Origin of the sequence: Saccharothrix sp. NPDC042600 (assembly GCF_040647305.1) — a bacterium.
In the GTDB taxonomy this organism is placed as follows: Bacteria; Actinomycetota; Actinomycetes; order Mycobacteriales; family Pseudonocardiaceae; genus Actinosynnema; species Actinosynnema mutabilis.
This window is the reverse complement of sequence record NZ_JBEZBW010000002.1, coordinates 1-112,667: the sequence shown is the minus strand read 5'-3', so window position 1 is coordinate 112,667 and position 112,667 is coordinate 1. Positions and strand designations below refer to the sequence as shown.

The following is a 112,667-nucleotide window of genomic DNA, read 5'->3' as shown; positions in this document are numbered from 1 at the left end:
GCGCCCGGGGTACCCCAAGCCCTCCCAGGAAGGTCCGACCCGTGACGAAATCCCTGCGGCTGGCCGGCGTCGTCGCCACCGCCCTGGCCCTGCTCGGCGCGTGCGGCACCCCGCCGCCCAAGGACGCCGGCGCCACCTCCTCCGCCGCCACCGCGACGTCCGCCGCCGACCTCGGCGGGTTCGACAAGCTCGTCGAGGCGGCGAAGGAGGAGGGCAGGCTCAACGTCATCGCCCTGCCCCCGGACTGGGCCAACTACGGCGAGATCATCAAGGCGTTCGAGGCGGAGTACGGCATCAAGGTCGATTCCGCGCAGCCCGACGCCTCCAGCCAGGACGAGATCAACGCCGCCAACCAGCTCAAGGGCGGCGACCGCGCGCCGGACGTGTTCGACCTCGGCCTGAACGTGGCCCTGGCCAACAAGAACCTGTTCGCGCCCTACCGCGTGCAGACCTGGGACGACATCCCCGCCGAGCTGAAGGAGCCCAGCGGGCTCTACTACGGCGACTACGGCGGTTTCATGTCCATCGGCTACGACGCCGCCAAGGTGCCCGCGCCGACCACGGTCAAGGACCTGCTCAAGCCCGAGTACCAGGGCAAGGTCGCGCTCAACGGCGACCCGACGCAGGCCGGCGCGGCGTTCTCCGGCGTCGTCATGGCCGCGCTGGGCAACGGCGGCTCGGCCGACGACATCGCGCCCGGCGTCGAGTTCTTCAAGCAGCTCAAGGCCGCCGGCAACTTCCTGCCGGTGGACCCGACGCCCGCGACCATCGAGTCCGGCCAGACCCCGGTCGTCATCGACTGGGACTACACCAACGCCGCGCAGACCGCGAAGCTCGCCGGCAAGGCGGACTGGAAGGTCGTGGTGCCGCAGGGCGCGCAGGTCGGCGCGTACTACAACCAGGCGATCAACAAGGACGCGCCGCACCCGGCCGCCGCCCGCCTGTGGCAGGAGTTCCTGTACTCCGACAAGGGCCAGAACCTCTACCTCAAGGGCCTGTCCCGGCCGGTCCGCCTGGACGCGATGGTCAAGTCCGGCAAGGTGGACGCCGACGCGCACGCCAAGCTGCCCAAGACTGACGGCAAGCAGGTGTTCCTGACCCAGGAGCAGGCCGACAAGGCCAAGAAGGCGCTGTCCGAGACGTGGGCGCAGGCGGTGGGCTGACCGTTGGTCGCACCCGTCTCCACGGCCGCCGGGGGTGGCGCGCCCGCCGCTCCCGGCCGGGCCGGGCGGACCTGGCTCGCCTGGCTGGTCGTCGTGCCGTTCCTGGCCTACGTCGGCACGTTCCTGGTCTACCCGACCGCGCTGGTGCTCGCCGGGGCGTTCCAGGACTCCTCGGGCGGGTTCACGCTGGACAACCTGGCCGCGCTGACCAAGGGCGTGTACCTGCAGGCGTTCCTGCGCAGCGTCGAGCTGTCCGCACTGACCGCCGTGCTGGGCGCGGTGTTCGGCGCGTTGCTGTCCTGGGCGGTCGCCTCCGGGAAGCCGGAAGGGCTGCTGCGGCGCGTGGTCGTGGCCGGGGCCGGGGTGCTGGCGCAGTTCGGCGGCGTGCCGCTGGCGTTCGCGTTCCTGGCCACGGTGGGGTTCCAGGGTTTCGTCACCCGGTACCTGCGCGACTGGTTCGGCGTGGACCTGTTCGCCTCCGGCGCGTGGCTGTTCGAGCTGCCCGGGTTGACGCTGGTCTACACGTTCTTCCAGATCCCGTTGCTGGTCATCGTGTTCCTGCCCGCGCTGGACGGACTGCGTCCACAGTGGAGGGAAGCGGTGGACAGCCTGGGCGGTTCGGCGTGGACGTACTGGCGGCACGTCGGCGGGCCGATCCTGCTGCCGGCGTTCCTGGGCGCGCTGCTGTTGTTGTTCGCCAACGCCTTCTCCGCCTACGCGACGGCCGCCGCGCTGGTGTCGCAGGGCTCGCCGATCGTGCCGTTGCAGATCCGGGGCGCGCTGACCGGTGAGGTCCTGCTCGGTCAGGAGAACCTCGGCAAGGCGCTGGGGTTGGGCATGGTCGTCGTGGTGGCGGTGGCGATGGGCCTGTACGCGGTGCTGCAACGGAGGTTCGCCCGATGGCAGTAGTGGTGCGCCGGTTGGTGCTGCTGGTGCTGGGCGCGTTCTTCCTGGTGCCGCTGCTGGCGATGGCCGAGTTCTCCACGCGGGGCGCGGGCGGGTCGCGCAGCCTGGCGTCGTGGACGGGCATCGCCTCCGACCCGGACCTGGTCGAGGCGATCCTGGTGTCGGTGCAGCTCGCGGCGGCCAGTTCGGCGCTGGTGCTGGTGCTGCTGGTGCCGACGATGACGTGGATCCGGTTGCGGCTGCCGGGGTTGCGGCGGCTGGTGGAGTTCCTGTGCCTGCTGCCGATCACGATCCCGGCGATCGTGCTGGTGGTCGGCCTGGCCCCGCTGTACGCGTGGGTGGACTACTTCCTGGGCGACTCGCCGTTGACGCTGACCTTCGCCTACGCGGTGCTGGTGCTGCCGTTCGCCTACCGGGCCATCGACGCGGGGCTGTCGGCGATCGACCTGAAGACGCTGGCCGAGGCGGCGCGGTCGTTGGGCGCGTCGTGGGGGACGGTGCTGGTGCGGGTCGTGGTGCCCAACATCCGCACGGCGCTGATCGGGGCGTCGTTGCTGTCGGTCGCGCTGGTGCTGGGGGAGTTCACCATCGCGTCGCTGTTGAACTTCGACACGTTGCAGGTGCGGGTGAACCTGCTCGGCAAGCGGGACGCGGGCGTGTCCATCGCGGTGTCGTTGCTGAGCCTGGTGTTCGCGTTCGTGTTGTTGTTCCTGCTCTCGTTCGTCGGCGGGCGGCGGGGCGGTCCCGTCGCCGAGGAAGGCCAGTGATGTCCCACCTGGAGTTGCACGGGCTGCGCAAGTCGTTCGGCGGGCAGCCGGCGCTGGCGGGGCTGGACCTCTCGCTCGCGGAGGGCGAGCTGGTCAGCCTCCTGGGTCCGAGCGGGTGCGGCAAGACGACCGCGCTGCGCATCGTCGCGGGCTTCGAGACCGCGGACGCCGGGACGGTCACGGTGGCCGGGCGCGACGTCACGGGCGTGCCCGCGAACAAGCGCGACATGGGCATGGTCTTCCAGTCCTACAGCCTGTTCCCGAACATGACCGCGGCGCAGAACATCGCGTTCGGCCTGCGGCTGCGGCGCACGGCCGGCCGGGCGCGCCGGACGGCCGAGCTGCTCGACCTGGTCGGGCTCGGGCACCTGGCGGGCCGGTACCCGCACCAGCTCTCCGGCGGTCAGCAGCAGCGGGTGGCGCTGGCGCGGGCGTTGGCGATCGAGCCGCGGGTGCTGTTGCTGGACGAGCCGCTGTCGGCGCTGGACGCCAAGGTGCGGGTCGCGCTGCGCGAGGAGATCCGGCGCATCCAGACGTCGCTGGGGATGACGACCCTGTTCGTCACGCACGACCAGGAGGAGGCGCTGGCGGTCTCCGACCGGGTGGGCGTGATGTCGCAGGGGCGGCTGGAGCAACTGGACACGCCCGCGGTGGTGTACCGGCAGCCGGCGTCGGCGTTCGTGGCGCAGTTCGTGGGGGTGACCAACGCGGTGCACGGGGTCGCCGAGCCGGGCGGCGTGCGGCTGGGCGCGTTCCGGGTGGACGCGGAGCACGGGCTCGACGCCGGGGCGGAGGTGAAGGTCATCGTGCGGCCGGAGGACATCGGGATCGCCCAGCACAGCGGGCAGCCCAACGGGGCGCTGGTGGGCAGCGTGCTCACGCAGAGCTTCCTGGGGCCGGTGACGCGGCTGTCCGTGCGGTTGGCCGGCGGTGACGAGGTGGTGCGGGTGGACCAGCCGTCGAGCCGGGCGGGCGACTTCCCGCCGGGGACGTCGGTGGCGTTGGACCTGTCCCGGGTGATGGTGGTCCAGGCCTGAGCCCCCGGGCGTGCGCCGCCGCCGGCCGGTGGGCATGATCCCGTGCGAACGGGTGACCGCACGACACCGAGGGGGAAAGCCATGGTTCGCGAACTGCGGTTGGTCGTCACGGCCGACGACTACGACGAGGCGCTGCGCTTCTACCGGGACGTCCTGGGCCTGCCCGAGCGGGCGGCGTTCAGCTCGCCGGGTGGGCGGGTCACGATCCTGGAGGCCGGGCGGGCCACGTTGGAGATCACCGACCCGCCGCACGCCGAGTACATCGACCGGGTCGAGGTCGGGCGGCGGGTGGCCGGGCACGTCCGGGTGGCGTTCGAGGTGGACGACTCCACGGCCACCACGCGCGAGCTGGAGCGGGCGGGCGCGACGGTCGTGGCCGAGCCGACCCGCACGCCGTGGAACTCGCTGAACGCCCGGCTGGAAGCGCCGGCCGGCCTCCAGCTCACGCTGTTCACCGAGCTGGGCGAGCCCGCCGAATAGCGAAGGGGCCTGTCCGCGAAACCGGACAGGCCCCCTCACGTCCGTCGAGGACTACCGCGGGAACAGCTCCCGGTAGTGGCCCTGCGTCTGGACGTTCAGCTCACCCACGCGGATCAGCTTCGCCGTCGCGGTCCGCGGGTCGCGGATGTCCAGGACGTCGAAACCCTTCGCCATGTCGGACGAGTAGATGTAGCCGTTGTAGTAGTACGTCGACCACGCGCCACCGCCCTTGCCGTCGGGCAGCGGGCCGCGCTCGAACCAGCCGATCTCCTTCGGGTTGCGGGAGTCGGTGAAGTCCCACACGGAGATGCCGCCCTGGTACCACGCCTGCACCATGATGTCGCGGCCCTGGACGGGGATCAGCGAACCGTTGTGCGCGACGCAGTTCTCGGTGTCGGCCTGGGTCCGGAAGATCTTGTAGTACGACCGGAACTCCAGCTTGCGGGCGTCGCCCTGGCCGGTGATGTCGTAGATGCCGTCCGCACCGCGCAGCGGGCCGATCTTCGGGTTGCAGGTGGCCGCGCCGCCGCCGCCCAGCTCGTCGGTGAAGACGACCTTGGTGCCGGCGTTGTTGAACGTGGCCGAGTGCCAGAACGCGAAGTTCACGTTGTCCTGCACGCGGTTGATCTCGCGGGGCTTCTCGCGGTCGGAGATGTCCCACAGCACGCCGTCACCCATGCACGCGCCCGCGGCGAGGTCCTTGGACGGGTACACGGTGATGTCGTGGCAACCGGACGTGGCGCGCACGTAACCGGTCTCCACGGTGCCGTCACGGCCCGGGTTGCCGCCGTCGGGGAACAGCACGGTCTCGGACAGCACGTGCGCCGAGGTCGGGTTCTTCAACGGGACCTTGACGATCGAGATCAGGTCGTGCGGCGTCTTGCAGTCCGGGAACGTGTCGTTCGGCCCGTACGACGAGACGTAGACGTAGACGTCCGTGCCCTTCTTGTCCGGCACGAGCGTGTGGGTGTGGGAACCGCACTTCGTCTCCACCGACTTGATGTAGCGCGGGTTGCGCTTGTCGGAGATGTCGAAGATCTTGATGCCCTCCCACGCGGCCTTGTTCGTGGCCGACAGCGGGGTGCTGGAGCACGAGTCGTCGGAGCGCGACGAGTCGGTGGACAGGAACAGCAGGTTCCCCTTCACCGAGATGTCGTTCTGCGAGCCCGGGCACAGCACCGTCGCGGCGATCTTCGGCTTGTGCGGGATGCGGATGTCGTAGACGACGAACCCGTCGTAGTTGCCGTCGAACGCGTAGCCGTCCTGGAAGGCCAGGTCGGACCACGTGGACGCCTCGGTGAACGGAGCCGGCTTCGGCAGGTTCGCGAGGTGCTTGATGTTGCGGGTGTGGCGGATCTCGTCGACACCGGGGATGCCGGTGTCGGCCTGGGCGGGCTCGGACAGCTGGGCCTCCGACAGCCCGGCCACGTCCGCGTCCACCTCGGGCTCCGCAAGGGCTTGCGGACCGAGCACCAACGACGAGGCGGCGAGTGCCAGCGCCCCCAGGGCCGCGCCGGCTCTGCGGCGGCGGGCCGAATCGCGTGCGTTCACTTCAGGTCTCCCCTTCCAAACCTGTAGCAGGGACCGCAGTATTACCTTTTGCATGGCTAACCACCAGACCCATTCGTCGGTAAGGAGCAGACTTCCGGCAGGTGGAACGTGCGGGTAACTTGTCGGGGCGAGTCGAGGGGGTCGTGGCAGATGCGGATCTTGTTCGTGGCGGTGCTGGTCGCCGTCCTGGCGGCGTGCACGGCGAAGACGGACGACGCGCCGCCGGTGATCGTCCCGAAGGGACCGGGCGAGCAGGCGCAGACGCTCGCGCCCGAGGACGTCGGCACCGACCGGTGGACGGCGCCCAACGAGGCGGACCTGACCTACGTGGTGAGCATGATCGGGCACCACCGGCAGGCGCTGGAGATGTCCGCGCTGGCGCCCGAGCGCGCGCAGAACGAGACGGTGAAGGCGCTGGCCTCGCGCATCCACGACACCCAGGGCCCGGAGATCGGGGCCATGGAGCAGTGGCAGCGCCAGTACGGCGAGAAGGCCCCCGCGCACGGCCACTCCGGCAAGATGCCCGCCGTGGACCACGCGTCCATGCCCGGCATGGCCACCGGCGAGCAGATGGACGCCCTGAAGAACGCCCGCGGCGCGGAGTTCGACCGGCTGTTCCTGCAACTGATGATCGCCCACCACGAGGGCGCGCTGACGATGGCCCTGGACCTGTTGAAGGCGGGCGTGGACCCGCGGGTGCAGGAGATGGCCAACGACGTGCTGGTGTCCCAGCGGGACGAGATCGACACGATGAGGTCGATCAGGATCGGCTGAGGCGGCGGTTCGCCCTACCGGGTGAGCACCAGGTCCTCGCTGGGCTGGAAGGTCTCCACGGCGTTGCCCGTCACGTGGCGGGCGATGCCGGCGTTGCGCCGGTGCGCCTCCTTGAAGGAGGCCGAGGCGACCCACGCCTTGAAGTCCTCCTCGGTGTCGAACTCGTTCACCGAGACGTAGGGCTGGTCGGGGCGGGTGGGGCGCAGCAGCGTGCTGCGGCGCAGGCCGGGGACGCCCGGCAGGAACGTGCGCATGTTCTCCCGGAAGTGGGCCTCGAACTCCTCCGCGCGCTCGGCGGGCACGAACAGGCGGTTGGTCGCGACGAACATCCGGCACCTCCAGGTTCCCGACGCTACGTAGGCAACTATTCCAACGCGGCGTCGGGAAAACAAGGGGGTAGGCTCGGCGCGTGCCCAGGATCAGCGCCGAGACCCTCGCGGAGCACCGCGCGAACCGGCTGCGCTCCCTGCTGGCCGCCGGTCGCGAGATCGTCGCCGAGGAGGGGCCGGACGCCCTGACGCTGGCCGCGCTGGCCCGCCGGGTGGGCCTGTCGCGGCCGTCGCTGTACGAGTACTTTAGGTCGCGGGAAGAGCTGGTCGCGGCGATCGTGACCGACGAGCTGCCCGACCAGGCGCGGCGGCTGGCGGCGGCGGTGAACGCGGTCTCGGGCGTGCCGGCGAAGGTCGAGGCCTACCTGCGGACCGTGCTGGAGATCATCGTGGACGGCAGCCACGGCGCGGTCGTGGCGCTGTCGGCGCACGCGTTGCCGGAGGAGTCGCGGCGGCGGATCCGGGCCGAGCACGAGAAGCTGCTCGCCCCGTTGGTCGGGGTGTTGCTGGAGGCGCGGGTGCCGCAACCGGGGTTGCGGGCGTTGCTGATCCACGGGTCGGTGGAGGCGGCGGCGCGGACGTTGCGGCCCGGGGACGTCGCGCAGAGCGAGGCCGTGGTGAGCGCGTTGCTCGACCAGACCCTGCACGGCCTGGGCACCGCCTAGGGCGTGTCCGGACCGGGGTATCGACAGTGGCCGGCCGCGTTCGTCGCGGGCCAGGTGGACCTTGGTGCCCAGTCCTCCGCGGGAGCGGCCGAGGGCTTCCCGGGCCGCAGCGGCCGGCGCAGCCCCCCCTTTTTTCGCCGCGCCGGCGGCGTGCTGGTGGGCCCGCACGAGGGGGTGGAGTCCACGCTGACGGTCCACTCCACCGCGCCGACCCCGACGCGAACCCGACGGCAAGCAGCGGCCCGATCCGAGACCATGCCTCATCGGTCACGCACCACGACGCACCACAAGATCAATCATCAGGCACGCCCTAGCCGCCGGGGCACCTCGTGTCGCCGCCGCTGTGCTCCTGGCAGCCGCCGGGGCTGTAGACGACGGTGGGCTCGTTCCGGGCCGCGTCACGCGCCCCTTCGATCACCATGGCCCCGGCGGTGAACAGCAGGACGCTGCCCAGCACGATCGCCGCCGTCCACCGCTTGAGCGCCACCGCCGCCACCAGGCCCAGCAGCGGCACCGCGATCGCGGCGCGTTCGGCCCACGTCGACAGGAGCTCGCGCCGGGCCAGTTGGGCCTCGGTCGGCACCCCCATGAACGGGACCGACATCGCCGCCTGGAACGCCAACAGCGGGACGGCCAGCACCCACAGCAACCCCAGCGCCAACCACAGCGCCCAGACCCACTCGTGGCGGTCCTCCGGTAAGTCGGTCACGGGGTCCAGGGTGCGTGCCGCGGGTCGGGAACCGGCAACGGTTGGGCAACGGGTCACTCACCGAGCAGGTGCGTGCCCTTCGCCGACTCGTCGGTCGCCGTGAACAGGCCCCGGGTCTGGGTGATGAACTCCGGCAGCTCCAGCAGGCCGTCGTCGTCCAGGTCGAGCGAGGCGAAGGCGATCGACGCCACCTGCGGGTCGGTGATCCCAGCGCCCCGGTAGAGGCGGGCGAACTCCTGCTCGTCCAGCCGGCCGTCCCCGTCCCGGTCGGCGATGGTGAAGGCCTGCGCGGCGGCGGCTTCCCACTTGCGCAGCAGTTCGCCGGTGGTCAGGCGGCCGGCGTCATGGGCCTCGCGGAACTCCTCCTCGGTGACCTCGCCGTCGGCGTCGTCGTCCGCGCCGCGGATGTAGCCCCAGATGTCGCGGTAGGCCCGCATCAGGGCCGTGACCTCGGGCGAGTCCAGGTCCAGGCGGAACTCCGCCCCGATGCCCCGGGCTTTCACGTCGAAGTCCCGCCACGAGATGCGGCTGTCGTCGTCGGTGTCGAACGCCGTGAAAACGCGGAAGATGTTGTCCAGCCGCACCTGTTCCGACATCGCCTGTCCTCCCTGTCGTGGTCCGTCGGCGAGAGTACGAGCGGCGCGGGCGGCCGGGCGTCCCACGCCGACTTGTTCACTTGATCCGGTGGACCTGCGCATCAACCGATCGGTTGATGCCGGGTCTGGCCCGCTGAGCGATTCGCCCGAACGGGTGGACCGCGAGGCTGGGCGCATGGCAGTGATCGAGGTTGTCGACCTGGTCAAGAGGTACGGGTCGAAGGTTGCCGTCGACGGGGTGTCGTTCTCCGTGGACGAGGGGGAGATCTTCGGGATCCTCGGGCCCAACGGGGCCGGCAAGACCACCACCGTCGAGTGCGTGGAGGGGCTGCGCGCGCCCGACTCGGGGTCGGTGCGGGTGTTCGGGTTCGACCCGCGCCGGGACCGGGACGAGGTCCGGCGGGTGCTGGGCGCGCAGCTGCAGGAGAGCGAGCTGCCCGAGCGGATCCGGGTGGGGGAGGTGATGGAGCTGTTCGCCTCCTTCTACCCGCGGCCGGCCGACTGGCGCGAGCTGCTGGAGCTGCTGGGCATCCCGGACCGGGCCGGGACCGAGTACCGGGCGCTGTCCGGCGGGCAGAAGCAGCGGGTGTCGATCGCGTTGGCGCTGGTCGGCAAGCCGAGGGTGGCCGTGCTGGACGAGCTGACCACCGGACTGGACCCGCAGGCCCGCCGCGACACGTGGGACCTGGTCGAGGGCGTGCGGGACTCCGGCGTGACGGTCGTGCTGGTCACCCACTTCATGGAGGAGGCCGAGCGGCTGTGCGACCGGCTCGCGCTCATCGACGCCGGGAAGGTCGTCGCCGTGGACAGCCCGGCGGGGCTGGTGGCGCGGCTGGGCGGTGAGCAGACCGTGCGGTTCCGGCCGACGTCCGCTTTGGACACCGCGCTGCTGGCCGCCCTGCCCGAGGTGACGGCGGTGTCCCAGCACGGCCCGCAGGTCGTCGTGACCGGCACCGGGAACCTGCTGCACGCCGTCACCGCCGTCCTCGCCCGCAACCACGTCGTGGCCGCCGACCTGCGCATCGAGCAGGCCGGCCTGGACGACGCCTTCATCCGACTCACCGGCCGGGAGCTGACGTGACCAAGATCATCGCCATCGAGTGGAAGCTGTTCCTGCGGGAGCCGGCCGCCGCGGTGTTCGGCATCCTGTTCCCCACCGCGCTGATCCTCGTGCTGGGGGCGGTCCCCGCGCTGCGCACGCCCGACCCGGTCTTCGGCAACCAGCGGTTCGTGGACGCCTACGTGTCCACGCTGGTCGTGATCGCGCTGGCGTTCCTGTGCCTGAACAAGCTGCCGAGCACGGTCGCGACCTACCGCGAGAAGGGTGTGCTGCGCCGGTACTCGACCACGCCGGTGCACCCCGGCAAGCTGCTGGCCGCCCAGCTCGTCGTGAACACGATCGCGGCGGCGATCTCCGTCGTGCTGGTGATGGTGGTGTGCCGGCTCGTGTTCGACATCGACCTGCCGCACCACCCGCTGGGCTTCTTCGCCGCGTGCCTGCTGGGCACCACGGCGTTGTCCGCGGTGGGCCTGCTGATCGCCGCCTGGGCGCCCACCGCCCGCGCCGCCAACGGGTGGGCCACCGCGGTGTTCATGCTGGTGATGTTCTTCGGCGGCGCGTACCTGCCCCGGTTCCTGCTGCCGGACGTGCTGGTGCGCATCGGCGAGCACCTGCCGCCGGGCGTGGGCGCGCTGCAGGAGGCGTGGCTGGGCACCGCGCCGAGCCTGGTGCACCTGGGGATCCTGGCCCTGACGACGGTCGTGGCGGGTACCGTCGCGGCCAGGTCGTTCCGCTGGGAGTAGGTGGGGAGTGTCGGACAGCCTCGACGTGTGGGAGCGCCGGCTGAGCCGGGTCAGCCGGGTCGTGCCGTACTTCGCGTTGCTGCTGCCCGCGCTGCTGTACGCGCTGACCGTGCCCGACCCGGTGGCGGAGAAGGCCGTCTCGCTGGGGATCGTGGCCGGCGCGGTGCTGTGGATGGCGTGGTTCTACACGCTGCACCCGCAGTGGCGCGCCCGGTCCGGGCTGATGACGGTGTTCTTCGTCGGGGTGCTGGTCTTCTACGCGTCGCTGGGGCTGCGGGACCCGATCTTCGGGTTCTACTCCTTCGCCGGGTACGTCTACGCGGTCGAGGTGCTGCCGGGGCGGCGGATGTTCGCCGGCGTGCTGGCCAACGCGGTCCTGGCGGCGCTCGCGCTCTACGGCGGGCCGCCGCCGGCCGAACCGGTGGCGGTCGTGGTGTTCGTCGTGGTGGCCCTGTTCTTCGCCACCATCGCCCTGACGTTCACCATGCTCGGGCACATCACCACCGAGCAGGCCCGGCGGCGCAAGGAGATGGTCGCCGAGCTGGCCGCGATGGTCGAGGAGAACGCCGGCCTGCACGCCCAGCTGCTGATCCAGGCGCGGGAGGCGGGTGTGCTGGACGAGCGGCAGCGGTTGGCGGGGGAGATCCACGACACCCTGGCGCAGGGGTTCACCGGGATCATCACCCAGCTCCAGGCGGTGGAGACGCCTTCGCGGCACGTGGACACCGCGGTGCGGCTGGCGCGGGAGAACCTGGCCGAGGCCCGCCGCTCGGTGCACGCCCTGCGCCCGCCCGCGCTGGAGGACGCGAACCTGCCCGACGCGCTGGTCGAGGTCGCCGGCGGGTGGACCGACCAGACCGGCGTGCCCGCGTCGGTGGCCACGACGGGCGCGGCGCGGCCGCTGCACCCGGAGGTGGAGGTGGCGTTGCTGCGGACCGCGCAGGAGGCGCTGTCCAACGTGGCCAGGCACGCGCGGGCGTCGCGGGTGGGGTTGACGCTGTCCTACATGGAGGACGTGGTGACGCTGGACGTCCGGGACGACGGCGCCGGGTTCGACCCGTCGCGCGGGAGCGCCGGGTTCGGGTTGGTGGGGATGCGGCAGCGGGTGTCGCGGCTGGCCGGGTCGCTGGTGGTCGAGTCCGAACCCGGCGGCGGCACGGCGGTGTCGGCGTCGGTGCCCGCGATCCCGGCGGAGGTCGTGCGGTGATCCGGGTGGTGATCGTGGACGACCACCCCGTGGTGCGCGACGGGCTGCGCGGGATGCTCGCGGTGGCCGGGGACGTCGAGGTGGTCGGCGAGGCCGCGGACGGCGCGGAGGCGGAGGCCGTGGTGCGGGCGGTCGCGCCGGACGTGGTGCTGATGGACCTGCGGATGCCCGGCGTGGACGGGGTGACCGCCATCGGGCGGCTGCGCGACGTGCCGGCGCGGGTGCTGGTGCTCACGACCTACGACACCGACAGCGACGTGCTGCCCGCGATCAAGGCGGGCGCGACCGGGTACCTGCTCAAGGACACGCCCCGCGACGAGCTGTTCCGGGCGGTCCGGTCGGCGGCGCGCGGCGAGGCGGTGCTGTCGCCGTCGGTGGCGACCCGGCTCGTCGGGCAGGTGCGCACACCCGCCGCGGAACCGCTGAGCGACCGCGAGGTGGAGGTGCTGGGCCTGATCGCGCGGGGTTGCACGAACCGCGAGGCGGCGGCCCGGCTGTTCATCAGCGAGGCGACCGTGAAGACGCACCTGGTGCACGTCTACGCGAAGCTCGGCGTGAACGACCGGGCGGCGGCGGTGGCGGTGGCCTACGAGCGGGGAGTGCTGACGGCGGACCGTTAGTGTTTCGCCGCATGGGGGTCCTCACGGGTCTGGACGGGATCGACTGGTCGGCGCTGCGGCACGCCTACGGGCCCGCGCACGAGGTGCCCGACCTCTTGCGCGGCTTGGCCTCCGACGACCCGGAGGTCCGCGAGGTGGCCCTGGACGGTCTCTACGGGGCGGTGCTGCACCAGGGTTCGGTCTACGACAGCACGTTGGCGGCGGTGCCGTTCCTGCTGCGCCTAGCCTCGGCCGACGGGCCAGGCCGGGCGGCGGCGGTGGAGTTCCTCGCCGCCGTGGCCGGGTCGTGCGCGGAGCGGGAGCCGGGCGTGGTCGTGGCGGCCGGACCGGTGTTCCTCGACGCGTTGGCGCACCCCGACCCCGCGGTCCGGACCGCCGCGTGCACCGGGGTGGTCGCGTGCCGCCCGGAGGGCGCGGCGCGGGCGCTGTCCGCGCGGCTGGCGCTGGAACCGGACGTGGACGTGCGGATCGCCGTGGTGGACGCGTTGCGCGCACTGTCCGAAGTGGACGAACTGGTCGCGGTGGCCGGAGGTGGCGACCGCCCGGCGGTGCGGCTGACCGCGCTCGCCGGCGTGGCCGACCTCGACCCGGACCGGTTGCCGGACGACGTCGTGGCCGCGGCGGGCGAGCTGGTGCGGCGGGTCTACGCGGAGGGCACGTCGGCCCCCGAACCCGCCGGGTTCTCCACCGACACCCTGGTCGGGCACATCCGCGAGCACGAGGAGGCCGCCGCCCGGGGTCGGCGCGCGGCGCGGGCCATGCCGCTGCTGGCGGGTCTGAGCCGGGCGCTGGGCGACCGCGTGGCCGACCGGGCACGGCTGCTGCGGCCCCTGCTCACGGCCGACGACTGGGAGGTGCGCCTGGACGCCGTCCGGGTCGCGGGCCAGGCGGTCAGCGGGTGGCGTGGCGACCACACCGAGCTGGTCCGGCTCATCGGGGACCAACTGCTCGCCCCCGAACCCCGGTTGCCGCGGGCCGCCGCGGACGCCTTGCGGTACCTGGACCTCGTCGCCGCACCCGCCGCCGACGCGCTCGCCCGCAGCGTCGAGCGGTCACCCCGCGCCGCGCCGCCCGACACGCTCGCCTGGGTGGTCGAGTGGCCGGCCGGTGGCTCGTCGGTCGGCACGGCCCTCGCCGCGCTCGCCGCCCTGGGCGACGCCAGGGCGTTGCCGGCGTTGACCTGGGCGTTGGAACGGCCCGTGCCGCCGGCCGACATCGGCCACGCCCTGCGCGGGCCGGCCGCCGGGGCGGCGTCGCTGGTGCCGCTGATCCGCCGCCGCCTCGCCGACCTGCCGGTCCCCGAGGGCCACGACCGGCACCGGTCCGGCCTGTTCGCCGCGCTGGGCGCGATGGGCGGCGACGCCGTGCCGGCCGTGCCCGACCTGGTCGCCCACCTGCCCGACGCGCTGCCCGCCGTCACCACCCTCGGGCCGCACGCCTCCGCCGCCGTCCCGGCGCTGCACGTCCTGCTCGACGACCCGGAGCACGAGGTCCCGGCCGCGTTCGCCCTGTGGCGGGTGACCGGCGCCGCCGACCGGGTGCTGCCGGTGCTGCTGCGGCACGTCGAGGACACCAGGGCCCTGGAAGCGCTGGCGGAGATCGGCCGGCCGGAGACCGCGCCCGCGCTGCGCCCGCTGCTGGACCACGACCGCGGTTGGGTCCGGCTCGGGGCCGCGGTGGCGTTGTGGCGGGCGACCGGGGACGTGGCCGGCGCGCTGCCGGTCCTGCGGGAGGTGTGGGAGGAGAACCGGCACACCCGCGCCGGGATCGCCCGCGCGGTGGCGCGGATGGGACCGGCGGCGGCCGCGCTGGCACCGCTCCTGCGCGCCGAGGTGGCCCGGCCGGACCGGCTGGGCTCCTCGACGGGCGGGGTGTGGAGCAGCGACGGGGTGCGGGCGGACGAGGAGCTGCGACGCGAGTGCCGCGCCGCGCTCACCGCGCTCGGCTGAGGGCCCGCTGCCCGGGCGGGTGGGCCCGCTGCCCGGGTGGGGCAGCGGGCCGGGACGTCAGGTCAGCAGCGGGAGGACGGTTCGACCGGCGGCTTCGAGGTCCTGGGTCGCGCGGGCGCGGTGCGGGGTGAAGATCGTCAGCACGGTCAGCAGGTCCGCCTTGCTCAGCAGCAGTTCGCACCGCTCGTGGGTGGCCGCGTGGTAGCACACGGCGAACTGGGCGTCCGCGCCCAGCGGCGGGACCTCCAGCTCGTCCACCGACGTGTACTCGTCGTCGCCGATCGTGACCGCGCCGCACTCCAGCGACTGGCGGGCCAGCCGCACGGTCTCCGCCGCCGCCGAGATCTTCCCGTACGAGACGGTGTACTGGATCATCGACGTGCGTCCGCGCGGGTCCACCCAGTGGCTCGCGGTCTTGGTCGCGGACTGCCAGCCGTCGGTCTCCAGCCGTTCCGGGCACGACACGACCCGGTACCAGTGCTGCCCCTCGCCGCGCGATTCGGCGACGTACCCCAGCGGGCGGAGCATGTCGGCGGTCAGCTGGGCGGCCTTGATGCGCGGCTCGATGGTTTCCGGGTCCGGCGCGGTCGGCGTGGTGGACGTGGTCGTGGTGGTGGTGGTCGCGGTGCTGCTCGCCGGCGGCGCGGCGGCCGGTCTCGACGAGCAGCCGAGAAGCACCAGCAGTGCGAGGACGATCCCCCCGTGTCTCATGGGCGGGACTCTAAGAAACGGGTGGTCAGCGCCGAGAACCCAGGTAGGCGCGCCAGTCGCCGACGGCCGTGATATCGGTCAGCTCGGCGCTGCCCAGGCACGCGTCGCGCAGCACGGTCGCCAGCGCGGCGCTGCCGTCGGCCAGTTCGACCACGCCGATCTCCAGCTCGGGCGGTTCGGCGGGCAGCAGGTGGTCGCGCAGCACGGTCAGCGGCAGGTCGTACAGCTCGCCGACGACGCTCCCGGTGCCGGAGGCGTGCATCGCCGGGAACCGGTCGCCCACGGAGAAGTACCGGTACTTGGGCGCACTACGCGCGACACACAACAGGGGCGTGCCCTGGAGCTGGTGGTGCAGCGGGCCGCCACGCATCCCGCCGCCGTTGAGGAAGATCAGTGCCATTCGGGTCCTCCTTGTGGATCGGGGTGTCGGCGCCGGTCAGGGGCAGCCCACCGCCGCCGCGCCGCACGGCGATGATCTCGGCGGCGATGGACACGGCCGTCTCCTCGGGCGTCCGCGCGCCCAGGTCCAGGCCGATGGGGGAGCGCAGGCGGGCCAGCTGGGCCTCGGTCACGCCCTCGGCGCGCAGCCGGGCGAGCCGGTCCAGGTGGGTGCGCCGCGAGCCCAGCGCGCCGACGAAGCCCACCGGCAGGCGCAGCGCTTCCTTGAGCAGCGGCACGTCGAACTTCGGGTCGTGGGTCAGGACGCACACCGCCGTCGAGGCGTCCACCGGGGTCGAGGCGAGGTAGCGGTGCGGCCAGTCGACCACGACCTCGTCGGCGGCCGGGAACCGTTCCGGTGTCGCGAAAACCGGCCGCGCGTCGCACACCGTGACGTGGTAGCCGAGGAACTTGCCTTGCCGCGCCACGGCCGCCGCGTAGTCGATCGCGCCGAACACCAGCAACCGCGGTGCGGTGCCCCACGATTCGACCAGCCGACCGTCCACAACGGACGAAGTGCTCACGGCATGAGGTGGGAAGGACACTTCACCGTCACCGGTGTCCAGCGACCGCGTGAGCACCACCGGACGGCCGTCGCGGGCCGCGCGCAGCGCCGACCGGATCTCCGGCGTCACGACCTGGACGAACACCTCCAGCTCGCCACCGCAGGTCAGCCCGACGGCGAACGCGTCCTCCGCCGAGTACCCGAAGCGCGCGAGCCGCGGCGTGCCGGTCTCCAGCACGGACAGCGCCAGCTCGTACACCGCGCCCTCCACGCACCCGCCCGACACGCTGCCCACGACCCGCCCGTCCGGGTGGACCGCCAGCGCCGCGCCGACCTCGCGGGGCGCGCTGCCCCGCACGGCCACCACCGACGCCACCGCGTACGGCCCGTCCCAGTCCGAGACGAGAGAAGCCAGCTCGCGCACTCCGGGTTCCTCCTCTAGTGCAGCACCGCGGTCACGCCCTCGACCCCGAAGTACAGGACGAACAGCGCCGCGATCACGGTCATCAGCCAGCCGGCGGACCGCCACTGGCCCTTGCAGATCTTGATCACCACGTAGGACACCAGGCCCGCGCCGATGCCGTTGGTGATCGAGTAGGTGAACGGGATCACCGCCACCGTCAGGAACACCGGGATCGTGTAGTCCGTGTCGTGCCAGGGGATGCGACGGCACTGGGCCATCATCAGCCCGCCGATCACCACCAGCGCCGGCGCGGCGGCCTGCGCCGGCACCACCGCCGCCAGCGGGGTGAACAGCAGGGTCGCGGCCAGCATCACGCCGGTCACCACACTGGCCAGCCCGGTGCGCGCACCCTCGCCGACGCCCGCCGCCGACTCCAGGAACACCGTGTTCGGCGACGACCCGGTCACGCCGCCGGCGACCGCGCCCGCGCCGTCGACCAGCAGGATGCGGCCCATGCCCTGGACCTTGCCGTCCCGGGTCAGTCCCGCCTCGTCCGACACCGACGTGATGGTGCCCATCGCGTCGAAGAACCCGGACAGGACCAGCGTGAACAGGAACACCGTCGCGGTGATCACGCCCGCCGAGACGAACCCGCCGAACAGGTCCACCCGCCCGAACAGCCCGAAGTCCGGCGCGGCGACGACGCTGTCCGGCACGTTCGGCGTCACCAACCCCCAACCCTCGACGTCGAACACCGAGTTCACCGCGATGGCCAGCACGGTGGCCGCCGCGATGCTGATCAGCACCGCCCCCGGCACGCCCCGGGCCATCAGCACGATCATCAGCAGCAGGCCGAGGGAGAAGATCGCGATCGGCCACCCGGACAGGTGACCGTCGAGCCCCATCCGGACGGGGACCGACGAGCCGACCGCGTCCGGCGTCCGGGTGACGAACCCGGCGCTGACCAGGCCGACCAGGGCGATGTAGAGGCCGATGCCGACGGTGATGGCGGTCTTGAGCGGGCCGGGGATGGCGTTGATGATCTTCTCCCGGACCCCGGAGGCGGCCATCACCACGATGCACAGGCCTTCGAGCACGACCAGGCCGAACGCCTGGGCCCACGTCATCGTCGGGGCCATCTGGAACGCCACGACCCCGTTCACGCCGAGCCCGGCGGCCAGGGCCAGCGGCGCGTTGCCGACCACGCCCATCAGGATCGTCATCACGCCCGCGGCCAGCGCGGTCGCGGTGGTGAGCTGCTCGGTGGTCAGGCGGGCGCCGGTGATGTCGGCCGACGCGCCCAGGATGAGCGGGTTGAGCAATACGATGTACGACATCGCCACGAACGTGGTGATACCGCCGCGCACTTCCCGGCCTATGGTGCTGCCGCGCTCGGTTATGCGGAAGAACCGGTCGAGTTGTGTGGTGCGTGTGGGGATGTCATCCCTGAGCTGGGTCATGACGTCCTTCCCATGCCGGTGGGCGCGTTCGGTGGGGCGAGGCCTGCAAGCAAGGCCCCGCCGAACGCGTTTGAAAGATGTTTCGCGTGCTCCGGTCAGCACTGGCGGCTCGTGGCCGCTCCGGGTGATGCGTCAGTAGTCGACGCGGTCGGTCCGGGACAGCCAGGCCGTGAACGGCGCGTTGTCCTCGCCCGTGGAGATCTGGTGCACCGGCAGGCTCCACAGCTCGCGGGGCTTGCCGAACAGCTCGTAGAACTCGCGGTCGTCGAAGCCGGCCGCGGCGGCGTCGTGCCGGTCGGCGGCGTAGACGACCCGGTCCACCCGCGCCCACAGCGCGGCGGACAGGCACAGCGGGCACGGCTCGCAGGAGGACACCAGCACGCAGCCGGTGAGCCGGAAGTCACCGATGGCCCGGCAGGCGGCGCGGATCGCCACCACCTCGGCGTGCGCGGTCGGGTCCAGGGTCGGGGTGACCTGGTTGGTGCCGGTGGCGATCACCTCGCCATCCCGGATGATCACCGCGCCGAACGGCCCGCCGCCCGCGGCGACGTTGCGGGTGGCCAGCTCGATCGACTCCCGCAGCCAGGCGTGGTCGGGCGAAACAGACGTGGTCATTGTGCGAAGCTCCAAGAGATCAGGTTCCGGTGATGTGCTCGGGGCGCACGGGAACACGGGTCAAGGCCAGGCCGGTCGCGTTGCGGATGGCGGCGACGATGGCGGGAGTGGACGAGATCGTGGGCGGCTCGCCGACCCCGCGAACCCCGTAGGGCGCGTTCGGGTCGGCCAGTTCGAGCACGTCGATGCTCATCGGCGGCATGTCCAGCACGGTCGGGATCAGGTAGTCGGTGAACGACGGGTTGCGCACCTTGCCGCCGGCGGTCTGGATCTCCTCCATCACCGCCAGGCCCAGGCCCTGCGCCGAACCGCCCTGGATCTGGCCCAGCACGGCCTGCGGGTTGAGCGCCTTGCCGACGTCCTGCGCGCAGTCCAGCTCGACCACCTTCACCAGGCCCAGCTCGACATCGACGTCCACCACCGCCCGGTGCGCGGCGAACCCGTACTGGACGTGCGCGTTGCCCTGCCCGGTCTCCGGGTCCAGCGGCTCGGTCGCGCGGTGCCGCCACTCCACCGTCTCGTCGATCACCTCGTCACCGAGCAGCTCCACCAGGTCCAAGCCCACCCGGCCGGCGGCGAGCTTGGCCAGCTCGTCCTTCACCGCCAGGCAGGCCGCGCGGACCGCACCGCCGGTCACGTAGGTCTGGCGGGACGCGGACGTGGAGCCGCCGTTGCCGATGCTGGTGTCCATCGGCAGGATCGTCACCCGCTCGACGCCCAGCTCCGTCCGCACGATCTGCTGCATGATCGTCACCAGGCCCTGCCCGACCTCGCACGCGGCGGTGTGCGCCAGCGCGGCCGGTTCGCCGTTGATGACCTGCAACCGCACGCGGGCGGTGGAGTAGTCGTCGTAGCCCTCGGAGAAGCAGATGTTCTTGATCCCCACCGCGTAGCCGACGCCCCGCACCACGCCCTCCCCGTGGGTGGTGTTCGAGACACCGCCGGGCAGGTTGCGCAGGTCGCGGTCCGAGGGCGGCGGCAGCGGCTTGTCCTTGACCAGCTTCAACAACTGGGCGACCGGCGCGGCCGAGTCGACCACCTGGCCGGTCGGCATGACCGAACCCTCGGTCATCGCGTTGACGATCCGCACGTCCACCGGGTCCATGCCCAGCGCCTCGGCCAGCTTGTCCATCTGGGACTCGTAGGCGAACCCCGCCTGCACCGCGCCGAACCCGCGCATCGCGCCGCACGGCGGGTTGTTGGTGTAGACGCCCCACGCGTCGATGGACAGGTTGTCCACCTCGTAGGGCCCGATGCCCAGCGTGGCGGCGTTCGCGACGACCGCCGGCGTGCTGGACGCGTACGCGCCGCCGTCGAGGTACATCTTCGCCTTGACGTACACCAGCTTGCCCGTGCGGTCCGCGCCGTGCTCGTAGTACAGGACCGCCGGGTGGCGGTGCACGTGCCCGTAGAACGACTCCTCGCGGTTGTAGACCATCTTGGTCGGCTTGCCGGTGTGCAGCGCCAGCAGACAGGCGTGCACCTGCATGGACAGGTCCTCGCGCCCGCCGAACGCGCCGCCGACGCCGGACAGCGTCAGCCGCACCTTCTCCAACGGCATCCCCAACGCGGACGCGATCTGCTTCTGGTCCACGTGCAGCCACTGGGTCGCGACGTAGAGGTCCACGCCGCCGTCCTCGGCGGGCACGGCGAGACCCGACTCGGGCCCGAGGAACGCCTGGTCCTGCATGCCGACCTCGTACCGGCCGGTCACCACGACGTCGGCCTTCGCCGAGACGTCGCCGCGCCGGATCGGCACGTGCCGCACCAGGTTCCCGCCGGGGTGCAACGGGGTGTCGTCGATCGCGGTCTCCATGTCCACGACCGGCGTGAGCACCTCGTACTCGACCTTGATGCGCTTCATGGCGCGCAACGCCGTCTCGGGGTGGTCCGCGCCGACCAGCGCCACCGGTTCACCCTGGTAGCGCACGACGTCCACGGCCAGCACCGGCTGGTCCTTGTGCTCCAAGCCGTACAGGTTCTGCCCGGGTACGTCCCGGTGCGTGAGCACCGCGTGCACGCCGGGCACCTTCAGCGCCTCGGTCAGGTCGATCGAGACGATCTTCGCGTACGGGTGGGGGCTGCGCAGGGTCGCGCCCCAGATCATGTCCTCGTGCCACAGGTCCGAGGCGTAGGCGTACTCGCCGCGCACCTTGAGCGTGCCGTCCGGGCGCTGCGGGCTGGAGCCGATGCCACCGGACACCGAGGACGTCAGTTCAGCGGGTGTGAGGCTCATCGGGTCACCTTCAGTCGTGCGCTCGCGGCACGCAGGTCGCGTGCGAGGTCGGATTCGGATGCGGTGCGCAGCTCGCCGTCGTCCACGACCACCCGGCCGCCCACCAGCAGCAGCTTGAGCCTCGGCAGCGGGCCCAGGACGAGCGCGGCCACCGGGTCGTCGATGCCCGCGTGGTCCAGGCCGTCCAACCGCCACACGGCCAGGTCGGCGAGCTTGCCCGGCTCGACCGAGCCGATCTCGTCGGCCCGGCCCAGGCACCGCGCGCCGCCCATCGTGCCCAGCCACAGGGCTTCGCGGACGTCCAGCGCCTTCGGTCCGCCGCGCTGCCGGGCCTGCAACACGGCCTGGTGCAGCTCCTCGACCATCCCGCAGGACTCGTTGGACGCCGCGCCGTCCACGCCCAGGCCCACCGGCGCGCCCGCGTCGAGCAGGTCCCGGACCGGGGCGATGCCCGTGCCCAGCCGGCCGTTGGAGGTGGGGCAGTGGGCGGAACCGGTGCTCGTGGCGCCGAGCTTCTTCACCGCGTCCGGCGCGAGGTGCACGGTGTGGGCGAGCCACACGTCGTCACCGAGCCAGCCGACCCGCTCGGCGTACTCCGTGGGGGAGCAGCCGAACTCGGCCTGGCACTGCTCCTCCTCGTCCAGCGTCTCGGCGAGGTGGGTGTGCAGGCGGACGCCCTTGCGCCGGGCCAACTCGGCCGCGCCGGTCATCAGCTCCCGGCTCACCGAGAACGGCGAGCACGGGCCGACGGCCACCTTGACCAGGGCGTCCGGGGACGGGTCGTGGTAGTCGTCGATCGCCTCCTCGGTGGCGGTCAACGCGGCTTCGGTCTCCTCGACCAGGTTGTCCGGCGGGAGCCCGCCGTGGGACTGCCCCCGGTCCATCGAGCCGCGGACGGCGTGCAGGCGGATGCCGACCCGACGGCCGGCGGTGACGAGGGCCTCGAACTGGTCGCCGCCCTCGCTCGGGAACACGTAGTGGTGGTCGGCGGCGGTCGTGCAGCCGGTCAGCGCCAGCTTGGCCAGGCCCGCCGACGCCGCCGCGTGCGTGATCTCCGCGTCCAGCCCGCGCCACACCGGGTACAGCGTGGTCAGCCACTCGAACAGGGTCGCGTCCTGCGCGTAGCCCCGGGTGGCCCACTGGTAGAGGTGGTGGTGGGTGTTGACCAGGCCCGGCGTCACCAGGCACCCGCTGCCGTCCACCCACGTGTGCGGGCCGGTCGGCTTCGGGGCCTGGCCGGGGCCGACGGCGGTGATGCGGCCGTCCTCGAACACCACGTGCCCGAAGGCGTGCTCGGTGCCGGCGGGGTCCATCGTGGACACCGCCACGCCGTCGAGGATGGTCGGGGTCATCGCGCGCCCTTCTTGCGGGCGGCGAGCCGGACCGCGTCCAGGATCTTCTCGTAGCCGGTGCAGCGGCACAGGTTCCCGGCCAGCGCCTCGCGGATCTCCGGGTCGGACGGCTCGGGCACCCGGTCGACCAGGTCGTGCGCCGCGACGACGAGACCGGGCGTGCAGAACCCGCACTGCACCGCGCCCGCCTCCACGAACGCCTCCTGCACCGGGTCCAACGAGTCGCCCTCGGCCAGGCCCTCGACCGTGCGCACCTCGCGGTCCTGCGCCTGACCGGCGGCGACCAGGCACGAACACACCGGCACGCCGTCGAGGTACACCGTGCACGAGCCGCATTCACCCTGCTCGCAGGCGTTCTTGGAACCGGGCAGGCCCAGCCGCTCGCGCAGCACGTAGAGCAGGCTCTCGCCCTCCCAGACGTCGTCGGCCTGCCGCTGCTCGCCGTTGACCGTCACGTTCACGCGCATCGCCCTAGGCCGCCTTCCCGGTGTAGTCCTGCCACGCCCAGCCCAGCGTCCGGCGGGCCAGCACGGACAGTGCGTGCTTGCGGTACGCGGCCGAGCCGCGCACGTCGTCGATGGGGCTCGCGGCAGCCGCCACCAGCTCCCCGAACCGGCGCTTCACCGAGTCCAGCAGCGGTTTCGGCGACTCCCACTGGCCGGTGGAGGTCAGCTCCCCGGACAGGAACTCCTCCGCCTCGGTCGCCCGGCGCGGGGTCGGCGCGGCACTGCCCACGGCCGCGCCCACCCGGTTCTCGCCGGGGTGCAGCGCCACCGCGAACGAGCACACGGCGATCACCATGGCGTTGCGGGTGCCGACCTTGGAGAACTGTTGCGGCGCCCGCGTGGCCGGCACGTGGACCGCCGTGATCAGCTCGTCGGGCTCCAGCGCGTTGCGCTTCACGCCCAGGTAGAACCCGGTGGCCGGGATGAACCGCACCCCGCGCGCCGACGCCACCTCGACGGTCGCGCCCGCCGCCAGCAGCACTGGGTGCGTGTCGCCCGCCGGCGAGGCCGCGCCCAGGTTGCCGCCGACCGTGCCCCGGTTGCGGATCTGCGGCGAGCCGACCGTGCGCGACGCCATCGCCAGCGCGGGCAGCGCGCCGCCCAGCTCCTCGATGATCCGCACGTACGGCACGCCCGCGCCGATGCGCACCACGCCGTCCTCGGACGAGTGCTCCTTCAGCTCCGGGACGCGGGTCAGGTCCAGCAGGGCCGCCGGGCGGCGGTGGTCGAAGTTCAGCTCCACCATCACGTCCGTGCCACCCGCGATCGGCACGGCGTCGGGGCGCTCGGCCTTGAGCGCCAGGGCCTCGGCGAGGGTGTCGGGTCGAAGGAAGTCCATCAGCTGCCTCGGTAGGTGGAGTACGCGAACGGGGACAACAGCAGGGGCACGTGGTGGTGCTCGCCGGGCTCGGTGACCCGGAAGGTCAGCACCACCTCGGGGAAGAACGGGGCCACGTCGCCGGTGTCGAACACCAGCCGGTAGACCCCGGCCCGCTCGCTGGGCCAGCCGGTGATCCGGCCGTCCTCGCCGGTGCGGGCTTCCGCCACCGTCTCGCCGTCGTGCTCCAGGCGCACCGCCAGGCCGACCGCCGGCCTGCCGCGCTGTGCGTCGAGCACGTGGGTGCTGATCGTCACTCGCCCTCCCATCGGTGTGTGAGCCAGTACACAGACCGGGCCGGCCGTTCAGCTACGGCCACGGCGCATGAATCCCAGGCTCCTACGGCGAGTGGTTTTGTGCTTTCCTACAAACACGATCGGACGAAGGTAAAGCGCTCGCATGACGTGAGGGAGGCGATCGTGTTGCGCGTACGCAGCTTGCTGCGGATGCCGGAGCTCCGACTGCGCCTCGTCCACGGCGAGGAGTTCCTGGACCGGCCCGTGACCAGGCTCTACGGCACCGAACTGCCCGACCCGGCGCGGTACCTGTCCGGTGGCGAGCTGGTGTTGTCGGGGCTGCTCTGGCACCGTTCGGCGGCCGATTGCGAGACCTTCGTCGCCTCTTTGGCGCACGCCGGCGTCGCCGCGTTGGCGGCCAGCGACCCGGAGGCCCGTGAATTGCCGGCGGCGCTCGTCGAGGCCTGCCGGCGGCACGGGGTGCCGTTGTTGGAGGTTCCGATCGACCTGTCGTTCGCGACCATCACCGAACGGGTCGTGCTCGAACTGGCCGCCGAACGGGTCGGCGACGCGGGCGCGCAGCTGGGCCGGCACCGGCGGCTGCTGACCGTGGTCGCCGACGGCGGCGGGCTGGGCGAGCTGGTGGCGGCGGGCGCGGCGGAACTGGACGCGCCGGTGCGGGTGCTGTCCACCACCGGGCACGTGGTGGCCGGCCCGGAACTGGCCGACGCGGGCGTGTTCGTGCGCGAGTTCCTGCTGGCCGACCGGCTGCCCCGGGTGGTGCGGCGGACGACGCTGCTGCCGGTGTCCGAGCGCGGCGGCTCGCGGGTGGCCACGTGGATCGTGGTGGTCGAGGGCGACCGGGCGCACGACGAGGTGGCGGCGGAGCTGGCCAGCCTGGTCGGCGTCGAGCGGACGCGGGTGGTGCAGGAGCGGCGCATCGAGAACCGGGCCGCCGGGCCGCTGCTGCGCGAGGTGCTGTCCGGGTCCGGCGACCTGGGTCCCCGGCTGGCCGCGGTCGGGTGGGACGCGGCGGAGTTCCGCGTGGTCGTCGCGTCGTGCACGGACCGGCGGGCGGAGCAGGCGGCGGCGTTGCTGGAGGAGGTGCTCGCGCCCATCGCGCCGCACGCGCTGGTGTCAGTGCACGGCGACGAGGTGTACGCGATCGCGCCTTCGGGGCCCGGCTGGGCGGAAGGCGTCCGGCAGGCGCTGCGGACTGTCGAGCCGGGGCTGGGGTCGGTGCGGGTCCTGGTCGGGATCTCGTCGGCGGTCGGCGCGGCCGGGTTGCGGGGCGCCGCCGAGGAGGCGTCGCACGCGCGGCGGCTGGGGGAGCGGCGGCCGGGGCGGACCTGCGTCGTGGCGGGCGAGGAGATCGCGCTGCACCAGTTGCTGCTGGCCGGCGTGCCGGAGGAGCTGCGCGGGTCGTTGCGGCGGCGGGTGCTGGGGCCGGTGCTGGACTACGACGCCGAGCACGGGTCGGACCTGGTGGGGACGCTGCGGGTGTTCCTGGACTGCTCGGGGTCGTGGACCACGGCGTCGGCGCGGCTGCACGTCCACGTGAACACCCTGCGCTACCGGGTCGGCCGGGTCGAGGAACTGCTCGGCGTGGACCTCTCGGACTTCACGTCGAGGGTGGACCTGTACCTGGCACTGCACGCGGGTTGATACTTGGCCCATGGCCTCCGCGCCGTGGGGCAACGTCGCCTTGTTCGTGGGTGTCGCGCTCGCGCCGTCCGCGCTGTGCTGGGCCGTGCTCCACATCCCCCGCCTGCTCCGGCGTCTGCGGCGGGAACCCTTGTCACCACAGGGACTTCCGATCGAACAGTTGGCCGCCGACCTGCGGCGCGTGCACCGGGTGCTGGCGCTCATCCGGCCGGGCACGCCGTACGCCCGCCGCGCAGGGGTACGGCAGGCGTACGACGTCCTGTTGGCACAGGCCTGTGCGGCGGTCGGGGTGCCCCACCGGCTCGACTCGCTCCCGGAGGGGGTAGACCGGGACATCGAGAGGCTTCGCGTCGAAGAAGCTCTGCGGCAAGAGGGGTTGGCCATCCCCTGAGGCACCGCCGCCGCGCGTCAGGGGATGGCCCGCGAGGCCGACTACCGGACCTGCTGCCAGGGGACCCGGGTCGGGCGCTCGCCGGTGGCCAGGAACTCCTCGATCGCCTTCGCCAGGTCGGCCACGGGGATCTCGCAGTGGGTGGGGAACCGGACCCCGGCGTAGCGGGGGCGCCGCCGCGGGCCCTCGCCGAGGCTGGCCCACGACCCGGTGCCCACGTCGGTGAACAGCATCGCCCCGCGGTCGCCGCGCACGCCCACCCACACCCGGCTGTCCGGGGTGTCGCGGTGCACGAGGGTCGCGTCCTCGGCGACGGCGAGCAGGTCGAGCAGGCGGCGGACGTCCTCGGTGCCGCGCACCTCGTCCACGCCGGTCCGGTGGTGTGCCTGGATCATCGTCACTCCCTGCACTTCTTGCCGGTGTTGATGCAGTCCACCACGCGGTTCATGATGTCCTCGCCCATGACGTTGGCGAAGTCGTCGTGGTCGGACAGCGGGTTGTGCTCCTCCTCGGGGAACGCGTCGACCGCGTACTGGCCGTTCTGCTGCACGTCGCGCGGGATGTCGTAGGTGAGGCTGATCCGCAGCTGCGGCACGGCGCGGAAACCCCTGGGGCACTTGCCGTTCTCGTTCGGGTAGACGATGTGGTCGCGGTGGTTGGCGCTGTCGGTGTTCTTGCCGTCCCAACAGCTCGGGAAGTCGTGGACGCGCTTGACCTTGCTGCCCCGCGGGCAGATCGGGTACTTGTCCATCAGGACCCGGTCCTCGAAACCGGTGCAGGTCCAGGACTTGCGGGCGTTCTTCGGGCCGTTGGTGGAGACCTTGGCGTCGCCGTAGAGGATGCGCAGGAACTGCGGCATCGCGACGACCTCGCCGGTGGGGCTGCCGCGGAAGGTCAGGTCCACCACCTCGGGGCGCTGGATCTCGCCCTCGTTGCCGGGCAGCTCGTTCTCGTCGCTCTGGCTCTTGCCGTCACCCTTCTCCGGCGCGTCGGCCTCGGCCTCCTTCTGCGCCTCGGCGACCTTGGCGTCCTTGGCGTCGCCGTCCTTGACCGTGCAGGGGGCGAGGCGCTGCAGGCCGCGGGGCCGCTGGGCGACCCGGTCGATGGCCTCGACGATCCGGCCGATGGTGGCGGAACGCTTGTCGCGCAACGGCTTCAGGACGGTGTTGTTGACGAAATCGGGATCGTTGACGTTGGCGGCCTTCTTGAGCTTGTCGTTGGCCTCGGCGATCTGGCCCTTGAGCTGCTGGAGGTTGCGGTCCACCTCGGCGCGGGCCTGCTGGGGGACGTTGCGCAGCTTGCGCTTGACGTCGGGGCACTCGACCTCGGCGTTGTTCGGCCGGCCGGGCTCCTCCTCCTCGTTCTCCCGGTCGATGCGGACCACGGGCCAGAAGTAGGTGGACTTGTCGCCGTTCTTGCAGGTGGTGTCGGCCTCCTGGAGGCTCTCGTTGGTCGAGTCGGCGTCGGTGGACACGTTCCCGACGTAGTCGTGCAGGTGCTGGGCGCCGTTGCGGACGCCGGGCTGCGCGATGAAGTTGTCCGGGTTGAAGTGCCCGTTCTCGTTGCGCCCGCAGTCGACGGTGAACGTGCCGTTGGTGGCGTCGCCTTCCGGCCTGGGCGCCTTGACGTTGCGCGCCTGCTTGGTGATGTCGACGAACAGGGACTTGTCGGCCCCGTCCGCCTGGGCGGTGCCCTGGTCTCCGGTGGTGGAGATCGCGACCGCCAGGCCGATCGTCAGCGCCAGCCCGGCGACGCCGGCTGTGAGCTTGGTGCGCCGCGAGAAGCGGTGCCGCCCCTGGTTTCGCGTCATGGATGTGTCACCTCGTCGTAGGTACGCGCATTCGCTTCGAACCCCGACCGCCGGTGGGCGGTGGACACCGGGGCATACGTGCCGATCCCAGTCCGCGACCTGGCCGTTACCCGTTCGTTATCTGCGGGCCACCCCTAACTTGGCGACGACCGGCGGCTGGCGCCCGGCGACCGGCGACCGGGTCCGGCGACCGGCGACCGGCGACCGGGGTCCGGCGACCGGGGGCCGGCGACCGACGACCGGGGCCCCGCGCGTCGGCGTCCCGCGCGCTGGGGTTCCGCGCGTCGGCGTGCGGGAGCCCCGCGCGGGTTCGGCGGTGATCCTGTCGGTTTGCTGTAGACCGTTCTCCCGGCCGCCCGCGCTGGGCCAGACTCGCGCGCACGGACAACCGAAGGAGTGGTCATGTCACGCAGAACCGGTGTGCTGGCCGCGGTGGCGCTCGGGGTCTCCCTCGTCGTCGCCGCGCCCGCCGCCGCCGAGAGCGCGCCGCCCTTCCCCGACGGGTTCGCACTGCCCGACGGCTTCCTGCCGGAGGGCATCGCCATCGGGCACGCGCCCGTCGCGTACTTCGGGTCGCGTGCGGACGGTGATCTTTTCCGGGTCGATCTGCGGACCGGGCGCGGGGAGGTGTTCAGCCAGGGCCCCGGCACGGCTTCGGTCGGGTTGAAGATCGACCGGTGGAAACGGCTGTTCGTCGCCGGCGGCGCGGGTGGGGACGCCCGGGTCGTGGACGCGAAAACGGGAGTGATCCTCAGGTCTTACGAATTCGCCGCGTCCGACACGTTCGTCAACGACGTCGTGATCACCGATGACGCCGCCTACTTCACCGACTCGCGCAAGGCGCTGCTCTACAAGATCCCATTCGGTCGGCACGGCGGCCTGCCCGACACGCACACCGCGATCCCGCTGACCGGCGACTTCACCCTCACCCCCAACGTCAACAATGCGAACGGCATCGCGCGGACGCCCGACCGGCGCGCGCTGCTGGTCGTCCAGAGCAACACCGGGCTGCTGCACCGGGTCGCCGACGACGGCGTCACCAAGATCGTTGACCTGGGCGGACACGTCCTGACCAACGGTGACGGCCTGCTCGTGGAGGGCCGGACCCTCTACGTCGTGCAGAACCGGCTCAACACCGTCGCCGTTTTCGAACTGGACAAAGCCGGCACCAGCGGAAAGCTCGTGACGAAGATCACGGACGCCCGGTTCGACGTCCCCACGACCGTGGCGAGCTTCGCCGACCGCCTCTATCTGCCCAACGCGCGTTTCACCACGCCTCCGACACCGACGACGCCGTACAACGCGGTGGCCGTTCACAAGCCGTAGGTCATCTCGGGTTAAGGGTCAGGGGGCTGATGAGCGCAAAGTTCACATCAGCCCCCTGTTCCGCATGTCACTCGACTGGGTAACCTCGCAGTCGCGTCGCGCGAGTGATCGCTGTCTCTTCGTAATGATGATCTTCAGGTGTTACCGTTCCGTGGCCAACGATCAGGTGACGAGGAGGCAGCGCTCATTGTGCTGCGCCTGACCAGGTGGACGAGTTCACGAGGCTGCGGAGCACTGTGAAGCAGAAGAGCAAGGCGGAGACGAGCCAGAAGACGATCCGCTCGCGGCTCACCGGCGTGGTGGTGGTGCCGAGCGTGGTCCTGCTGGTGATGTGGCTGGCGTTCTCCTCCTACACGGTGTTCGACGGCTTCTACACCCGTGCGGTCGCGGTCAGCGTCAAGGACGCCTCCATCCCGGCGGTCAGCGCGTTCGTCGCCATCCAGAAGGAACGCGAACTGGCGATGAGCGCCCTCGGTCAGCGCTCCCCGGACCTGTCCGACCTGCACGCCCAGCAACGCGTGGTGGACGAGACCACCAAGTCCATGCGGACCGCGTTCGACGCCGCCACCGGCAACGCGCCCGACGAGGTCAAGGTCAAGATCACCGAGCTGTACGCGCTGCTCGGCGAACTGGCCCAGCGCCGCGCGGCGGTCGAGTCGGGCAAGGCCGACAAGAACGAGGTCTACGACTACTACAACCGGGTGGTCGACGCCGGCACCGCGCTGTTCGGCACCCAGGCCCGGGTCGTGCCCGACGCCGTGGCCTCCCAGCAGGGCCTCAACGCCACCGACCTGTTCCGCGCGGCGGACTGGATGGCGCGGGCGTCCTCGATCGCGGTGGGCATGCTCGCCTCCGGCGCGCCCTCCGCCGAGGACCGGCTGGAGTTCGTCACGCTCGTCGGCTCCTACCACGCGCAGTTCAGCACGACCACGCCCTACGCGGCCGACGCCGTGCAGCGCGACTTCCGCGCGGTGACCGAGTCCGAGGACTGGCGCAAGCTGGTCCGCCTGGAGAACGACCTGATCGCCACGCCCGGCGCCAAGGTGACGCTGGAGGAGTGGCAGGCCGTCGCCGAACCGGTGTCGGACAAGCTGGTCGACCTCGCCGTGGACCAGGCCTCGCACGCCTCCGACACCGGCCTGGAGCGCGGCAACACCCGGTTCATCACCGTGCTGATCGGCTCGCTCATCGCCCTGGTCGTGGTGCTCGGCGGCATCGTCTTCGCGGTCCGGATCTCCAACCGCCTGGTCAACCGCGCCCTGATCACCCGCCTGACCTCGCTGAAGAAGGACTCCCTGGCGCTGGCCCACGAGCGGCTGCCCGACATCGTGGACCGGTTGCGCGAGGGCAAGCACGTGGACGTCGAGGCCGAGGTGCCGCCGCTGGACTACGGCACCGACGAGATCGGCCAGGTGGCCGACGCGTTCAACGCCGCCCAGTACACCGCCGTCGCCGCCGCGGTGAAGGAGAGCCAGGCGCGCGAGGGCGTCAACCGGGTCTTCCTCGACATCGCCCACCGCAACCAGGGCCTGGTGCACCGCCAGCTCAAGATCCTGGACCGGCTGGAGCGCGAGGAGGAGAACCCCGAGCAGCTCGACGCGCTGTTCCAGCTCGACCACCTCGCCACGCGCGCCCGCCGCAACGCCGAGAACCTGATCATCCTCGCGGGCGAGCAGCCCGGCCGGCAGTGGCGCAAGCCCGTGCGGTTGCTGGACGTCCTGCGCGCCGCGGTCGCCGAGACCGAGCAGTACGTCCGGGTCAAGGTCAACCCGGTGCCCGACACCGCGCTGGTGGGCGCGGCCGTCGCCGACACCATCCACCTGATCGCCGAGCTGGTGGACAACGCCACCGCGTTCTCCTCGCCCCGCTCGCAGGTGCAGGTGCACGCCAGCGAGGTGCCGCAGGGCGTGGTGGTGGAGATCGAGGACCACGGCCTGGGCATCAACCCCGAGGACCGCGAGCAGCACAACGCGATGCTGGCCGACCCGCCGGAGTTCGACGCGATGCGGCTGCGCGGCGAGTCCCGGCTGGGCCTGTTCGTGGTGGCGCGCCTGGCCGCCCGCCGCGGCATCCACGTCGAGCTGCGCGAGTCGCCCTACGGCGGCACGCTCGCGCTGGTGCTCATCCCGTCCTCGATCGTGGCCGGCCCGTCCACCGCGGGCGACCTGGCCGAGACCGGCCAGCTACCGCGCCGCGCCTACGAGGAGCACCTGGTGCCCGAGGCGGGCGAGGAGGCGGCGCCCGAGGCCAGGTTTCCCGGTACTTCCCGAGAGCTGGAAGGCTTCTGGGCACAAGCCGAGGCCGCGGCCAACAACGATTCCCTTCCAGCGGACGACCGACTCAGCGGAGGACTGAACCTGCCCTCGCACAGCGGAGGACTTGACCTGTCCTCGCACAGCGGATCGCTCGACTTCAACCAGCGCAGCGGGTCCCTCGACCTGCCGCAGCGCGGCGGCGAGCTGGAACTGCCGCAGCGCAAGCGCACCACCACCGCGGACGAGGACACCGGCTCCCGGCCGGAGCTGCCCCGCCGCCGCCGGCAGCAGAACCTCGCCCCGCAGTTGGTGCGCAACGATTTCCACCCTTCGCCCGAACCGCTCGCCGAGGTCGACGTCGAGCAGTCCGCCGAGCGGACCCGCAAGGGCCTGTCGGCGTTCCAGCGGGGCACCCGCGACGCCCGCCGCTCCGACGACGCGCTCGAACCCTGACCACGACCCGCGACCGGACGACTGGAAACCGGAAAGGCAATCCGATGAACGACATGACCAGCCAGCACAACGAACTGAACTGGTTGTTGGAGGACCTGGTCAGCCGCGTGGTGGGCGCCCGGCACGCGGTGGTGCTGTCCGCGGACGGCCTGCTGCTGGGTCGCTCACCGGGACTGTCCAAGGACGACTCCGACCACCTGTCGGCGATGGCCTCGGCGTTCCAGAGCCTGGCGCGCGGCACCGGGCGGCACTTCGGCGGCGGCGCGGTGCGGCAGACCATCGTGGAGATGGAGCACGCCTACCTCTTCGTCACGGCGGCCGGGCACGGCGCGTGCCTGGCGGTGCTGGGCGAAGAGGACTCCGACATGGGCATGATCGCCTACGAGATGAACATGCTCGTCAAGCGCGTCGGCACGTACCTGTCCTCGGCGCCGCGCGGCACCGGTTCGGCCTTGCCCACTGCCCGGCGGTCGTCGTGAAGCCCGGCCGCGGGGACTGGTGGTACGACGAGGCGGCGGGCCCGCTGGTCCGCCCCTACGCGATGGTGCGCGGCCGGACCCGTCCGCTGCGCCCGGAGCTGCACCTGGTGACCCAGGTGCGGGCGATGCCGTCGCCGTCGGACCCGGACGCGCTCTCGGTCGAGCACCTGGAGATCATGGAGCTGTGCCGCCGGCCGCTGTCGGTGGCCGAGGTGGCGGCGTACCTCGACGTGCCGCTGGTGGTGGTCAAGGTGCTGCTCAGCGACCTGATCCAGCGCGGCGACGTCGTGATCAGAGACCCTTCCCGAGTTCCGGTGGTGCCGGACCGGAACCTGTTGCAGGCAGTGCTGGATGGTGTCCGTGGAATCTGAGCGGCCGGGCGGGGAACTGCTGGTCCCCACCCCAGTCAAGATCGTCATCGCCGGCGGTTTCGGCACCGGCAAGACGACCATGGTCAACTCGGTCAGCGAGATACCGCCGCTGCACACCGAGGAGCTGCTCACCGAGGCCGGTGTCGGGGTGGACGACGTGGTGGGGCTGGAGCAGAAGGAGACCACGACGGTCGCCCTCGACTTCGGCCGCATCACGATCAACCCGGAGGTGGTGCTGTACCTGTTCGGCACCCCCGGCCAGAACCGGTTCTGGTTCATGTGGGACGAGCTGGCCTACGGTGCGATCGGCGCGGTGATCCTCGTGGACACGCGACGGCTGGATTCGAGCTTCCCGTCCATCGACTTCTTCGAGCGGCGCGGCATCCCGTTCGTCATCGGCGTCAACTGCTTCGAGGGCTCGCACCTGTACGAGGTGGACGAGGTGCGCCGGGCCCTGGACGTGGACGACGCGATCCCGGTCGTGCTGTGCGACGCCCGCGACCGGGAGTCGAGCAAGTCGGTCCTGGTGAGCCTGATCCAACACACGATGGACCGCCTGGACGCCACGGTCTGACACCCCCCGGCGCGCAGGCCCTCACCCGCGCGCCGGCAGACCACCCATCGCCCACCGAAATTGTCGGTGCCGCATGGGACAATCGAAGCGGGGGCCGGAGGCCGCGCGCCGCGCGGGACGCGCCATGGCCCGCGCCGCGTCAAGCAAGCCATGCCCGCGCCGCGTCAAGCAAGCCATGCCCGCGCCGCGCCCGCCTCGGCCGCGCCTGCCCGTCCGAGCACCGCCCCGGCCCTCCGCGCCCGCTTCCCGCCGTCCCGCGCCCGCCCCGGTCAGCTCCGCCGGGTCGTCAGCACCTTCGACCCGCGCTGTTTGCGCAGCGCCGCCAGGTAAGTGCCGAAGTCCACCTGCATCGAAGCCGCACGGGTCGTCCCGAAGCGGGCCGCCGCGGCGGTCAGGTGTTGTTCCACCTCGCGCCGCATCGCCGACGCGGGCGGCAGCACCGCCACCCCCTCCACCAGGTCCGCGATCCACTCCGCCTGCGCCTCGACCAACCTCGTGATCGCCCCGAACGGCCGGATCAGGCCCGCGAAGTAGAGGTCCGGCCGGGCCAGCGACACAACCCGCTGGTAGAGCGCAATTCGGCCGCCCGGTTCGAACACCCATTCGAATGGCAGGAATGGGAACTCGATGTGGTACCCGGTGCAGTACACGAGGTCGTCGGCCTCCTCGCTGGTGCCGTCCGAGAAGTGCACCACCGGTCCCTCGATGCGGTCCACCGCGGGCTTCACCGCCAGCGTCCCGTGGTTGATCCGGCTGAGCAGTTCGTCCGATATCGTCAAGGCCCCGCCGAAGATGCGGTGGTCCGGCTCGGCCAGCCCGTAGTCCGCCAGCCGGCCGCGCATGAGCCGCAACAGCGTTTCGATGAGACCGCGTTGTTGCGGAAACGTCAGCCGGGCCCACCACGGGGCCGAGGCGATCTCGTCGATGGGCAGGCCCATAATCGTCTTGGGCACCACGTGCACCCCGCGCCGCTGCACCAGAACGGTTTTCGCCGCCACCCTCGACAATTCGACGGAAATGTCCGCCGCCGAATTCCCGAACCCGATCACGACCACCCGTCTGCCCGCGTGGGCCACCGGGTTGGCGTAGTCGAAGGAGTGCAGCCTGCGGCCGGGGAACGTCTCATCCCCCGGGAGTTCGGGCAGCCGCGGGACCCAGTGGTGGCCCGTGGCGACCACCACGTGCCCGAACTGCCGGCGCCGCCGGACCCCGTCGCGGTCACGGCTGGTCACGAGCCAGGTGTCCGCACTGGTGCGGCTCACGTCCTCGACCTCGGTGTGCAGCTCGACCCGGTCGGTCACGCCCTTGTGATCTGCGTAACTCCGCAGGTAGGACGCCACTTGGTCGTGCCGGGGGTAGCGCGGGTAGCTCGCCGGCATGGGGAAGTCGTGGAAGCCGGTGAGCCGGGCGGAGGTGTTGAGGTGCAGCGAGTCGTACGCCGGGCCGCGGCTGCCCGGCCCCTCGTGGCGCCACAGCCCGCCGATGCCGCCCGTTCGTTCCAGAACGGTCACCGGGAGTTCTCTGGCTTGGAGCGTTCCGGCGACCGCGAGACCGGACACGCCGGCGCCGATCACGCAGGTGTGATCTTGAATGGGACGTTCGGCGTATTGACTTGCGAGGAATTCAGCCACAAGTCGCACCACTCTTTCGGCTCATTTCCGTCACACTCCGTGCCCGGTGTCCCGGGTATGTGATCTGCGCCAACCGCCCGATCCTCCGTTGCGTTTCGACCCGTGCACAAGGTAAGCCTTGCGCCCGGAGGTGCCTAGTGTCCAGTTCCCCCGCTGTGGCTCAAACCTCAAACCGTGAGGTCCGGTTCGAGGTCGCTTATGCGACTTTCCGAGAATTCATCAACGAAAAATGGCGTGCGGCGTCGCTCGCCCTGGACCACCCGGTGGGCCCCGCGGCGGCGGCCGAGTTGGATTCCCTGCTCGGCCCCTGGGCCGACCGCCCGATCGGCGCGGATTGCGCCTATCCGTCGTTCGTCTCCCGCGACGGATTCCCCGTCGAATTCTCGGTGAGCTGGCGGCGCGGCCGGCCGGAATTGCGGGTGTTGTTCGAACCCGGCGGTGACGCGCCGACGCCGCGAGCCGCCCAAGAGGCGGGTCGGGCGCTCACCCGAACGCTGGCCGCCCGACCGGGCGTCTCCCTGGAGCGCTACCTCGCCGTGGAGGACCTGTTCGTCGTGGACGAACCCGAGTCGTTCCGGCCGACGGTGTGGCTCTCGATGTCCTACCGCCCCGGCGCGGCGCCCGGCTACAAGGTCTACCTCAACCCGCAGGCGCGGGGCGTGCCGGCGGTGCCGGAGGTGATGTGCGCCGCGATGTCCAGGCTCGGGCTGGCGCGCGCGTGGGACCGGGTGGCCCGCTCCTACGACGCGCTGGCCGAAGCGGGGCACCAGTTGGAGTTCTTCGCCCTCGACCTCGCCGACAGCCCGCTGGCGCGGGTGAAGGTCTACTTCCGCCACGTCGGGCTGGTCGACCTGGACGAGGTGGCGTCGCTGGCGCGGCGGCACGACCCCGGCGTGCTCGAACCGGCCTACCGGGACGTCTACGGCTCGCCCGCGCTGCCCGACAACGAGCCGATGACGTGCCTGGCGTTCCGGTCGGGTGTGGACGTGCCCGACGAGGCGAACGTCTACCTGCGACTGCCCGGCGCGGCGCGCGACGAGCGGGAGGCGGCCGACCGGGTCGCGGCCGTGCTGCGGCGCTACGGGGTGGACCCCGGGCGGCACCGGGCGGTGGCGGCGGCGCTGGCGCGACCGGGCACGGCTCCCGGCCGGCACGAGCTGCTCAGCGTGCGCGCGACCGGGTCGCGGCCGGACCTCGGCGTGTACTTCCGGTTCGACGTGTACGGCCGGCCCGTCCCCGGCCTGCACGCCTGACGCGCACGCGGGTCTCCCGGGGAGGGGAGACCCGCGCCGCGGGTGTCAGCGGGAGTAGTTGTGGAACCCGCGCCCGCTCTTCTTGCCCAGCAGCCCCGCGTCGACCATGCGCAGCAGCAGCGGCGGCGGCGAGTAGAGGGGCTCCTTGAACTCCTCGTACATCGACTCGGCGATCGCCTTGGTGGTGTCCAGGCCGATCAGGTCGGCCAGGCGCAGCGGACCCATCGGGTGCGCGCAGCCCAGCACCATGCCGTTGTCGATGTCCTCGGCGGAGGCGAAGCCGGACTCCAGCATCCGGATCGAGGACAGCAGGTACGGGATGAGCAGGGCGTTCACCACGAACCCGGCGCGGTCCTGGGAGAGGATGACCTCCTTGTGCAGGACCTGCGTGACGAAGGCCTCGGCCCGCTCGCGGGTCTGCTCGCCGGTCAGCAGCGAGGGGACCAGCTCGACCAGCTTGAGCACCGGCACCGGGTTGAAGAAGTGCACGCCGATGACCTGCTCGGGGCGGCTGGTGGCCATGCCCAGCTTCATGATCGGGATCGAGGACGTGTTCGAGGCGAAGATCGCCCGGCGGTCCTCGACGACCTTGTCCAGCGTGGCGAAGACCTCGGTCTTGACCTGCTCGTTCTCCGCGACGGCCTCGACGACCAGGTTCCGGTCGGCGAAGTCGGCGAGGTCGGTGGTGAACCGCAGCCGCTCCAGCGCGGCGTCCCGGTCCTCCGCGCTCAGCTTGCCGCTGCGCACACCCTTGCCGAGCGAGGAGGCGATCCGCCCCCGCGCGGCCTCGGTGGCGTCGTGGCTGACCTCGGAGACCAGCACGTCGAGGCCGGCGCGCGCGCAGACCTCGGCGATGCCGGACCCCATGAGCCCGCCACCCACCACTCCAACTCGTTGAATGTCACTCACGCCCTGGATACTGCCAGGAGGGGTCGGGCGCGCACATCTCCAGTAGGAGGGCGACCGGCCAGTAGGTTCATCGGCCGGTCGCCGCGCGGACCGAAGGATCTTCCGCCACTCGTGCTGGTCCGTAGGTCAGCCCAGCTCCTTCTCCGCCTGCGCGATGGCCGCGAACTCCTCCTCCGGCGCGGCGGCGACCAGGTGGTGGCGGCTGTAGAACCAGAAGTAGGCCAGGGCGACCACGACGATGCCCGCGGTGATGCCGGCGGCCAGCTCGTCCACGAAGAACGTCGCCACCACCGCCGCGACCGCCAGCACCAGCGCCACGCCCGTGGTCACGATGCCGCCCGGCGTGCGGTACGGGCGCTCCAGGTTCGGCTCGCGCACCCGCAACACGATGTGCGACAACATCATCAGCACGTACGACAGCGCCGCGCCGAACACCGCGATGTTGATGAGCAACGCGCCGTTGCGGGTCACCGACGCCAGGACGAACCCGATCGCGCCGGGCACGATCAAGGCCAGGTACGGCGTCTTGCGCTTGCCCGTCCGGGACAGCCAACGCGGCAGGTACCCGGCGCGGGACAGCGCGAACAACTGCCGCGAGTAGGCGAAGATGATCGAGAAGAAGCTGGCGACCAGGCCGGCCAGACCCACGTAGTTCACGACCTGGGCGAGCGGGTTGTCCCCGCCGTACGCGGCCCGCACCGCGTCGGGCAACGGGTTGTTGGACGCCTTCAACGCCTCCGACCCCGCCCCGCCGGGCGCGAACACCAGGATGGCCCCGGCGAACAGCAGCAGCACCAGCATCGCGCCGATGATGCCGCGCGGCATGTCCCGCTTCGGGTCGCGCGCCTCCTCGGCGGCCAGCGGCACGCCCTCCACGGCCAGGAAGAACCAGATCGCGAACACCAGCGCGCCCAACGCGCCGGTCACCCCGAACGGCAGGAACGAGCCGCCGCCGACGTCGAACAGCTTGTCCGCGTCGAACTTGGGGATCATGCCGATCACGAACGCCAGCAGCGCCACCACGGCGACGCCGGTGATCACGAACATCAGCCGCAGCGCCTCGCCCACGCCGTACAGGTGCACGCCGATGAAGATCAGGAAGCACACGAGGTACACCGGCCACGAGTTGGTCAGGCCGAACAGGCCCAGCGTCTCGACGTACCCGCCGATGAACACGGCGATGGCGGCGGGCGCGATGGCGTACTCGATGAGGATGGCGATACCGGTGGCGAAGCCGCCCAGCGGGCCGAGCGCGCGGCGGGCGAAACCGTAGCCGGCGCCGGCCACGGGGAGCGCCGCGGCGAGTTCGGCCAGTCCGAACACCATGCACGTGTACATGGCGCCCATCAGGACCGTGGCGATGAGCAGGCCGCCCCACCCGCCTTCGGCGATGCCGAAGTTCCAACCGGCGAAGTCGCCGGAGATCACGTACGAGACACCGAGTCCGGCCAGCAGGACCCAGCCCGCCGCGCCGCGTTTGAGCTGTCGGTGCTCCAGGTACTCGTCGCCCACCTTCTCGTACTCGACGTGCTTCGCCATCTGCGCTCCCTAATGGGTTAGTTGCGCTCCTTTGAAGGTGGTTGAGGGTGGCGCGTGGCCTGCGGTCATGTCAATGGGGGACTAGTGTCCTGAGCTGGTTGATGCCAGGATGGGGCGTCCAATGGCTCGCTGTCATACCTTTGGAGGTACGCCGGGATGCTCACCGTCGAGGAGTTGCGCGGGCTCGTGGACACCGGTGAGATCGACACCGTCCTGGTGGCGATCGTGGACATGCAGGGCCGGCTGCAGGGCAAGCGCTGCGCCGCGCGCTACTTCCTGGACGAGGTCCTGGCGCACGCCGCCGAGGGCTGCAACTACCTGCTCGCGGTGGACGTCGACATGAACACCGTCGCCGGCTACTCGATGTCGTCCTGGGACCGCGGCTACGGCGACTTCGTGATGAAGCCCGATCTGTCCACGCTGCGCCGCGTGCCGTGGCACGAGGGCACCGCGATGGTGCTGTGCGACGTCGAGTGGGAGAACGGCGACCCCGTCGTCGCCTCGCCCCGGCAGGTCCTGCGCCGCCAGCTCGACCGGCTGGCCGAACGCGGCTTGCAGGCCTTCGTGGGCACCGAGTTGGAGTTCATCGTCTTCGACGACACCTACGAGGACGCCTGGAAGCGTGGCTACCGCGACCTGACGCCGTCGAACCAGTACAACGTCGACTACTCCCTGCTGGGCACCGCCCGCATCGAGCCGCTGCTGCGCGCCATCCGCAACCACATGGCGGGCGCCGGCCTGGAGGTCGAGTCGGCCAAGGGCGAGTGCAACCCCGGTCAGCACGAGATCGCGTTCCGCTACAAGGAAGCGCTGGCCACGTGCGACAACCACAGCGTCTACAAGACCGGCGCCAAGGAGATCGCGGCCCAGCACGGCAAGTCGTTGACCTTCATGGCGAAGTACAACGAGCGCGAGGGCAACTCCTGCCACATCCACCTGAGCCTGCGCGCCACCGACGGCACACCGGTGTTCGCCGAGGGGCACGGGATGTCGGCGCTGATGAAGTCGTTCCTGGCCGGGCAGCTTGCCGGGTTGCGCGAGCTGACCTACTTCCTCGCGCCCAACGTCAACTCCTACAAGCGGTTCGTGCCGGGTAGCTTCGCGCCGACGGCGGTGGCGTGGGGCCGGGACAACCGGACGTGCGCGCTGCGCGTGGTCGGGCACGGGCAGTCGCTGCGGTTCGAGAACCGCGTGCCCGGCGGGGACGTCAACCCGTACCTGGCGGTGGCCGCGCTGATCGCGGCCGGGCTGCACGGCGTGGAGAACGAGCTCCAGTTGGAGGACGCGTTCGAGGGCAACGCCTACGGCTCGGACCGGGCGACCGTGCCGACGACCCTGCGCGACGCGGCGTCTCTCCTGGCGCAGAGCGGCATCGCGCGGGAGGCGTTCGGCAAGGACGTCGTGGACCACTACCTCAACGCGGCCCGGGTGGAGCTGGCCGCCTACGACTCGACCGTCACCGACTGGGAGCGCATCCGTGGCTTCGAACGGCTCTAGGCCGCTCATCGGGATCAGCACGTACCTGGAACGGACGCGGTTCGGCGTGTGGGACGTGGACGCGGCCGTGCTGCACCGGGACTACCTCGACTCCGTGGTGCGGGCGGGCGGTCAGCCGGTGCTGCTGCCGCCGGTGGGGCAGTGGTCGGACCTGTCGTTCCTGGAAGGTCTCGTGGTCGCCGGCGGCGCGGACGTCGATCCCGCCCGCTACGGCGCGGCCCGCGACCCCCGCACCGGCCCGGCGGCCGTCGAGCGGGACGCTTCGGAGTTCGCGCTGGTGGCCTCGGCCCTCGCGGCGGACCTGCCGTTGCTGGCGGTGTGCCGGGGGATGCAGGTCCTCAACGTGGTGCTGGGCGGCACGCTGGTCCAGCACGTCGAAGGGCACAACGTGACGCCGGCGGTGTTCGAGAAGGTCGACGTGGCGGTGTCGCCGGGCAGCCGGCTTTCCGGGGTCGTCGGGCCGGCGGTGTCGGTGCTGTGCCACCACCACCAGGCGGTGGACGTGCTCGGGGAAGGGCTGTCCGTGGTGGGCCGCGCCCCGGACGGGGTCGTGGAAGCGGTCGAACTGCCGGACCGGCGGTTCGTGGTGGGTGTCCAGTCGCACCCGGAGGCCGGCCGGGAGGACCGGGTCTTCGGGGCGTTCGTCGAGGCGGCGAGGAAGGGTGGGGGCGAGTGACTGCCTTCGAGGTCATCAACCCGGCGACGGCGGAGGTCGTGCGGTCGGTCGAGCTGGCGTCGGTCGAGGAGGCCGACGCGGCGATCGAGCGCGCGCGGGCCGCGTTCCCGGCGTGGAAGGCGGTCGCGCCGGGTGACCGGGCGAGGCTGCTGCGCCGGTTCGCCGACAAGGTGGACGGCGCGATCGAGGAGCTGGCCGCGCTGGAGGTGCTCAACGCCGGGCACACCATCGGCAACGCCCGTTGGGAGGCCGGGAACGTCCGCGACGTCCTGCACTACTACGCCGCCGCGCCGGAACGGCTGTTCGGGCGGCAGATCCCGGTGGCGGGCGGCTGGGACGTGACGTTCCAGGAGCCGCTCGGCGTGGTGGGCGTGATCGTGCCGTGGAACTTCCCGATGCCCATCGCGGGCTGGGGCTTCGCGCCGGCGCTGGCGGCCGGGAACACCGTGGTGCTCAAGCCCGCCGAACTGACGCCGTTGACGGCTCTGCGGCTGGCGGAGCTGGCGTTGGAGGCGGGCCTCCCGGAGGGTGTCCTCCAGGTGGTCCCGGGAGCCGGACCCGTTGTGGGGCAACGGTTCGTGACGCACCCGGCGGTGCGCAAGGTGGTGTTCACCGGGTCCACGCGGGTGGGCAAGCAGATCATGGCGGGCTGCGCCGAGCAGGTGAAGCGGGTGACGCTGGAGCTGGGCGGCAAGTCGGCCAACATCGTCTTCGCCGACGCCGACCTGGAGCAGGCCGCCGCGACCGCGCCCTACGGCGTGTTCGACAACGCCGGGCAGGACTGCTGCGCCCGGTCGCGCATCCTGGTGCAGGCCTCGGTGTACGACCGGTTCATGGAACTGCTGGAACCCGCGGTCAAGGGTGTCGTCGTGGGCGACCCGGGCGACGAGAAGACCGAGATGGGCCCGCTGATCTCGGCCACGCAGCTCGACCGGGTGTCGGCCTACGTGCCCGACGACGCGCCGGTCGCGTTCCGGGGTTCGGCACCGGACGGACCCGGGTTCTGGTTCCCCCCAACGGTCCTCGCGCCCGTGTCCCCGCGCGACCCGGCGGCGGTGGAGGAGATCTTCGGGCCCGTGGTGGCGGTGATCCCGTTCGCCGAGGAGGAGGACGCCGTCCGCCTGGCCAACGACAGCGAGTACGGGCTGTCCGGCTCGATCTGGACGCGGGACGTGGGCCGGGCGCTGCGCGTGTCGCGGGCGGTGGAAGCCGGCAACCTGTCGGTCAACTCGCACTCCTCGGTGCGCTACTGGACGCCGTTCGGCGGGTTCAAGCAGTCCGGCCTGGGGCGGGAGCTCGGACCCGACGCGCTCGAACCGTTCACCGAGACCAAGAACGTCTTCATCGCTCATTGATGATTGGGAGAGACATGGCACAGCGACTGGAAGGCCGGGTGGCCGTCGTCACCGGCGGCGGCAGCGGGATCGGCCTGGCCTCGGCGCGCAGGCTCGCGAGCGAGGGCGCGCGGGTGGTCGTCGCGGACCTCGACGCGGGCACCGGCAAGGCCGCCGCCGACGAGGTGGACGGCCTGTTCGTGCAGGTGGACGTGACCGACGAGGAGCAGGTGTCGGCGCTCTACCGGACCACCGCGGACACCTACGGGTCGGTGGACATCGCGTTCAACAACGCGGGCATCTCGCCGCCGGACGACGACTCGATCCTCACCACGGGCATCGAGGCGTGGGACCGGGTGCAGAAGGTCAACCTCACGTCGGTCTACCTGTGCTGCAAGTACGCCATCCCGCACATGCTGGAGAAGGGCAAGGGTTCCGTGATCAACACGGCGTCCTTCGTGGCGACGATGGGCGCGGCCACGTCCCAGATCTCCTACACCGCCTCCAAGGGCGGCGTGCTGGCGATGAGCCGGGAGCTGGGCGTGCAGTTCGCGCGGCAGGGGGTGCGGGTCAACGCCCTGTCGCCCGGACCGGTCAACACGCCGCTGCTGCGGGAGCTGTTCGCGAAGGACCCCGAGCGGGCGGCGCGGCGGCTGGTGCACGTGCCGCTGGGGCGGTTCGCCGAGCCGGAGGAGATCGCGGCGGCGGTGGCGTTCCTGGCCAGCGACGACTCGTCGTTCATCACCGCGTCGAACTTCCTGGTGGACGGCGGGATCGCGGGCGCCTACGTTACCCCGCTGTGATGATGCCCTTGCAGGACGCGTTGTTCCGCCCGGTCCGGGCGGGCAACGCGTTCGAGGAGACCGTCGAGCGGCTCATGCAGGCGATCCGGCTGGGCGTCGTCCCGCCGGGGGAGCGGCTGCCCGCGGAACGGGAGCTGGCGACCCGGCTCGGGGTGAGCCGGGTGACGCTGCGCGAGGCGATCCGGTCGTTGCAGGACGCCGGGTACGTCGAGTCGCGGCGCGGCCGGTACGGCGGGACGTTCGTGAACACCACCCTGCCGGCGGCCTCCCCGGGCCGTCCCATCGCGACGCCCGAGCTGCTCGACGCCCTGACCCTGCGCACGGTCCTGGAGACCGGCGCCGTCGAGTGCGCCGCGTCCCGTTCCCTGGGTCCCGCGGAACGCCGCAACCTGGGCGCCCGCCTGACCGAGTGCTCGTGCGCGTCGCTGGACGAGTACCGCCGCAAGGACTCGCGCCTGCACCTGGCGATCGCGGAGTCCACGGGCTCGGCGTCGCTCACCGCGGCGATCGCCGACGTCCGGATGCGGGTGAACGAGCTGCTGGACCGCATCCCGCTGCTGCCGCCGAACCTGGCGCACTCGAACGACCAGCACGAGCTGATCGTGACGCGCATCCTGGAAGGCGACCCGGAAGCCGCGCGGCGGGCGATGGCCGAACACCTGGACGGCACGGCCTCCCTGCTGCGCGGCTTCCTGAGCTGACGTCACCGCTCCCGGGCCGGCCCCCGATCGTCCATCCGAGAATGCCCGGGCCGCTCGAACGCCCCACCACGCCGGTCGTGCCCGCGGTCGTGGTCGACCATGGACACGATCCCGCCGCCGAGGACGAGGCCGAGCAGCCCGACGGCGACCAGTTGGGTGGCCCGGTGCCGGGCGAACCTGCCGACGGCCGAGCTTCGGCCGGGCGGCGGGAATCCGGTGTGACCGGGCGGCGGCGGGTTGTGGGACGGCGGAATCCCGCCTCCGGGCCCGGCCGGCGGCTCGGCCCCCGCCGCCTCCGCCCAGGCTGCGTGCGTGCCGGCCTCGGTGGCGGGCGTGTGCGGCCCCGGGTCGGCGGCCTGCGGCCCGCGCGCCGGCCCGGTTCCGGCGGTATGCGCGGTTCCGGCGGTGTGCGTGGAGTCCTCGGCGGGTGGCGTGGGCAAGGGGCGCGTGCCGGCGTCCGGCGTGTCCTCGGGGCGTGGGTCTGGCATGGCTCGGCTCCTGTGCTCAAGGGTCTGCCCCACCAGCGTGCGTCCCCCACCTGAGCGGACCCTGATCGCCGGCTGTGAACAACCTGTCGTCAGCATGTGTTGACGCTCCGCCCATCGTCAGCATATGTTGACGACATGTCCACCATCGCCGATCTCGGCCAGGCCGCGCAGGGCACCGACCCGGACGCCGGGTTGCGCGCCGTCGCCCGCCTGCGGGTCCTGGTCGAGCAACTGGAGGCCGCGCACGTCGCCGCCGCCCGCCGCGCCGGCTGGTCCTGGCGCGACATCGCCACCCGCCTCGGCGTCACCAAGCAGACCGTGCACCGCAAACACGGACGGAGCGAGCCCGATGTTCCGCGCTGACCCCGAACTCGGCCGCGTCGTCGACCGCGCCCTCCGGATCGCCCGCGACCTCGGCCACCCCCGCGCCGGCAGCGAACACCTCCTGCTGGCCCTCACCGGTTTCACCGGCCACGAAGACGCGAGCCCGCGAAGCCGTCCGACGAGCCGCGCCCCGAGGAGCCGGCGCGGCGGCGGACCGCGCGGCCCTCGCCACGCTCGGCATCGACTTCGACCAGCTCACGGCCGGCATCAGCCTGGACCACCCACCCGCCGGGGAACCCCTGTTCCCGCTGGGCGGAGCCGGAGCCCGGCGGCGCTGCGCCCGGCTCGACCCACCCCTCGGCCTCGACGCCCAAGCCGCCTACGAAGCCTCCCTCCGCTTCGCCCTGGCCCGCCGCGAGCGCCGACACCGCCCGGAACACCTGGCCCTGGTCCTGGTCGCCCTCGACCCGGGAGTGGCCTGGGTCCTCGACACCGCCGGGGTCGATCGCCTCGCACTGGCCCACCGCCTGGCCCGGGCCTTCCCGCCCCCACGCCGCAACCCGTTGCTACGCCTGGAAAGACGCCTGGGCAGCGCCATCCGCCACCGCGACCTGGTGGCCCGCTACCAACGCACCACGGGCCGCGCGCCAACTTCCTCGATAGCCGCCTTCATCACCAACCAGCACGCTTGACCTTGAGCGCGCTCCAGTTCGTAGCGTCCTGTGTGGAAGGTCCACGACACAGGAGGCAGACATGATCCCCACCCGACACCTGGGCGACCTCGCCGTTTCCGCGCAAGGCCTGGGCTGCATGGGCATGAGCCACGGCTACGGGACTTCCGACGACGCCCAGTCGATCGCGACCCTGCACCGCGCCCTGGACCTCGGCGTCACGCTGCTCGACACCGCCGACTTCTACGGCTCCGGGCACAACGAGGAGCTGATCGGGCGGGCGATCGCCGGGCGACGCGACCAGGTCGTGATCGCCACGAAGTTCGGGTTCGCCAACCGCCTGGGCGAACCGACCGTGATCCGCGGCGACGCGTTCCACGTGCGCAAGGCGTGCGAGGACTCGTTGCGGCGGCTCGGGGTGGACCACATCGACCTGTACTACCTGCACCGCGTCGACCCGTCGGTGCCGGTCGAGGAGACCGTCGAGGCGATGTCCGAGCTGGTCAGGCTGGGCAAGGTGCGGCACCTGGGGTTGTCGGAGGCGAGCGCGGCCACGATCCGGCGCGCGCACGCCGTCCACCCGATCTCGGCGTTGCAGAGCGAGTGGTCGCTGTGGACCAGGGACATCGAGGACACGGTCGTGCCGGTGTGCCGCGAGCTGGGCATCGGCCTGGTGCCGTTCTCGCCGCTGGGACGGGGTTTCCTGACCGGGCGGTACCGGTCGGTGGAGGCCTTGGCGGACAACGACGTCCGGCGGTCGCAGCCACGCTTCTCGGAGGGCAACCTGGAACACAACCTCGCCGTCGTGGCTGTCGTCGAGGAGTTGGCCGCGGCGAAGGGCGTCACCGCGGGACAGCTCGCGCTGGCCTGGGTCCAGCACCGCGGGCCGGACGTCGTGCCGATCCCCGGAACGCGTCGCCGGCGCAACCTGGAGGAGAACCTGGCCGCACTGGACGTGGTCCTGTCCGAGGACGACCTCAAGGCGCTGGACGGGGTCCGCGACCAGGTCGCCGGCGAGCGCTACGACCGGACGAGCCTGCGCTTCGTCGACCGCTGAGCGCGGAATTGTCGTACCCCCTCGGTACCGTCCCCGACATGATCACCGCTGAGGAAGAGGCCCGGTTCTGGGCCCTGTTGGAACAGGCGTGGGCCGGCGCGGGCGCCGAGGCCGCGCGGGCCCGTCGCGCGCTGGTCCGGCGCGACCCGGAGGAGGACGACGGCTTCGACCAGGCCGCCGTGCTGGAGGAGCAGGTCGAGGGCGTGCTCGACCGGCTGACCGAGCTGTGCGCCGACATGACGAGCGGGGAATTGACCGCGCTCGACCGCGTGGGCGAGCGGAAGTTGTACGACATCGACCGGGAGGACGTCCACGAGCACACAGACGGGTCCGACGACGGGTTCCTCTACGCGCGCGGTTTCATCGTGGTGCTCGGGCGGGAGTTCTACGAGGCGGTCGCGCGCGACCCCCGGTTGGCGGTGGACGACGCCTCGGCCGAGGACTTCTGCTACTTCTTCGCCCATCTGCACGAAGAGCGGTTCGGGGAATTCCCGGAGACGGGGTCGGGGATCTCCCGGGAATCCGGCGCGAACCAGGCCGGGTGGGCCGGGGCGGGGGTACCGTCGGAGGTGTGATCGACTTCGAGAAGGCGTCCGTGTTCAAGCTCGCCCCGTGCAAGCCGGAGGACATCGCGGGCCAGGTGTCCCCGATCCTGATCCAGGGCGAGCAGATCGTGTCGTGCTTCAAGACGGTGCGCGACTTCGTGGTGTTCACCAACAAGCGCGTGATCGCGGTGAACGTGCAGGGGATGACGGGCCGGAAGAAGGACTTCACGTCCCTGCCGTACAGCCGCGTGCAGGCGTTCTCGATCGAGACGGCGGGCACCTTCGACATGGACGCCGAACTCGACCTGTGGTTCTCCGGCCTGGGCAAGGTCCGACTGGAGTTCCGCGGGCACGCCGACGTGCGCCTGCTGGGCCAGATGATCGCCACTTTCGTCCTCTGACCCTCCCGCCCACCGCCGCCCCCGACACGTCACCCGATCGTGCGACATGTCGATCTCGGCACCAAACACCGACTCGCGCGTCCCGTGAACAAGGAGCGCGGGACGGGGGAGCCCACGGGCCCGGGACAACCGAGCCGACCAAGCCAGCCACGAACGACTAGCCCGGCAGCCACGCAGGCGAACCCGCCCCCGGCCGGCAGCTCTGACCGGCGGCAGCTCTGACCGGCGGCGGCCCTGATCGGCGGCGGCCCTGATCGGCGGCGGCCCTGATCGGCGGCGGCCCTGATCGGCGGCGGCCCTGATCGGCGGCGCTGGGTGCGGTTGCGGCCGCTGCTCAGCACCCCCGATGCTCAGCGGATCGAGCGGGTGGTGCCGTCCCAGCCGTCCAGGGCATCGGGCAGGACCTCGGCGAGCTGCACCGGGTACACCGTGTCCCCGCTCTCGCGCAGCTCGTCCACCGACCACCACCGGTGCCGGCGGATGGTCCGCTGCTCCAGCTCCTGGAACCGCGAGGTGTCGATCTCCACGCCGTCCACGCGGTGCACGAAGAACCACTCCTCCGACGCGAAGCTCAACCCGTCGAACGTGAACGCGACGTGCCGCTTCCACACCGGCCCGACCAGCGCGTCCGGTGCCACCACCAGCCCGGTCTCCTCGTGGGCCTCGCGCACGGCCGCGTCCCGCAGCTCCTCGCCCGCCTCGACGCCGCCCCCCACGGTGAACCAGAACAGCTCGTCGGGCCGCGCCGGGTCGAAGCCCTCGAACAGCAGCACCCGGCCCTCGCGGTCGGCCAGCACGACCCGGGCCGACACGCGCGGCGTCGGGGCGTCGGTGTCCGGTTCGGCGATCTCGAAGTACGACGGCGTCGGCGCGGTGCCGGCCAGCCGCAGCCAGCGCACCAACCGCCACCGCCGCAGCGCCAACGTGTCGCGCACGGCGTCGTTGTGCACGCGCCGCGCCAGCACGACCCGCTGCTCGGCGTCGGCCAGCTCCGCCGCCAACGCGGGCGCCAGCACGGACCGGTCCAGCCCGTCGAGCAGGGCGCTCAGCTCGTTCTCGGCCGTCTCGCGGTCGGCGCGCCCGGCCCGTTCGGCCCGGTCCGCCGCCGCGCGCAGCTCGGGCGCCCCGCACACCGCCGCGACCGCCCGCGTCACCACCGACCGCCGCGCCAGGGCCGCGTCCAACGCCGCCCACGCCGCGTCGGTCCGCACGTGCAGCCGGTCCAGCCGGTTCGCCGTGCCCAGCACCCACGGCCCGACCAGGACCACGACCCCCAGCAGCACCAGGAACGTCAGCGCCACACCGGAACTGGTCACGCCTCACCCACCCCGCGCCACGCCCCTCCCGCCCGCGTCACGCCTCCGCCACCCGCCGCGGGTCGGCCGCCATCGCGCTCTCGTACACCCGCAACACCTGCGCCGCCACCACCGACCAGTCGTAGGTCATGACCCGCTGCCGCGCGGCGTCCACGTAGTCCGCCCGCCGCCGCGGGTCCGCCAGCAGCTCGCCCAACGCCGCCGCCAGCGCCGCCGAGTCGCCCACCGGCGTCAGCACGCCCGCCTTGCCGTCGTCGAGCACCCGCCGGAACGCGTCCAGGTCGCTGGCCACCACCGCCGTGCCGGCCGACATCGCCTCGGTCAGGATGATGCCGAAGCTCTCACCACCGGTGTTCGGCGCGCAGTACACGTCGACGCTGCGCAACGCCCGCGCCTTGGTCTCGTCGTCCACCATGCCCAGGAACACCGTCCGCGCGGCCACCTCCGGCCCGGCCGCCTTGCGGAACTCGTCCTCGTCACCGCGCCCCACCACGAGCAACCGGACGTCCTCAGGCAACGCCCGGAACGCCTCCAGCAGCACGGGCATGCCCTTGCGCGGCTCGCTGAACCGGCCGACGAACCCGACCGTCCCGCCCGCCCGCGGGTACCCGTCCAACGGGGTCGCGTCGGCGAAGAACCCGACGTCCACGCCGTTGGGGATCTCCACCGCGTCCCCGCCCAGGTGCTCCACCTGCACGCGCCGGGCCAGCGCGGACACCGCGATCCGCGCCGTGATCTTCTCCAGGAACGGCTGCAGCACGCCCTGGAACGCGGCCAGCATCTTCGACCGCGGCGTCGAGGTGTGGAAGGTGGCCACGATCGGCCCGTCCGCCACCATCAGCGCCAGCATCGACAGCGACGGCGCGGTCGGTTCGTGCAGGTGCAGCACGTCGAATTCGTGCTCGGCGATCCACCGCCGGACCCGCGCGAACGAGACCGGCCCGAACGACAGCCGCGCCACCGACCCGTTGTAGGGGATGCTCACCGCCCGCCCGGCCGGGGTCACGAACTCGGGCACGGGCGTGTCGTCGTCGGCCGGCCCCAGCACCTCGACCTCGTGGCCCAAGGACCGCAGCGCGCGCGCCAGGTCGACCACGTGCGCCTGCACCCCTCCGGGCACCTCGAAGGAGTACGGGCAGACGATGCCGACCTTCACCGGGTGCCCTCCCTGCGGGCCAGCACCCGTTCCAGCGCCTTCTGCCGGCTCTCCGGCAGGTCGGCGAGCCACAGCTTCTGGAGCATGTGCCAGTCGGTGGGGTGCGCGGCGATGTCGGCGGCGAACACGTCGGCCAACTGCTGCGTGGCCGAGCCGACGCCACCGGTGCCCGCGACCCGGATCGGCGGGTGGATGCGGAACGACCAGCCGTCCTCGGTGAACCACAGACCGACCGGGAGCAGCGCCGCACCGGTCGTCGCGGCCAGGTGCGCCGGGCCGGCGGGCATCAGGGTGCGTTCACCGAAGAACGTCACCGGCACGCCGCCCGCCGTCAGGTCCCGGTCGGCGAGCAGGCACACGACACCGTTCGCGCGCAGCCGTTCGGACAGCACCACCGCGGGGTTGCGCTCGCCGCCGGTCAACGGCAGCACCTCGAAGCCCAGCGACTCGCGGAACCGGATGAACCGCTGGTAGAGCGACTCGGGCTTGAGCCGTTCGGCGACCGTGGTGAACGTGCCGGTGTGACCGACCAGCCACACGCCCGCCATGTCCCAGTTGCCGCAGTGCGGCAGCGCGGCCACCGCGCCGTTGCCCGCCTTGAGCGCCGCGTCGAGGTTCTCGACGCCGCTGATCGTCCGGTCGCACTCGGCGAACGCGGCCTTGAGGTCCATCGACGGCAGCCGGAACGCCTCCCGCCAGTACCGGGCGTAGGAGCGCAGGCTCAGCCGGACCAGCTCGTCCAGTTCCGCCTCGCCCGCCCGGGGCACCACCCGCCGCAGGTTGGCGCGCAACTGCCGGACCCCGTCGCCGTCGCGCTTGGCGGCGAAGTCGGCGGCCCGGTCGAACACCGCGACCGCCACCTTCTCCGGCAACAGCCGCACCAGCCGCCACCCCGCCGCGTACCCGAGGTCGGCCAGCCGCTCCTTCATGTCCCCAGCTCCTTCGCGGCGCGCCACACGGCCAGCACCCGCTGCACCACCGTGACCACGACGAGCGCGGCCAGCAGGTACAGCGCGACGGGGAGGACGTACGGCACGCCCAGCCCGTGCAGCCCGACACCGACAAGCACGACGATGAACCGCTCGGCCCGTTCGGCGACCCCGCCGTCGGCGGCGAGCCCGGACGCCTCCGCCCGCGCCTTCACGTACGAGATGACCTGAGCCCCCACCAACGACACCATCGAGGCCGCCGCCAACCCGTGCTCGTCCGCGCCGAAGCACCACCAGGTGACGGCGGCGAACAGGGCGCCGTCGGCGATCCGGTCACAACTGGCGTCCAACACGGCCCCGAACCTCGTCCCGCCGCCCTGGGCCCGCGCCATCGCGCCGTCGATCAGGTCGAACAGGACGAACGCGGTGACCAGGGCGGCCCCGACGAACAACTGCCCGCGCGGGATGAACCACAACGAGGCCGCGACGGACCCGATGGTCCCGGCCACGGTGACGATGTTCGGCGTGAGGCCGCGGCGCAGCAGCCACGCCCCGATCGGATCGGTGACGCGCGAGACCGACGCGCGGGCGAAGATGTTCAGCATGGGGCGGCGACTGCACCTACCGGTGGGGACGACTGGGTCCCAGGCAGCCTAACGGCCCAGCTCAGCCCAAGCCGACGCGGTAGGCCGGAAGATCCCTGTCGTGTCGCCCACGCGCACCCGGAACGCACCGGGCGCGGCCTCCGGCCCCCGACACCATTCTCCCACGGACCACCGACAAAACCCGCGAGACGAGCGGTGCGGGGGGAGGGGCGGCGGGCAGGCCGCGAGGTGACGGGGCGAGGGGGCGGCGCGGCGGGGCGAGGCGTGGCGAGGCGTGGCGAGGCGGGGCGAGGCGAGGCGTGGCGAGGCGGGGCGAGGCGAGGCGGGGCGGGGCGAGGGTGGGCGCAGGCTGATCCGGCGGTCGGGGGCGCGGCGCGCGTCACGTCGGCGCGGTCCCGGCGACGAAGTCGCGCGCGGCGGAGCCGCGAGGCGGCGGTCGCGCCGCCCTGGCTTGTGCGCTGTGTGCCATGCCGACCACCCACCGCCCGGAAGCCGCCGCGACCCCCGGCCCCACGAGACAGCCGCGCGCCGCCCGATTTGCGCCGCCCGCCACCCGGCGGGTCAGCCCAGTTTCCGGTGGTCCGTCGCGATCGTGTCCAGCAGGTCTTCCAGCTGCTCCCCGCGCATGGCCAGCCGTTCCAGCCGGTTGAACAGCGTCAAGTACTCGCGCACGTCGTGCGGGTCGGTGATCGTCGCGTTCCCGGTCAGCACGCTCAACGTCACCACCCGCTCGTCGTACACCTGGAACCCGTGCAGGGCGACCAGGTTGACGTCGGCCGTCCACGGCACGACCCCCAGCTGGACGTTCGGCCGTCGCATCAAGCCACGCAGGTGGTCCAGTTGCTCGCACATCAGGTCCGCCGACCCCATCCGCCACCGCAGCGCCGCCTCGGCCAGCAGGAACACGAAGCGCTTGCCCAGGTCGTCCATGCGCGCCCTGCGACTGCGCAGGGTCGCCACGGCCGTCTCCTGCTCGTGCGCCGGCGTCGCGGACAGGACCACCCGCAGGTAGTTCTCGCTCTGCAGCAGCGCCGGGACGCCGGCGTTCTGGAAGAAGCGGCTCGTCGTGGCCCTCGCCTCGATGCGGGCCACGGTTTGCTGGTGGCGGTGGGCGCCGCGGTGCAGGACCACTCGGCGGGTTTCGGCCTCGGCGTGCAGTTGGCGGGCCAGTTCGACCAGTTCGAGCCTGGTCTCCCGGGTCGCCGACAGCTCGGCCACCAGGCGCTCCACGTCGGTCACGGACGGGAGGAGCATGCCGTTCTCGATCTTGGACAGCTTGGACTGGCTCATCCCGGTCGCCCGCGCGGTGGCCGTGCCGGTCATCTTGGCCTCCGTGCGCAGCCTGCGTAACTCGCGCGAGAGCCGTTCTCGGGCCAGCCGCGAACGCTCAGGTGCGGTCATGAAACGCACGTTATCGATGAACGCGATCCGTGACGATCGGCCACACAGGGAATACTGGCCGTCACGCGGTGATCATCCGGCACAAGACGCGTGATTCACGCCACCCCGCGCGCGCCAATGCACCTGCACGTGCGATTACCAGTGACGGCGAATCGTCACGAATGCCACGCCTCCGACAACAACTGCCGGGTTTCGCCCAGCAACTGCGGCAAGACCTTCGTGTGCCCGATGACCGGCATGAAGTTCGCGTCGCCGCCCCACCTCGGCACCACGTGCTGGTGCAGGTGCGCGGCGATCCCCGCCCCGGCCACGACGCCCTGGTTCATGCCGATGTTGAACCCGTGCGGCGAGGCCACGGCCCGGATCACCCGCATCGCCCGCTGCGTGAACGCCGCGAACTCCGCCGTCTCCTCCACGGTCAGGTCCGTGTAGTCCGGGACGTGCCGGTACGGCAGCACCATCAGGTGACCCGGGTTGTACGGGTACAGGTTGAGCACCGCGAACACCCGCTCACCGCGCGCCAGGATCAGGCCGTCGGCGTCGTCCAGCTCGACCACCCGGCAGAACGGGCAGCCCTCCGGCTCGTCGCCGACCGCCTTGCCCTCCCCGCGCACGTACGAGAGGCGGTGCGGGGTCCACAGCCGCTGCAACGCGTCGTGGACCCCGACCCCGTCCTGCTCCTCGTACCGCGGCGTCACTGGACCAGTTCCGCCGTGGGCGAGGCGTTCTCGCGCCGCGCCACCCAGTCCACGATGGTCTCGACGGCCCGCGCCACCGGCACGCCGTTGATCTGCGTGCCGTCGCGGAACCGGAACGAGACCGCCCCGTTCTCCACGTCCTTGCCGCCGGCCAGCAGCATGAACGGGACCTTCTGCGTGGTGTGGTTGCGGATCTTCTTCTGCATGCGGTCGTCGGAAGCGTCCACTTCGACCCGGATGCCGTGCGACTTCAACGCGGCCGCGACCTGCTCCAGGTGCTCCACGTGCTCGTCGGCGATCGGGATGCCGACCACCTGCACCGGGGCCAGCCACGCCGGGAACGCGCCCGCGTAGTGCTCGGTCAGCACGCCGAAGAACCGCTCGATCGACCCGAACAGCGCCCGGTGGATCATGATCGGCCGCTGGCGCGACCCGTCCGGCGCGGTGTACTCCAGCTCGAACCGCTTGGGCTGGTTGAAGTCCAACTGGATGGTGGACATCTGCCACGACCGGCCGATGGCGTCCTTGGCCTGCACCGAGATCTTCGGCCCGTAGTAGGCCGCGCCGCCCGGGTCGGGCACCAGTTCCAGCCCGGAGTCCTCGGCCGCCTGCCGCAGCGTCTCGGTGGCGTCCTCCCACTCCTGCGGGTCGCCGATGAACTTCGGCGAGTCGTCCCGGGTGGACAGTTCCAGGTAGAAGTCGGTCAGGCCGTAGTCGGCGAGCAGGTCGAGGACGAACTTGAGCAGCGACCGCAGCTCCGCGCCCATCTGCTCCTTGGTGCAGTAGATGTGCGAGTCGTCCATCGTCAGGCCGCGCACGCGGGTCAGGCCGTGCACCACGCCGGACTTCTCGTACCGGTACACCGTGCCGAACTCGAACAGCCGCAGCGGCAGCTCGCGGTAGGACCGCCCGCGCGACCTGAAGATCAGGTTGTGCATCGGGCAGTTCATGGCCTTGAGGTAGTAGTCCTCGCCCTCGAACTCGATGGGCGGGAACATCGTGTCCGCGTAGTACGGCAGGTGGCCGGAGGTGTGGAACAGGCCGCTCTTGCTGATGTGCGGCGTGTTCACGAACTCGTAGTCGGCCTCCTCGTGCCGGCGGCGCGAGTAGTTCTCCAGCTCCCGGCGGATGATGCCGCCCTTGGGGTGGAACACCGCGAGGCCCGAGCCCAGCTCGTCGGGGAAGCTGAACAGGTCCAGCTCGACGCCGAGCTTGCGGTGGTCGCGGCGCTCGGCCTCGGCGAGCAGCTCCAGGTAGGCGTCCAGCGCCTCCTGCGACTCCCACGCCGTGCCGTAGATGCGCTGCAGCTGCGGGTTGTTCTCGTTGCCGCGCCAGTACGCCGCCGCCACGCGGGTGAGCTTGAACGCCGGGATGTGCTTGGTCGTCGGCACGTGCGGGCCGCGGCACAGGTCGCCCCACACCCGCTCGCCCGAGCGCGGGTCGAGGTTGTCGTAGATCGTCAGCTCGCCGCCGCCGATCTCCATGACCTCGGCGGTGTCCACATCGCTCTTGATGTCGACCAGTTCGAGCTTGAACGGCTCGCTCGCCAATTCCGCCTTGGCCGCGTCCACGGACTCGACCACGCGCCGGTCGAACCGCTGCGCGCCCTTGATGATCTGCTTCATGCGCTTTTCCAGCGCCTGGAGGTCCTCGGGCGTGAACGGCTTCTCGACCTGGAAGTCGTAGTAGAAGCCGTCCTTGACCGGCGGGCCGATGCCCAGCTTGGCCTCGGGGAACTGCTGCTGCACGGCCTGCGCCAGCACGTGCGCGGCGGAGTGCCGGATCACGCTGCGGCCGTCGGCCGTGTCCGCGGCCACCGCCTCGACCTCGACGTCCACGCTCGGCGCCCACGACAGGTCGCGCAGGTGGCCCTCGGCGTCGCGGACCACGACGATCGCGTCCGGCCCCTTGCCCGGCAGCCCGGCCTCCCGGACGGCCGTGCCCGCAGTGGTCCCGGCCGGCACCACCACGCGCGGTGGGGCGAGAGCGGCTGCGGGGCTCGACTGGGACACGGTGACTCCTCGGGTCGCTGGTGGTGCCTTTCCCCGAGATGCTATCGGTGCTCACCCAGCGCTTATCGCCGGACATGGGTTCACGGCCGGGTCGAGCCGCGCCGGCGGCGGCCAAGCCCTCGTCGGGCCGCTCCCCGGGCCCGTGGGCCGGTGGACGCGTGCGGTCACTCCGCGTCCACCGGCCGGGGAATCACTGGACGTGCGGAATCACTTCATTCCCGTAAGCGGTCAGAGTCTTGTCCTTGTCGTCGTGCATCAAATAGAGCGCGAAATTGCCCACGCCCAATTCCTTGAGTTCCTGCAACCGCTCGACGTGCGCACTCGCCGGCCCCAACAGGCAGAACCGGTCCACGATGTAATCCGGCACGAAATCCGTGGAACGGTTTCCGACCTTCCCGTGGTGGGAATAGTCGTAACCCTCCCGGTCCTCGATGTAGTCGGTCAGCGCCTTGGGCACCACACCCCCAGCGCCGTACCGCTCGACCAGGTCGGCCACGTGGTTGCCGACCATCCCGCCGAACCACCGCAACTGCTCGCGCTGGTGCGGCAGGTCGTCGCCGACATAAGCCGGCGCGGCGACGCACATGGTGATCTCCGCGGGGTCGCGGCCGACCGCCTCCGCCGCGTCCCGGACCGACCCGATGGTCCACCGCGCGATGTCCGGGTCGGCCGTCTGCAGGATGAACCCGTCGGCCTGCTCGCCGACCACCTTCAACGCCCGCGGCCCGTAGGCGGCCATCCACATCTCCAGCTTCCCGTCGCGCACCCACGGGATGCGCACGGGCGTGCCGTGGTGCTCGACCTCCCGGCCCTCGGCCAGGCCCTTGATCACGGTCATGGCCTGCGACAGGTAGGCCAGCGACGCCGGCTTCTGCCCGATGACCCGCCGTGCGGAGTCGCCGCGCCCGATGCCGCACACCGTGCGGTTGCCGAACATGTCGTTCAAGGTGGCGAACAGGCTGGCCAGCACCGACCAGTCCCGGGTGCTGGGGTTGGTCACCATCGGGCCGACCACCAGCTCCGACGTCCGCGCCAGCACCTGCGAGTAGATGACGAACGGCTCCTGCCACAGCACCGTCGAGTCGAACGTCCAGCCGTACCGGAAACCGTTGTCCTCGGCGGCTTTCAAGCCGGTCACGACGTCCCGCGCGGGCGGGTCGGTCTGCAGCACCACACCGAAGTCCACGGTGACCACCCCCTCACACCAGGTACTGGTTCAGGTCTCGGGACAGGAACCGGCCGTGGCCGGTCGAGCCGCGGAAGCCCGACGCGTCCACCACCACCCGGCCGCGCGACAGGACCGTGTCCACCCGGCCGGTGATCTCCATGCCCTCGTACGCCGAGTAGTCCACGTTCATGTGGTGGGTGGCCGCCGAGATCGTCTGCCGCGGCTTCGGGTCGTAGACCACCAGGTCGGCGTCCGCGCCCGGCGCGACCACGCCCTTGCGCGGGTAGAGCCCGAACATGCGCGCCGGGGTCGTGGAGCTGATCTCCACCCAGCGGGCCAGGCCGATCTCGCCCTTCACCACGCCCTGGTGCAGCAGGTCCATCCGGTGCTCGACGCCGGGCATCCCGTTGGGGATCTTGGAGAAGTCCCCGCGGCCCAGCTCCTTCTGGTCCTTGAAGCAGAACGGGCAGTGGTCGGTGGACACCACCGACAGGTCGTTGGTGCGCAGCCCCCGCCACAGCTCCGACTGGTGCTCCTTGGGCCGCAGCGGGGGAGAGGCCACGTACTTCGAGCCCTCGAAGTCCGGCTTGGCCAGGTCCTCCAGCGACAGGTACAGGTACTGCGGGCACGTCTCGGCGAACACGTTCTGCCCGGTGTCGCGCGCCTTGGTCACCGCGTCCAGCGCCTGCGCCGCCGACAGGTGCACGATGTAGAGCGGCGAGCCGGTCACCTTCGCCAGCGTGATCGCCCGCGAGGTCGCCTCGCCCTCCAGCTCCGCCGGCCGGGTCAGGCCGTGCTCCACCGGTTCGGTGCGGCCCTGCGCCAGCGCCTGCGCCACCAGCTGGTCGATCGCGATGCCGTTCTCGGCGTGCATCATGATCGTGGACCCGGTCTCGCGCGCCTTCTGCATCGCGCGTAGGATCTCGCCGTCGGTGGCGTAGAAGACGCCCGGGTAGGCCATGAACATCTTGAAGGTGTTCACGCCCGCCTCGACGCAGGACTCCATCTCCTTCAACGACGTGTCGGTCACGTCGGAGACGATCATGTGGAACCCGTAGTCGATCGCGCAGTTCCCGTCCGCCTTCGCGTGCCACTTGTCCAACGTGGACAGCAGCGAGGTGCCCTTGGCCTGCACCGCGAAGTCGATGATGGTGGTCGTGCCGCCCCACGCCGCCGCCGTGGTGCCGGTGGCGAAGGTGTCGGCGGAGAACGTGCCGCCGAACGGCATCTCCATGTGGGTGTGCGCGTCGATCCCGCCCGGGATCACGTACTTCCCGGCGGCGTCCACGACCTCGTCGGCCGCCAGCGGGAAGCCCGGGGCGACCAGCGCGGCGATCGTCTCGCCGTCCACCAGCACGTCGGCGGCCACGGCCCCGGTCGCGTTCACCACCAGGCCGCCCTTGATCAGGATGGTCATGGCTTCACCAGCGATTCGTAGGAGTCGGGGCGGCGGTCGCGGTAGAACGCCCACAGGTCGCGCACCTCGGCCAGCTTGTCCATGTCGAGGTCGCGCACGACGACCTCCTCCTCCGTGTCCGACGCCGCGTCGCCCACGAGCTGCCCGCGCGGGTCCACGAAGTAGGACTGGCCGTAGAACTCGTTGTCGCCCAACGGCTCCACGCCCACCCGGTTGATCGTGCCGACGTAGTACTCGTTGGCCACGGCCGCCGCTGGCTGCTCCAGCCGCCACAGGTACTCCGACAGCCCGCGCGAGGTCGCCGACGGGTTGAACACGATCCGCGCCCCGCCCAGCCCCAGCGCGCGCCAGCCCTCGGGGAAGTGCCGCTCGTAGCAGATGTAGACGCCGACCTTGCCCACCGCGGTGTCGAACACCGGGTAGCCCAGGTTGCCGGGCCGGAAGTAGAACTTCTCCCAGAACCCCTTCACCTGCGGGATGTGGTTCTTGCGGTGCTTGCCCAGGTACGTGCCGTCGGCGTCGATCACCGCGGCGGTGTTGAAGTAGACGCCCGGCTGCTCCTGCTCGTACATCGGCACGACGAGCACGACGCCGTTCTGCTCGGCCACCTGGCACATCAGCTCGGTGGTCGGGCCGTCCGGGATGCCCTCGGTGTAGGAGTAGTAGTCCGCGTCCTGCACCTGGCAGAAGTACGGCCCGTAGAACAGCTCCTGCAGGCACACGACCTGCGCGCCCTGCGACGCGGCGGTGCGGACCGCCTCCACCGCGTTCGCGATCATCGACTCCTTGTCGCCGGTCCACTTCTGCTGGACCAGCCCCGCACGGACGATGTTGCTCACGCGTGCTCCCTCCGCGGCGCAAGCGCCAGGTAGACGAGGAGGCCGCCGAGCAGACCGACGACCCAGTTGTAGTCGTAGAGCGGTTTGAGCGGCGGGATCAGCCCGTCCGCCGGGAACGGGCCCCCGTACGCGCCGCCCACCGCGAGCACCGAGCCCACGGCCGTGGCGACGACCGCGCGCCAGTTCCAGCCCGCGCGGAACCAGTAGGCGCCGCGCCCGGACAGGTACAGGTCCGGCAGCTCCAAGCGGGTCTTGGCGAGCACCCAGTAGCCCGCGACGAACACGCCGGCCACCGACGCCAGCAACCCGCCGTAGAAGCCCAACCACGCGAAGATGTAGATGTTCGGGTCCGAGATCAGCCGCCACGGCTGGATGACGATGCCGATCACGCCCGTGATCAGCCCGCCCAGCGCGAAGGTGATCTTCCTCGGGAACGCGTTGGAGAAGTCGTAGGACGGGCTGACCACGTTCGCGGCGAGGTTGGCCGAGATGGTCGCCAGCACCAGCGCGACCAGCGCCACGAGCACGACCGCGGTGGAGTCGAACCGGCCGGCCAGCTCCGCCGGGTCCCAGATCGCCTCGCCGTACAGCGCCACCGCGCCGGACGTGGTCAGGATGGCCACCAGCGCGATGAACGACATCGTCGTGGGCAGGCCGAGCACCTGCCCGACCGCCTGCTTGCGCTGGCTGCCGCCGAACCGGGTGAAGTCGGGCATGTTCAGCGACAGCGTCGACCAGAACGCGATCATGCCCATCAGCGCCGGGAAGAACACCTTCCAGAAGTCCGGGCCCCAGCCCAGCTTCGACGGCTCGGACAGGATCGGCCCGAACCCGCCCGCCTTGACCGCCACGTACGCCAGCAGCACCAGGAACCCGACGCTGACCAGGGGAGCGGTCCAGTTCTCGAACCGGCGGATGGCCTCCATGCCGCGCCAGATCACCAGCATCTGCACCACCCAGAAGCCCAGGAAGCACAGCCACAGCGTCCACACCTGGCCCAGCACCACCGGCGCGTCGGTCCAGCCGTCACCGGCCAACCGGCCGACGATCACGTGCAGCGCCTTGCCGCCCACCCACGTCTGGATGCCGAACCACGCGCACGCGATGAACGCCCGCAGCAACGCCACCAGGTTCGCGCCCCGCACCCCGTAGAACGCGCGGGCGAACACCGGGAACGGGATGCCGTACTTCGTGCCCGCGTGGCTGTTGAGCAGCATGGGCACCAGCACGATCAGGTTGCCCAGGGTGATGGTCAGGAACGCCTGGAGCCAGTCCATGCCCAGCGCGACCAGGGACGCGGCCAGGGTGTAGCTGGGGATGTTGTGCGCCATGCCCATCCACAGCGCGAAGAAGTTGTAGGTCGTCCAGGTGCGCTGGTCGAGCGGCACCGGGGCCAGCTCGGGGTTGTAGTGCGGGCTGTCGGAGATCGCGGAGTGGTCGCGCAGCTCCACGCGGCCGTCGGGATCGGATGTGACCTGGGTTGCGGAGTCGAGGGCCATCGGTCACTCCCCTGTTACGCTCGTGGAACACCGTCCGGTCCGGCGGTTCGGCGCGTTTTCCATCCCGGAATCCTCGGGTCGGCCCGCGTGCGAAGGGCAGTGTCAGAGTGTCCACGTTTGCCATGATCAGGGCACACCCTGTCCATTGCCACCCCGGGCGGCCCGCCGGGTGGGCCCCGCCGGGTCCCGCCGGCCCTCGACACCCCCGTTCACAGTGCCTACCGTCGGTCGGGTGAAGCTCGAACTGCGGCACCTCCGCGTGGTCTGCGCGATCGCCGACGCCGGCAGCCTGTCCAAGGCCTCCTCCGTGCTCGGACTGGCCCAACCGGCGCTCACCGCGCAGCTGCACCGCATCGAAGGGCTCCTCGGCGGCAAGCTGTTCGACCGCGACCACAAGGGCGCCCGGCCCACCGCGCTGGGCGAACTGGTGCTCGAACGCGCCCGGGTGCTCCTGCCCGCGTTCTCCCGTTTGCAGGAGGACGCGTTGCGCCTGGTGGACGAGGACCAGCCGACCGACCGGTTCCGGGTGGGCGCGGTCAACGGCCCGATGCTCGGCGGCCTGGTGCACCGGCTCACCGAGGCGCACCCCGGCGCGCACGTCGGCACCCAGGTGTCCTGGTCGGGGGAGGAGCTGGCGGCCTCGGTGGCGCAGGGTCGGCTGGACTACGTGCTGGTCGGGGTGTGCGGGGACGCGCCGCCGCCCTCGGAGTACGGCCTGACCTGGAGCGTGGTCGCCGTGGACCCGGTGTGCGTGCTGATCGCCGAGGACCACCCGCTGACCCTGCTCGACGAGGTGCCGCTGTCGGCGCTGAAGGACATGCAGTGGGCCGCGACGCCCGGCGACGGCTGCTTCGGCGACTGCTTCTCCGCCGCGTGCACGCGGGCCGGGTTCACCCCGCGCACGTTGTACGAGGTGGACATCATGGGCTGCATCGACCTCGCGCAGTCCGGTGACGTGATCGCGCTGTGCCAGCCGACGTTCCGCCGCACGCCGGGCCTGGCCGTGCTGCCGATCGCGGGCGTGCCGCTGCGCTGGCGGCACCTGATGGGCTGGGACCCGGAGAGCCCGGCGGCGGCGTTCGGGTCGCAGGTCCTGCGGTACGCGGCCGAGGCCTACCGGGAGACCGCCGAGCGCAACCCGCGCTACACCGGTTGGCTCAGCGACCACCCGGAGTTCGGGGCAGTGCCGCACCACGCGGTCGTCTGACCATCAGCCGTTCTTATGACCGAAGCGGTATTACCGCGAACGGACGGACGCAATTACTTTTCACGGGGAATCCCTGCCTCCCTTCGAGGAGAACCCCCATGTCAAGACTGTTGAGACCGCTCGTCGTCGCGGCGGCGCTGGTCGCCGGCTTCGCCACGGCCCCGGCGTCCGCCGCGCCCGCCGGTCAGGACGCCGAGATCCTGTCGGCGATCCAGCGGGACCTCGGCCTGTCCGCGGACCAGGCCCGCGCCCGGCTGGCCGCCGACTCCGCGTCCAGCATCCAGGCGGCTGACCTGCGCAAACGCCTCGCGGACCGGTTCGGCGGGGCGTGGATCGACGGCTCCGGCACCCTGCAGGTCGCCGTCACCGACGCCGCCGCGCTGCCCGGCGCCCGGGTGGTGGCGCGCAGCGAGCGCGAGCTGGACGCCCTGAAGTCCAAGTTGGACGGTCGGGCGGCGGCCGCGCCCGTCCCCGCGGTCGGCTGGCACGTGGACGTGGCCACCAACTCCGTGGTCGTGAAGTCGCACCCGGCCAAGCTCGCCGCCGCCCGCGCGTTCGTCGCGGCCAGCGGTGTCCCGGCCGCGGCCGTGCGGCACGTGACCACCGACGAGTCGCCCCGACCGCTGATCGACGTCATCGGCGGCAACGCCTACAACATCGGCAGCGGCAGCCGGTGCTCGGTGGGCTTCTCGGTCAACGGCGGCTTCGTCACCGCCGGCCACTGTGGCTCGACCGGGGCCACCACGTCCAACCCGAGCGGCACCTTCCGCGGCTCCAGCTTCCCCGGCAACGACTACGCCTGGGTGCAGGTCGCGGCCGGCAACACCCCGCGCGGCCTGGTCAACAACTACTCCGGCGGCACGGTGTCGGTGGCCGGTTCGCAGGACGCCGCCGTCGGCGCGACGGTGTGCCGCTCGGGTTCCACCACGGGCTGGCACTGCGGCCGGATCCAGGCGCGCAACTCGTCGGTGACCTACCCGCAGGGCACGGTGACCGGCCTGATCCAGACCACCGTGTGCGCCGAACCGGGCGACTCCGGCGGCTCCCTGCTGGCCGGCAACCAGGCCCAGGGCGTGACCTCCGGCGGTTCGGGCAACTGCTCGTCGGGCGGCACCACGTACTTCCAGCCGGTCAACGAGATCCTCCAGGCCTACGGCCTGACCCTGATCACCGGCGGTGGCGGCGACCCCGACCCGCCGACCGGCTGCTCGTCGTCGGAGGCGACGTACAACGGCTCGCTGGCCGCGGGCGGCCAGGCCTACCAGCCCAACGGCAGCTACTACCAGTCCACGGTCTCCGGCGCGCACGTCGGCTGCCTGGCCGGCCCGACCGGCGCGGACTACGACCTGTACCTGCAGAAGTGGAACGGCAGCGCGTGGGCCGTGGTGGCGAAGGCCGACAGCCCGTCGGCGACCGAGTCGCTGACCTACAACGGCACCCCGGGCTACTACCGCTACCGGGTGCACGCCTACAGCGGCTCGGGCTCCTACACCCTGGGCATCACCAACCCCTAGCCTCCAGGGGCTGGTGACCAAGCGGTCCCGCGCCGCCGTCCCCCCGGCGCGGGACCGCTTCGGCCTGTCCACCTCCGCCCGCGCCGGCTCTTCCTCCCCGTTCGGGTGACGTGGCGATACGCAGCGTCAGTCACCCCATCGAGCGGGTGTGGAACCGGCGGGGGCGTGCCGATGTCGGGGAAGTCAACGTGATCGGTCCCCAAAAGGTTAGGAACATCGTGTCTGCACACCGCACCCGCGGAATCCTGCGTGCCGCCGCCCTCCTCGCCGTCGGTGCCTCGCCGCTGATGGCCGGTGCCGGCTCCGCGGCGGCCCAGCCGCTCGACCTCGCCGAGGGCAAGCTGGGTGAAGCGCCGAAGGTCGACCTCGACGTGACCAAGCAGGTGACCGACCTGCTGGAGTCCCAGACCCTGACGCTGCCGTCGTCCCTGCCGGTCGCGCTGCCGGAGGCCTCCGCCGCCCTCGGCTCGGCGCAGCTCCCGGCCCAGGCGCCGGTCGCCGCCGCGCAGGAGCGGAGCCTGACCGACGGGGTCGCGCTGCCCGCGCCCCCGAAGGCGATCACCCCGCCGGAGATCAAGCTGCCCAACGTGCAGAAGCCGGTCCTGCCCGACGTGCCGGAGCTGCCCAACGTCGGCGAGCCGCCGGTGGACGTGCCCGAGGCGGGCTGACGCCCCGCGCGGGGCCGTCCACGAGGACCGGGCGGCCCCGCGTGCTCAGTCGGTCATCTCGCGCACGAGCAGCGCCACGTACAGCGAGAGCACCGACTCCGGGTCCTCCAGCGACACCCCGAGCACCTGTTCGATCCGCGCCAACTGCTGGTAGTACGCCGTCCGCGACAGGTGCGCCGCCGCTGCCGCCGCCGACTTGTTGCCCCCGGCCTCGCAATAGCACCGCAACAGCTCCAGCAACCGGCTGCCCTGGCCCGCGTCGCGCGAGGCCAGCGCTCCCAGCTCGCGCTCCGCGAACGCGCGCACCCGCTCGTCCTCGCGCAACAGGTGCAGCAAGCCACGCAGCCGCACGTCGTCCAGCCGGTGGTAGAGCCGGGTGCCGGGGGAGCGCAGCGCGGCGCCCGCGACGTGCGCGGCCTCGCCGAGGCTGCGCCGCACGTCGGGCACGGCCGACACGGTCGTGCCGACGGCCATCACCACCGGCAGCGCGTGCTGGGTCGCGGCGGCGGACCGGTGGACCTCCCGCGCCAGCCGCCGCAGCACCCCGTCCAGCCCGGCGGCGGGCGGCAGCGAGAGCAGCGCCCGCACGCTCGTGTCGTCCACGACCCCGACCAGCGCGGGCACGGTCACCCGCCGCGTGGCCAGCGCCGTCGCCTCGGCCAGGTCCCGCAGCACCTCCTGCGTGGCCAGCGCCTGCGCGGGCGCCGACGCCGTCCCCGGCCGGATTGCGACCCCGACCAGTTGGCGGCGCTCCACCGGCACGCCCAGCGCGGCGGCCCGCGCGGGCAGGTCGTGCGGCGGGTGCCCCAACAGCTGCGTCAACAGGGTCCGGTGGGTCTGGCGCTCCAGCGACTCCCGGTCCCGCGCCACCAGCCGGTGCACGGCCAGCGCCGACGCGGCCCGCTCGGCGACCACGACCAGCCGGTGCGGCGGCGGTTCCGGCGTCACCACCACCAGCCGGCCCCAGTCGGCCCCGCGCGCCCCGACGACGGTGACCAGCCAACCCGCTCGTTCGTGGTACGCCGTCCGCTCCGGCACGGTCACCGCGTGCGACCGCGCGCCCCAGTCGGCCAGCAGCGCGGTCGGGTCCTGCCCGGCGGCGTCGTAGGCGAGCACCTCGTGCCCGAGGGTCTCCAGCACCACCGGCAGCCCGGACGTGCGGGCCACCTCGCGCAGCACCTCCGCCGGTTCCGCGCCGGCCACGGTCAGCGCGGTGAACGTCTCGTGCACCTGCTCGGCCGCCCGCAGCTCGTCGAGTTGGGCGTCCACGATCAGCGACACCACCGCCTCGGTCACCGCCACGAACCGCGTCTCCCGCGCCAGCGCCACCAGCGGCAGCCCGTGCCGCTCGGCGGCGGCCACCAGCGCCCCCGGCACCTCGTCGCTCCACCGCCGGACCAGCTCCACGACCAGCCCGGACGCGCCCACGGCCGCCAGATCGTCCACGTACTCGCGCAGCCCGGCGTCGTCATCGGGCAGCGCGATCCCGGTGGTCAGGACCAGCTCGCCGCCGCGCAGCAGGTGCGCGATGTCGGCGACCTCCGCGGCGTGCACCCACCGCACCCGCCGCTGCATGCCGGCCGCGCCCGCGAGGACCCTGGGCTCGCCGCGCCGGACGACGGGCAGGGCGAGCGCTTCGGCGACCGTGGGGTACATGGACACAACGTAATGCGATGTCCCGAAAAGCGGTACAGGTTGTGCATGGCGGCGTCGCGCGGTCCCGACCAGACTCCGTGGGCAGGGATGGTGACGAGGAGGACGCGATGTCAGCGACCGAAGGCGATCTGTTGGCCCGGCACCGCGCGGTGATGCCCCGGTGGCTCGCCCTGTACTACGACAACCCGATCGAGCTGGCCAGTGCCTCCGGGCGGCGGGTGACCGACCGTGACGGCCGCGTCTACCTGGACTTCTTCGCCGGCATCCTGACCAACGCGATCGGCTACGACGTGGCCGAGATCAGCGACGCGGTGCGCGGCCAGCTGGCCACCGGCGTCCTGCACACCTCCACGCTCTACCTGATCCGGTCGCAGGTCGAGCTGGCCGAGAAGATCGCCGAGCTGTCCGGCATCCCGGACGCCAAGGTCTTCTTCACCAACTCGGGCACCGAGGCGAACGAGACCGCGCTCATGCTCGCCACCCGGTACCGCCGCAGCGACCAGGTGCTGGCGCTGCGCAACTCCTACCACGGGCGCTCGTTCGCCAGCCAGGCGATCACCGGCAACCGCGGCTGGTCGGCGTCCTCGCTCAGCCCGGTGAAGGTCAGCTGGGTGCACGGCGGCTACCGGTTCCGCAGCCCCTTCAAGGACTGCTCCGACGCCGACTACGTCAAGGCCTGCGTCGCCGACCTGCGCGAGGTCATCGAGACGACCACGGCCGGGGACGTGGCGTGCATGATCGCCGAGCCGATCCAGGGCGTGGGCGGGTTCGCCACCCCGCCGGACGGCCTGTTCGGCGCGTTCAAGGAAGTGCTCGACGAGTACGGCATCCTGTTCGTCTCCGACGAGGTCCAGACCGGGTGGGGCCGGACCGGGTCGCACTTCTGGGGCATCCAGGCGCACGGCGTCACACCGGACGCCATGACCTTCGCCAAGGGCCTGGGCAACGGCCTGGCCATCGGCGGCGTGGTCGCGCGCGGCGACCTGATGGACTGCATCACCGCCAACTCGATCTCCACCTTCGGCGGCAACCCGGTCTCCACCGCGGGCGCGCTGGCCACCCTGAACTTCCTGCTGGACAACGACTTGCAGCAAAACGCCGAGAAGATGGGCGAACGGCTCATCGACGGCCTGCGCGCGATCGCCGAGGGCCGCCCGGCCGTCGGGGACGTGCGCGGCAAGGGCCTGATGGTCGGCGTCGAACTGGTCGGTCCGGGCGGTGAGCCGGACGCGAAGAAGGCGGCCGGTGTACTGGAGGGCGCGCGGGAACGCGGGTTGCTGGTCGGCAAGGGCGGCTTGTACGGCAACGTGATCCGGCTCGCGCCGCCGATGACGGTGACCGAGGACGAGGTCGAGGAAGCGCTGGGCATCCTGGGGGACGTGCTGTGAGGATCACGCACTGGATCGGCGGGAAGTCGTGGAACGGCGAGGGATCGAGGGTGGGTGACGTCTACGACCCGGCGACCGGGCAGGTGGCGGCGCGGGTGGACTTCGCTGACGCGTCCACTGTGGACGAGGCGGTCGCGGCGGCGCGGGAAGCTTTCACGTCCTGGCGCGGCGCTTCTCTGGCGCAGCGGGCCAACGTCATGTTCGCGTTCCGGGAGCTGTTGAACGCCCGCAAGGCCGAGCTGGCCGAGATCGTGACCGCCGAGCACGGCAAGGTGCTGTCGGACGCGGCCGGGGAGATCCAGCGGGCGTTGGAGTCCGTGGAGTTCGCCTGTGGCATCCCGCACCTGCTCAAGGGCGGGTTCAGCGAGAACGCCTCCACGCGCGTGGACGTGTACTCCATCCAGCAGCCGCTGGGCGTCGTCGGCGTGATCTCGCCGTTCAACTTCCCCGCGATGGTGCCGTTGTGGTTCGTGCCCAACGCGATCGCGTGCGGCAACACCGTCGTGCTCAAGCCCTCGGAGAAGGACCCCTCGGCGTCGGTGTTCATCGCGGAGCTGTTCGCGGAGGCCGGGCTGCCCGACGGGGTGCTCAACGTGGTGCACGGGGACAAGGTGGCCGTGGACCGGTTGCTGGAGCACCCCGACGTCAAGGCGGTGTCGTTCGTGGGGTCCACCCCGATCGCCCGGTACGTCTACGAGACCGGCACGCGGCACGGCAAGCGCGTGCAGGCGTTGGGCGGGGCCAAGAACCACATGGTCGTCCTGCCCGACGCGGACCTGGACCTCGCGGCGGACGCGGCGGTGTCGGCCGGGTTCGGCTCCGCCGGCGAGCGGTGCATGGCGATCTCGGTCGTGGTCGCGGTGGACCCGGTGGGCGACGAGCTGGTGGCCAAGATCGAGGAACGCATCGCCGCGCTGCACGTCGGCGACGGCCGGCGACCCGGGTGCGAGATGGGTCCGCTGGTGACCGGCGCGCACCGGGACCGCGTCGTGTCCTATGTGGACGCCGGAGTGGCCGAAGGCGCTTCGCTGGTGGTCGACGGGCGCGGGCACCCGATCGACGGGGCCGCCGAGGGCTTCTGGCTGGGCCCGACCCTGTTCGACCACGTCGGCCCGGACATGTCGATCTACCGCGACGAGATCTTCGGGCCGGTGCTGTCGGTCCTGCGCACGGCGACCTACGACGACGCCCTGGACGTGGTCAACGCGAACCCGTACGGCAACGGCACCGCCATCTTCACCAACGACGGCGGCGCGGCGCGGCGGTTCCAGAACGAGGTCGAGGTCGGGATGGTCGGCGTGAACGTGCCGATCCCGGTCCCGGTGGCATATTACTCTTTCGGTGGCTGGAAGGACTCGCTGTTCGGCGATTCGCACGCTTACGGCCCCGAGGGCGTCCACTTCTTCACCCGCACCAAGGTCGTGACCGGGCGGTGGCTCGACCCGTCCCACGGCGGCGTGAACCTGGGTTTCCCGCAGAACACCTGAGCACCCTTCACACGGCGGCGATCATTCGGTCATCCGATCGGGATCGCCGCCGTGTCGCATATTCAACGCGAATTACCTCCGGTTTGGACCGAAACGCCGCGAAGGGCTAGGGTCCCACGACGTCGTCGGTCCGGTTCGGGTTCGCCGGACTCGTCCGAACGCGAATCCGGCTAGGAGTTCACAGGTGGTCATCGCCCGCCACGGCGACTCGCCCGGTCTCGTGCTGACCGGGATCATCGAGCTGTCGGACCTGGAAAGACTGCGCGCCGCGCTGCTCGACGCGGCGCGACCGGGGCACCCCGAGGTGGTGCTCGACCTCATTGGCGTCCCGTTCCTGCGAATAGCGGAGCTGCGCACGATCGTGACCACGGCACAGGAACTCGCGCACGGTGGCCACCGCCTGCTCCTCCACCTCGCGCCCCACCACGAATGGGCGATCAACGCCGTCGGCTGGGCCGGCGCCCCCGGTCTCGTCCTGGCGAACGGAGACTTGCCGCGATGAGCAACGAGAACTTCCGCCACCACGCGGCGGTGTACGCGGACGACCGGGAATTCCTGGCGATGGCGGTGCCGTTCGTGCGAGGGGGTGTCGAGCGCGGGGAACCGGTGCTGGTCACCACCACGCCGGCGAACTTCGAATTGCTGAGCTCGGCCTTGGGCGGCGCCGTGGAATTCGACTACGCGGAGACGGCGTACTTCGGCCGCCGGCCGCCGGAACGCGCCACCGAATTCTTCCGGTATTGGCGGCGCAAGGCCGCCGAGGCGCCGGTGCGCAACGTCCGCGTGCTGGCCGAACCGCTGTGGGCGGGCCGCACCGAGCGGGACGCGCGGGCGTGGCGGCGCATGGAGTCCGGCCTCAACGTCGTCCTGGCCGACACCAACGTGTGGATGATCTGCCCGTACGACGCGCGGGTCGTCCCCGAGGAGGGCCTGGACCACGCGCTGCGCACCCACCCAGAGCACGTGCGGGGCGAGGAGGTCCTGCCCTCGCCCGCCTACGTCGAGCCCGAGGAGTACGCGCGGGGCTGCGACGCCGCGCCCATGCCGCCGCGTCCGGAGCACGCCAGGGTGCTGCCGCTGCGCGGCGACCCCCACGCGCTGCGCCGGTTCGTCGTGGAGCAGGCGGGCGAGCTCGGCCTGTCCGAGCAGCGCGCGGCGCTGTTGACCGTGGCCCTGGGCGAGGCGTTGCGGTTCGTCCGCGACGACGGTTACGTGGCGCTGTGGCCGAACCAGGGCTCGGTGGTGTGCGAACTGGGCGGCGCGCCCGTCGGCGACCTCGCGCCGTTCGCCGGCTTCACACCGCCCGAGCTGCACCGCCCGGGCGCACCGGGGGAGGGGCTGTGGGTGACCCGGCAGATCTGCGAGACCGTGGACGTGCGCGCCGAGCGCGGCGCCGTGGTGCTGCGGCTCCAGGTGCCGGGCCCGCGGTCGGCGGAGGCCGTGGGCCCGGTTCGCTGGTGAGCGGTCACCTCGCCTGCGCGGCCAGGGACGCGGGGAGCGGGTCGTAGCGGGCGAAGCGGCGGGTGTAGGTGCCGGTGCCCGAGGTCAGGGAGCGCAGTTCGATCGCGTACCGGAGCAGTTCGGTCTGCGGCACCTCGGCGCGGACGACCGTGTAGCCGGCCGTGTCCGCCTCGGTGCCCAGGACCCGCCCGCGCCGGCCGGACAGGTCGCCCAGGACGGTGCCCAGGTGGTCGTCGGGCAGGCGGATGGACACCTCGTCCACCGGTTCCAGCAGTTGGATCCTCCCGTTGGCGGCGGCGTCCTTGAGGGCCAGTGAGCCGGCGGTCTGGAAGGCCGCGTCGGACGAGTCCACCGAGTGGGCCTTGCCGTCCACGAGGGTGACCTTCACGTCGACCACCGGGTAGCCGCCCTGCAACCCGCGGTCCAGCTGGGCCCGCACGCCCTTCTCCACGCTCGGGATGAACTGGTTCGGGATCGCGCCGCCGACGATCTTGTCCACGAACTGGAAGCCCGAACCCCGGGGCAGCGGTTCGACGACGAGGTCGCACACCGCGTACTGGCCGTGCCCGCCGGACTGCTTGACGTGCCGGCCGTGGCCCTTGGACTGCGCGGCGAACGTCTCGCGCAGCGCCACCCGGACCGGTTCGGTGTCCACCTCGGCGCCGCCGGCGCGCAAGCGGGCCAGGACCACGTCCGCGTGCGCCTCGCCCATGCACCACAGGACGAGCTGGTGGGTCTCGGCGTTGCGCTCCAGGCGCAGGGTCGGGTCGCCGGCGACCAGCTTGCCCAGGTTGCGCGCCAGGTTGTCCTCGTCGCTGCGCGAGCGCGGCACGACCGCGACCGGCAGCAGCGGTTCGGGCATCTCCCAGGGGGCCATCAGCAGCGGCTTGTCCGGCGCGGAGACGGTGTCGCCGGTCTCGGCCGAGCCCAGCTTGGTCAGCGCGCACAGGTCGCCCGCCACGCAGTACGGGACCTCGCGCAGGTTCGCGCCCAACGGCGAGTAGACGTGCGCCACGCGTTCGTCGGCGTCGTGGTCCTCGTGGCCCCGGTCGGCCATGCCGTGCCCGGAGACGTGGACGGGCCGTTCCGGGCGCAGGGTGCCGGAGAACACCCGGACCAGGGACACCCGGCCGACGTAGGAGTCCACGGCGGTGCGGACGACCTCGGCCACCAGCGGGCCGTTCGGGTCCGCGGCCAGCCGCGGGTGGGGGATGCCGTCGACGCCGGTGACGTCGGGCAGGTCGTGTTCGAGCGGGGACGGGAAGGCGCGGGCGATGCCGTCGAGCAGCTCCGGCAGGCCCTGGCCGGTCAGCGCGCACACCGGCATGACCGGGTGGAAGGAGCCGCGCGCCACGGCGGTCTCCAGGTCGGCGATCAGGGTCGCCTGGTCGATCTCCTCGCCGCCCAGGTAGCGGTCCATGAGGGTCTCGTCCTCGCTCTCGGCGATGATCCCCTCGATCAGGGCGTTGCGCTGCTCCTCGTAGCGCGGGTCGTCGGTGGTGAGCAGGCCGACCAGGCCGCCGTCGTCGCCGGGCAGGTACAGCGGGACCACGCCCGCGCCGAACGCCTCCTGGCACGCCGCGATCTCCGCCATCACGTCGGCGCGGTGGTGGTCGGTGCGGGCGATCACCACCGCCCGCGGCATCCCGACGGCCGCGCACTCCTCCCACAGCGCCACGGTGGACGCGTCCACGCCCTCCGCCGCGCTCACCACGAACAGCGCCGCGTCGGCGGCCCGCAGCCCGGCGCGCAACTCGCCGACGAAGTCGACGTAACCGGGCGTGTCGATCAGGTTGATCTTCACGTCCCCGTGCTTGACGGGGGCGACGGCCAGGCCGACCGAGCGCTGCTGCCGCACGGCGGCCGGGTCGTGGTCGCAGACGGTGTTGCCCTCGGTGACCGATCCCGCCCGGGTCAGGACGCCCGTGGTGGCGAGCAGGGCCTCGGTGAGCGTCGTCTTGCCGGAGCCGGACGGGCCGACCAGCACGACGTTGCGGACCTTGGCCGGGTCGTCCACAGCGACCGCGCCTGCCGAGTGGGTGTTGTCGGAGGTTTTCGCTGCCATCGTGACCACCCTCCACAAGTGTTTAGTGCTCGATCTCACACCCGTGGCGGCGATGGGACAACCCCAAGTGCCCCGGCAGGAGGAACCCGGCCGGTGGTGCACGCAGGGTCACCGCCGGCCCCGGTGGACGGTGAGGACCGCGTCCGGGTGGTGCCGGGCGAGGTCGTGGAAGAAGCGGTCGGGGTCGATCGCGGCCTCCGGCGGGTGCACGCCCGGCGGCACGGAGTCGAGTTGGGCCAGGGCCAACGCCAACGGCAGCCCGGTCGCCCGCGCCATGTCGTCCAGCAGGGTCGGGTGGTCCAGGCGCGCTTCGACGGCGTGGCCGCCGCCGGTCGCCAGGGCGAAGAAGCGCGGCAGGGTGCCGGGGCCCGCGGGGTGGCGGGCCAGCGACCGCAGCACGCGGCCCGGGGTGGGGCGGACCAGGGCGCGCGCGGCGGTGTCGGGGGTCAGCCGGCCGGTGTCGATGTCGTGGCGCAGCACGTCCAGGTAGGCGATCGTGGCGGCCGGGGCGACCATCAGGGTGGTGGCCGCGCGGGGGCGGAACGTGGTGTGGAAGGTCAGCGGTTCCGGGTGGCCGACGGTGTGGGCGGTGCCGGCGGCGCCGCTGGGGAGCGTCAGGTCCAGCGGGCGCAGGGGTGGCCGCTCGGTGATCGCGCCGCGTTCGACCACCGCGATCCGGCCGCTGATCTGGAGCATCCAGTGCACGAGGGCGGCGGTGGCCGCGGGATCGCCGTCGCCGTCGGCCGGCCAGGCGGTGTGGACCTCGTCCACTTCGGTCAACTCGCGCGCGGCCAGGGCGGCCAGGAGGTTGCTCGCGCCGGGGCTCGCGCCCATGCCGACCACCGCGCGGACCCCGGCCGCGCGGGCGGGCCCGTCGAGGGCGAGCAGGTCGCGCGTGGGCTGCCAGTCGTCGCAGATGTCGAGGTAGTGGGTGCCGGTGTCGATCGCGGCCCGCAGGACCGTGGTGCCGTAGCGGTAGAAGGGGCCGACCGTGTTGAGGACGACGTCGGCGTCCTTGAGCAGGTCCCGCAGGGACTCGTCGTCGGTGACGTCCACGCGCGTGCCGCCCGCGCGGTCGGCGATCACCACCTCGCGGACCTGCGGCAGGTTGGCCGCGACCCGGGCCGCCACCGCGCCCGTCGCGCCCGCGCCACCCAGCGCCACGACCCTCATCGGACCCGCTCCAGGAACCGGACCTGGTCGTCCAGGACGCCCGGGGCGAACAGCGCGCGCGGGGCGGCGACGGCCGTGGCGGCGAGGACGAGGTCGTTGGTGTCGCGGGTCAGGCCGTGGGTCGCGTTCGGGTAGCGGTGGACCTCCAGGTCGCCGATCAGCCGGCGGTAGGTGGTCTCGGTCTCGGCGATGTCCACGTTGCGGTCGTGCTCGCCCAGCAGGAGCAGGACCGGGGCCTGCACGCGGGCCAGGTCGGCGGTCGCGTCGGACCGGTGGTTGGCCAGCACGAACCGCCAGCGGTCCGGGGTCATCTCCTGGTCGCCGGTGGCGTCCTTGTACTCCTCGAAGGAGACGCTGCGGCGGACCAGGTCCAGCCGGGTCTCGCGGCGGGCCAGAGCCGCTTCGGGGTCTTCGCCCGGCGGCAGTTCGGCCAGCAGGTTGTAGCGGCCCTGGCGCAGCCAGTTCACGGCCGTGCCCACGGCGATCACGAACGCCACGTCGGTGTCGGCCGCCACCGCGGGCATGACCCAGCCGGCCTGGCTCGCGCCCCACAGCCCGATGCGGTCCGGGTCCACCTCGGGTCTGGTCCGGGCCCAGGCGAGCGCCCGGCGCACCTCGTCGGCGCGGTGGGCCATCGTCTGGTGCAGCCAGTTGCCCGGCGCGCCCGCCACACCCGGCTTGTCCCACGACAGCGAGGCGTACCCGGCGCGGGCGAAGGCCTCCCACAGCGGGCGGTAGAAGGTGTCGTGGGTGGCGTCCACCGGGCCGTCGCCGTGGACGAACACCACCAGGCCGTGCCGGTCGCCGGTCTCCGGGCGGGCCAGGACGGCGCGCAGGTCGCCGATCTCCACCCGTTCCTCCCGGAGCGCGTAGTCGTGCTGGTGGACCACCCACCCCGTGGCGACGAGCGCCAGGACCAAGAGCGCCGCCAGCACCTTCGCGAGCCTCTTCATGCATCCCCCAAACTATCGTTCTCGCTACGAGCGTAGTAGATTTGAACACATGGATGTGGAGGTGCCCACCAGGACGGTCGTGGAAGCGCTGGTCAGGCCGGACGGGACGGTGGACGCGGGGGAGCTGTACGACGTCGCGGGCGCGCTCGGGATGTCGGACCAGCAGGTGCGGCTGTGCCTGAAGCGACTGGTGGCCGAGGGGAAGTTCAGCCAGGACGGGCGCGGGCGGCGGGCCGTGCTGCGGATGACGCCCGAGGCGTTGCGGGCGGCCGAACCGGACGTGGAGTTCGTGCGGTTCATGTACCGGCAGGACGCGGGGGAGGTGACGTGGGACGGCGTGTGGCACCTGGTGGCGTTCGGGGTGCCGGAGTCGCAGCGGCCCGCGCGGGACGCGTTGCGCGACGCGATCGTGCGGTTCGGCGGTGCGGCGCTGCACGGCGGGCTCTACGTGTCGCCGCACGACTGGGAGGAGTTGGTCGAGGGTGAGGCGTCACGGCTGGGGGTGACGGACTCGGTCACCTTCCTGACCAGCGCGGACCTGCGGGTCGGGACCGAGCGGGACCCCGCGGCGCTGGCCGCGCGGCTGTGGCCGGTGGCCGAGGTCGCCGCCCGGCACGAGCGGTTGGCCGAGGTGGCGCGGGTGCGGTTGCGGCTGCTGGGCGAGGAGCCGGACCGCACGGCGTTGTTGCGCATCGCGGTCGAGGTGGCGGCGGAGTTCACGCGGGCCGTGGAGCCGGACCCGTTGCTGCCGCCGGAGCTGCTGCCCCGGCCGTGGGCGGGCGCGCGGGCGCGGGCGCTGGTCGCGCGGTGCTGGGCGGCGCTGGACCGGCGGTCGGACGAGCTGCCGGCCCTCTTCCAGACCTACGCGGGTGTGATCCGCTCGGACGTGGTGTAGGCCACTACCTGCGGCGCAGCGTCGAGTGGCCTGCCGAAAACGTGTCGGAGTGGCCTTCTTGGAGGGTCCACGTCGCACGTACGATCGGCCTGTTCGACTCCTCGACTTCGAAAGGTTCGCCGTGACCACTGAAACCGACTCCGGCACCCACGCCACCGGCACCTCCCGCGTGAAGCGCGGCATGGCGGAGATGCTCAAGGGCGGCGTGATCATGGACGTGGTCACGCCCGAGCAGGCCAAGATCGCCGAGGACGCCGGCGCGGTGGCCGTCATGGCGCTCGAACGCGTGCCCGCCGACATCCGCGCGCAGGGCGGCGTGTCCCGGATGAGCGACCCGGACATGATCGACGGCATCATCAACGCCGTGTCGATCCCGGTCATGGCCAAGGCCCGGATCGGCCACTTCGTCGAGGCCCAGGTCCTGCAGTCGCTGGGCGTGGACTACATCGACGAGTCCGAGGTGCTGACCCCGGCCGACTACGCCAACCACATCGACAAGTGGCAGTTCACGGTGCCCTTCGTGTGCGGCGCGACCAACCTGGGCGAGGCCCTGCGCCGCATCACCGAGGGCGCGGCCATGATCCGGTCGAAGGGCGAGGCCGGCACCGGCGACGTCTCCAACGCCACCACCCACATGCGCAAGATCCGCGCCGAGATCCGCCGGCTGCAGAACCTGCCGACCGACGAGCTGTACGTGGCGGCCAAGGAGCTGCAGGCGCCGTACGAGCTGGTCCGCGAGGTGGCGGAGGCCGGCAAGCTCCCGGTCGTGCTGTTCACGGCGGGCGGCATCGCCACCCCGGCCGACGCGGCGATGATGATGCAGCTGGGCGCCGAGGGCGTGTTCGTGGGCTCGGGCATCTTCAAGTCCGGCAACCCGGCGCAGCGCGCGGAGGCCATCGTCAAGGCGACGACCTTCTACGACGACCCGGACGTGATCGCCAAGGTCTCGCGCGGCCTGGGCGAGGCCATGGTCGGCATCAACGTCGACGAGATCCCCCAGCCGCACCGGCTGGCGGAGCGCGGCTGGTAGTCCCACGCCGTCCCGCACCGCGGCCCCGGCACCCGCCGGGGTCGCGGTCGCGTTTCCCGGAGTGTGCAGGCCGTGGGGCCCATGCCTAGATGTGCTCCATGATCAGCACGACCGAGGTGTTCGGCTCCAGCGCCTGGGCCTTGTGCGGCACGTCGCCCGGGTACATCGCGTAGTCGCCCGGTCCCAGTTCGACCAGGTCGCTGTTCGGCCCCGTCAGCACCCGACCCCGGCTGACGATCGCGTGCTCCACCGTCCCCGGCATGTGCGGCTCCGACTCGCGGGGGTTGCCGGGTTCCAGGTCCAGCACGTAGATGTCCCGCCGCGCCCCCGGTGGGCAGGACGCCAGCAACGTCGCCGTGTAGTGCGCGCGCTCCGAGTAGATCGCAGGGCCCTGGCCGGCGCGGATGACCTGGACGCGCGTCGTCGGCGGGTCCACCAGGCGGCTGAAGGGCACGCCCAGGGCCACGCCCAGCGCCCACAGCGTCTCCACGCTCGGGTTGCCCGTGCCCGCCTCCAACTGCGACAGCGTGGACTTCGCGATCCCCGCCCGCTTGGCCAGCTCGCTCAACGACAGCCCCACGCGGTCGCGTTCGCGGCGCAGGGAAGCCGCGATGACCTCCAGCGGCGCACCTGTGTTCGGCATGACAGTCCAATCGTTCGCCTTGACGAACGGCCCGACAACCGTTCATCGTGGAAGACGATGCGTTCGATATGGCGAACTCTAGACCCCGAGCTGCTGCGTGACGTCGCCGCGGTGGCCGCCGGCGCCGCGGTCAACGGCGCCTCCTTCGGCGCGATCTCGGTCGCGGCCGGTCTGCCCTGGTGGCTGCCCGTGGTGATGTCCCTGCTCGTGTTCGCGGGCGGCGCGCAGTTCATGGCCGTGGGGATCGTGGCCGGCGGCGGCAGCCCGGCCGCGGCGGTGTTGGCCGGGCTCGTGCTCAACGCCCGGCACCTGCCCTTCGGGCTCGCGGTCGGGCACGTGCTGGGGCGCGGGCTGTTCGCCCGGCTCATCGGCAGCCACCTGCTCATCGACGAAACGGTCGCGTTCGCCCTCGCCCAGCGCGACCCGGCGAAGGCGCGGGCCGCCTACTGGTCGTGCGGCGTGGCGCTGTTCGCCGCCTGGAACCTGGCCGTCGTGGCCGGCGCCCTGGTCGGCCAGGCCATCGGCGACCCGGGCGCGTTCGGCCTCGACGCCGCGTTCCCGGCGGCCCTGCTGGCCCTGACCCTGCCCGCCCTCAAGGACCGCCGCACCCGCGATGCGGCCCTGCTCGGCTCGGCCGTCGCCCTGGCCACGACCCCGTTCCTGCCCGCCGGACTGCCGGTCCTGCTCGCGCTGGCCGGCCTGGCCGTCGCCGTGACCACCCGACAGGAGGCCCGCGCGTGACCCTCACCGCCGTGCTGGTCCTGGCCGTCGGCACCTACGCCTTCCGCCTGGCCGGCCCCCTGCTCCGCGACCGCCTCCGGCTGCCCGACCGGGTCAAGGAGCTGATGTCGATCAGCGCGACCGTGCTGCTGGTCGCCCTGGTCGCGACGTCCTCGCTCACCAGGGGCCAGGGCTTCGCGGGCTGGGCGCTGCCGGCCGGCGTGCTGGTCGGCGGGCTCGCCGCCTGGCGGAAAGCGCCCTTCGTCGTGGTCGTGGTCCTCGCGGCGGCCACCACCGCCGGCCTGCGCTACCTCGGCGTCGACTGAACGGGCACCAGCCACGGCCGCAGCTCGACCGCGTCGTCCACCTGCGCCAACCGCTCCCGCAGGGCCGGCGTCACCGCCACCAGCTCGACCCGCACGACATCCGCGCCGCCCACCGCGTACACGCCGTTGGCCGGGTCGGCCATGAGCGGCAGCACGACCCGGTCCACCCGTTCCCGCAACGACTTCTGGTCGGCCAGGCTCATCCGCCCCACCGCGTCCACCACGCACAGGTTGCCCGCGTACCGGCTGCGCAGCGCGTTCCCGGCGGCGGCGACGTCACCCTTCACCACCTCCACCACGACCACCTCCGCGGACGCCGCGTACGCCACCGACGGCATCCGGAACCGCTCCGGGTGCTCCTCGGCCACGTACCGCTGCAACGCGGCCCGGTCGGCGGTCCCCGGCGAACGCCACCCGGACGCGGGCGGGGCACAAGGCAGCGGGACCGCCTCCACCTCCGGCCGCACGGCCGGCGTGTCGCGAGCGGTCACCGCCAACGCGCCCGACCGCCACACCCCGGTCAACGCGACGAGCGTCCCGTCCGGCACCGGTTCGAGCCCGGTGACCTCCACGCCGAACACGCACTCCCGGGACGCGCCGGCACCCGAGACCGGCGCGGGCGCGCAGAACCGCGGTGGACGCCCCGGACGCGCCTCCACCCGACCGGTCGCCCGGACCGCGTCCCCCTCGACCACCACCAGCCGGTCCAGGTCGGGCACGGGCGCGGCACTGGCGAACGCCGCCGCGTCGGTGGGCGCGGCGACCACCGGTGGGGAGGAAGGGCTGGACGCCACCGCGTAGACCGCACCGGCCACCACGACCGCCGCCCCCGCGAACACCGCCACCGACGCCCACCGCGACGCGCCGCGCGCAGCCCCCTCGTCCACGTGATCCCCCGATCACTGCGGGTGGACGACCCTCCACCCACAGCGATCGTCGCAGCCGCCGCGGCCACGCGGAACGGCCGAACGGGTCGAACCCGAACGCCGCAACCCGCACCCCGCCGAGCCCGGCACTCCGCCGAGTCCGGCACTCCGCCGAGTCCGGCACTCCGCCGAGCCGGGACCCGGCCCGAGCCCGTGCCTCAGTCGGCGTACGGTCGCAGCCGCACGGCCAGCGCCTGCCGGTTGCCCTTGGCCGTCGGCTCCGTCCCGCCGGACCCGCCGGCCAGCACGTCGGCCACGAACCGCGCCACCTCGCGGGGCGGCGGGACCACGGGATGGCCCAGGTGGGCCAGCACGACGGGCGTCTCGAAGGGCGCCGTCTCCACCGCGATCGACCAGCCGTGGACGTCGCTCCACACCAGCATCAGGTCGCGCTCGGTGCCCTCGGTGAGCGCCAGGTACGCGGTGACGGTGTCGCTGACCTCGTACTCCGTGCCCTCCGGGGGAACGCCGACCTGCTGGGCGACCGCGCGCACGTACCCGGCCAGACCTTCGGTCAGCTCGTCCATACGGGCCATTGTGGCCTCCTCACGCGATGATCGGAGCCCCCGACCACGACTCCGGCACGCCGAACGCGTCCACCAACCGCCGCGCGTCGGGCCGCACCAGCCGGCACAGGTCGTTCACCGCCTGGGTCACGGCCTTGGCGCGCGCCGGGGTCAGCCGCCCGTGCTCCAGGAACCACGCCCGGTCCGCCTCGATCACCGACAACGCGTACAGGTCGCACACCCGGTCCACCAGCTCGCGCGTCGACGGGTCCGCGCACCGGTCCACCGCCGCCACGAACGCCTCCAGCACCACCCGGTCCACGTGCGCCCGCGCCGCGTGCAGCACGTGGTCCTGCGCCGCGTTGAACACCTCGAACGCGTTGTCCGCCGTGGCCCGCCGCAACCGCCGCGCCAAGCCCTCCAGCACGTGCCGCTCGCGGTCCTCGAACTGCCGGACCTGCCAACCCCGGTCCAGCAACGCGTCGGAGCTGCCGCTGACCAGCCGGTCGATGATGGCCCGCGCGGCGGTCCGCTCGATGACCACGCCCACGGCCTGGTCGGCGACGAACCGCGCCATGCCCCACGGGTCCAGGTCGCCGACGTGGTCGCGGTAACTGGTCAGCAGGCCCTTCGCGACCAGTTGCAGCAGCACGGTGTTGTCGCCCTCGAACGTCGTGAAGACGTCCGTGTCCGCCTTGAGCCCGGCCAGCAGGTTCTCCGACAGGTACCCGGCCCCGCCGCACGCCTCCCGGCACGCCTGGATGGTGGCGGTCGCGTGCCAGGTCGCCACCGCCTTCAGCCCGGCGGCCCGGGACTCCAGCTCGCGCTGCGCCCGGTCGTCGGACACGTCGTGCAGCGCGGACACCAGCTCCTCCTGCGCGAAGTGCAGCGCGTAGGAGGTGGCCAGCGCGGGCAGCAGGCGGCGCTGGTGGGCCAGGTAGTCCAGGACCACGACCTCCTCGCCGGTGTCGGGCCGGGTGAACTGCCGCCGCCGCTCGGCGTACCGGACGGCGATGGTCAACGCCTTCTTCGTCGCGCTGCCCGCGCCGCCGGCGACGCTGATCCGCCCGCGCACCAACGTCCCCAGCATGGTGAAGAACCGCCGGCCCTCGCCTTCGATCGGGCTCTCGTACGTGCCGTCCGGGTGCACCTTCCCGTACCGGTCCAGGAGGTTGGCCCGCGGCACCCGCACCCGGTCGAAGGTCAACCGCCCGTTGTCGACGCCGTTGAGCCCGGCCTTCGGCCCGCAGTCCTCGATCCGCACGCCCGGCAGCGGGTCGCCCTCGGCGTCGCGGATCGGCACCAGCAGCGCGTGCACGCCGTGTTCCGCGCCGCCGCTGACCAGTTGCGCGAACACCACCGCCATCCGCCCGTCCCGCGCGGCGTTGCCGATGTAGTCCTTGCGCGCCGACGGGTCCGGGGTGTGCACGACGAACTCGTCGGTCTCCGGGTCGTGCGTCGCGGTGGTGCGCAGGTGCTGCACGTCCGACCCGTGCCCGGTCTCCGTCATGGCGAAGCAGCCGGGCAGGTCCAGGTTCATGATCGCGGGCAGGTGCTCGGCGTGGTGCCGCTCGGTCCCCAACGCCTGCACCGCGCCGCCGAACAACCCCCACTGCACCCCGGCCTTGACCATCAACGACAGGTCGCCGTACCCGAGCACCTCGAACGCCACGACCGACCCGCCGACGTCGTCCTGGCCGCCGTGCTCGGCCGGGAACCCGATCAGCGGGTGCCCGCCGTCGGCCAGCGCGCGCATCTGGTCCAGCACCCACGCCCGGTACTGATCGCGGGGCAGCTCGCCGGCCGGCTCCAGCTTGCCCAGCAGTTCCAGCGAGGTGCGCCGCAACGTCGCCCAACGCCCGTCCAGCAGGTCCCGCAGTGCGTCAGCCATGCCCATACCTAACACACCGCGCGGCGTGTCGCCGTTCGTCACGACCAGGTGCCGCGCCCCTCGACCGGCGGCACGGTGTGCTTGCGGACGTGCTGGAACAGCAGGTTCGTGTGCAGTTCGCTGACCTCGCGGCGGGTGGTGAAGCGGTCCAGGACCAGGCGTTGCAGGTGGGCGGTGTCGGCGACGGCGACGTGCACGAGGAAGTCCTCGGGGCCCGCCACGTGGGACAGGGCCAGGACCTCCGGCAGCGACAGCACGTACTCCATGAACGGCTCGACGATGGCCCTGGTGTGCGGGCGCACGCGGACCGCGATCACCGCCTGCACCGGGCGGCCGATGGCGGCCAGGTCCACCTCCGCGTGGTAGCCGGTGATCACGCCGCGCTCGCGCAGCGCCCGGTGGCGGACCACGCACGTCGACGCCGCCACGTTGACCCGGTCGGCCAGGTCCTTGTTGGGCAGCCGCGCGTCGTTCTGCAGCTCGCGCACGATGGCCGCGTCTATCGAATCCATTGCGGTGAACTCCCTTGTCCGCCGAACGGCCTGCGGAATCAGGGCCGTCGCGCCGAGGATAAGGCGACGATTCGGCCATGACACGCTTGCGAACGACGGCGGTGCACGGTGGACGCGGTGACCTCGCGGACCTGGGCGTGCACGCCCCGCCGATCGACCTGTCCACCACCTACCCGGTGCCCGACCAGGTCGCGGGCGGCCACGCCCTCCAGGACCTCGCCGAGGGTGCCGCGCACGCCGCGTCCCCGGTGTACTCGCGGCTGCACAACCCGACCGTGGCCCGGTTCGAGGAGGCGCTGGCGTCGCTGGAGCGCACCGAGACGTCGGTGGCGTTCGGCAGTGGCATGGCGGCCGTGACGGCCGTGGTGCAGGCGGCGTGCGTGATGAGGGGGCTGTCCCACGTCGTCGCCGTGCGCCCGATCTACGGCGGCACGGACCACCTGCTGTCCTCGGGCCTGCTCGGCGTGCGCACCACGTACGCCACGGCCGACCGGGTCGCCGAGGCGATCACGCCCGAGACCGGCCTGGTGGTGCTGGAGACCCCGGCCAACCCCAACCTGGACCTGGTGGACATCGCGTCGGTCGTGGCGCAGGCCGGGGGCGTGCCGGTCATGGTGGACAACACCTTCGCCACGCCCGTGCTGCAGAACCCGGCCCTGCTGGGCGCGACCTACGTGCTGCACTCGGCGACCAAGTACCTCGGCGGGCACGGGGACGTGCTCGGCGGCGTCGTGGCGTGCGAGGAGGACGTGGCGCGGGCGTTGCGGCAGGTCCGGATCATCACCGGCGCGGTGCTGCACCCGCTGGGCGGCTACCTGCTGCACCGGGGCCTGGCCACCCTGCCGCTGCGGGTCGAGGCCGCGCAGGCGTCGGCGGTGGAGCTGGCGCGGCGGCTGTCCGGGCACCCCGGCGTCGGGCTGGTCCGCCACCCGAGCCTCACCGGCTCGCCGTTGATCGGCACCCAGATGCGGGGGACCGGCGCGGTGCTCGCGTTCACCACGCGGGAGGACCCGGCGGCCGTCGTGCGCCGGCTGACCCTGGTCACCCCGGCGGTGTCGCTCGGCTCGGTGGACACGCTCGTCGAGCACCCGGCCGCGCTGACCCACCGGTTGGTGGACGCCGAGGACCGGATCGCGTCCGGCGTCCCGGAGAACCTGCTGCGCGTGAGCGTCGGCCTGGAGGACGTCGAAGACATTTGGGACGATCTGGACCAAGCGCTTTCCGGTGATTGTGAGGGTGATTACATCAAGCCTTCCTCAAGCGATTCTTACGCGGCCGTGTAGAACCGCTAACGTCCGGCCACCATGAATGAGCAGATGGCAACGGAGCCGGACGCCGACGGCTACACCAAAGCGCTGTCGAAGCGTCAAGTTCGGATGATCGCCATCGGTGGCGCCATCGGCGTGGGCCTGTTCCTGGGCGCGGGCGGGAGACTCGCCCAGGCCGGGCCCTCGCTGGTCTTCTCCTACGCGGCGTGCGGTATCGCGGCGTTCTTCGTGATGCGCGCGCTCGGCGAATTGGTGCTGCACCGGCCGACCGCCGGCAGTTTCGTGGAATACGCCCGCGAGTTCATCGGCCCGTGGGCGGGATTCACCTCGGGCTGGATGTACTGGGTGAACTGGGCGATGACCGGCATCGCCGAGATCACGGCGGTGGCGATCTACGTCCACCGCTGGCTGCCCGACCTGCCGCAGTGGGTGACCGCGCTGATCGCGCTCGGCGCCCTGGTGGCGATCAACCTGCTGTCGGTGAAGCTGTTCGGCGAGCTGGAGTTCTGGTTCAGCGTCATCAAGGTGACCGCGATCGTGGTGTTCCTGTTCACCGGCGCGGCGCTGGTGATCGGCGGCGCGGACGTCGGCGGCCACACCGCGGGCGTGCACAACCTGTTCGACAACGGCGGCATGTTCCCGGCGGGCATCGGCATCGCCCTGATGACGCTGCAGGCCGTGATCTTCGCGTACTCGGCCATCGAACTGGTCGGCATCGCGGCCGGCGAGACCGCGAACCCGCGGGCCGTCATGCCGAAGGCGATCAACGGTGTCGTGTACCGGATCGGGGTGTTCTACGTCGGGTCGGTGCTGCTGCTGGCGATGCTGCTGCCGTGGAACCTCTACAGCGGGGCGGAGAGCCCGTTCGTCACGGTGTTCTCGGCGCTGGGCATCGCCGGGGTGGGTGACGTGATGAACGCCGTGGTGCTGACGGCGGCGCTGTCGTCGTGCAACTCGGGCCTGTACTCGACCGGGCGCATCCTGCGGTCGCTGGCGCAGAAGGGCGAGGCGCCGGCGTTCACCGGCCGGATGAGCGCCCGGCACGTGCCCTACGGCGGGATCCTGTTCACGTCGGTGGCGTACCTGGCGGGTGTGGTCCTGAACTACATCGTGCCCAAGGAGGCGTTCGACATCGCGATCGCGGTGGCGTCTTTGGGCGTGGTGGCGACATGGGCTACGTTGATCTTGTGCCAGTTGCGGTTGCGGAAGGCGGCGTTGCGCGGTGAGGTCGAGCGCCCGTCTTATCGGATGCCCGGTGCGCCTTACACCGGTTACGCCACGCTCGGGTTCCTTGCGCTGGTCATCGTGCTGATGGCGTTCGCGGGAACCGCGGAGCGCATCGCGTTCTGGTCCATCCCCGTGCTCGCGGTCGTCCTGGTGGTCGGCTGGCGAGCAGTCAAGTCCCGTCGTTCGTCGGCCCACCAGGCAGGCGAACGGGTCGCGGCAGGCGACTAGCACCTCATCTGCCGCGGGAGCATCGGGCGGCCGGTGGGAACGAGTGCCACGAGCACCCGCCCCACCGGCCGCCTGCTTCTTCCCACCCTCGCCCCATCGCTGCCCACCTGCTGCCTCTACCGCCGGGCTTGCCGCACCGCTCCAGCCCGATTTGTCGGTGGTCCGTGCGATCATGGACTCGGGGGCCGGAGGCCGCCGCCAACGCCGTCCGCGAACCCTCCGCAACGCCCTGAGCTGCTCAAACGGCTTGGGTGCGCGGCTCAGCCAGGCAGGGCTCGGCAGCCAACAGTGCGCACGAGCAAGGGCGGCGCGGCCGCCGCCACGCGGCTTCGCCGCGAGCGACTGCGTCGCAGCGACTGCGTCGCCAAGGACACCGGTGCCGGTCGCCCGAAGAACCCGCCCGAAGTGAGCCCAAGAACCCGCCCGAGGCGAGCGCCCGAAGCGACCCGCCCGAACCCGACGCGCCCGCCCGAACCCGACGCGCCCGCCCGAACCCGACGCGCCCCGACCGCGCCCGCCCGCGCCCTGACGCGCCCGCCCGCGCCCCGACCCACGCGCCCAGCGACCCAGCCCGCCACCGCGCCCAAACCGGCTGGTGGGGAAGGCCCCAACCGCTCCAGCTAGGCTGGTGGCACTGCACAAGGAGGAAGACCACCCGTGTCCGTCGTCGGTGTCCTCGCCCTACAGGGCGACGTCCGTGAGCACCTCGTCGCCCTCGCCGAGGCCGACGTGCTCGCCCGCCCCATCCGCCGCCCCGAGGAGCTCGCCGAGGTCGACGGGGTCGTGTTGCCCGGTGGCGAGTCGACGACCATCAGCCGCCTCCTCGACACCTTCGACCTGCTCGAACCGCTCCGCCGGCGGATCAAGGACGGGATGCCCGCCTACGGTTCGTGCGCCGGCATGATCCTGCTCGCCGACCAGGTCCTCGACGGCCGCGCCGACCAGCACCAGCTCGGTGGCCTCGACATCGTGGTCCGGCGCAACGCGTTCGGGCGGCAGGTGGATTCGTTCGAAGCGGAACTGGACTTCACCGATGTGGGGGCCGTGCACGCCGTGTTCATCCGCGCCCCTTGGGTGGAAAACGTGGGTGAAGGCGTCGAAGTGCTCGCCAGGGTCCCCGATTCCGCCGAAGCCGGAGAGGCCGCCGGTAGGATCGTCGCGGTTCGGCAGGGGCACGTGCTCGCCACCTCGTTCCACCCGGAACTGACCGGTGACGGACGCGTGCACCGCCTGTTCGTGGACATGGTCCGCTCCGCGGGCTGAGTTAATCGACGGAGGAGTTTGATGAGCGGCCACTCCAAGTGGGCCACCACTAAGCACAAGAAGGCCGCCCTCGACGCCAAGCGCGGCAAGCTGTTCGCCAAGCTCATCAAGAACATCGAGGTCGCCGCGCGCACCGGCGGGGGTGACCCGGACGGCAACCCGACGCTGTACGACGCCATCCAGAAGGCGCGCAAGAACTCCGTGCCGCTGGACAACATCGAGCGCGCCCGCAAGCGCGGCGCGGGCGAGGAAGCCGGTGGCGCGGACTGGCAGACGATCATGTACGAGGGCTACGGCCCCAACGGCGTCGCCGTCCTGGTCGAGTGCCTCACCGACAACCGCAACCGCGCGGCGTCCGAGGTGCGCACCGCCATGACCCGCAACGGCGGCAACATGGCCGACCCGGGCTCGGTGGCCTACATGTTCACCCGCAAGGGCGTCGTGATCGTGCCGAAGAACGGCCTGTCCGAGGACGACGTCCTCATGGCGGTCCTCGACGCGGGCGCCGAGGAGGTCAACGACCTCGGCGAGAGCTACGAGGTGGTCAGCGAGGCCGGCGACATGGTGGCCGTCCGCACCGCCCTGCAGGACGCGGGCTACGACTACGAGAGCGCCGAGGCGAACTTCCTGCCGTCGGTCACCGTCCAGTTGGAGGCCGAGGGCGCGCGCAAGATCTTCAAGCTGATCGACGCGCTGGAGGACTGCGACGACGTGCAGAACGTCTTCGCCAACTTCGACGTCTCCGACGACGTCATGGCCGAGGTCGACGCCTGATCACCCACCCCCGTGTGACCCCGGCCGACCGTACGCCGGGGTCACACGCGGTTGGGCAGAATGGCCGCCGTGTCGAGCCCTGACCCGCAAGACCTCAAGCTCCGCGACTGGCTGTTCGACCAGACCGAGCGCCACGGGCACGCGGTGGTCAACGTCGCCGCCGACCGCGAGGGCGCGGGCTACTCGTTCTCCGTCGGGGCGTGGCGGCGGTTCGGCGTGGCGGAGGCGGTCGTGCTGGGCCTGCCCACCGACATTGCCGAGGTGCTGATCCGCAGCTACGTCGACCGCGCCGCCCGCGGCGAGCGGTTCGTGCCCGGCAAGCTGTACTTCGACTTCTTCGACAACGTGCCGATCACGTTCGAACGCGTCTTCAAGGGCTTCTACCCGGAGTTCTTCGGCAGCGCGTTCCTGCTCTACGGCAAGGGCGACTTCGCCGCCGTGCAGATCCTGATCCCGACCGTCGAGGGCGTCTTCCCGTGGCAGCCGGGCGCGCCCCAGGGGTTCGCCGACTGGCAACTGGTGCTGACCGAGAGCGGCGTGCCGGAGAGCTGGACGCCGGGCGTCAGCGGCCCCTGACCCCTCTTCACCTGCGCTTTCCACTCCGTTCACCCGCGAACGGTCTTCTCCGTCGTTGTCCGGCGATCGTTGTCAGGTGTCCGGGCCCCGACACCGGACAACCGCCGGCGGCTATCACTGTGGTGTGCCCGAGTAGTCGGGGACTTGAGCACAACCACAGGGGGAGGCACGTCCCGCTCCGCGAATGCGGGGAGATTCGTGGAGCGGGACGCGCACCGGGTTCGGGTCCAGGGCTCGGCCACCGGGACGCCCCGCTCGGGGTCGAGGAACAGGTCGTGGGGGAAGCCTCCGACGGGTTTCCCCCACGACAAAGACGGGGTCGGTTCTGCACGGCGAGCACTCAGGGCGTCCGGCCCAGCAACGCGACCAGTCTGGTCTGGTCGTCCGCGTCGTCGGGGACCGGCACGGGCGCGTCGAACAGCCCGCTGTCGGCGTAGGAGCCGGCGTTGGCCCGCGCGTACTCCAGGAGGGTGCGCGCCAGGTCCGGGTCCAGCCGGTCGTCCACGCCGATCGCCCGCGCCAGGTCCCAGGCGTGCACGCCCAGGTCGAGCGTCATCTGCCAGCAGTACTCGCTCGCCGGGATCGTGCCCCAGCTGACGTTGACCGTCTTGGCCAGGGCCTCCGGTTCGATCCACGCCTCCCGCGCCGCCGCGGCGGCCACCACCCACGCGTGCAGGGGGTCGTCGCCGAGCTGGTCGCCGTCGAAGCGGTCGCCGACCTGCTGGACCGTGCAGCCGGCCAGCAGCTCCGGCGCCCACAGCTGTTCGTGCACGAGGTGGTTCACCAGGTCGTGGACCGACCACTCCTTGCACGGGGTACCCAGGTCCCAGTGGTCGGGGCGCACCCGGCGCACCCGCGAGTCGAACTCCGTCATCGCGCGTCCGTGAGCCTCGATCAGATCCACCCCCCGAGTGCACCAAAGGTTGCCCGGGATCGCACCCCGAACGTGTGCGTTGGGCCACTTGGCGGCTTCCCGGTTTTATCCAGTACGTCCGTACGGCGTAACGTGACCCGGAACGCCGGGGTGACATCGTTGACACCAGCAGGAGGAACCAGTGGGCGCCACGAGCGCGGTTTCCACTCCGCAGCGCGGCTTCTTCGGACATCCCCGAGGACTCTCGACGCTGTTCTTCGCCGAACTGTGGGAGCGCTTCTCCTACTACGGCATGAAGGCGATCCTCGCCTACTACCTGTACCGCAGCGTCGACGAGGGCGCGCTGGGCCTGGACAAGAGCTTCGCGCTGTCGCTGGTCGCCATCTACGGCGCGTCGGTCTACATGTCCGGCGTCGCGGGCGGCTGGCTCGCCGACCGCGTCCTGGGCGGGCAGCGGTCGGTGTTCTACGGCGGCGTGCTGATCATGTTCGGCCACATCGCGCTGGCGCTGCCCATCGGCGTCGCCGGCGTCTACACCGGCCTGATCCTGATCGTGCTGGGCACGGGCCTGCTCAAGCCGAACATCTCCACGGTCGTGGGCGGCCTGTACGCGCCGGACGACCCGCGCCGCGACTCCGGTTTCACGATCTTCTACATGGGCATCAACCTCGGCGGCTTCCTCGCTCCGCTGGTCTGCGGGTGGCTGGGCGAAGAGGTCGACTGGCACTTCGGCTTCGGCGCGGCGGCCGTCGGCATGGCGCTGGGCCTGGTCGCCTACCGCTTCGGCCGGCGCAACCTCGGTGACGCGGCCCTGGTGCCGCCCAACCCGCTGCCCGCCGCCGAGCGCGGCGCGCTGATCGGCCGGATCGTCGGCGTCTCGCTGGGCGCGGTGGCCGTGGTGGCGCTGCTGGTGGTGACCGGGCTGGTGGGCGCGGAGGGCGTGATCAACCTGATCAGCCTCGCGTCGGTGCTGCTGCCCATCGGCTACTTCGTCGTGATGATGCGCAGCCCGAAGACGACGCCGGTGGAGCGGTCCCGGCTGACCGCCTACATCCCGCTGTTCATCGCGGCGGCCATGTTCTGGCTGCTGTTCGAGCAGAGCGCGACGGTCATCGCGGCGTTCGCCGACACCCGGCTGGACCGGCACTTCCTGGGCTTCGACGTGCCGCCGTCGTTCATCCAGTCCATCAACCCGGTGATGATCATCCTGTTCGCGCCGCTGTTCGCGCTGCTGTGGGTGAAGCTGGGCAAGCGCCAGCCGTCCACGCCGCGCAAGTTCGCGTACGCGTTGCTGCTGGTGGGCCTGTCGTACGTGCTGATGATGGTGGCCAGCCAGGGCGACCCGGCGGTGCGGGCGTCGTTCCTGTGGATCATCGCGATGTACGCGGTGATGACCTCCGGTGAGCTGCTGCTCTCGCCGGTGGGCCTGTCGGTGACCACCAAGCTCGCGCCGCGGGCGTTCGCGTCGCAGACGATGGGGCTGTGGTTCCTCGCGTCGGCGGCGGGCCAGGGCGTGGGCGCGATCGTGGTGCGGTTCTACAGCGACGAGAACGCGGTGGCGTACTTCGGCGTGCTGGGCGGCGTGTCCATCGTGCTGGGCCTGCTGCTCGCGGCCGGCACGAAGAACATCCGCAAGCTGATGCACGGCGTGGACTGACGCGGATTCACGGGGGCCAATGGGTCACCTATTTCCGCAATAGTGCGGAAAAGCGTGGGCGACCCGCCGCGGCGGCGGTGCGGCGGGTCGCCCACGCGCATTCAGCATGCCCCACATTCCTGTGGATCAGCTGATGGTTTCCACCATCGTGTGGCGCCGCGCGGTGCCGGTGTGCACGGGGAAGCGCGCCGCGCCCCGGATCACCCGCGACGGCCGCCGTCGCACCCGGCCCGCCGCGCGCAGGTCCGGGAACCGGCGGAACAGCCCGCGCAACGCCGCCGCGCCCTCCATCCGCGCCAGGCCCGCGCCCAGGCAGTAGTGGATGCCGGAGGAGAACGCCAGGTGCTCCCGCCCGTCCGGGCGGCCCGGTTCGAACCGGTGCGGATCGGTGAACACGGCCGGGTCGCGGTTCGCGGCGGCCAGCATGAGCATGATCGGCGTGCCCTTGGGGATCCACGTGCCCGCGACCCGCGTGGACTTGAACGGGACGCGCACCGTGTACTGGACCGGCGGGTCGAGCCGCAGCGTCTCCTCGATGACCGCGTCGGCGTGGGCCGGGTCCTCGATGAGGCGTTCGCGGACCCGCGGGTGCGCCAGGACGGCCAGCACCGCGTTGCCGATCAGGTTGACCGTGGTCTCGAACCCGGCGACCAGCAGCAGTTCCGTGGTGGCGATCAGGTCCTCGCGGGTCAGGTCGTCGTGCGCGACCAGGGCGCTGACGATGTCGTCGCCCGGCTCCCGCCGGCGGTGCTCGACCAGGTCGTCCAGGAACGCCTCGAACTCCCGCAGGCCCCGGTGCAGGGCGCGCATCTCGCCCATGTCGCGGACGCCGTCGAGCGCGTTGACCAGGGCGCTGCCCCAGCGGGCGAACGCCTGGTGGTCCGCGCCGGGGACGCCGAGCAGGTCCGCGATCACCTGGATCGGGACGCGGGCGGCGAAGTCCCCGACGAGGTCGAAGGTGGAGCGGCGGGCGGCGTCGTCCAGGTACTCCTCCACGACCCGCTCGACCGTCGCCGCCTGGGCGCGCAGGCCCTTGGGCGTGAACCAGGGCGCGACCAGGCGGCGCAGGCGCGTGTGGTCGGGCGGGTTGCGGACCAGGAAGGACTCCTCGACCGGGTTGACCAGCCGCCGGCCGTCGACGTGGGCGTTCGAGTCGACGGGGGACAGGGCGCCGGCGGGCAGCGTGCCGAAGTCCGGGCGCTTCAGCAGGTCGAGGCACAGCTCGTGCGAGGCGGTGAGGTAGAGCCCCATCCGGCTCTTGACCAGCGTCCCGCGCGCCCGGACGGCCTCGTAGGCGGGGTAGGGGTCGCGGGACGGGCTCATCCCGAACAACCGGGCGGCGGGGTCCCCGAGCAGCGCCTGAAACCGAACGACCGAGCGCCCCAGGAACAGCAACGTTGCGTTCTTCACCACGGACGACATGCCCACAACGGTGACCCCTGGACCGCCGGCTGTTCAAGGACGGAAACGATCAGTTCGACGGTCCGCGGCGACCGTTCCCGCCACCCTTCGTCCTTTCAGGGTCAGTGCAGGGTGACGGGCAGGGTGGTCAGTCGCCAGGTGCCGGGGTCGGGGGTGCGTTCCGGCGTGCCCGCGAGCTTGAGGTTCGGGTAGCGGGTGATCAGCGCCGTCAGGGCGATCTCCGTCTCGGCTCGGGCGAAGGCCGCGCCCAGGCAGAAGTGCGGCCCGTGGGCGTAGCCGAGGTGGCCGGGGCCGGACCGGGTCAGGTCGAGGGTGTCGGGGCGGTCGAACGCCCTCGGGTCGCGGTTGGCCGACACGATCGCGGCGCTGACCGGTTCGCCCTTGCGGACGGTGACGTCGCCGAAGGTCACGTCCTGCTTGGCGAACCTCGGCGTGGTGAGCAGTTGCGGCCCGGCCCACCGGGTCAGCTCCTCCACCGCGCGGGGCATGAGGGACGGGTCGGCGCGCAGGGCGGCGAGCTGGTCCGGGTGGGTGAGCAGGACCTCGACCGCGTTGGCGATCAGGTTGGTCGGCGTCTGGCCCGCGAGGACGAGGTGCCAGACGAGGGTGACCAGTTCGTCGTCGGACAGGCGGTCGCCGTCGTCGGTCTGGACGCGGAGCAGCGTGGAGATCAGGTCGTCGCCCGGCTCGGCCTTCTCGTCCGCGACTGCCTTCCGGTCCGCGACCGCCTTCCGATCCGCGACGGCCTTTTGGGCACCTTCGATGATCCGCGGGATGGCCTCCAGGAACGCGGGCCCGAACCCGCTGACCACCGCCGTGCCGTAGTCCCTCCACTGTGGACGGTCTTCGGCCGGGATGCCGACCAGTTCGCAGATGACGTCGATGGGGAGTGGTCGCGCGAAGTGCTCGATGAGGTCGGTCGCCTCGTCGGGGAGTCGGTCGGGGAGGGCGTCGAGGAGGTCGTCGACGATCCGTTCGATGTGCGGTCGGAACGCCCGTGCACGACTGGCCGTGAAGGCCGGGGCGGCGAGCGTCCGGAGGCGCAGGTGCTCGGGGCCTTCCGTCTCGGCCATGGTGCGCAGGTAGCGGAGGCAGTGCTCCGGGATCCCGGGTGGCCGCATGAAGCTGCTACCCGAGAGCTCGAAGTGGCCCCCGCCCAGCACTTCCCGCGCGTCTTGGTACCGGGTCGCGATCCAGAGCGCGCCCATGCCCGGAACCTGCATCCGCGCGATCGGACCGGCTTCCCGCGCGGTGTCGTAGGTGGAGAACGGATCGAACAGGACGCTCGGGTCGGTGGGGTCGATCTCGGGCACGGTCATGTGGTCACTCCAGATGTTGCGGTCATATGTTCACATCAGATGTTCTCATCATCTGAGTGCGGACGTTATCGTGGATCTTGGCAAGGAGACAAGGCGCGGCCGAATAGCCGCAGGTCAGGTGGGTGGGTTTAGGTGGCGCGCGGTCGGCCGGGCGATGGCGTGCGCCGAGCACCGGGAGCGCCGAGAGGACCCCGACACGCTGATCGGCGGCCCGGCGCGCGGGTGGTTGGAGCGTGGTGTCGGCGGCCCGGTGGCGGCGGCGTAGAAAGGTGGCGGCGCGCGCCGGCGGGTGCGGGCTCCGTGGCGGTCGGCTCGTGGCGGTCGGCTCGCGGCGGTCGGCTGGGCGGCGGCTTCGGCCGGGTCGGTGGTGGTGTGCGGTGGGTGGGTGGAGGTTGGGTTGATGACGCGGGTCAGTCGGGCGGAGACGCAGGAGCGCAATCGCGGGAAGGTGTTGGCGGCTGCTCGGGAGGAGTTCGCCGAGCGGGGGTTTCGCGATGCCAAGGTCGATGTGATCGCTCAGCGGGTCGGGCTGACTCGTGGGGCGGTGTATTCGAACTTCCCCGGGAAGCGGGCGTTGTACTTCGCCGTGCTCGCCGAGATGGCCGAGCGGGTTTATCCGCCTGCGGGTGTCGGCGGGGGTTTCGCCGGGGTCGGGCCTGAGGGTGGGGCTTTTGCGCTGAAGGAGGTGAGCGAGCAGCCGGAAAGCGTTTTCCGCGCTAGTGGTCCGAGGGTGGGCGTCGAAGAGGCCGCTCGGGTGGGGGAAGTGCGGGTGGAGGGGGCTTATCGGCGGATCCTGGGGGCGTTGGCGCTGGCTTGGGTTCGGCCGCTGGTCGCCGAGGACTGGTTGGGGCGGGACCTGGGGGCCGAGTTGCTCGCCGACGAGCTTCGGCGGCCCTACACGCAACTGCTCGAACTCGACGCGCTGCTGCTGGCCCTCGCCCTCGAACGCCTGCGCCCGCCCAACCCCGACCCCGCCGCGCCGCCGACCCGGCTGGTCCGCCACGCCCGCGCACTCCTGACCACGCTGCTCGGCGCCACCCAGCTCGCCGCCACGGCACCCGACTTCCTGGAGCCCTACGACGTGGTGACCGCTGTCGAACGGCTCGCCGACCTGCCGATCAACGACTTCTGGGCCCCGCCGACCTCCCGGCCGCCGGTCCGGCGCACCGACGACGCCTGGGCACCGCCGCCGGCCACCGACCTGGTGCGCGGCACCCCGCACGACGTGACGGACGGGGTGGTGGCGGTGCTGGGGCTCAACCGGCTGGCCGGCGCCGAGCAGGCGGCCCGCCTGGGCAAGACGACCGTCGTCCTGGTCACCGGCTCACCACAGGAGCTGGGACCGCTGGCGCGCCTCACGCTCGCCCAGCTCACGGGACCGCTCCGCCAGGCCTTCCCGGAACCGACCTGGCCGGACGTGCGCGTGGTGTGCGACGAGACCGGGGAGATCGCCCGGGCCGCGGGCGTCCCGGCGGTCAGTGACGAGACGGAGGTGGCCATCCGGGTCGCCGACGGGCGGATCGTGGCGCGGGCCGAGGGGTTCGCCGCCTGTCACGCCATCGCCGCGACCTGAGACCCACGGGAGCGGGCGGCCGGTGGCGGGAAGTCAGCGGGTGGCGGAGCGTGGGGCGGGCGTGCGTTCGGCGGTCCGCGCGAGGGGGCGGGTCGTCGGGCGGCTGGGTTGGAAGAGCTTGCGGAAGTCTTCCGGGATCGGGGTGGAGCGCAGCTCCGGGGTTCCGAAGGACACGTACCGGTTCCAGCCGGTCGCCACCGGCGTCCCGTCCACGTCCGCGTCGAACCCCATCGTCAACGTCGTCGTCCCCAGCGTCCGCACCCGCACGCCGATCCGCAGCAGGTCGTCGAACCGCGCCGGGCTCAAGTAGCGGATGGACGTCTCCGCCATCACGAAGTCGATGCCGTGCTTCTCCAGCTCCTTGTACGACCCGAGCAGGGACCGCAGCGTCTCGACCATCGCCGCCTCGAAGAACACGGCGTACCGGGACGCGTGCACGATCCCCTGGCGGTCGCAGTCGACCGGGCGCACCCGCACCCGGTGCACGTGAGCGGCAGGTCGCGGGTCAGCCATGTCGGTGATCCTATGGGGTCACCCGAACGGATCGCGACGGCCTCGCGGCGAGCGCCCCCAGCCCGGCCGCGACCAGGTGCGCCGCCGCGACCAGCGAGATCACCGTCGTGGCGCCCGTCCGGACCACCAGCACGCCGCCGACCGCCGCGCCGATCGCGAACCCGCCCAGCTTGAGGCTCGCCCCCGTCGTGGACACCTGCCCCAGCAACGCCGCCGGCGTGTAGACCTGCCGCGCGGTGATGACCGACGTCAGGGTCGGCCCCTGCACCAGGCCCGCCACCAGGACCAGCACCAGCAAGACCGGCACGCTCGACGCCACCGACCACAGCGCCATCGCCGCCCCGAACGCCGCCACCGCGACGAACACCACCCGCTCGGGCCGCCACCGCGGCAGGAACCGGCGCAACGCCAGCAACCCCGCCACGCACCCGACCTCCAGCACGGCCCACACCACGCCGGTGTACCCCTCGCCGTACCCGAGAGCCACCACGTGCGCGGGCAACGTCGGCGCGAGCATCCCGATCGACCCGTACGCCAGCACCGAAGCCAGCGTCGCGCCGCGCAACGGGGGAGTGGTGACCAGGTGCCGCACCCCGCTGCGCATCGCGCCCAGCAACGACGCGTGCGACCCGCCGGCCCCCGGCACCCGCAGCGTCAACGTGCACAAACCGCCCAGCAGGGCCAGGACCGCCAACGTCAGCACCGCCGACACCGGCCCCCACACGGCCACCAGCACCCCGGACACCGCCGGCCCGCCGATCGCCGCCGCGTTGAACAGCAACGCGTCGTAGGAGGTCACCCGCCGCACGTCGTCGGCCAACCGCGGCACCAGGCTGGTGAACCCGCCGCTGGTCATCGGCAACGTGATCCCCGCCAGGCACGCCAACCCCAGCAGCGCCCACGGCGCGGACACCGCCACCAACCCGCACGCCGCCACCGCGAGCAGGAACTGGTTGCCCGCCAACGCCGTCACGGGCCGCCGCGTCCGGTCCAGCCACGCCCCGAGCAGCGGCCCCGACAGCACCGACGGGATCGTGTAGGCCGCGACCACCGCCCCGGCCAGCACCGACGACCCGGTGCGCGCCAACACCAGCAGCACCACGGACACGCCGACCATCTCGTCGGCGAACCGCGCGAGCCCCGCGGACACCAGGTACCGGGGAACGCCACGCCCCAGAGCAGCCATCAACCGGAACGGCGGTGCCGGCGCACGGACTCCTCGACCAGGTCCAGCACGGGCTCCAGGTCGTCGGCCGGCAACCCCATCGCCAGGTGCGACACGAGCCCTTCCAACACCAGCTCCAGGAACGACGTCAGCACGTCGATGTCCACGTCGTCGCGCAGGTTGCCCGCCTCCCGCTGGCGCACGAGGCGCTGCCGGGTGGCGTCGGTGAGCTGCCGCGACCGCTCGGCCCACCGGCCCCGGAACTCGGGGTCCGTGCGCAGCCGGCGCGACACCTCCAGCCGGGTGCCCAGCCAGTCGGCCGGGTGGTCGGCGTCCGGCTCGGGCGCGGACAGCAGGTCGCGCATCACCTGCACGAGACCCTGCCGCGCCACCACGTCCGCCATCCGCAGCGCGTCGTCCTCGGCCAGCGCCAGGAACAACGACTCCTTGTCGCGGAAGTGGTGGAAGATCGCTCCCCTGGACAGACCGGTAGCCTCTTCCAGACGGCGTACGGTGGCACCCTCGTAGCCGTAGCGCGCGAAACACGCACGCGCGCCGTCCAGGATCTGGCGGCGGCGGGCATCGAGGTGGTCCTGGCTCACCCTGGGCACCGGTCGATGTTGTCAGGACCGGCTGAGAAATTCCAATCAGTACGTACGGATTGGTCGGACCCACTTTGGGGTGGTCTTCCCGCGCCGGAGTCGAAACCGCTGGTCAAGGCGCACTACGGTGGCGCACCGTGATGAAGGACATCAGCCGGTTCGCGCGATTGGGCCGGCGCCCGGCCGACGGCGACGTGCGGCGCGGGATCGACCTGATCGACCTGGTGCGGCTCGCCCACTACGACCTCGCCGACCCCGACGGCCCGGACGCGCTGCGCGCCGCCGAACGCCGCGCCACCCGCATCGTCGCCTACGACGCCCTGGCGGTGCCCGCCCTGCTCCAGACGCCGGAGTACGCCGGTTCCCTGGGCGACGACCCGACGCGCGCCGAGGTCCTGCGCCGCCACGTGCCGCCCGCGTGCGAGTTCTTCGTGCACGAGACGGCCCTGCACGCGTGGGCGGGGGACCAGCGCGTGCTCGACGACCAGCTCGCGGCGCTGGCCCGGCGCGACGACGTGCGGCTGGTGCCGTTCACCGCCGGCTGCCGGCCCGAGCTGCGGCACTCGTTCACGTTGCTGGCCTTCGCGGTGGGCGGTCCGGCGGTGCACGCGGACGGGCTGTCCGAGCGGGTGGACGCGGTGGCGCGCTTCCAGGCCGCGGTCGACGTGCTGCGGCGGTGCTCGTTGGACGTCGAGGAGTCGCGGCGGGTGTTCGCGAGCCCGGTCGAGGCGGCCCGGTGACCTTGACACCCCGCGGGGTGATCGGCCACAGTTTGGAAAGTTTCTTTTCTATACACCGCCGCCGCTCGCGCACCCCTGCCGACGTGGAGGCACCGAAGTGGCACCGAGGTTCCCGCGCAGCGCCGTCGTCGCGCTGACGGCGTTCGCCCTGATCGCTCCGCCGGGCATGGCGACGGCCGCCCCGACCGTCCACGAAGCCGAGTCCGCCGCGCTGTCCCGCGCCGTCGTGGAGGCCGACCACGCCGGCTACTCCGGCACCGGGTTCGTCAACTACGACAACGTCGTGGGCAGCCACGTCGAGTACACCGTGAGCACCGCGCAGGCCGGTCCGCACCGGCTGGTGTTCCGCTACGCCAACGGCACCACGACCGACCGCCCGCTGTCGGTGACCGTGGACGGCACGGGCGCGACCACCGTCTCGTTTCCCGGCACGGGCGCGTGGACGACGTGGCGCGACGTCACCACCACGGTCACCCTCAAAGCGGGCACGAACAAGGTCCGCGCCACCGCCACGACCGCCAACGGCGGCCCGAACGCCGACCGCCTCACCGTCAGCCCCGCCGACACCGAGGCCCCGACGCCGCCGCGCGACCTCCGCGCCACCGGCAAGACCTCGACCAGCGTCTCCCTCGCGTGGGACGCGGCCACCGACAACGTCGGCGTCGTCGCCTACGACGTCTACCAGCACGGCCAGTTGATGAAGAGCGTCACCACGCTCAGCGCCACGGTCACCGGCCTGACCCCGGACACCGAGTACGACTGGACGGTGTTCGCCCGCGACGCCGCGCCGAACGTCTCACCGGCCAGCAACAACGTCCTGGTCCGCACCGACCCCGCGCCCCCGGACACGCAAGCGCCCACCGCGCCGACGAACCTGCGCTCCACCGGCCGCACCGCCACGTCGGTGGACCTGGCCTGGACCGCGGCCACCGACAACGTGGCCGTCACCGGCTACCAGGTCTTCCGCGACGGCGCGCAGACCGGCGCCGCGGACGGCACGTCCACCACGGTCGGCGGCCTCACCGCGGGCACGGCCTACCGGTTCACCGTCCGGGCGCGTGACGCGGCGGGCAACCTCTCCGCGTTCAGCAACGAGATCACCGCCACCCCCGGCGGCACCACCCCGCCCGGCACCCCCGACCCCGGCACGGTGACGACGATCCTCAACGGCACGGACGTCCCGTGGGGCGTGGCGCCCCTGCCCGACGGCTCCGCCCTGGTGACCGAACGGGAAGCGTTCACCGTCTACCGGCTCACCGAATCGGGTCAGCGCACCAACCTCGGCAAGGTGCCGGGCGCGCAGACCACCGGCGGCGAGGGCGGCGTGCTGGGCATCGAGGTGTCGCCCACGTTCGCCACCGACGGGCACGTTTTCGTCTACCACACGGCGTCCTCGGGCAACCAGCTCGTGCGCGCGAAGCTGGAGGGCACGACCCTCACCGGCTGGACCACGCTGCTGTCGGGCGTGCCCAAGAGCCGGTTCCACAACGGCGGGCGGCTGCGGTTCAGCCCCGACGGCCGCTACCTGTTCATCTCCACCGGCGACGCCCAGAACGGCGACAACGCCCAGAACCTCAACAACAACGCGGGCAAGGTCCTGCGCATCCACCCCGACGGGTCGATCCCTTCGGACAACCCGTTCGCGGGCAAGGCGATCTGGAGCTACGGCCACCGCAACGTCCAGGGCCTGGACTTCGACTCCAAGGGCCGGCTGTGGGCGACCGAGTTCGGCAACTCCGCCCAGGACGAGGTGAACCTGGTCCAGAAGGGCGGCAACTTCGGCTGGCCCGCGTGCGAGGGCACGTCCGGCTCGTGCTCCGGCACGGTCGCGCCGAAGAAGACGTGGTCCACGTCCTCGGCCTCGCCCAGCGGGCTGACCATCGTCAACGACCACCTCTTCGTCGCCACGACGGTCGGGCAGCGGGTGTACCGGCTGCGCATCGACGCGTCGGCGAACCTGGTGGACCAGCGGACGTACTTCCAGGGCACCTACGGGCGGCTGCGGACGGTCGAGGTGGACCGCGACGGCGACCTCTGGCTCACCACGACCACCGACAAGGACGGCACCGCGAACAACGACCGCGTGCTGCACGTGGACGTCGTCTACTCGGGGTGACCCGGGTTCGCACGAACGGGTGAATCCGGGATTTCTCGCGCTCGCGGGCGCCTCCTGCACGTATGGCACCCAGATGGCTTACCCGGAGACGGGCCGCCGTCGCTTCGGCGGCGGCCGTCGTGGTGGTGTGCGGCGTCGTCGCCGCCGTGGTGGCGGGCGGGGAGCCGCCCGCCGCGGAGCCCGCGAGGGCGACGGCCCCGACGGCACCCGCAGCCGAGACGACGACGGACACGACCGCGGGCACGACCCGCATCGACACGATCGTCCCGACGACCGAGCGGACGACCAGGACCACGACCACCACTACCACCAAGCAGCCGCCCGGGGAGAGCGGGTTCGCGTGGCTGCCGTGGGGCCCGGCCGACCCCGGCGACCCGCCGCCGATCCAGTGGTACGGGCGGCTCCAGTCGGGCGAGTGCCCGGACGACGGGTCGGCGGACGTCCCGCTCTGGGCGGCGATGCGAGCGCTGTGCGCGGTCGTGGTCGAGGGCGACGCGGACCGGTGGGCGGACGTGCGCGTGGTGGCGGGCCCGGGGAAGATGCCGTGCCTGGAGAACGCCGCCCGCGCCTTGCTGGAGCGCGCCGTGGCCTGGCACGAGCGCAACCCGGACCGCCGCCCGGTCGTCGCGTTCGCCCAGCCCGGCCAGAAGACCGCGTGCCCGCCGGTCGTGACCGGGGTGGCCGGCCCGGACCCGGACGACGGCTGCGACGTCGAGAGCCCGTTGCGCGGACCGGTGGCCGGCGGCACCGGGCTGACCTTCTGCGGCTCGGGGTTCGACTCGACGGAGGTCACCGTCCTGGTCGGCGGCCGGGCGGCGACACCCGACTACGCCACGAGCACCCAGGTCGCGGTCCGCACACCGGCGGCGGCCGGGCCGGGGGCCGTGCGGCTGGAAGTGGTCAGCCGGGGGCAGCGGGTCGTCGTCTCGGAGGTGTTCGAGTACGCGGCCGAGGTGGTGCCGACGTCATGAGCGACGAGCAGGGCCGGGACCTGTCCGCCCTCGCCGGGGTCGCCTCGGCGGTCGGGGCGCTGGCCCCGCCGGTCACCATCGCGACCTCGCTGATGCTCTACTTCGGGTGGGCGCGCACGGCCGAGCAGGCGCGGTTCATGGGCGTCGATGTCAGCCTGTTCGGCTACAGCACCCAGGACTACGTGCTGCGCAGCATCCGCACGCTCTACATCCCGCTGCTCGTGGTGGCCGCCGCTGTCCTGTGCTGGCTGGCCGTGCACCACCGGGTGCTGAAGGTGCTGGAGACCCGGCGGCGCGCCCTGCGCGTGGCCGGGCGCGCCCTGTTCGCGGCGGGGCTGGCGGCGATGGCGGCCGTGGCCGTCGTGGCCACCGTCGAACGCTCCTTCCTCCCGCTGGTGGTGCCGCTGGTGCTCGCCGTGGGGACGGTGGTCGCCGCCTACGGGGCGTGGCTGACCCGGGTCACCGGCGACGGGAAAGCGCCCGCGCCGCCGTGGCACAACGCCCTACGCAAGCTGATGGTCGGCAGCATGATCACGCTCGCCCTGTTCTGGGAGCTGTCGCTGTACGCGGGGGTGACCGGGCGCGGTTACGCCGACGAGCTGGCCGCGACCGTGCACACCCTGCCGCGCGCCACCGCCTACAGCGGCGAAAGCCTGGGCATCGAGGCGCCCAACGTGGTGGAGGAGCGCCTGGACACCGGCCGGCACCGCACCACCGGCCTGCGCCTGCTGGTGCGCTCCGGCGGCCGGGTGTTCCTGCTGCACGACCACTGGAACCCCGCGGACGGCCGGGTCGTCGTGCTGCCCGACAACGAGACCGTCCGCTGGCAGTTCTCCCGGTGAGCGCCGGGTTCACCCGGAGCGGACACTGTCCGAAACGCCCCGAATACATCACGCGAACGGCGGTTGTCCTTGGTGCGCAAGGCTTTTCCGGGCATGCGATTGTCGGTCCCCCCGTGTAGCGTCGGAACGACGAGTGTGATCACGGGGAGTGCCGAAAGTGACTGCTGTCCGTAACACCCCGCCCGCGGGGCCGAGCCCGGCGGTCTTCCGGGACCGAGCGGAGGCCGAGGCGTACGTCGCCTCGGTCTGCTTCAAGCACGGACCTCCGAGGCTGCTCGGAGTCGAGATCGAATGGACCGTCCACCACCGAGAAGACCACAGCAAGCCCGTCGACGCGACCGCGCTGGCAGCCGCACTGGGCAAGCACGCGCCACCCACGCTGGTCCCCGACAGCCCCCAACAGCCGCTTCCCGGCGGCACGCCGCTCACCGTCGAACCGGGCGGCCAGGTCGAGATCTCCACCCCGCCGAGCACCTCCCTGACCGAGCTGCTGGGGACCGTCGCGGACGACATCGACCACCTCACCCGCCTGCTGGAGCCCCACGGCCTCGTCCTCGGGCACCGCGGCGCCGATCCCCACCGACCACCGCGCCGGGTGTTGCGGGTACCCCGGTACGCGGCGATGGAGCAGGCCTTCGCCCCCCTGGGCCCCGAGGGCCTCACCATGATGTGCAGCACGGCCGGTCTCCAGGTGTGCCTGGACTTCGGCCTCAAGGAGGACCTGCCCGCGCGCTGGGCCGCCGTGCACGCGCTCGGCCCCGTGCTCCTGGCGTTGTTCGCCAACTCGCCCGGCGTCGGCGGCCGGCGCACCGAGTGGGCCAGCGCCCGCATGCGCAGCCTCTACGCCACCGACCCGGTCCGCACCCGCCCGGCGGCGGTCTGCGCGGACCCGGCGGCGGCCTACGCGCGGCGCGTGCTGGACACCCCGGTGATCGTCGTGCGAAGACCAGGGCCCAACTGGTTCCCGCCCCACAAGTTCTCCTTCGCCGACTGGATCGACGGCGCCCTGCCGGTCCAACCGACCACCGACGACCTCGACTACCACCTGACCCTCCAGTTCCCGCCGGTGCGCCCGCGCGGCTACCTGGAGGTCCGCTACCTCGACACACCGCCGGACGGGCAGTGGCTGCCGCCGGTGGTGCTGATGGCCGCGCTGTTCAGCGACCGGTCCGTGGTGGACGGCGTGCTCGCCGCCACCGAGACCGCCGCGAACCGCTGGCTGGCCGCCGCCCGCCACGGCCTGGCCGACCCGGTGCTGGCGCGGGCCGCGCACGACGTGGTCGAGCTGGGCTGCGCGGCGCTGCACCGCACGGACCTGCCCGTCGCCCAGACCGACGCCATCGCCGCGCGACTGCACCGACAACTCGCCGAGAAGACCGGAGCTGAGAAGACCGGAGGGGGCCGATCATGACCAGCCAGTTCACCGAGGGGACCGAACGGGTCCGCGACCACGTCGCCGCGCAGCTCACCCGCGCGCGGCGGCGCAGCGAGCTGCTCACCGGCGCCGTGGACGACCACGACCTGGTGCGCCAGCACTCCAAGCTGATGTCGCCGCTGGTGTGGGACCTCGCCCACATCGGCAACCAGGAGGAGCTGTGGCTCGTCCGCGACGTCGGCGGGCGCGAGCCGGTGCGCCAGGACATCGACGAGCTCTACGACGCGTTCAAGCACGCCCGCGCGGTGCGCCCCGAGCTGCCGCTGTTGGGCCCGGCCGAGGCCCGCAAGTACGTCACCGAGGTGCGGGACAAGGTTTTCGACGTGCTGGAGACCAGTCCGCTGGAGGGCCGCCGCCTGCTCGACGGCGGGTTCGCGTTCGGCATGATCGTGCAGCACGAGCAGCAGCACGACGAGACAATGCTGGCCACCCACCAGCTACGCGTCGGCCCGCCGGTGCTCGACGCGCCGCCACCGCCGCGCGGCGGCCCGGTCGGCCCGCCGGAGGTGCTGGTGCCCGGCGGCCCGTTCACCATGGGCACGTCCACCGAGGCGTGGGCGCTGGACAACGAACGCCCCGCGCACCAGGCGTTCACCGACCCGTTCTTCATCGACACGACCCCGGTCACCAACCGCGCCTACGCCGAGTTCATCGCCGCCGGCGGCTACACCGACCCCCGCTGGTGGTCCGAGGCGGGCTGGGCGCACGTCCAGAAGGCCTCCCTGGTGGCCCCGAGGTTCTGGGAACGGGAAGGGGACCAGTGGTTCCGCACGGCGTTCGGCGTCACCGCGCCGCTCGACCCGGACCAGCCGGTCGTCCACGTCTGCTACTACGAGGCCGAGGCGTACGCGAGGTGGGCGGGCAAGCGGCTGCCCACCGAGGTCGAGTGGGAGAAGGCCGCCCGCTTCGACCCGGCGACCGGCCGGTCCCGGCGCTACCCGTGGGGCGACGAGGACCCGACGGAGGCGCACGCCAACCTCGACCAGCGGCACCTGTCCCCGGCCCCGGTGGGCGCGTACCCGGCGGGCGCGTCGCCGCTGGGCGTGCACCAGCTCATCGGTGACGTGTGGGAGTGGACCAGCTCGGACTTCCACGGCTACACCGGGTTCGAGGTGTTCCCGTACGCGGAGTACTCGCAGGTCTTCTTCGGACCGGACTACAAGGTGCTGCGCGGCGGCTCGTTCGGCAGCGACCAGGCGGCGGTGCGGGCCACGTTCCGCAACTGGGACTACCCGATCCGGCGGCAGATCTTCGCGGGCTTCCGCTGCGCGCGGGACGCGCGGCCGGAGGAGCTGGCCTGACGTGTGCCGCCACCTGGGTTACCTCGGCCCCGCCGTGCCCATCGCGAGTCTCGTGCACGACCCGCCGCACTCGCTGCTGCACCAGTCGTACGCGCCGCGGGACATGCGCGGCGGCGGCACGGTGAACGTGGACGGCTACGGCGTCGGGTGGTACCCGGCGCCGGGCCGGGCGGTGCGCTACCGCCGGGTCGGGACGCTGTGGGCGGACGAGAACCTGGCCCGGCTCAGCCGGGTCCTGGAATCGCCCGCGATTCTGGCCGCCGTCCGCTCGGCCACGGTCGGCATGCCGGTCGTGGAGACCGCGTGCGCGCCGTTCACCGACGGCGAGTGGCTGTTCAGCCACAACGGCCGGGTCACCGACTGGCCGGGGTCGGTCGCGGACCTGGCCAAGACCCTGCCCACCACCGACCTGCTGACGTTGGACGCGCCCACCGACTCCGCCCTGCTGTGGGCGTTGGTGCGGTCGCGCCTGGCCACCACGCCGCCGGCGCGAGCCGTGGCGGACGTGGTCGCCGAAGTGGCCGCCGCCGCACCCGGCTCGCGGCTGAACCTGTTGCTCACCAACGGCTCCGTGCTCGTCGGCACCACCTGGACCCACTCGCTGTGGGTCCGCCGCGCCGACGACGCGGTGACCGTGTCCTCGGAACCGCTCGACGACGACCCGCGCTGGCGGGAGGTGCCCGAGGGGCACGTGGTCGTGGCGGATCCCTCCACAGTGGACGTTCAACCGATGGGACGACGATGACCGAGCCAGTGCTGGACGTGCACCTGACCCCGGAGGAGGCCGCGGTCGCCCTCCGGGCGGAGGCGAAGGCGGGCCTGACCGCGAGCCCGAAGTGGGTCTCGCCGAAGTGGTTCTACGACGCGGTCGGCAGCGACCTGTTCGAGGAGATCACCCGGCTGGACGAGTACTACCCGACGCGCGCCGAACGCGAGATCCTCGTGGCCCGCGCGGGCGAGATCGCCGCGACCACCGGCGCGCACGCGCTGGTGGAACTGGGTTCGGGGTCCTCGGAGAAGACCCGGTTGCTGCTGGACGCGTTGCGCGACCACGGGACGCTCAACGAGTTCGTGCCGCTGGACGTCTCGGTGTCGGCCCTGACCGACGCGGCGAAGCAGATCATGGCCGACTACCCGGGCCTGAAGGTGCACGGCGTGGTCGGCGACTTCACCGAGCACCTCGGCCTGCTGCCGGGGGCGTCGCCGCGGCTGGTGGCGTTCCTGGGCGGCACGATCGGCAACCTGATCCCGGAGGAGCGGGAGAAGTTCTACGCCTCGGTGCGGGAGGTGCTGGAGCCGGGGGAGTGGCTGCTGCTGGGCACGGACCTGGTGAAGGACCCGGAGGTGCTGGTGCGGGCCTACGACGACGCCCGCGGCGTGACCGCCGAGTTCAACCGCAACGTGCTGCGGGTGTTGAACCGGGAGCTGGGGGCGGACTTCGTGCCCGAGGAGTTCCGGCACATCGCGCTGTGGAACGCCGAGGAGGAGTGGATCGAGATGCGCCTGCGGGCGGACCGGGCGGCCTCGGTCCACGTCGAGGCGCTGGGGCTGGACGTGGAGTTCGCGGCGGGGGAGGAGTTGCGGACGGAGGTGTCGGCCAAGTTCCGGCGGGAGGGCGTGACCCGGGAACTGGCCGAAGCGGGCTTCGACCTGCACCGCTGGTGGACCGACGAACAGGGCCGATTCGCCCTGTCCCTGTCCCGCGCCCGCGGCTGACCACTGGTCGCTGACCACTGGTCGCCGACCACCGGTCGCTGACCACTGGTCGCTGACCGCGCCGGGGGAGCGGGATGCGCTCCCCCGGCGCGTCGGGCCCGCAGCGTGTCGCGACGCCTCGCCCGCCGCGCCTCGCGCCTCGCCCGCCGTGTCGCTTCGGGCGTTCCGCCCGCCCACCCCCACCCAGGCCACCCCGCACAAGCCACAACTGCACCGCCTTCGGCGGGGCCGCCTGCGGCGGCCGGCACGGCACGGCTTCGCCGGCCGTGCGACCCCGAGCGCGCAGCGCTCGGGTCTGCGCGCGAAGCGCGCTGGCGCGCCCCGCGCGCCTGGCTTGTGCGGGGTCGGCTCGGGTGAGGGTGGGCGGGCGGAACGCCCGAAGCGACACGGCTCCGTCCCGAGCGCAGCGCACGCCGAGTGCACACCGGGCACAACCCGGGAAGCCGCCTCTCGACAAGCACCGTGGGCCGATCGGTCGGTCGAAACCCTCCGTTCTGCGGGTGTTCCCCGCTCCCCCCCGGGTGGGAGCCTCGCGCGACGGTGCCGTGGAATTTCGACGAGGGGCGGCACCGACTCGGACGCGAGGGAGCACCGCTCGTGAAGCTTGGTTCTAGAACGTTGGTCGCCGCGCTGGCACTGGGCACCGCGGTGTCCGGGCTCGTGGCGACCGGTACCGCCGCCGCGCAGGACGCACTGGCCGGCGCGCCGATCCAGTGGAGCAAGTGCGCCGACGACGTGTTGGCGCAGATCCCCGCCGCCCAGCGGGAACGGGTCACCTGTGCCAACCACCCCGTTCCGCTGGACCACCGCAAGCCGCGCGGTGCGAAGATCACCATCGCCCTGATGAAGGCGCCCGCGACCGACCAGGCCAACAAGGTCGGCTCGCTGTTCATCAACCCCGGTGGGCCCGGTGGCGCCGGGCTCATCTACTCCGCGTACGGCAGCTCGTTCTTCCAGCCCGAGGTCATGCGGCGGTTCGACCTCATCGGGTTCGACCCGCGGGGTGTCGGGCGCAGCACGCCGTTGCGCTGCTTCAAGACCGAGGAGGAGGCCAACGCGGTCTTCGGGCGCATGTCGCCGGTCCCGGTCACCCGCACCGAGATCCGCGACACGATGGACGCGACCAAGGACTACACCGACTCGTGCGCCAAGGTCGCCGGGCCGCTGTTGGACCACATGTCCACCGAGGACGTGGCGCGTGACCTCGACCTGCTCCGCCAGGGCGTGGGCGACCGCGACCTGACGTTCGTCGGCTTCTCCTACGGCACGCTGCTCGGCGCGACCTACGCCAACCTGTTCCCGCAGCGGTCGCGGGCGCTGGTGCTGGACGGCAACGTGGACCCGGAGCTGCGCACCAGCAACGGCGCGGAGTACGACCGGCAGCGCGCGCAGGGCTTCGAGCTGGCCCTGGACGCGTTCCTCAAGCGTTGCGACGCCGAGGGCGCCAAGTGCGCGTACAGCGACGGCGACCCGCGGGCCAAGTTCGACGAGGTGCGCGACGCGCTGCGCAAGGCGCCGATCACCCTGCCCTCGGGCCAGGTCGTGACCTACGCCGGCTACATCGGCCGGGTCACCGGCGACCTGTACGCGCCGACCCGGTTCAAGGCGCTCGCGGCCTGGCTGCAGTCGATCTACGGCGTGCTGCACCCGTCCGCCGCGCTGACCGCGCAGGCGGAGCCGGAGCTGGAGAAGCCGTTGGCCAACAAGCACGGCCTGGCCGACGTGCGGGCGGGTCTGGCGGACGCGGAGTACCTGTCCGACGACTCGTACTACGGCGTGAACTGCACCGACAAGCCGTTCCCGCGGATCCCGGAGCTGTTCCCGTACGTGGCGGCGAAGTGGGAGCGCGAGTCGCCCACGTTCGGCCGCCAGCAAGCCGCGTCCGACCTGCTGACCTGCGCGTCGTGGCCGGTGCCCAAGCCGGACCGGTACGCGGGTCCGTGGAACAAGCGCACCAAGAACCCGGTCGTCGTGGTGGGCAACTACTACGACCCGGCGACGCAGTACAAGTTCTCCCAGCGCATGACCCGTCAGCTCGGCAACGCGGTGCTGCTGAGCGTGGACGCGTTCGGCCACTGCATCCTGGGTGACAGCGCGGGTGCGGACACCGCGGTGACCGACTACCTGGTGAACCTCAAGACGCCGGCCGCCGGGCAGGTCTTCCAGCCCAACGTCCAGCCGTTCTAAAGGGTTCGCGGGCGGCGGTCGCGCAGGACGAGCGCGACCGCCGCACCGGCCAGCACCAGCGCCGACGGGTAGAACACCACCAGCGGGTCCACGCTGAACCACCACGGCGGGAGCTCGCGCACCCGCCCGTCCACCCACCCCATGTGGAAGTCGGAGTCCGGGGTCAGCGGCACGTAGGCGAACCAGCCGAACGTCTCCGTCCCCGCCGACGCGAACCAGTCGGCGGCCACGAGGAACAGCCCCGTGCCGACCACGAGCAACGGGAACCACGCCCCGGGCCGGCGGGCGTGCAGGTCGTGCGCCACGATCACCACCACGCCGGCGAGCGCCACCAGGGCCGGGACGGGTTGCGTCCCGACGATCCCCGCCACCGCGAAGGCCGCCGCCGCGCCGGCCAGCCGCGGGCTGCGCCACCGCCACGCCAGGACCAGCAGCAGGGGCGTCCCCACGGCCACCCCGTACTCCCACAGCGTGCTCAACGGCCCCACCACCGCCGGCGGCACCCAGTCGCGCCGGCCGTGCGCCACCGCGAACGCCACCGCCGCCCCGGCGAGCAGCACGACTTCCGGCCGCACGGCCGCGTCCGCCGTGGCCAGCGCCGCCTCGAACTGCCGCTGGCTCAGGAACTGCACCCCCGGCGCGGACACCTCGGGCTGGACGTACCAGGCGGCGGCGAGGTAGGCGGACGCGGTCGCCGGCACCACGAGGCTGCGCGCCCGCCACGCCCACACCGCCAACCCCACCGCCACCACCAGCGCGACGACCACGGCCAACGCCCAGTCCGACACCGAGGTGCCGACCGCGAACGCGGTCGACGCGGACCGCTCCAGGTGCACGCCGTAGACGGTGAGGCCGGCGGAGCTGTCCTCCGGCACCAGCGGGGACGCCTGCCACTCGTCGCCGAAGAACGCCACCAGCACGCCGACCCCGATGGCCAGCAACGGGAACCACTCACCCGGCCGCCGCGCGTGGAGGTCGTGCGCCGCGATCAGCAACGCCCCGGCCACCGCGACCACCGCCGGGAACGGCTGGTCCCCGACCAGCGCCGCCACCAGGAACGCCGCCGTGGCCGCCCCCAACCGCACCGACCGCGTCCACCCGGTCACCACCGCCAGCACACCCGCGCCGACCAGCGGCCCGTACTCCCACACCGTGCTGAGCAGCCCCACCAACACCAACGCGAACATCCTCGACCCCCTCGAAGGCGTTCACCCTAGCGAGCCCGATCACGCGAAAGGGCCGCCCACCCCGAACGGGTGGACGGCCCTTCCACGTCGAGCGACTAGCTGCGGACCATCTTGCGCAGCACGTACTGCATGATGCCGCCGTTGCGGTAGTAGTCGGCCTCACCCGGCGTGTCGATGCGGACCACCGCGTCGAACTCCACCTTCGCGCCGTCCGCCTTCGTGGCCACGACCTTGACCGTGCGCGGCGTCTCACCGTCGTTCAGGGCGGTGATCCCGGTGAAGTCGTAGGTCTCCGTGCCGTCCAGGCCCAGCGACGACGCGGACTCGCCGGCCGGGAACTGCAGCGGCAGGACGCCCATGCCGATCAGGTTCGACCGGTGGATGCGCTCGAAGGACTCGGCGATGACCGCCCGCACGCCCAGCAGCGAGGTGCCCTTCGCGGCCCAGTCGCGGGACGAGCCGGAGCCGTACTCCTTGCCCGCCAGCACCACCAGCGGCACGCCGGCCTCGGCGTAGGCCACCGACGCGTCGTAGATGGTGGTCTGCGGCGCGCCGTCGGCCAGGAAGTTGCGGGTGAACCCGCCCTGCACGCCCTGCCCGTTGTTCTCGTCGGCGAGCAGCAGGTTGCGCAGGCGGATGTTGGCGAACGTGCCCCGGATCATCACCTCGTGGTTGCCGCGGCGGGAACCGTAGGAGTTGAAGTCCTTGCGCTCCACACCGTGCTCGGTGAGGTACTTGCCCGCGGGCGAGTCGGCCTTGATCGCGCCGGCCGGGGAGATGTGGTCGGTGGTGACCGAGTCGCCCAGCAGCGCCAGCACGCGCGCGCCGCCGATCTCGGTGACCGGCTTCGGCTCCATCTCCATGCCCTCGAAGTACGGGGGCTTGCGCACGTAGGTGGACTCGGCGTCCCACTCGAAGGTCTTGCCGGTCGGCGTGGGCAGCGACTGCCAGCGCTGGTCGCCCGCGAACACGTCCGCGTAGCCCTTGGTGAAGCCCTCCGGCGAGATCGACGACGCGACGACCTCGGAGATCTCCTGCGGCGACGGCCAGATGTCGGACAGGTACACCGGGTTGCCCTGCGGGTCGGTGCCCAGCGGCTCGGTGGTGATGTCCTTGTCCATCGAGCCGGCCAGCGCGTAGGCCACCACCAGCGGCGGGGACGCGAGGTAGTTCATCTTGATGTCGGGGTTGATCCGGCCCTCGAAGTTCCGGTTGCCCGACAGCACCGACACCGCGGCCAGGTCGCCGGAGTTGATGCCGGCCGAGATCTCGTCCTGCAGCGGGCCGGAGTTGCCGATGCACGTGGTGCAGCCGTAGCCGACCAGGTGGAAGCCCAGCTTCTCCAGGTAGGGCAGCAGGCCGGCGCGCTCGTAGTAGTCCATGACGACCTTGGAGCCCGGCGCGAGGGTCGTCTTGACCCACGGCTTGCGCTCCAGGCCCTTCTCCACGGCCTTCTTCGCCAGCAGCGCCGCGCCGATCATCACCGACGGGTTGGACGTGTTGGTGCACGAGGTGATCGCGGCGATCGCGACCGCGCCGTGGTCCAGCTCGAACTCCGCGCCGTCCACGGTCACCTTCACCGGGTTGGACGGCCGGCCCTGCGCGCCCTCGGCGGCGGAGTGGAACACGCGCGGCTCGCCGCCCGCGTCACCGTCGGACACCGAGATCGGGTCGCTGGCCGGGAACGTCTCGTCCACGGCCTCGTCCACAGTGGACTTCGAGTGGTCCTCGGTGTCGGTCACGTACGCGCCCAGCGCCTGCCGGAACGCCTCCTTGGCGCTGGACAGCTCGATGCGGTCCTGCGGGCGCTTGGGGCCGGCGATCGACGGGACGACCGTCGACAGGTCCAGCTCCAGCGTCTCGGAGTACACCGGCTCGTGCGCCGGGTCGTGCCACAGGCCCTGCTCCTTGGCGTAGGCCTCGACCAGCGCCAGCTGCTCGGCCGAGCGGCCGGTCAGCTTCAGGTAGTCGATGGTCTCGCCGTCGATCGGGAAGATGGCGCAGGTCGAGCCGAACTCCGGGCTCATGTTGCCGATGGTGGCGCGGTTGGCCAGCGGCACCGCGCCGACGCCCGAGCCGTAGAACTCGACGAACTTGCCGACCACGCCGTGCTTGCGCAGCATCTCGGTGATCGTGAGCACCAGGTCGGTCGCGGTCGCGCCGGCGGGCAGCTCGCCGTGCAGCTTGAAGCCGACCACGCGCGGGATCAGCATCGACACCGGCTGGCCCAGCATGGCGGCCTCGGCCTCGATGCCGCCGACGCCCCAGCCCAGCACACCGATGCCGTTGACCATCGTGGTGTGCGAGTCGGTGCCGACCAGCGTGTCCGGGTACGCCTGGCCGCCGCGGACCATGACCACGCGCGCCAGGTGCTCGATGTTGACCTGGTGCACGATGCCGGTGCCCGGCGGGACGACCTTGAACTCGTCGAACGCGGTCTGGCCCCAGCGCAGGAACTGGTAGCGCTCCTTGTTGCGCTCGTACTCCAGGTCGACGTTCAGCTCGAACGCGTCCGGGCGGCCGAAGATGTCGGCGATGACCGAGTGGTCGATGACCAGCTCGGCCGGGGCCAGCGGGTTGACCTTCGACGGGTCGCCGCCGAGCTGGGTGACCGCCTCGCGCATGGTGGCGAGGTCCACCACGCAGGGCACGCCGGTGAAGTCCTGCATCACCACGCGGGCGGGGGTGAACTGGATCTCCGTGTCCGGCTCGGCGGACGGGTCCCAGGAACCCAGGGCGCGCACGTGGTCGGCGGTGATGTTCGCGCCGTCCTCGGTGCGCAGCAGGTTCTCCAGCAGGATCTTCAAGCTGTACGGCAGACGCTCGGCGCCCTCGACCGCGCTCAGCCGGAACACCTCGTACGAGGCGTCCCCCACGGTGAGCGTGCCGCGGGCGCCGAAGCTGTCCTTGCTCGCTGGTGCAGTCACGTGAAACTCCATCTGGTGACGCGCAAAGTCGGTTTGGGAACTTCTGGTGAGTCTTCCGCACCCGGGAGTGCGGCGCGCTCTCGACCTAAACAGTACGCGTGTCCTGTATTCGGCTTCAAGCCGGCCCCACGTAGATCGGAGCATCATCACACCCGTGGTCCGTCTTGATCGAATCGGGAAGCGGTACGGCCGGGGTCCGTGGGTGCTGCGGGACGTGTCGCTGTCCGTGGAGCCCGGCGAGGCGGTGGTGGTCACCGGTGGCAACGGCTCGGGCAAGTCCACCCTGCTGCGCATCGCCGCCGGCCTGAGCAGGCCGTCGGTCGGCACGGTGTCCCGACCCCGGTCGGTGGGGTGGCTGCCCGAGCGGTTCCCGTCCGGCGTGCGGTTGAGCGCCCGCGACTACCTGCGGCACCAGGCGGCCGTGCGCGGCGTGCCGGTGCGGTGGGACCTGGTCGAGGCGCTGGGCTTCGTGGGCGACCCGGACGCGCCGATGGCCACCCTGTCCAAGGGCAACACGCAGAAGATCGCGCTGGTCCAGGCGTTGACGGCGCGCGACCTGCTGGTCCTGGACGAGCCGTGGTCGGGTCTGGACGTCGCCGCCGCGTCCACCCTGCGTTCCTTCCTGGCTTCCACCCCGGCGTCGGTGCTGGTCACCGACCACCACGGCCACGACCTCCCCGGCGCGCGCGTCCTGCCACTGGCCGCCACCGCGACCGGGGTGGTGATCGAACTGGCCCGGGTGGGGGAGCTGTTGTCCGAGGTCAGCGCGCTGGAGGGGGTGCTCTCGGCGGCGGCGGTCGGCACGGGCGCCCGCGTGGAGGTCGCCGCCGCGCACAGCGACCGGGTGCTGGCGGCCGTGTTGGAACTGGGGTGCTCGGTGCGGGGCGTGCGGTCATGACGGCGCTGGTGCGGTACCTGCTGGCCGACGTGCTGCGCACACAACGCTGGCTGCCGCCGTTGCTGCTGTTCGGGGCGGTGCTGGCGATGCTGAACTCCTCCGACGCCGGCCCGCCGTTGTCGGCCTACGCGGGGACGTGCGTGTTCGTCTACCCGGTGGCGGTGTGGCTGACCATCGTGATCGCGACGGCCGAGGACCCGGTGCGGCGGACGGTCACCGTGGCGACGGCCGGGTGGTGGCGGGTGCACGCGGCGGTGGCGGTGCTGTCGGGGTTGGCCGCGCTGTTCGTGGCACTCCTGGCGACCGTGGTGCCGTTGCTGACCCAGCCGCGGCCGTACCCGTGGTCGGCGGTGCTGGTCGGGTTCGCGGCGCTGCTGGTGTGCGGGCTGACCGGGGTGGGCGTGGGCGTGCTGTGCACGCGCCCGGTGGTGACGCAGCACGGTTGGTCGGTACTGCTCGCGGTGGCCCTCGTGTTCGCCGCCTTCCTGTTCGGCCAGGTCCCACCGATCGGCAACATCCTCGGCGCACTCGGCCACGACAGCGGAATCCCCACCGCCCTCACCATCTCCGCCGTGTGCGCCCTGGCCCTGACCATCGGCAGCACCTGGCTGGCCCGCACCCTCGGCCCAAGGCGAACCTAGCCGGCGCTGTGGTCTTGGGGCGCGCAGCGCCCCTGCTTTTGGGGCGCGCAGCGCCCTGCTTTTGGGCTTTTCCGTCCTCCCCGTATGGCCTGCCCGAAGGGCTACCACACTTTTGGTCGGGTGCAGCCGAAAATTT

108 protein-coding genes and 1 pseudogene are annotated in these 112,667 nt (G+C 72.1%); 59 read left to right on the top strand and 50 right to left on the bottom strand.

Going from position 1 to position 112,667, the window contains the following annotated elements; genetic code table 11:
• Positions 1 to 41: 41 nt before the first annotated feature.
• From AB0A74_RS02470 to AB0A74_RS02450, 5 genes are all read left to right on the top strand, one after another.
• Positions 42 to 1,163 (top strand): extracellular solute-binding protein, encoded by a 1,122-nt coding sequence (locus AB0A74_RS02470; protein WP_358247114.1) that lies wholly within the window; start codon positions 42 to 44, stop codon positions 1,161 to 1,163.
• A gap of 3 nt (positions 1,164 to 1,166) precedes the next feature.
• A complete protein-coding gene (locus tag AB0A74_RS02465; protein ID WP_358247113.1) occupies positions 1,167 to 2,072 on the top strand; it encodes an ABC transporter permease in 906 nt (301 codons plus the stop codon).
• Entirely contained in the window at positions 2,063 to 2,836 is a 774-nt protein-coding gene (locus AB0A74_RS02460; RefSeq protein ID WP_358247112.1) for an ABC transporter permease subunit, read from the top strand. Before AB0A74_RS02465 ends, AB0A74_RS02460 begins: the two co-directional genes overlap by 10 nt.
• Positions 2,836 to 3,873, top strand: coding sequence for an ABC transporter ATP-binding protein (locus AB0A74_RS02455; RefSeq protein ID WP_358247111.1), 1,038 nt, complete (start codon positions 2,836 to 2,838; stop codon positions 3,871 to 3,873). Before AB0A74_RS02460 ends, AB0A74_RS02455 begins: the two co-directional genes overlap by 1 nt.
• Before the next feature lie 81 nt (positions 3,874 to 3,954).
• Entirely contained in the window at positions 3,955 to 4,353 is a 399-nt protein-coding gene (locus tag AB0A74_RS02450; RefSeq protein WP_358247110.1) for a VOC family protein, read from the top strand.
• 51 nt (positions 4,354 to 4,404) lie between these two features.
• Here the strand turns inward: AB0A74_RS02450 and AB0A74_RS02445 are convergent, their stop codons facing one another.
• Entirely contained in the window at positions 4,405 to 5,904 is a 1,500-nt protein-coding gene (locus AB0A74_RS02445) for a hypothetical protein (RefSeq protein ID WP_358247109.1), read from the bottom strand.
• Between the two features lie 150 nt (positions 5,905 to 6,054).
• On the opposite strand from AB0A74_RS02445, the gene AB0A74_RS02440 reads away from it, so the two are divergent.
• Positions 6,055 to 6,678 (top strand): DUF305 domain-containing protein, encoded by a 624-nt coding sequence (locus AB0A74_RS02440; RefSeq protein ID WP_358247108.1) that lies wholly within the window; start codon positions 6,055 to 6,057, stop codon positions 6,676 to 6,678.
• Positions 6,679 to 6,692: 14 nt separating this feature from the next.
• On the opposite strand, the gene AB0A74_RS02435 is transcribed toward AB0A74_RS02440, so the two are convergent.
• A complete protein-coding gene (locus AB0A74_RS02435; protein ID WP_343931819.1) occupies positions 6,693 to 7,007 on the bottom strand; it encodes an antibiotic biosynthesis monooxygenase in 315 nt (104 codons plus the stop codon).
• Positions 7,008 to 7,087: 80 nt separating this feature from the next.
• Between AB0A74_RS02435 and AB0A74_RS02430 the strand changes: the two genes are divergently transcribed.
• Positions 7,088 to 7,672: a helix-turn-helix domain-containing protein gene (locus AB0A74_RS02430; protein ID WP_358247107.1), complete on the top strand. Its 585-nt coding sequence runs from the start codon at positions 7,088 to 7,090 to the stop codon at positions 7,670 to 7,672.
• A gap of 48 nt (positions 7,673 to 7,720) precedes the next feature.
• On the opposite strand, the pseudogene AB0A74_RS02425 reads toward AB0A74_RS02430, so the two are convergent.
• The 3 genes and pseudogenes from AB0A74_RS02425 to AB0A74_RS02415 all read right to left on the bottom strand — a co-directional run.
• Positions 7,721 to 7,843: pseudogene (locus tag AB0A74_RS02425) on the bottom strand (IS5/IS1182 family transposase); the annotation flags it as partial.
• Positions 7,844 to 7,982: 139 nt separating this feature from the next.
• Positions 7,983 to 8,381: a hypothetical protein gene (locus tag AB0A74_RS02420; RefSeq protein WP_358247106.1), complete on the bottom strand. Its 399-nt coding sequence runs from the start codon at positions 8,379 to 8,381 to the stop codon at positions 7,983 to 7,985.
• 53 nt (positions 8,382 to 8,434) lie between these two features.
• Positions 8,435 to 8,977, bottom strand: a complete 543-nt coding sequence (locus AB0A74_RS02415; RefSeq protein WP_358247105.1) for an EF-hand domain-containing protein — start codon at positions 8,975 to 8,977, stop codon at positions 8,435 to 8,437.
• Between the two features lie 175 nt (positions 8,978 to 9,152).
• Between AB0A74_RS02415 and AB0A74_RS02410 the strand changes: the two genes are divergently transcribed.
• Genes AB0A74_RS02410 through AB0A74_RS02390 form a run of 5 tightly spaced genes read left to right on the top strand, consistent with a single transcriptional unit; the run spans position 9,153 to position 14,556 of the window.
• On the top strand, positions 9,153 to 10,058 hold the full coding sequence (locus AB0A74_RS02410; protein ID WP_358247104.1) for an ABC transporter ATP-binding protein: 906 nt from the start codon (positions 9,153 to 9,155) through the stop codon (positions 10,056 to 10,058).
• On the top strand, positions 10,055 to 10,780 hold the full coding sequence (locus tag AB0A74_RS02405; protein ID WP_358247103.1) for an ABC transporter permease: 726 nt from the start codon (positions 10,055 to 10,057) through the stop codon (positions 10,778 to 10,780). Before AB0A74_RS02410 ends, AB0A74_RS02405 begins: the two co-directional genes overlap by 4 nt.
• A 7-nt stretch (positions 10,781 to 10,787) precedes the next feature.
• Positions 10,788 to 11,987, top strand: coding sequence for a sensor histidine kinase (locus AB0A74_RS02400; RefSeq protein ID WP_358247102.1), 1,200 nt, complete (start codon positions 10,788 to 10,790; stop codon positions 11,985 to 11,987).
• Positions 11,984 to 12,607 (top strand): response regulator transcription factor, encoded by a 624-nt coding sequence (locus tag AB0A74_RS02395; protein ID WP_358247101.1) that lies wholly within the window; start codon positions 11,984 to 11,986, stop codon positions 12,605 to 12,607. Before AB0A74_RS02400 ends, AB0A74_RS02395 begins: the two co-directional genes overlap by 4 nt.
• An 11-nt stretch (positions 12,608 to 12,618) precedes the next feature.
• Positions 12,619 to 14,556 (top strand): HEAT repeat domain-containing protein, encoded by a 1,938-nt coding sequence (locus AB0A74_RS02390; protein WP_358247100.1) that lies wholly within the window; start codon positions 12,619 to 12,621, stop codon positions 14,554 to 14,556.
• A 57-nt stretch (positions 14,557 to 14,613) separates the two neighbouring features.
• Here the strand turns inward: AB0A74_RS02390 and AB0A74_RS02385 are convergent, their stop codons facing one another.
• From AB0A74_RS02385 to uraH, 10 genes are all read right to left on the bottom strand, one after another.
• Positions 14,614 to 15,267, bottom strand: a complete 654-nt coding sequence (locus tag AB0A74_RS02385; RefSeq protein ID WP_358247099.1) for a hypothetical protein — start codon at positions 15,265 to 15,267, stop codon at positions 14,614 to 14,616.
• Positions 15,268 to 15,292: 25 nt separating this feature from the next.
• Complete coding sequence (locus tag AB0A74_RS02380) at positions 15,293 to 15,667, bottom strand: gamma-glutamylcyclotransferase (RefSeq protein WP_358247098.1); 375 nt, start codon at positions 15,665 to 15,667, stop codon at positions 15,293 to 15,295.
• The gene (locus AB0A74_RS02375; protein WP_358247097.1) at positions 15,576 to 16,634 is read right to left on the bottom strand and encodes an XdhC/CoxI family protein; all 1,059 of its coding nucleotides are present in this window, start codon (positions 16,632 to 16,634) and stop codon (positions 15,576 to 15,578) included. Before AB0A74_RS02375 ends, AB0A74_RS02380 begins: the two co-directional genes overlap by 92 nt.
• Positions 16,635 to 16,648: 14 nt before the next feature.
• Positions 16,649 to 18,073, bottom strand: coding sequence for an NCS2 family permease (locus tag AB0A74_RS02370; protein WP_358247096.1), 1,425 nt, complete (start codon positions 18,071 to 18,073; stop codon positions 16,649 to 16,651).
• Positions 18,074 to 18,205: 132 nt separating this feature from the next.
• Positions 18,206 to 18,688 (bottom strand): nucleoside deaminase, encoded by a 483-nt coding sequence (locus AB0A74_RS02365; protein WP_343931833.1) that lies wholly within the window; start codon positions 18,686 to 18,688, stop codon positions 18,206 to 18,208.
• 19 nt (positions 18,689 to 18,707) lie between these two features.
• Positions 18,708 to 20,924, bottom strand: coding sequence for a molybdopterin cofactor-binding domain-containing protein (locus AB0A74_RS02360; protein ID WP_358247095.1), 2,217 nt, complete (start codon positions 20,922 to 20,924; stop codon positions 18,708 to 18,710).
• Positions 20,921 to 22,276 carry an 8-oxoguanine deaminase gene (locus AB0A74_RS02355; protein ID WP_358247094.1) on the bottom strand — a complete coding sequence of 452 codons (1,356 nt, stop codon included), beginning with the start codon at positions 22,274 to 22,276 and terminating at the stop codon, positions 20,921 to 20,923. Before AB0A74_RS02355 ends, AB0A74_RS02360 begins: the two co-directional genes overlap by 4 nt.
• Positions 22,273 to 22,743 carry a (2Fe-2S)-binding protein gene (locus AB0A74_RS02350; protein ID WP_358247093.1) on the bottom strand — a complete coding sequence of 157 codons (471 nt, stop codon included), beginning with the start codon at positions 22,741 to 22,743 and terminating at the stop codon, positions 22,273 to 22,275. The genes AB0A74_RS02355 and AB0A74_RS02350 overlap by 4 nt, the downstream gene beginning before the upstream one ends.
• Before the next feature lie 4 nt (positions 22,744 to 22,747).
• Entirely contained in the window at positions 22,748 to 23,620 is an 873-nt protein-coding gene (locus AB0A74_RS02345) for a xanthine dehydrogenase family protein subunit M (RefSeq protein ID WP_358247092.1), read from the bottom strand.
• A complete protein-coding gene (gene uraH / locus AB0A74_RS02340; RefSeq protein ID WP_358247091.1) occupies positions 23,620 to 23,928 on the bottom strand; it encodes a hydroxyisourate hydrolase in 309 nt (102 codons plus the stop codon). Before uraH ends, AB0A74_RS02345 begins: the two co-directional genes overlap by 1 nt.
• A 177-nt stretch (positions 23,929 to 24,105) precedes the next feature.
• Here uraH and AB0A74_RS02335 point away from each other — a divergent pair, with 177 nt between their 5' ends.
• Both AB0A74_RS02335 and AB0A74_RS02330 read left to right on the top strand, forming a co-directional pair.
• A complete protein-coding gene (locus tag AB0A74_RS02335; RefSeq protein ID WP_358247090.1) occupies positions 24,106 to 25,560 on the top strand; it encodes a PucR family transcriptional regulator ligand-binding domain-containing protein in 1,455 nt (484 codons plus the stop codon).
• A 10-nt stretch (positions 25,561 to 25,570) separates the two neighbouring features.
• Positions 25,571 to 25,951: a hypothetical protein gene (locus AB0A74_RS02330; RefSeq protein ID WP_358247089.1), complete on the top strand. Its 381-nt coding sequence runs from the start codon at positions 25,571 to 25,573 to the stop codon at positions 25,949 to 25,951.
• Positions 25,952 to 25,992: 41 nt separating this feature from the next.
• Here AB0A74_RS02330 and AB0A74_RS02325 read toward each other — a convergent pair whose 3' ends face one another.
• Together AB0A74_RS02325 and AB0A74_RS02320 are read right to left on the bottom strand one after the other, a co-directional pair.
• Positions 25,993 to 26,346 (bottom strand): Imm1 family immunity protein, encoded by a 354-nt coding sequence (locus AB0A74_RS02325; RefSeq protein ID WP_358247088.1) that lies wholly within the window; start codon positions 26,344 to 26,346, stop codon positions 25,993 to 25,995.
• 2 nt (positions 26,347 to 26,348) lie between these two features.
• Positions 26,349 to 27,761: a DUF1996 domain-containing protein gene (locus AB0A74_RS02320; protein ID WP_358247087.1), complete on the bottom strand. Its 1,413-nt coding sequence runs from the start codon at positions 27,759 to 27,761 to the stop codon at positions 26,349 to 26,351.
• A 402-nt stretch (positions 27,762 to 28,163) separates the two neighbouring features.
• Between AB0A74_RS02320 and AB0A74_RS02315 the strand changes: the two genes are divergently transcribed.
• The 5 genes from AB0A74_RS02315 (at position 28,164) to AB0A74_RS02295 (ending at position 33,219) form a co-directional block, all read left to right on the top strand.
• On the top strand, positions 28,164 to 29,087 hold the full coding sequence (locus AB0A74_RS02315) for a superoxide dismutase (RefSeq protein WP_358247086.1): 924 nt from the start codon (positions 28,164 to 28,166) through the stop codon (positions 29,085 to 29,087).
• 236 nt (positions 29,088 to 29,323) lie between these two features.
• Positions 29,324 to 31,795: a sensor histidine kinase gene (locus AB0A74_RS02310; protein WP_358247084.1), complete on the top strand. Its 2,472-nt coding sequence runs from the start codon at positions 29,324 to 29,326 to the stop codon at positions 31,793 to 31,795.
• Between the two features lie 44 nt (positions 31,796 to 31,839).
• Entirely contained in the window at positions 31,840 to 32,274 is a 435-nt protein-coding gene (locus AB0A74_RS02305; RefSeq protein WP_343931849.1) for a roadblock/LC7 domain-containing protein, read from the top strand.
• Between the two features lie 62 nt (positions 32,275 to 32,336).
• Positions 32,337 to 32,645, top strand: coding sequence for a DUF742 domain-containing protein (locus AB0A74_RS02300; protein ID WP_246030183.1), 309 nt, complete (start codon positions 32,337 to 32,339; stop codon positions 32,643 to 32,645).
• Complete coding sequence (locus AB0A74_RS02295) at positions 32,626 to 33,219, top strand: ATP/GTP-binding protein (protein ID WP_343931850.1); 594 nt, start codon at positions 32,626 to 32,628, stop codon at positions 33,217 to 33,219. Before AB0A74_RS02300 ends, AB0A74_RS02295 begins: the two co-directional genes overlap by 20 nt.
• A gap of 269 nt (positions 33,220 to 33,488) precedes the next feature.
• On the opposite strand, the gene AB0A74_RS02290 is transcribed toward AB0A74_RS02295, so the two are convergent.
• Complete coding sequence (locus tag AB0A74_RS02290) at positions 33,489 to 34,793, bottom strand: NAD(P)-binding domain-containing protein (RefSeq protein ID WP_358247083.1); 1,305 nt, start codon at positions 34,791 to 34,793, stop codon at positions 33,489 to 33,491.
• 320 nt (positions 34,794 to 35,113) lie between these two features.
• Between AB0A74_RS02290 and AB0A74_RS02285 the strand changes: the two genes are divergently transcribed.
• Positions 35,114 to 36,103, top strand: a complete 990-nt coding sequence (locus AB0A74_RS02285) for a tryptophan dimethylallyltransferase family protein (protein ID WP_358247082.1) — start codon at positions 35,114 to 35,116, stop codon at positions 36,101 to 36,103.
• A 45-nt stretch (positions 36,104 to 36,148) separates the two neighbouring features.
• Here AB0A74_RS02285 and AB0A74_RS02280 read toward each other — a convergent pair whose 3' ends face one another.
• Together AB0A74_RS02280 and eat are read right to left on the bottom strand one after the other, a co-directional pair.
• Positions 36,149 to 37,012, bottom strand: coding sequence for a 3-hydroxybutyryl-CoA dehydrogenase (locus tag AB0A74_RS02280; RefSeq protein WP_358247081.1), 864 nt, complete (start codon positions 37,010 to 37,012; stop codon positions 36,149 to 36,151).
• A gap of 126 nt (positions 37,013 to 37,138) precedes the next feature.
• Positions 37,139 to 38,551: an ethanolamine permease gene (gene eat, locus AB0A74_RS02275; RefSeq protein ID WP_358247080.1), complete on the bottom strand. Its 1,413-nt coding sequence runs from the start codon at positions 38,549 to 38,551 to the stop codon at positions 37,139 to 37,141.
• Between the two features lie 156 nt (positions 38,552 to 38,707).
• Between eat and AB0A74_RS02270 the strand changes: the two genes are divergently transcribed.
• Genes AB0A74_RS02270 through AB0A74_RS02250 form a run of 5 tightly spaced genes read left to right on the top strand, consistent with a single transcriptional unit; the run spans position 38,708 to position 43,562 of the window.
• Positions 38,708 to 40,048 (top strand): glutamine synthetase family protein, encoded by a 1,341-nt coding sequence (locus AB0A74_RS02270; protein ID WP_358247079.1) that lies wholly within the window; start codon positions 38,708 to 38,710, stop codon positions 40,046 to 40,048.
• On the top strand, positions 40,029 to 40,724 hold the full coding sequence (locus AB0A74_RS02265) for a gamma-glutamyl-gamma-aminobutyrate hydrolase family protein (protein WP_358247078.1): 696 nt from the start codon (positions 40,029 to 40,031) through the stop codon (positions 40,722 to 40,724). The genes AB0A74_RS02270 and AB0A74_RS02265 overlap by 20 nt, the downstream gene beginning before the upstream one ends.
• Positions 40,721 to 42,079 carry an aldehyde dehydrogenase family protein gene (locus AB0A74_RS02260; protein WP_358247077.1) on the top strand — a complete coding sequence of 453 codons (1,359 nt, stop codon included), beginning with the start codon at positions 40,721 to 40,723 and terminating at the stop codon, positions 42,077 to 42,079. Before AB0A74_RS02265 ends, AB0A74_RS02260 begins: the two co-directional genes overlap by 4 nt.
• A 14-nt stretch (positions 42,080 to 42,093) precedes the next feature.
• The gene (locus AB0A74_RS02255) at positions 42,094 to 42,861 is read left to right on the top strand and encodes a 3-oxoacyl-ACP reductase (RefSeq protein ID WP_358247076.1); all 768 of its coding nucleotides are present in this window, start codon (positions 42,094 to 42,096) and stop codon (positions 42,859 to 42,861) included.
• A complete protein-coding gene (locus AB0A74_RS02250) occupies positions 42,861 to 43,562 on the top strand; it encodes a GntR family transcriptional regulator (RefSeq protein ID WP_358247075.1) in 702 nt (233 codons plus the stop codon). The genes AB0A74_RS02255 and AB0A74_RS02250 overlap by 1 nt, the downstream gene beginning before the upstream one ends.
• 2 nt (positions 43,563 to 43,564) lie before the next feature.
• Here AB0A74_RS02250 and AB0A74_RS02245 read toward each other — a convergent pair whose 3' ends face one another.
• Positions 43,565 to 44,050, bottom strand: a complete 486-nt coding sequence (locus AB0A74_RS02245) for a hypothetical protein (RefSeq protein ID WP_358247074.1) — start codon at positions 44,048 to 44,050, stop codon at positions 43,565 to 43,567.
• Between the two features lie 135 nt (positions 44,051 to 44,185).
• Here AB0A74_RS02245 and AB0A74_RS02240 point away from each other — a divergent pair, with 135 nt between their 5' ends.
• The gene (locus tag AB0A74_RS02240) at positions 44,186 to 44,413 is read left to right on the top strand and encodes a helix-turn-helix domain-containing protein (protein ID WP_358247073.1); all 228 of its coding nucleotides are present in this window, start codon (positions 44,186 to 44,188) and stop codon (positions 44,411 to 44,413) included.
• Positions 44,414 to 44,514: 101 nt separating this feature from the next.
• On the opposite strand, the gene AB0A74_RS02235 is transcribed toward AB0A74_RS02240, so the two are convergent.
• Positions 44,515 to 44,898 carry a hypothetical protein gene (locus AB0A74_RS02235; protein WP_358247072.1) on the bottom strand — a complete coding sequence of 128 codons (384 nt, stop codon included), beginning with the start codon at positions 44,896 to 44,898 and terminating at the stop codon, positions 44,515 to 44,517.
• A 229-nt stretch (positions 44,899 to 45,127) separates the two neighbouring features.
• Here AB0A74_RS02235 and AB0A74_RS02230 point away from each other — a divergent pair, with 229 nt between their 5' ends.
• Genes AB0A74_RS02230 through AB0A74_RS02220 form a run of 3 tightly spaced genes read left to right on the top strand, consistent with a single transcriptional unit; the run spans position 45,128 to position 47,048 of the window.
• The gene (locus AB0A74_RS02230; RefSeq protein ID WP_358247071.1) at positions 45,128 to 46,102 is read left to right on the top strand and encodes an aldo/keto reductase; all 975 of its coding nucleotides are present in this window, start codon (positions 45,128 to 45,130) and stop codon (positions 46,100 to 46,102) included.
• 38 nt (positions 46,103 to 46,140) lie between these two features.
• Complete coding sequence (locus AB0A74_RS02225; protein WP_358247070.1) at positions 46,141 to 46,677, top strand: DUF4240 domain-containing protein; 537 nt, start codon at positions 46,141 to 46,143, stop codon at positions 46,675 to 46,677.
• The gene (locus AB0A74_RS02220; protein WP_121219447.1) at positions 46,674 to 47,048 is read left to right on the top strand and encodes a PH domain-containing protein; all 375 of its coding nucleotides are present in this window, start codon (positions 46,674 to 46,676) and stop codon (positions 47,046 to 47,048) included. The genes AB0A74_RS02225 and AB0A74_RS02220 overlap by 4 nt, the downstream gene beginning before the upstream one ends.
• Before the next feature lie 350 nt (positions 47,049 to 47,398).
• Here AB0A74_RS02220 and AB0A74_RS02215 read toward each other — a convergent pair whose 3' ends face one another.
• From AB0A74_RS02215 to AB0A74_RS02165, 11 genes are all read right to left on the bottom strand, one after another.
• Positions 47,399 to 48,364 (bottom strand): NUDIX domain-containing protein, encoded by a 966-nt coding sequence (locus tag AB0A74_RS02215; protein WP_358247069.1) that lies wholly within the window; start codon positions 48,362 to 48,364, stop codon positions 47,399 to 47,401.
• A gap of 37 nt (positions 48,365 to 48,401) precedes the next feature.
• On the bottom strand, positions 48,402 to 49,520 hold the full coding sequence (locus tag AB0A74_RS02210; RefSeq protein ID WP_358247068.1) for a glycosyltransferase family 4 protein: 1,119 nt from the start codon (positions 49,518 to 49,520) through the stop codon (positions 48,402 to 48,404).
• A complete protein-coding gene (locus AB0A74_RS02205) occupies positions 49,517 to 50,449 on the bottom strand; it encodes a phosphatidylinositol mannoside acyltransferase (RefSeq protein WP_358247067.1) in 933 nt (310 codons plus the stop codon). Before AB0A74_RS02205 ends, AB0A74_RS02210 begins: the two co-directional genes overlap by 4 nt.
• A complete protein-coding gene (pgsA, locus tag AB0A74_RS02200) occupies positions 50,446 to 51,054 on the bottom strand; it encodes a phosphatidylinositol phosphate synthase (protein WP_358247066.1) in 609 nt (202 codons plus the stop codon). Before pgsA ends, AB0A74_RS02205 begins: the two co-directional genes overlap by 4 nt.
• Before the next feature lie 561 nt (positions 51,055 to 51,615).
• The gene (locus AB0A74_RS02195) at positions 51,616 to 52,455 is read right to left on the bottom strand and encodes a helix-turn-helix transcriptional regulator (protein WP_343931870.1); all 840 of its coding nucleotides are present in this window, start codon (positions 52,453 to 52,455) and stop codon (positions 51,616 to 51,618) included.
• 155 nt (positions 52,456 to 52,610) lie between these two features.
• Positions 52,611 to 53,153, bottom strand: a complete 543-nt coding sequence (locus AB0A74_RS02190) for an HIT domain-containing protein (protein WP_358247065.1) — start codon at positions 53,151 to 53,153, stop codon at positions 52,611 to 52,613.
• Complete coding sequence (gene thrS, locus AB0A74_RS02185; protein WP_358247064.1) at positions 53,150 to 55,165, bottom strand: threonine--tRNA ligase; 2,016 nt, start codon at positions 55,163 to 55,165, stop codon at positions 53,150 to 53,152. Before thrS ends, AB0A74_RS02190 begins: the two co-directional genes overlap by 4 nt.
• 190 nt (positions 55,166 to 55,355) lie before the next feature.
• Positions 55,356 to 56,351 carry a TIGR03842 family LLM class F420-dependent oxidoreductase gene (locus AB0A74_RS02180; protein ID WP_358247063.1) on the bottom strand — a complete coding sequence of 332 codons (996 nt, stop codon included), beginning with the start codon at positions 56,349 to 56,351 and terminating at the stop codon, positions 55,356 to 55,358.
• 13 nt (positions 56,352 to 56,364) lie between these two features.
• A complete protein-coding gene (gene hydA, locus AB0A74_RS02175; protein ID WP_358247062.1) occupies positions 56,365 to 57,750 on the bottom strand; it encodes a dihydropyrimidinase in 1,386 nt (461 codons plus the stop codon).
• Positions 57,747 to 58,589: a nitrilase-related carbon-nitrogen hydrolase gene (locus AB0A74_RS02170; RefSeq protein WP_358247061.1), complete on the bottom strand. Its 843-nt coding sequence runs from the start codon at positions 58,587 to 58,589 to the stop codon at positions 57,747 to 57,749. Before AB0A74_RS02170 ends, hydA begins: the two co-directional genes overlap by 4 nt.
• Complete coding sequence (locus AB0A74_RS02165) at positions 58,586 to 60,088, bottom strand: NCS1 family nucleobase:cation symporter-1 (RefSeq protein WP_358247060.1); 1,503 nt, start codon at positions 60,086 to 60,088, stop codon at positions 58,586 to 58,588. Before AB0A74_RS02165 ends, AB0A74_RS02170 begins: the two co-directional genes overlap by 4 nt.
• A gap of 232 nt (positions 60,089 to 60,320) precedes the next feature.
• On the opposite strand from AB0A74_RS02165, the gene AB0A74_RS02160 reads away from it, so the two are divergent.
• From AB0A74_RS02160 to AB0A74_RS02150, 3 genes are all read left to right on the top strand, one after another.
• On the top strand, positions 60,321 to 61,295 hold the full coding sequence (locus tag AB0A74_RS02160) for a LysR family transcriptional regulator (protein ID WP_358247059.1): 975 nt from the start codon (positions 60,321 to 60,323) through the stop codon (positions 61,293 to 61,295).
• 98 nt (positions 61,296 to 61,393) lie between these two features.
• The gene (locus AB0A74_RS02155; RefSeq protein ID WP_358247058.1) at positions 61,394 to 62,809 is read left to right on the top strand and encodes a S1 family peptidase; all 1,416 of its coding nucleotides are present in this window, start codon (positions 61,394 to 61,396) and stop codon (positions 62,807 to 62,809) included.
• Between the two features lie 218 nt (positions 62,810 to 63,027).
• On the top strand, positions 63,028 to 63,477 hold the full coding sequence (locus AB0A74_RS02150) for a hypothetical protein (protein WP_358247057.1): 450 nt from the start codon (positions 63,028 to 63,030) through the stop codon (positions 63,475 to 63,477).
• Between the two features lie 45 nt (positions 63,478 to 63,522).
• Here AB0A74_RS02150 and AB0A74_RS02145 read toward each other — a convergent pair whose 3' ends face one another.
• A complete protein-coding gene (locus tag AB0A74_RS02145; RefSeq protein WP_358247056.1) occupies positions 63,523 to 65,133 on the bottom strand; it encodes a PucR family transcriptional regulator ligand-binding domain-containing protein in 1,611 nt (536 codons plus the stop codon).
• A gap of 107 nt (positions 65,134 to 65,240) precedes the next feature.
• Between AB0A74_RS02145 and AB0A74_RS02140 the strand changes: the two genes are divergently transcribed.
• From AB0A74_RS02140 to AB0A74_RS02125, 4 genes are all read left to right on the top strand, one after another.
• On the top strand, positions 65,241 to 66,521 hold the full coding sequence (locus AB0A74_RS02140) for an aspartate aminotransferase family protein (RefSeq protein ID WP_358247055.1): 1,281 nt from the start codon (positions 65,241 to 65,243) through the stop codon (positions 66,519 to 66,521).
• Positions 66,518 to 68,008, top strand: a complete 1,491-nt coding sequence (locus tag AB0A74_RS02135) for a CoA-acylating methylmalonate-semialdehyde dehydrogenase (RefSeq protein ID WP_358247054.1) — start codon at positions 66,518 to 66,520, stop codon at positions 68,006 to 68,008. The genes AB0A74_RS02140 and AB0A74_RS02135 overlap by 4 nt, the downstream gene beginning before the upstream one ends.
• A 184-nt stretch (positions 68,009 to 68,192) precedes the next feature.
• Positions 68,193 to 68,510, top strand: coding sequence for a hypothetical protein (locus AB0A74_RS02130; protein WP_358247053.1), 318 nt, complete (start codon positions 68,193 to 68,195; stop codon positions 68,508 to 68,510).
• Positions 68,507 to 69,469: an MEDS domain-containing protein gene (locus tag AB0A74_RS02125; protein ID WP_358247052.1), complete on the top strand. Its 963-nt coding sequence runs from the start codon at positions 68,507 to 68,509 to the stop codon at positions 69,467 to 69,469. The genes AB0A74_RS02130 and AB0A74_RS02125 overlap by 4 nt, the downstream gene beginning before the upstream one ends.
• Positions 69,470 to 69,473: 4 nt before the next feature.
• Here the strand turns inward: AB0A74_RS02125 and AB0A74_RS02120 are convergent, their stop codons facing one another.
• From AB0A74_RS02120 to AB0A74_RS02110, 3 genes are all read right to left on the bottom strand, one after another.
• Positions 69,474 to 71,534 carry an elongation factor G-like protein EF-G2 gene (locus tag AB0A74_RS02120; RefSeq protein WP_358247051.1) on the bottom strand — a complete coding sequence of 687 codons (2,061 nt, stop codon included), beginning with the start codon at positions 71,532 to 71,534 and terminating at the stop codon, positions 69,474 to 69,476.
• A gap of 108 nt (positions 71,535 to 71,642) precedes the next feature.
• On the bottom strand, positions 71,643 to 72,707 hold the full coding sequence (locus AB0A74_RS02115) for a saccharopine dehydrogenase NADP-binding domain-containing protein (RefSeq protein ID WP_358247050.1): 1,065 nt from the start codon (positions 72,705 to 72,707) through the stop codon (positions 71,643 to 71,645).
• Complete coding sequence (locus AB0A74_RS02110) at positions 72,704 to 73,660, bottom strand: alpha/beta hydrolase (RefSeq protein WP_358247049.1); 957 nt, start codon at positions 73,658 to 73,660, stop codon at positions 72,704 to 72,706. The genes AB0A74_RS02115 and AB0A74_RS02110 overlap by 4 nt, the downstream gene beginning before the upstream one ends.
• A gap of 49 nt (positions 73,661 to 73,709) precedes the next feature.
• Between AB0A74_RS02110 and AB0A74_RS02105 the strand changes: the two genes are divergently transcribed.
• Together AB0A74_RS02105 and pdxS are read left to right on the top strand one after the other, a co-directional pair.
• A complete protein-coding gene (locus AB0A74_RS02105; protein ID WP_358247048.1) occupies positions 73,710 to 74,555 on the top strand; it encodes a PaaX family transcriptional regulator C-terminal domain-containing protein in 846 nt (281 codons plus the stop codon).
• 121 nt (positions 74,556 to 74,676) lie between these two features.
• Entirely contained in the window at positions 74,677 to 75,585 is a 909-nt protein-coding gene (gene pdxS / locus AB0A74_RS02100) for a pyridoxal 5'-phosphate synthase lyase subunit PdxS (RefSeq protein WP_358247047.1), read from the top strand.
• A gap of 85 nt (positions 75,586 to 75,670) precedes the next feature.
• Here pdxS and AB0A74_RS02095 read toward each other — a convergent pair whose 3' ends face one another.
• Positions 75,671 to 76,228 (bottom strand): XRE family transcriptional regulator, encoded by a 558-nt coding sequence (locus AB0A74_RS02095; RefSeq protein WP_358247046.1) that lies wholly within the window; start codon positions 76,226 to 76,228, stop codon positions 75,671 to 75,673.
• 57 nt (positions 76,229 to 76,285) lie between these two features.
• Here AB0A74_RS02095 and AB0A74_RS02090 point away from each other — a divergent pair, with 57 nt between their 5' ends.
• Positions 76,286 to 76,969, top strand: a complete 684-nt coding sequence (locus AB0A74_RS02090) for an AzlC family ABC transporter permease (RefSeq protein WP_358247045.1) — start codon at positions 76,286 to 76,288, stop codon at positions 76,967 to 76,969.
• Positions 76,966 to 77,274, top strand: coding sequence for an AzlD domain-containing protein (locus AB0A74_RS02085; protein WP_358247044.1), 309 nt, complete (start codon positions 76,966 to 76,968; stop codon positions 77,272 to 77,274). Before AB0A74_RS02090 ends, AB0A74_RS02085 begins: the two co-directional genes overlap by 4 nt.
• Here AB0A74_RS02085 and AB0A74_RS02080 read toward each other — a convergent pair.
• The 4 genes from AB0A74_RS02080 to AB0A74_RS02065 all read right to left on the bottom strand — a co-directional run bounded on the left by AB0A74_RS02080 (position 77,256) and on the right by AB0A74_RS02065 (position 81,109).
• The gene (locus AB0A74_RS02080) at positions 77,256 to 78,161 is read right to left on the bottom strand and encodes a hypothetical protein (RefSeq protein WP_358247043.1); all 906 of its coding nucleotides are present in this window, start codon (positions 78,159 to 78,161) and stop codon (positions 77,256 to 77,258) included. The two genes, AB0A74_RS02085 and AB0A74_RS02080, sit on opposite strands and share 19 nt — an antisense overlap.
• Before the next feature lie 197 nt (positions 78,162 to 78,358).
• Positions 78,359 to 78,727: a DUF6292 family protein gene (locus AB0A74_RS02075; RefSeq protein ID WP_358247042.1), complete on the bottom strand. Its 369-nt coding sequence runs from the start codon at positions 78,725 to 78,727 to the stop codon at positions 78,359 to 78,361.
• A gap of 19 nt (positions 78,728 to 78,746) precedes the next feature.
• Positions 78,747 to 80,597, bottom strand: a complete 1,851-nt coding sequence (locus AB0A74_RS02070) for an acyl-CoA dehydrogenase (RefSeq protein ID WP_358247041.1) — start codon at positions 80,595 to 80,597, stop codon at positions 78,747 to 78,749.
• Between the two features lie 38 nt (positions 80,598 to 80,635).
• On the bottom strand, positions 80,636 to 81,109 hold the full coding sequence (locus AB0A74_RS02065; RefSeq protein WP_358247040.1) for an Lrp/AsnC family transcriptional regulator: 474 nt from the start codon (positions 81,107 to 81,109) through the stop codon (positions 80,636 to 80,638).
• Positions 81,110 to 81,186: 77 nt separating this feature from the next.
• Between AB0A74_RS02065 and AB0A74_RS02060 the strand changes: the two genes are divergently transcribed.
• From AB0A74_RS02060 to AB0A74_RS02040, 5 genes are all read left to right on the top strand, one after another.
• The gene (locus AB0A74_RS02060; protein WP_358247039.1) at positions 81,187 to 82,392 is read left to right on the top strand and encodes an aminotransferase class I/II-fold pyridoxal phosphate-dependent enzyme; all 1,206 of its coding nucleotides are present in this window, start codon (positions 81,187 to 81,189) and stop codon (positions 82,390 to 82,392) included.
• A gap of 21 nt (positions 82,393 to 82,413) precedes the next feature.
• Entirely contained in the window at positions 82,414 to 83,832 is a 1,419-nt protein-coding gene (locus tag AB0A74_RS02055) for an amino acid permease (protein WP_358247038.1), read from the top strand.
• Between the two features lie 657 nt (positions 83,833 to 84,489).
• A complete protein-coding gene (pdxT, locus tag AB0A74_RS02050; RefSeq protein WP_358247037.1) occupies positions 84,490 to 85,095 on the top strand; it encodes a pyridoxal 5'-phosphate synthase glutaminase subunit PdxT in 606 nt (201 codons plus the stop codon).
• 21 nt (positions 85,096 to 85,116) lie between these two features.
• Positions 85,117 to 85,869, top strand: a complete 753-nt coding sequence (locus AB0A74_RS02045; protein ID WP_343931902.1) for a YebC/PmpR family DNA-binding transcriptional regulator — start codon at positions 85,117 to 85,119, stop codon at positions 85,867 to 85,869.
• A gap of 60 nt (positions 85,870 to 85,929) precedes the next feature.
• A complete protein-coding gene (locus AB0A74_RS02040; protein WP_358247036.1) occupies positions 85,930 to 86,445 on the top strand; it encodes a DUF4262 domain-containing protein in 516 nt (171 codons plus the stop codon).
• 340 nt (positions 86,446 to 86,785) lie between these two features.
• Here the strand turns inward: AB0A74_RS02040 and AB0A74_RS02035 are convergent, their stop codons facing one another.
• Positions 86,786 to 87,319: a TIGR03086 family metal-binding protein gene (locus tag AB0A74_RS02035; protein ID WP_358247035.1), complete on the bottom strand. Its 534-nt coding sequence runs from the start codon at positions 87,317 to 87,319 to the stop codon at positions 86,786 to 86,788.
• A 181-nt stretch (positions 87,320 to 87,500) separates the two neighbouring features.
• Here AB0A74_RS02035 and AB0A74_RS02030 point away from each other — a divergent pair, with 181 nt between their 5' ends.
• The gene (locus tag AB0A74_RS02030; protein ID WP_358247034.1) at positions 87,501 to 88,976 is read left to right on the top strand and encodes a peptide MFS transporter; all 1,476 of its coding nucleotides are present in this window, start codon (positions 87,501 to 87,503) and stop codon (positions 88,974 to 88,976) included.
• Between the two features lie 126 nt (positions 88,977 to 89,102).
• Here the strand turns inward: AB0A74_RS02030 and AB0A74_RS02025 are convergent, their stop codons facing one another.
• Complete coding sequence (locus tag AB0A74_RS02025) at positions 89,103 to 90,398, bottom strand: cytochrome P450 (protein WP_358247033.1); 1,296 nt, start codon at positions 90,396 to 90,398, stop codon at positions 89,103 to 89,105.
• A 101-nt stretch (positions 90,399 to 90,499) separates the two neighbouring features.
• Positions 90,500 to 91,717 (bottom strand): cytochrome P450, encoded by a 1,218-nt coding sequence (locus AB0A74_RS02020; RefSeq protein WP_358247032.1) that lies wholly within the window; start codon positions 91,715 to 91,717, stop codon positions 90,500 to 90,502.
• A gap of 118 nt (positions 91,718 to 91,835) precedes the next feature.
• Here AB0A74_RS02020 and AB0A74_RS02015 point away from each other — a divergent pair, with 118 nt between their 5' ends.
• Both AB0A74_RS02015 and AB0A74_RS02010 read left to right on the top strand, forming a co-directional pair.
• Complete coding sequence (locus AB0A74_RS02015) at positions 91,836 to 91,982, top strand: hypothetical protein (protein ID WP_358247031.1); 147 nt, start codon at positions 91,836 to 91,838, stop codon at positions 91,980 to 91,982.
• A 135-nt stretch (positions 91,983 to 92,117) separates the two neighbouring features.
• Positions 92,118 to 93,290 (top strand): helix-turn-helix domain-containing protein, encoded by a 1,173-nt coding sequence (locus AB0A74_RS02010; protein WP_358247030.1) that lies wholly within the window; start codon positions 92,118 to 92,120, stop codon positions 93,288 to 93,290.
• Positions 93,291 to 93,323: 33 nt separating this feature from the next.
• On the opposite strand, the gene AB0A74_RS02005 is transcribed toward AB0A74_RS02010, so the two are convergent.
• The 3 genes from AB0A74_RS02005 to AB0A74_RS01995 are packed head-to-tail and all read right to left on the bottom strand — an operon-like array spanning position 93,324 to position 95,579.
• On the bottom strand, positions 93,324 to 93,803 hold the full coding sequence (locus tag AB0A74_RS02005) for a thioesterase family protein (RefSeq protein ID WP_358247029.1): 480 nt from the start codon (positions 93,801 to 93,803) through the stop codon (positions 93,324 to 93,326).
• Positions 93,804 to 93,813: 10 nt separating this feature from the next.
• The gene (locus AB0A74_RS02000; protein WP_358247028.1) at positions 93,814 to 94,989 is read right to left on the bottom strand and encodes an MFS transporter; all 1,176 of its coding nucleotides are present in this window, start codon (positions 94,987 to 94,989) and stop codon (positions 93,814 to 93,816) included.
• The gene (locus AB0A74_RS01995) at positions 94,989 to 95,579 is read right to left on the bottom strand and encodes a helix-turn-helix domain-containing protein (protein WP_343931913.1); all 591 of its coding nucleotides are present in this window, start codon (positions 95,577 to 95,579) and stop codon (positions 94,989 to 94,991) included. Before AB0A74_RS01995 ends, AB0A74_RS02000 begins: the two co-directional genes overlap by 1 nt.
• A gap of 131 nt (positions 95,580 to 95,710) precedes the next feature.
• Between AB0A74_RS01995 and AB0A74_RS01990 the strand changes: the two genes are divergently transcribed.
• From AB0A74_RS01990 to AB0A74_RS01950, 9 genes are all read left to right on the top strand, one after another.
• Positions 95,711 to 96,310: a DUF5753 domain-containing protein gene (locus AB0A74_RS01990; RefSeq protein ID WP_358247268.1), complete on the top strand. Its 600-nt coding sequence runs from the start codon at positions 95,711 to 95,713 to the stop codon at positions 96,308 to 96,310.
• A gap of 97 nt (positions 96,311 to 96,407) precedes the next feature.
• On the top strand, positions 96,408 to 98,426 hold the full coding sequence (locus AB0A74_RS01985) for a PQQ-dependent sugar dehydrogenase (RefSeq protein ID WP_358247027.1): 2,019 nt from the start codon (positions 96,408 to 96,410) through the stop codon (positions 98,424 to 98,426).
• Positions 98,427 to 98,488: 62 nt separating this feature from the next.
• On the top strand, positions 98,489 to 99,397 hold the full coding sequence (locus tag AB0A74_RS01980) for an IPT/TIG domain-containing protein (protein ID WP_358247026.1): 909 nt from the start codon (positions 98,489 to 98,491) through the stop codon (positions 99,395 to 99,397).
• The gene (locus tag AB0A74_RS01975) at positions 99,394 to 100,239 is read left to right on the top strand and encodes a hypothetical protein (protein ID WP_358247025.1); all 846 of its coding nucleotides are present in this window, start codon (positions 99,394 to 99,396) and stop codon (positions 100,237 to 100,239) included. Before AB0A74_RS01980 ends, AB0A74_RS01975 begins: the two co-directional genes overlap by 4 nt.
• A 157-nt stretch (positions 100,240 to 100,396) precedes the next feature.
• On the top strand, positions 100,397 to 101,650 hold the full coding sequence (locus AB0A74_RS01970) for a glutamate-cysteine ligase family protein (protein WP_358247024.1): 1,254 nt from the start codon (positions 100,397 to 100,399) through the stop codon (positions 101,648 to 101,650).
• A complete protein-coding gene (egtB, locus tag AB0A74_RS01965) occupies positions 101,647 to 102,975 on the top strand; it encodes an ergothioneine biosynthesis protein EgtB (RefSeq protein ID WP_358247023.1) in 1,329 nt (442 codons plus the stop codon). Before AB0A74_RS01970 ends, egtB begins: the two co-directional genes overlap by 4 nt.
• 1 nt (position 102,976) lies before the next feature.
• Positions 102,977 to 103,720, top strand: a complete 744-nt coding sequence (gene egtC, locus AB0A74_RS01960; RefSeq protein WP_358247022.1) for an ergothioneine biosynthesis protein EgtC — start codon at positions 102,977 to 102,979, stop codon at positions 103,718 to 103,720.
• Positions 103,717 to 104,691, top strand: a complete 975-nt coding sequence (gene egtD, locus AB0A74_RS01955) for an L-histidine N(alpha)-methyltransferase (RefSeq protein WP_358247021.1) — start codon at positions 103,717 to 103,719, stop codon at positions 104,689 to 104,691. Before egtC ends, egtD begins: the two co-directional genes overlap by 4 nt.
• A gap of 597 nt (positions 104,692 to 105,288) precedes the next feature.
• Complete coding sequence (locus AB0A74_RS01950) at positions 105,289 to 106,878, top strand: alpha/beta hydrolase (RefSeq protein WP_358247020.1); 1,590 nt, start codon at positions 105,289 to 105,291, stop codon at positions 106,876 to 106,878.
• On the opposite strand, the gene AB0A74_RS01945 is transcribed toward AB0A74_RS01950, so the two are convergent.
• Both AB0A74_RS01945 and AB0A74_RS01940 read right to left on the bottom strand, forming a co-directional pair.
• Positions 106,875 to 108,065 carry a hypothetical protein gene (locus tag AB0A74_RS01945; protein WP_358247019.1) on the bottom strand — a complete coding sequence of 397 codons (1,191 nt, stop codon included), beginning with the start codon at positions 108,063 to 108,065 and terminating at the stop codon, positions 106,875 to 106,877. The genes AB0A74_RS01950 and AB0A74_RS01945 overlap by 4 nt on opposite strands.
• 95 nt (positions 108,066 to 108,160) lie before the next feature.
• The gene (locus AB0A74_RS01940; RefSeq protein ID WP_358247018.1) at positions 108,161 to 110,992 is read right to left on the bottom strand and encodes an aconitate hydratase; all 2,832 of its coding nucleotides are present in this window, start codon (positions 110,990 to 110,992) and stop codon (positions 108,161 to 108,163) included.
• Positions 110,993 to 111,146: 154 nt separating this feature from the next.
• Here AB0A74_RS01940 and AB0A74_RS01935 point away from each other — a divergent pair, with 154 nt between their 5' ends.
• Positions 111,147 to 111,890, top strand: a complete 744-nt coding sequence (locus tag AB0A74_RS01935) for an ABC transporter ATP-binding protein (RefSeq protein WP_358247017.1) — start codon at positions 111,147 to 111,149, stop codon at positions 111,888 to 111,890.
• Positions 111,887 to 112,531: a hypothetical protein gene (locus AB0A74_RS01930; protein ID WP_358247016.1), complete on the top strand. Its 645-nt coding sequence runs from the start codon at positions 111,887 to 111,889 to the stop codon at positions 112,529 to 112,531. Before AB0A74_RS01935 ends, AB0A74_RS01930 begins: the two co-directional genes overlap by 4 nt.
• The last annotated feature ends 136 nt before the right edge of the window (positions 112,532 to 112,667 follow it).

Coding starts and splice junctions, on each gene's coding strand:
- AB0A74_RS02230 (WP_358247071.1), top strand. CDS start 45,128: ATGATCCCCACCCGACACCTGGGCGACCTCGCCGTTTCCGCGCAAGGC.
- AB0A74_RS02225 (WP_358247070.1), top strand. CDS start 46,141: ATGATCACCGCTGAGGAAGAGGCCCGGTTCTGGGCCCTGTTGGAACAG.
- AB0A74_RS02390 (WP_358247100.1), top strand. CDS start 12,619: ATGGGGGTCCTCACGGGTCTGGACGGGATCGACTGGTCGGCGCTGCGG.
- AB0A74_RS02415 (WP_358247105.1), bottom strand. CDS start 8,977: ATGTCGGAACAGGTGCGGCTGGACAACATCTTCCGCGTTTTCACGGCG.
- AB0A74_RS02105 (WP_358247048.1), top strand. CDS start 73,710: ATGGATGTGGAGGTGCCCACCAGGACGGTCGTGGAAGCGCTGGTCAGG.
- AB0A74_RS02065 (WP_358247040.1), bottom strand. CDS start 81,109: ATGGATTCGATAGACGCGGCCATCGTGCGCGAGCTGCAGAACGACGCG.
- AB0A74_RS02095 (WP_358247046.1), bottom strand. CDS start 76,228: ATGCCGAACACAGGTGCGCCGCTGGAGGTCATCGCGGCTTCCCTGCGC.
- egtD (WP_358247021.1), top strand. CDS start 103,717: ATGACCGAGCCAGTGCTGGACGTGCACCTGACCCCGGAGGAGGCCGCG.
- AB0A74_RS02195 (WP_343931870.1), bottom strand. CDS start 52,455: ATGACCGCACCTGAGCGTTCGCGGCTGGCCCGAGAACGGCTCTCGCGC.
- AB0A74_RS02155 (WP_358247058.1), top strand. CDS start 61,394: ATGTCAAGACTGTTGAGACCGCTCGTCGTCGCGGCGGCGCTGGTCGCC.
- AB0A74_RS02005 (WP_358247029.1), bottom strand. CDS start 93,803: ATGGCTGACCCGCGACCTGCCGCTCACGTGCACCGGGTGCGGGTGCGC.
- AB0A74_RS02355 (WP_358247094.1), bottom strand. CDS start 22,276: ATGACCCCGACCATCCTCGACGGCGTGGCGGTGTCCACGATGGACCCC.
- AB0A74_RS02110 (WP_358247049.1), bottom strand. CDS start 73,660: ATGAAGAGGCTCGCGAAGGTGCTGGCGGCGCTCTTGGTCCTGGCGCTC.
- AB0A74_RS02325 (WP_358247088.1), bottom strand. CDS start 26,346: ATGATCCAGGCACACCACCGGACCGGCGTGGACGAGGTGCGCGGCACC.
- AB0A74_RS02125 (WP_358247052.1), top strand. CDS start 68,507: ATGAGCAACGAGAACTTCCGCCACCACGCGGCGGTGTACGCGGACGAC.
- AB0A74_RS02360 (WP_358247095.1), bottom strand. CDS start 20,924: ATGAGCCTCACACCCGCTGAACTGACGTCCTCGGTGTCCGGTGGCATC.
- AB0A74_RS02145 (WP_358247056.1), bottom strand. CDS start 65,133: ATGTACCCCACGGTCGCCGAAGCGCTCGCCCTGCCCGTCGTCCGGCGC.
- AB0A74_RS02350 (WP_358247093.1), bottom strand. CDS start 22,743: ATGCGCGTGAACGTGACGGTCAACGGCGAGCAGCGGCAGGCCGACGAC.
- AB0A74_RS02460 (WP_358247112.1), top strand. CDS start 2,063: ATGGCAGTAGTGGTGCGCCGGTTGGTGCTGCTGGTGCTGGGCGCGTTC.
- AB0A74_RS02435 (WP_343931819.1), bottom strand. CDS start 7,007: ATGTTCGTCGCGACCAACCGCCTGTTCGTGCCCGCCGAGCGCGCGGAG.
- hydA (WP_358247062.1), bottom strand. CDS start 57,750: ATGACCATCCTGATCAAGGGCGGCCTGGTGGTGAACGCGACCGGGGCC.
- uraH (WP_358247091.1), bottom strand. CDS start 23,928: ATGGGAGGGCGAGTGACGATCAGCACCCACGTGCTCGACGCACAGCGC.
- AB0A74_RS02455 (WP_358247111.1), top strand. CDS start 2,836: ATGTCCCACCTGGAGTTGCACGGGCTGCGCAAGTCGTTCGGCGGGCAG.
- AB0A74_RS02250 (WP_358247075.1), top strand. CDS start 42,861: ATGATGCCCTTGCAGGACGCGTTGTTCCGCCCGGTCCGGGCGGGCAAC.
- AB0A74_RS02330 (WP_358247089.1), top strand. CDS start 25,571: ATGGCCTCCGCGCCGTGGGGCAACGTCGCCTTGTTCGTGGGTGTCGCG.
- AB0A74_RS02335 (WP_358247090.1), top strand. CDS start 24,106: ATGCCGGAGCTCCGACTGCGCCTCGTCCACGGCGAGGAGTTCCTGGAC.
- AB0A74_RS01990 (WP_358247268.1), top strand. CDS start 95,711: ATGAAGGACATCAGCCGGTTCGCGCGATTGGGCCGGCGCCCGGCCGAC.
- AB0A74_RS02450 (WP_358247110.1), top strand. CDS start 3,955: ATGGTTCGCGAACTGCGGTTGGTCGTCACGGCCGACGACTACGACGAG.
- eat (WP_358247080.1), bottom strand. CDS start 38,551: ATGGCGAAGCACGTCGAGTACGAGAAGGTGGGCGACGAGTACCTGGAG.
- AB0A74_RS02345 (WP_358247092.1), bottom strand. CDS start 23,620: ATGGACTTCCTTCGACCCGACACCCTCGCCGAGGCCCTGGCGCTCAAG.
- AB0A74_RS02035 (WP_358247035.1), bottom strand. CDS start 87,319: ATGACGGAGTTCGACTCGCGGGTGCGCCGGGTGCGCCCCGACCACTGG.
- AB0A74_RS02300 (WP_246030183.1), top strand. CDS start 32,337: ATGGTGCGCGGCCGGACCCGTCCGCTGCGCCCGGAGCTGCACCTGGTG.
- AB0A74_RS02365 (WP_343931833.1), bottom strand. CDS start 18,688: ATGACCACGTCTGTTTCGCCCGACCACGCCTGGCTGCGGGAGTCGATC.
- AB0A74_RS02070 (WP_358247041.1), bottom strand. CDS start 80,597: ATGGCTGACGCACTGCGGGACCTGCTGGACGGGCGTTGGGCGACGTTG.
- egtB (WP_358247023.1), top strand. CDS start 101,647: ATGACCAGCCAGTTCACCGAGGGGACCGAACGGGTCCGCGACCACGTC.
- AB0A74_RS02305 (WP_343931849.1), top strand. CDS start 31,840: ATGAACGACATGACCAGCCAGCACAACGAACTGAACTGGTTGTTGGAG.
- AB0A74_RS02055 (WP_358247038.1), top strand. CDS start 82,414: ATGAATGAGCAGATGGCAACGGAGCCGGACGCCGACGGCTACACCAAA.
- AB0A74_RS02205 (WP_358247067.1), bottom strand. CDS start 50,449: ATGAAGGAGCGGCTGGCCGACCTCGGGTACGCGGCGGGGTGGCGGCTG.
- AB0A74_RS02000 (WP_358247028.1), bottom strand. CDS start 94,989: ATGGCTGCTCTGGGGCGTGGCGTTCCCCGGTACCTGGTGTCCGCGGGG.
- AB0A74_RS02115 (WP_358247050.1), bottom strand. CDS start 72,707: ATGAGGGTCGTGGCGCTGGGTGGCGCGGGCGCGACGGGCGCGGTGGCG.
- AB0A74_RS02270 (WP_358247079.1), top strand. CDS start 38,708: ATGCTCACCGTCGAGGAGTTGCGCGGGCTCGTGGACACCGGTGAGATC.
- AB0A74_RS02060 (WP_358247039.1), top strand. CDS start 81,187: ATGACACGCTTGCGAACGACGGCGGTGCACGGTGGACGCGGTGACCTC.
- AB0A74_RS02255 (WP_358247076.1), top strand. CDS start 42,094: ATGGCACAGCGACTGGAAGGCCGGGTGGCCGTCGTCACCGGCGGCGGC.
- AB0A74_RS02295 (WP_343931850.1), top strand. CDS start 32,626: ATGGTGTCCGTGGAATCTGAGCGGCCGGGCGGGGAACTGCTGGTCCCC.
- AB0A74_RS02040 (WP_358247036.1), top strand. CDS start 85,930: ATGGCCGCCGTGTCGAGCCCTGACCCGCAAGACCTCAAGCTCCGCGAC.
- AB0A74_RS02165 (WP_358247060.1), bottom strand. CDS start 60,088: ATGGCCCTCGACTCCGCAACCCAGGTCACATCCGATCCCGACGGCCGC.
- AB0A74_RS02025 (WP_358247033.1), bottom strand. CDS start 90,398: ATGTCGTCCGTGGTGAAGAACGCAACGTTGCTGTTCCTGGGGCGCTCG.
- AB0A74_RS02045 (WP_343931902.1), top strand. CDS start 85,117: ATGAGCGGCCACTCCAAGTGGGCCACCACTAAGCACAAGAAGGCCGCC.
- AB0A74_RS02370 (WP_358247096.1), bottom strand. CDS start 18,073: ATGACCCAGCTCAGGGATGACATCCCCACACGCACCACACAACTCGAC.
- AB0A74_RS01975 (WP_358247025.1), top strand. CDS start 99,394: ATGAGCGACGAGCAGGGCCGGGACCTGTCCGCCCTCGCCGGGGTCGCC.
- AB0A74_RS02020 (WP_358247032.1), bottom strand. CDS start 91,717: ATGACCGTGCCCGAGATCGACCCCACCGACCCGAGCGTCCTGTTCGAT.
- AB0A74_RS02440 (WP_358247108.1), top strand. CDS start 6,055: ATGCGGATCTTGTTCGTGGCGGTGCTGGTCGCCGTCCTGGCGGCGTGC.
- AB0A74_RS02140 (WP_358247055.1), top strand. CDS start 65,241: ATGTCAGCGACCGAAGGCGATCTGTTGGCCCGGCACCGCGCGGTGATG.
- pgsA (WP_358247066.1), bottom strand. CDS start 51,054: ATGCTGAACATCTTCGCCCGCGCGTCGGTCTCGCGCGTCACCGATCCG.
- AB0A74_RS01930 (WP_358247016.1), top strand. CDS start 111,887: ATGACGGCGCTGGTGCGGTACCTGCTGGCCGACGTGCTGCGCACACAA.
- AB0A74_RS02245 (WP_358247074.1), bottom strand. CDS start 44,050: ATGCCAGACCCACGCCCCGAGGACACGCCGGACGCCGGCACGCGCCCC.
- AB0A74_RS01945 (WP_358247019.1), bottom strand. CDS start 108,065: ATGTTCGCGTTGGTGTTGGTGGGGCTGCTCAGCACGGTGTGGGAGTAC.
- AB0A74_RS02410 (WP_358247104.1), top strand. CDS start 9,153: ATGGCAGTGATCGAGGTTGTCGACCTGGTCAAGAGGTACGGGTCGAAG.
- AB0A74_RS02315 (WP_358247086.1), top strand. CDS start 28,164: ATGTCACGCAGAACCGGTGTGCTGGCCGCGGTGGCGCTCGGGGTCTCC.
- AB0A74_RS02385 (WP_358247099.1), bottom strand. CDS start 15,267: ATGAGACACGGGGGGATCGTCCTCGCACTGCTGGTGCTTCTCGGCTGC.
- AB0A74_RS02075 (WP_358247042.1), bottom strand. CDS start 78,727: ATGGACGAGCTGACCGAAGGTCTGGCCGGGTACGTGCGCGCGGTCGCC.
- AB0A74_RS02090 (WP_358247045.1), top strand. CDS start 76,286: ATGCGTTCGATATGGCGAACTCTAGACCCCGAGCTGCTGCGTGACGTC.
- AB0A74_RS02240 (WP_358247073.1), top strand. CDS start 44,186: ATGTCCACCATCGCCGATCTCGGCCAGGCCGCGCAGGGCACCGACCCG.
- AB0A74_RS02010 (WP_358247030.1), top strand. CDS start 92,118: ATGACGCGGGTCAGTCGGGCGGAGACGCAGGAGCGCAATCGCGGGAAG.
- AB0A74_RS02380 (WP_358247098.1), bottom strand. CDS start 15,667: ATGGCACTGATCTTCCTCAACGGCGGCGGGATGCGTGGCGGCCCGCTG.
- AB0A74_RS02320 (WP_358247087.1), bottom strand. CDS start 27,761: ATGACGCGAAACCAGGGGCGGCACCGCTTCTCGCGGCGCACCAAGCTC.
- AB0A74_RS01980 (WP_358247026.1), top strand. CDS start 98,489: ATGGCACCCAGATGGCTTACCCGGAGACGGGCCGCCGTCGCTTCGGCG.
- AB0A74_RS02120 (WP_358247051.1), bottom strand. CDS start 71,534: ATGGCAGCGAAAACCTCCGACAACACCCACTCGGCAGGCGCGGTCGCT.